At 68.6% G+C, this 115,343-nt stretch carries 90 protein-coding genes, 1 tRNA gene and 2 pseudogenes (2 of these 93 cut by a window edge); 40 read left to right on the forward strand and 53 right to left on the reverse strand.

The features are described 5' to 3' along the window. The 5 genes from CAL29_RS00780 to recD form a co-directional block, all read left to right on the forward strand. A protein-coding gene (locus tag CAL29_RS00780; RefSeq protein WP_094851114.1) for a Bug family tripartite tricarboxylate transporter substrate binding protein crosses the window boundary here: on the forward strand, positions 1-986 show its 3' portion. The gene continues 10 nt to the left of window position 1, outside the view; only the last 986 of its 996 coding nucleotides appear in the window; its start codon lies off the left edge, out of view; its stop codon occupies positions 984-986. Positions 987-1,184: 198 nt separating this feature from the next. After that, positions 1,185-1,625, forward strand: a complete 441-nt coding sequence (locus CAL29_RS00785) for a hypothetical protein (protein ID WP_143277577.1) — start codon at positions 1,185-1,187, stop codon at positions 1,623-1,625. Positions 1,626-1,640: 15 nt separating this feature from the next. Further along, the gene (recC, locus tag CAL29_RS00790) at positions 1,641-5,516 is read left to right on the forward strand and encodes an exodeoxyribonuclease V subunit gamma (protein ID WP_094851116.1); all 3,876 of its coding nucleotides are present in this window, start codon (positions 1,641-1,643) and stop codon (positions 5,514-5,516) included. Next, a complete protein-coding gene (gene recB / locus CAL29_RS00795; protein ID WP_094851117.1) occupies positions 5,503-9,474 on the forward strand; it encodes an exodeoxyribonuclease V subunit beta in 3,972 nt (1,323 codons plus the stop codon). Before recC ends, recB begins: the two co-directional genes overlap by 14 nt. Next, on the forward strand, positions 9,471-11,735 hold the full coding sequence (gene recD / locus CAL29_RS00800; protein WP_094851118.1) for an exodeoxyribonuclease V subunit alpha: 2,265 nt from the start codon (positions 9,471-9,473) through the stop codon (positions 11,733-11,735). Before recB ends, recD begins: the two co-directional genes overlap by 4 nt. Here recD and CAL29_RS00805 read toward each other — a convergent pair. Continuing rightward, on the reverse strand, positions 11,701-12,168 hold the full coding sequence (locus CAL29_RS00805) for a winged helix-turn-helix transcriptional regulator (protein ID WP_094851119.1): 468 nt from the start codon (positions 12,166-12,168) through the stop codon (positions 11,701-11,703). The two genes, recD and CAL29_RS00805, sit on opposite strands and share 35 nt — an antisense overlap. A 135-nt stretch (positions 12,169-12,303) precedes the next feature. Here CAL29_RS00805 and CAL29_RS00810 point away from each other — a divergent pair, with 135 nt between their 5' ends. Beyond that, complete coding sequence (locus CAL29_RS00810) at positions 12,304-13,596, forward strand: D-amino acid dehydrogenase (protein ID WP_094851120.1); 1,293 nt, start codon at positions 12,304-12,306, stop codon at positions 13,594-13,596. Here the strand turns inward: CAL29_RS00810 and CAL29_RS00815 are convergent. The 3 genes from CAL29_RS00815 to CAL29_RS00825 form a co-directional block, all read right to left on the reverse strand. After that, on the reverse strand, positions 13,548-15,560 hold the full coding sequence (locus CAL29_RS00815; protein WP_094851121.1) for a hybrid sensor histidine kinase/response regulator: 2,013 nt from the start codon (positions 15,558-15,560) through the stop codon (positions 13,548-13,550). The two genes, CAL29_RS00810 and CAL29_RS00815, sit on opposite strands and share 49 nt — an antisense overlap. A gap of 150 nt (positions 15,561-15,710) precedes the next feature. Beyond that, positions 15,711-16,040 carry a DHCW motif cupin fold protein gene (locus CAL29_RS00820; protein WP_094851122.1) on the reverse strand — a complete coding sequence of 110 codons (330 nt, stop codon included), beginning with the start codon at positions 16,038-16,040 and terminating at the stop codon, positions 15,711-15,713. Positions 16,041-16,165: 125 nt separating this feature from the next. Beyond that, the gene (locus tag CAL29_RS00825) at positions 16,166-16,648 is read right to left on the reverse strand and encodes a YajQ family cyclic di-GMP-binding protein (protein ID WP_094851123.1); all 483 of its coding nucleotides are present in this window, start codon (positions 16,646-16,648) and stop codon (positions 16,166-16,168) included. 132 nt (positions 16,649-16,780) lie between these two features. Between CAL29_RS00825 and CAL29_RS00830 the strand changes: the two genes are divergently transcribed. Beyond that, a complete protein-coding gene (locus tag CAL29_RS00830; RefSeq protein ID WP_094851124.1) occupies positions 16,781-17,281 on the forward strand; it encodes a DUF2127 domain-containing protein in 501 nt (166 codons plus the stop codon). Positions 17,282-17,311: 30 nt separating this feature from the next. Here the strand turns inward: CAL29_RS00830 and cysW are convergent, their stop codons facing one another. From cysW to CAL29_RS00870, 8 genes are all read right to left on the reverse strand, one after another. Beyond that, the gene (gene cysW, locus CAL29_RS00835; protein ID WP_094851125.1) at positions 17,312-18,139 is read right to left on the reverse strand and encodes a sulfate ABC transporter permease subunit CysW; all 828 of its coding nucleotides are present in this window, start codon (positions 18,137-18,139) and stop codon (positions 17,312-17,314) included. Between the two features lie 13 nt (positions 18,140-18,152). After that, complete coding sequence (gene cysT, locus CAL29_RS00840) at positions 18,153-18,986, reverse strand: sulfate ABC transporter permease subunit CysT (protein ID WP_094851126.1); 834 nt, start codon at positions 18,984-18,986, stop codon at positions 18,153-18,155. A 109-nt stretch (positions 18,987-19,095) separates the two neighbouring features. Further along, on the reverse strand, positions 19,096-20,109 hold the full coding sequence (cysP, locus tag CAL29_RS00845; RefSeq protein WP_094851127.1) for a thiosulfate ABC transporter substrate-binding protein CysP: 1,014 nt from the start codon (positions 20,107-20,109) through the stop codon (positions 19,096-19,098). A gap of 177 nt (positions 20,110-20,286) precedes the next feature. Then, positions 20,287-21,096, reverse strand: a complete 810-nt coding sequence (nudC, locus tag CAL29_RS00850) for an NAD(+) diphosphatase (RefSeq protein WP_094851128.1) — start codon at positions 21,094-21,096, stop codon at positions 20,287-20,289. Between the two features lie 211 nt (positions 21,097-21,307). Then, on the reverse strand, positions 21,308-21,799 hold the full coding sequence (locus CAL29_RS00855; RefSeq protein ID WP_094851129.1) for a peroxiredoxin family protein: 492 nt from the start codon (positions 21,797-21,799) through the stop codon (positions 21,308-21,310). Further along, a complete protein-coding gene (locus CAL29_RS00860; RefSeq protein WP_373559680.1) occupies positions 21,796-22,551 on the reverse strand; it encodes a BON domain-containing protein in 756 nt (251 codons plus the stop codon). Before CAL29_RS00860 ends, CAL29_RS00855 begins: the two co-directional genes overlap by 4 nt. Next, positions 22,551-23,144, reverse strand: coding sequence for a phosphoheptose isomerase (locus tag CAL29_RS00865; RefSeq protein ID WP_094852627.1), 594 nt, complete (start codon positions 23,142-23,144; stop codon positions 22,551-22,553). The genes CAL29_RS00860 and CAL29_RS00865 overlap by 1 nt, the downstream gene beginning before the upstream one ends. 261 nt (positions 23,145-23,405) lie before the next feature. Next, positions 23,406-23,960 carry a YraN family protein gene (locus CAL29_RS00870; RefSeq protein WP_256977102.1) on the reverse strand — a complete coding sequence of 185 codons (555 nt, stop codon included), beginning with the start codon at positions 23,958-23,960 and terminating at the stop codon, positions 23,406-23,408. Positions 23,961-24,347: 387 nt separating this feature from the next. Here CAL29_RS00870 and rsmI point away from each other — a divergent pair, with 387 nt between their 5' ends. Next, complete coding sequence (gene rsmI, locus CAL29_RS00875; protein ID WP_094851131.1) at positions 24,348-25,292, forward strand: 16S rRNA (cytidine(1402)-2'-O)-methyltransferase; 945 nt, start codon at positions 24,348-24,350, stop codon at positions 25,290-25,292. Positions 25,293-25,405: 113 nt separating this feature from the next. Beyond that, positions 25,406-25,999, forward strand: coding sequence for a methylated-DNA--[protein]-cysteine S-methyltransferase (locus CAL29_RS00880; RefSeq protein ID WP_094851132.1), 594 nt, complete (start codon positions 25,406-25,408; stop codon positions 25,997-25,999). A 272-nt stretch (positions 26,000-26,271) separates the two neighbouring features. Here CAL29_RS00880 and CAL29_RS00885 read toward each other — a convergent pair whose 3' ends face one another. Then, a complete protein-coding gene (locus tag CAL29_RS00885) occupies positions 26,272-27,267 on the reverse strand; it encodes a septal ring lytic transglycosylase RlpA family protein (protein WP_094851133.1) in 996 nt (331 codons plus the stop codon). Positions 27,268-27,440: 173 nt separating this feature from the next. Continuing rightward, positions 27,441-28,313: an RNase adapter RapZ gene (rapZ, locus tag CAL29_RS00890; protein WP_094851134.1), complete on the reverse strand. Its 873-nt coding sequence runs from the start codon at positions 28,311-28,313 to the stop codon at positions 27,441-27,443. A 589-nt stretch (positions 28,314-28,902) separates the two neighbouring features. Here rapZ and CAL29_RS00895 point away from each other — a divergent pair. Next, a pseudogene (locus tag CAL29_RS00895) lies at positions 28,903-29,475 on the forward strand (c-type cytochrome); the annotation flags it as partial. A 200-nt stretch (positions 29,476-29,675) separates the two neighbouring features. Beyond that, the gene (locus tag CAL29_RS00900; RefSeq protein WP_256977103.1) at positions 29,676-30,983 is read left to right on the forward strand and encodes a c-type cytochrome; all 1,308 of its coding nucleotides are present in this window, start codon (positions 29,676-29,678) and stop codon (positions 30,981-30,983) included. Between the two features lie 159 nt (positions 30,984-31,142). Here the strand turns inward: CAL29_RS00900 and hprK are convergent, their stop codons facing one another. From hprK to CAL29_RS00915, 3 genes are read right to left on the reverse strand one after another with little or no spacing between them, the layout of a single operon-like run. After that, positions 31,143-32,069, reverse strand: a complete 927-nt coding sequence (gene hprK, locus CAL29_RS00905) for an HPr(Ser) kinase/phosphatase (protein WP_094851136.1) — start codon at positions 32,067-32,069, stop codon at positions 31,143-31,145. Positions 32,070-32,085: 16 nt separating this feature from the next. Continuing rightward, positions 32,086-32,541, reverse strand: a complete 456-nt coding sequence (locus tag CAL29_RS00910) for a PTS sugar transporter subunit IIA (RefSeq protein ID WP_094851137.1) — start codon at positions 32,539-32,541, stop codon at positions 32,086-32,088. A 55-nt stretch (positions 32,542-32,596) separates the two neighbouring features. Continuing rightward, positions 32,597-33,529, reverse strand: coding sequence for a LysR family transcriptional regulator (locus tag CAL29_RS00915; protein WP_094851138.1), 933 nt, complete (start codon positions 33,527-33,529; stop codon positions 32,597-32,599). A 125-nt stretch (positions 33,530-33,654) separates the two neighbouring features. Here CAL29_RS00915 and CAL29_RS00920 point away from each other — a divergent pair, with 125 nt between their 5' ends. Continuing rightward, positions 33,655-34,191, forward strand: coding sequence for a GlcG/HbpS family heme-binding protein (locus tag CAL29_RS00920; protein WP_094851139.1), 537 nt, complete (start codon positions 33,655-33,657; stop codon positions 34,189-34,191). Between the two features lie 27 nt (positions 34,192-34,218). Here CAL29_RS00920 and CAL29_RS00925 read toward each other — a convergent pair whose 3' ends face one another. Continuing rightward, positions 34,219-35,100: a LysR family transcriptional regulator gene (locus CAL29_RS00925; RefSeq protein ID WP_218831789.1), complete on the reverse strand. Its 882-nt coding sequence runs from the start codon at positions 35,098-35,100 to the stop codon at positions 34,219-34,221. 102 nt (positions 35,101-35,202) lie between these two features. Here CAL29_RS00925 and CAL29_RS00930 point away from each other — a divergent pair, with 102 nt between their 5' ends. Continuing rightward, positions 35,203-36,213, forward strand: a complete 1,011-nt coding sequence (locus tag CAL29_RS00930) for an aldo/keto reductase (RefSeq protein WP_094851140.1) — start codon at positions 35,203-35,205, stop codon at positions 36,211-36,213. A 203-nt stretch (positions 36,214-36,416) separates the two neighbouring features. On the opposite strand, the gene hpf is transcribed toward CAL29_RS00930, so the two are convergent. The 6 genes from hpf to CAL29_RS00960 all read right to left on the reverse strand — a co-directional run bounded on the left by hpf (position 36,417) and on the right by CAL29_RS00960 (position 40,827). Then, positions 36,417-36,740: a ribosome hibernation-promoting factor, HPF/YfiA family gene (gene hpf, locus CAL29_RS00935; RefSeq protein ID WP_094851141.1), complete on the reverse strand. Its 324-nt coding sequence runs from the start codon at positions 36,738-36,740 to the stop codon at positions 36,417-36,419. 207 nt (positions 36,741-36,947) lie between these two features. Further along, positions 36,948-37,736 carry an LPS export ABC transporter ATP-binding protein gene (gene lptB / locus CAL29_RS00940; protein ID WP_179283861.1) on the reverse strand — a complete coding sequence of 263 codons (789 nt, stop codon included), beginning with the start codon at positions 37,734-37,736 and terminating at the stop codon, positions 36,948-36,950. Positions 37,737-37,826: 90 nt separating this feature from the next. Then, on the reverse strand, positions 37,827-38,537 hold the full coding sequence (gene lptA / locus CAL29_RS00945; RefSeq protein WP_094851142.1) for a lipopolysaccharide transport periplasmic protein LptA: 711 nt from the start codon (positions 38,535-38,537) through the stop codon (positions 37,827-37,829). Beyond that, positions 38,534-39,217 carry an LPS export ABC transporter periplasmic protein LptC gene (lptC, locus tag CAL29_RS00950; protein ID WP_094851143.1) on the reverse strand — a complete coding sequence of 228 codons (684 nt, stop codon included), beginning with the start codon at positions 39,215-39,217 and terminating at the stop codon, positions 38,534-38,536. The genes lptA and lptC overlap by 4 nt, the downstream gene beginning before the upstream one ends. A 12-nt stretch (positions 39,218-39,229) precedes the next feature. Continuing rightward, on the reverse strand, positions 39,230-39,835 hold the full coding sequence (locus CAL29_RS00955; protein WP_373559710.1) for a KdsC family phosphatase: 606 nt from the start codon (positions 39,833-39,835) through the stop codon (positions 39,230-39,232). A gap of 2 nt (positions 39,836-39,837) precedes the next feature. Continuing rightward, positions 39,838-40,827 (reverse strand): KpsF/GutQ family sugar-phosphate isomerase, encoded by a 990-nt coding sequence (locus CAL29_RS00960; protein ID WP_094851145.1) that lies wholly within the window; start codon positions 40,825-40,827, stop codon positions 39,838-39,840. 174 nt (positions 40,828-41,001) lie between these two features. On the opposite strand from CAL29_RS00960, the gene purT reads away from it, so the two are divergent. Continuing rightward, entirely contained in the window at positions 41,002-42,234 is a 1,233-nt protein-coding gene (gene purT, locus CAL29_RS00965) for a formate-dependent phosphoribosylglycinamide formyltransferase (RefSeq protein WP_094851146.1), read from the forward strand. A 50-nt stretch (positions 42,235-42,284) separates the two neighbouring features. Continuing rightward, positions 42,285-43,226 (forward strand): SdiA-regulated domain-containing protein, encoded by a 942-nt coding sequence (locus tag CAL29_RS00970; RefSeq protein ID WP_094851147.1) that lies wholly within the window; start codon positions 42,285-42,287, stop codon positions 43,224-43,226. A 30-nt stretch (positions 43,227-43,256) separates the two neighbouring features. Here CAL29_RS00970 and CAL29_RS00975 read toward each other — a convergent pair whose 3' ends face one another. Both CAL29_RS00975 and CAL29_RS00980 read right to left on the reverse strand, forming a co-directional pair. Continuing rightward, positions 43,257-44,873 (reverse strand): ABC transporter substrate-binding protein, encoded by a 1,617-nt coding sequence (locus CAL29_RS00975; protein ID WP_094851148.1) that lies wholly within the window; start codon positions 44,871-44,873, stop codon positions 43,257-43,259. Positions 44,874-45,486: 613 nt separating this feature from the next. Next, positions 45,487-45,696: a hypothetical protein gene (locus CAL29_RS00980; RefSeq protein ID WP_094851149.1), complete on the reverse strand. Its 210-nt coding sequence runs from the start codon at positions 45,694-45,696 to the stop codon at positions 45,487-45,489. Between the two features lie 231 nt (positions 45,697-45,927). Here CAL29_RS00980 and CAL29_RS00985 point away from each other — a divergent pair, with 231 nt between their 5' ends. The 4 genes from CAL29_RS00985 (at position 45,928) to CAL29_RS01000 (ending at position 51,020) form a co-directional block, all read left to right on the forward strand. Continuing rightward, the gene (locus CAL29_RS00985; protein WP_094852632.1) at positions 45,928-46,629 is read left to right on the forward strand and encodes a TetR/AcrR family transcriptional regulator; all 702 of its coding nucleotides are present in this window, start codon (positions 45,928-45,930) and stop codon (positions 46,627-46,629) included. A gap of 129 nt (positions 46,630-46,758) precedes the next feature. Continuing rightward, positions 46,759-47,910: an acyl-CoA dehydrogenase family protein gene (locus CAL29_RS00990; protein WP_094851150.1), complete on the forward strand. Its 1,152-nt coding sequence runs from the start codon at positions 46,759-46,761 to the stop codon at positions 47,908-47,910. A 206-nt stretch (positions 47,911-48,116) separates the two neighbouring features. Then, the gene (locus CAL29_RS00995; RefSeq protein ID WP_094851151.1) at positions 48,117-49,343 is read left to right on the forward strand and encodes a CaiB/BaiF CoA transferase family protein; all 1,227 of its coding nucleotides are present in this window, start codon (positions 48,117-48,119) and stop codon (positions 49,341-49,343) included. A 132-nt stretch (positions 49,344-49,475) separates the two neighbouring features. Beyond that, on the forward strand, positions 49,476-51,020 hold the full coding sequence (locus CAL29_RS01000; protein WP_094851152.1) for a 3-hydroxyacyl-CoA dehydrogenase: 1,545 nt from the start codon (positions 49,476-49,478) through the stop codon (positions 51,018-51,020). A gap of 53 nt (positions 51,021-51,073) precedes the next feature. Here CAL29_RS01000 and proB read toward each other — a convergent pair whose 3' ends face one another. The 4 genes from proB to rplU all read right to left on the reverse strand — a co-directional run bounded on the left by proB (position 51,074) and on the right by rplU (position 54,328). Then, positions 51,074-52,222 carry a glutamate 5-kinase gene (gene proB / locus CAL29_RS01005; protein WP_094851153.1) on the reverse strand — a complete coding sequence of 383 codons (1,149 nt, stop codon included), beginning with the start codon at positions 52,220-52,222 and terminating at the stop codon, positions 51,074-51,076. Between the two features lie 143 nt (positions 52,223-52,365). Beyond that, positions 52,366-53,508, reverse strand: coding sequence for a GTPase ObgE (gene obgE, locus CAL29_RS01010; RefSeq protein WP_094851154.1), 1,143 nt, complete (start codon positions 53,506-53,508; stop codon positions 52,366-52,368). Positions 53,509-53,714: 206 nt separating this feature from the next. Further along, positions 53,715-53,975, reverse strand: a complete 261-nt coding sequence (gene rpmA / locus CAL29_RS01015; protein ID WP_094851155.1) for a 50S ribosomal protein L27 — start codon at positions 53,973-53,975, stop codon at positions 53,715-53,717. Between the two features lie 41 nt (positions 53,976-54,016). Next, positions 54,017-54,328: a 50S ribosomal protein L21 gene (gene rplU, locus CAL29_RS01020; RefSeq protein WP_094851156.1), complete on the reverse strand. Its 312-nt coding sequence runs from the start codon at positions 54,326-54,328 to the stop codon at positions 54,017-54,019. A gap of 330 nt (positions 54,329-54,658) precedes the next feature. On the opposite strand from rplU, the gene ispB reads away from it, so the two are divergent. Together ispB and CAL29_RS01030 are read left to right on the forward strand one after the other, a co-directional pair. Next, positions 54,659-55,624 (forward strand): octaprenyl diphosphate synthase, encoded by a 966-nt coding sequence (gene ispB / locus CAL29_RS01025; RefSeq protein ID WP_094851157.1) that lies wholly within the window; start codon positions 54,659-54,661, stop codon positions 55,622-55,624. A gap of 56 nt (positions 55,625-55,680) precedes the next feature. Further along, positions 55,681-55,757: transfer RNA gene (locus CAL29_RS01030), tRNA-Pro, on the forward strand. Between the two features lie 99 nt (positions 55,758-55,856). Here the strand turns inward: CAL29_RS01030 and CAL29_RS01035 are convergent. From CAL29_RS01035 to CAL29_RS01060, 6 genes are all read right to left on the reverse strand, one after another. Then, positions 55,857-56,972: an RCC1 domain-containing protein gene (locus CAL29_RS01035; protein WP_094851158.1), complete on the reverse strand. Its 1,116-nt coding sequence runs from the start codon at positions 56,970-56,972 to the stop codon at positions 55,857-55,859. Positions 56,973-57,057: 85 nt separating this feature from the next. Continuing rightward, the gene (locus tag CAL29_RS01040) at positions 57,058-60,480 is read right to left on the reverse strand and encodes a hypothetical protein (RefSeq protein WP_143277578.1); all 3,423 of its coding nucleotides are present in this window, start codon (positions 60,478-60,480) and stop codon (positions 57,058-57,060) included. Positions 60,481-60,582: 102 nt separating this feature from the next. Then, positions 60,583-61,515 carry a hypothetical protein gene (locus tag CAL29_RS01045; RefSeq protein ID WP_094851160.1) on the reverse strand — a complete coding sequence of 311 codons (933 nt, stop codon included), beginning with the start codon at positions 61,513-61,515 and terminating at the stop codon, positions 60,583-60,585. Positions 61,516-61,554: 39 nt separating this feature from the next. After that, positions 61,555-64,986 carry a hypothetical protein gene (locus tag CAL29_RS01050; protein ID WP_094851161.1) on the reverse strand — a complete coding sequence of 1,144 codons (3,432 nt, stop codon included), beginning with the start codon at positions 64,984-64,986 and terminating at the stop codon, positions 61,555-61,557. A gap of 130 nt (positions 64,987-65,116) precedes the next feature. Then, positions 65,117-66,202, reverse strand: a complete 1,086-nt coding sequence (locus CAL29_RS01055) for a hypothetical protein (RefSeq protein ID WP_094851162.1) — start codon at positions 66,200-66,202, stop codon at positions 65,117-65,119. Between the two features lie 418 nt (positions 66,203-66,620). Further along, entirely contained in the window at positions 66,621-67,814 is a 1,194-nt protein-coding gene (locus CAL29_RS01060; protein WP_094851163.1) for a pyridoxal-phosphate-dependent aminotransferase family protein, read from the reverse strand. Positions 67,815-67,979: 165 nt separating this feature from the next. On the opposite strand from CAL29_RS01060, the gene CAL29_RS01065 reads away from it, so the two are divergent. From CAL29_RS01065 to CAL29_RS01095, 7 genes are all read left to right on the forward strand, one after another. Beyond that, on the forward strand, positions 67,980-68,729 hold the full coding sequence (locus CAL29_RS01065) for a GntR family transcriptional regulator (protein ID WP_094851164.1): 750 nt from the start codon (positions 67,980-67,982) through the stop codon (positions 68,727-68,729). Between the two features lie 136 nt (positions 68,730-68,865). Further along, a complete protein-coding gene (locus tag CAL29_RS01070; RefSeq protein WP_094851165.1) occupies positions 68,866-69,489 on the forward strand; it encodes a flavin reductase family protein in 624 nt (207 codons plus the stop codon). Between the two features lie 102 nt (positions 69,490-69,591). Next, complete coding sequence (locus tag CAL29_RS01075; RefSeq protein WP_256977106.1) at positions 69,592-70,935, forward strand: HlyD family secretion protein; 1,344 nt, start codon at positions 69,592-69,594, stop codon at positions 70,933-70,935. After that, positions 70,932-72,530 (forward strand): DHA2 family efflux MFS transporter permease subunit, encoded by a 1,599-nt coding sequence (locus CAL29_RS01080; RefSeq protein WP_094851166.1) that lies wholly within the window; start codon positions 70,932-70,934, stop codon positions 72,528-72,530. The genes CAL29_RS01075 and CAL29_RS01080 overlap by 4 nt, the downstream gene beginning before the upstream one ends. A 14-nt stretch (positions 72,531-72,544) precedes the next feature. Beyond that, entirely contained in the window at positions 72,545-74,227 is a 1,683-nt protein-coding gene (locus CAL29_RS01085) for an efflux transporter outer membrane subunit (RefSeq protein ID WP_256977107.1), read from the forward strand. 93 nt (positions 74,228-74,320) lie between these two features. Further along, positions 74,321-75,223, forward strand: coding sequence for an endonuclease/exonuclease/phosphatase family protein (locus CAL29_RS01090; protein WP_094851168.1), 903 nt, complete (start codon positions 74,321-74,323; stop codon positions 75,221-75,223). Between the two features lie 54 nt (positions 75,224-75,277). Then, the gene (locus CAL29_RS01095; protein ID WP_256977108.1) at positions 75,278-77,731 is read left to right on the forward strand and encodes a penicillin acylase family protein; all 2,454 of its coding nucleotides are present in this window, start codon (positions 75,278-75,280) and stop codon (positions 77,729-77,731) included. Between the two features lie 27 nt (positions 77,732-77,758). On the opposite strand, the gene CAL29_RS01100 is transcribed toward CAL29_RS01095, so the two are convergent. From CAL29_RS01100 to CAL29_RS01110, 3 genes are all read right to left on the reverse strand, one after another. Further along, complete coding sequence (locus tag CAL29_RS01100; RefSeq protein WP_094851170.1) at positions 77,759-78,091, reverse strand: FxLYD domain-containing protein; 333 nt, start codon at positions 78,089-78,091, stop codon at positions 77,759-77,761. Between the two features lie 127 nt (positions 78,092-78,218). Beyond that, positions 78,219-78,860: a 3-oxoacid CoA-transferase subunit B gene (locus tag CAL29_RS01105; RefSeq protein WP_094851171.1), complete on the reverse strand. Its 642-nt coding sequence runs from the start codon at positions 78,858-78,860 to the stop codon at positions 78,219-78,221. After that, positions 78,857-79,546: a 3-oxoacid CoA-transferase subunit A gene (locus CAL29_RS01110; protein ID WP_094851172.1), complete on the reverse strand. Its 690-nt coding sequence runs from the start codon at positions 79,544-79,546 to the stop codon at positions 78,857-78,859. Before CAL29_RS01110 ends, CAL29_RS01105 begins: the two co-directional genes overlap by 4 nt. 231 nt (positions 79,547-79,777) lie before the next feature. On the opposite strand from CAL29_RS01110, the gene CAL29_RS01115 reads away from it, so the two are divergent. Continuing rightward, complete coding sequence (locus tag CAL29_RS01115) at positions 79,778-80,563, forward strand: IclR family transcriptional regulator (protein WP_179283957.1); 786 nt, start codon at positions 79,778-79,780, stop codon at positions 80,561-80,563. 183 nt (positions 80,564-80,746) lie between these two features. Next, on the forward strand, positions 80,747-81,490 hold the full coding sequence (gene queC / locus CAL29_RS01120; RefSeq protein WP_094851174.1) for a 7-cyano-7-deazaguanine synthase QueC: 744 nt from the start codon (positions 80,747-80,749) through the stop codon (positions 81,488-81,490). A 372-nt stretch (positions 81,491-81,862) separates the two neighbouring features. Here queC and CAL29_RS01125 read toward each other — a convergent pair whose 3' ends face one another. Continuing rightward, complete coding sequence (locus CAL29_RS01125; RefSeq protein WP_094851175.1) at positions 81,863-82,414, reverse strand: GNAT family N-acetyltransferase; 552 nt, start codon at positions 82,412-82,414, stop codon at positions 81,863-81,865. A 230-nt stretch (positions 82,415-82,644) separates the two neighbouring features. Between CAL29_RS01125 and ilvD the strand changes: the two genes are divergently transcribed. Continuing rightward, on the forward strand, positions 82,645-84,507 hold the full coding sequence (gene ilvD, locus CAL29_RS01130; RefSeq protein ID WP_094851176.1) for a dihydroxy-acid dehydratase: 1,863 nt from the start codon (positions 82,645-82,647) through the stop codon (positions 84,505-84,507). A 92-nt stretch (positions 84,508-84,599) separates the two neighbouring features. Here the strand turns inward: ilvD and CAL29_RS01135 are convergent, their stop codons facing one another. The 9 genes from CAL29_RS01135 to CAL29_RS01175 form a co-directional block, all read right to left on the reverse strand. Beyond that, positions 84,600-87,005 (reverse strand): TonB-dependent siderophore receptor, encoded by a 2,406-nt coding sequence (locus CAL29_RS01135; RefSeq protein WP_094851177.1) that lies wholly within the window; start codon positions 87,003-87,005, stop codon positions 84,600-84,602. A gap of 100 nt (positions 87,006-87,105) precedes the next feature. After that, positions 87,106-88,128, reverse strand: a complete 1,023-nt coding sequence (locus tag CAL29_RS01140; RefSeq protein ID WP_256977109.1) for a FecR family protein — start codon at positions 88,126-88,128, stop codon at positions 87,106-87,108. Continuing rightward, a complete protein-coding gene (locus tag CAL29_RS01145; RefSeq protein WP_373559681.1) occupies positions 88,125-88,670 on the reverse strand; it encodes a sigma-70 family RNA polymerase sigma factor in 546 nt (181 codons plus the stop codon). The genes CAL29_RS01140 and CAL29_RS01145 overlap by 4 nt, the downstream gene beginning before the upstream one ends. Before the next feature lie 173 nt (positions 88,671-88,843). Beyond that, on the reverse strand, positions 88,844-90,181 hold the full coding sequence (locus CAL29_RS01150; protein ID WP_094851178.1) for an NAD(P)H-dependent oxidoreductase: 1,338 nt from the start codon (positions 90,179-90,181) through the stop codon (positions 88,844-88,846). 222 nt (positions 90,182-90,403) lie between these two features. Then, positions 90,404-90,964, reverse strand: a complete 561-nt coding sequence (locus tag CAL29_RS01155) for a 5'-3'-deoxyribonucleotidase (protein ID WP_094851179.1) — start codon at positions 90,962-90,964, stop codon at positions 90,404-90,406. A 91-nt stretch (positions 90,965-91,055) separates the two neighbouring features. Then, the gene (gene thpR, locus CAL29_RS01160) at positions 91,056-91,712 is read right to left on the reverse strand and encodes an RNA 2',3'-cyclic phosphodiesterase (RefSeq protein ID WP_094851180.1); all 657 of its coding nucleotides are present in this window, start codon (positions 91,710-91,712) and stop codon (positions 91,056-91,058) included. 120 nt (positions 91,713-91,832) lie between these two features. After that, on the reverse strand, positions 91,833-93,368 hold the full coding sequence (locus tag CAL29_RS01165; protein ID WP_094851181.1) for an efflux transporter outer membrane subunit: 1,536 nt from the start codon (positions 93,366-93,368) through the stop codon (positions 91,833-91,835). An 18-nt stretch (positions 93,369-93,386) separates the two neighbouring features. Next, positions 93,387-96,620, reverse strand: a complete 3,234-nt coding sequence (locus tag CAL29_RS01170; RefSeq protein WP_094851182.1) for an efflux RND transporter permease subunit — start codon at positions 96,618-96,620, stop codon at positions 93,387-93,389. 207 nt (positions 96,621-96,827) lie between these two features. Further along, positions 96,828-98,069 (reverse strand): efflux RND transporter periplasmic adaptor subunit, encoded by a 1,242-nt coding sequence (locus tag CAL29_RS01175; RefSeq protein ID WP_094851183.1) that lies wholly within the window; start codon positions 98,067-98,069, stop codon positions 96,828-96,830. 410 nt (positions 98,070-98,479) lie between these two features. On the opposite strand from CAL29_RS01175, the pseudogene CAL29_RS01180 reads away from it, so the two are divergent. The 5 genes and pseudogenes from CAL29_RS01180 to CAL29_RS31155 form a co-directional block, all read left to right on the forward strand. Continuing rightward, a pseudogene (locus tag CAL29_RS01180) lies at positions 98,480-99,415 on the forward strand (LysR family transcriptional regulator); the annotation flags it as partial. 147 nt (positions 99,416-99,562) lie between these two features. Further along, positions 99,563-100,480, forward strand: a complete 918-nt coding sequence (locus CAL29_RS01185; protein ID WP_094851185.1) for a LysR substrate-binding domain-containing protein — start codon at positions 99,563-99,565, stop codon at positions 100,478-100,480. A 185-nt stretch (positions 100,481-100,665) separates the two neighbouring features. Next, the gene (locus CAL29_RS01190; RefSeq protein WP_094851186.1) at positions 100,666-101,658 is read left to right on the forward strand and encodes a Bug family tripartite tricarboxylate transporter substrate binding protein; all 993 of its coding nucleotides are present in this window, start codon (positions 100,666-100,668) and stop codon (positions 101,656-101,658) included. A gap of 226 nt (positions 101,659-101,884) precedes the next feature. After that, on the forward strand, positions 101,885-103,183 hold the full coding sequence (locus CAL29_RS01195) for a M28 family peptidase (protein WP_179283862.1): 1,299 nt from the start codon (positions 101,885-101,887) through the stop codon (positions 103,181-103,183). Positions 103,184-103,549: 366 nt separating this feature from the next. Then, positions 103,550-103,774 carry a hypothetical protein gene (locus CAL29_RS31155; protein ID WP_143277579.1) on the forward strand — a complete coding sequence of 75 codons (225 nt, stop codon included), beginning with the start codon at positions 103,550-103,552 and terminating at the stop codon, positions 103,772-103,774. A 292-nt stretch (positions 103,775-104,066) separates the two neighbouring features. Here the strand turns inward: CAL29_RS31155 and CAL29_RS01205 are convergent, their stop codons facing one another. Both CAL29_RS01205 and CAL29_RS01210 read right to left on the reverse strand, forming a co-directional pair. Continuing rightward, positions 104,067-104,642, reverse strand: a complete 576-nt coding sequence (locus tag CAL29_RS01205) for a BPSL1445 family SYLF domain-containing lipoprotein (protein WP_094852636.1) — start codon at positions 104,640-104,642, stop codon at positions 104,067-104,069. A 171-nt stretch (positions 104,643-104,813) separates the two neighbouring features. Next, entirely contained in the window at positions 104,814-107,321 is a 2,508-nt protein-coding gene (locus tag CAL29_RS01210; RefSeq protein ID WP_373559682.1) for a glycogen/starch/alpha-glucan phosphorylase, read from the reverse strand. 336 nt (positions 107,322-107,657) lie between these two features. On the opposite strand from CAL29_RS01210, the gene CAL29_RS01215 reads away from it, so the two are divergent. Together CAL29_RS01215 and CAL29_RS01220 are read left to right on the forward strand one after the other, a co-directional pair. After that, positions 107,658-108,575, forward strand: coding sequence for a hypothetical protein (locus CAL29_RS01215; protein ID WP_094851190.1), 918 nt, complete (start codon positions 107,658-107,660; stop codon positions 108,573-108,575). Between the two features lie 42 nt (positions 108,576-108,617). Continuing rightward, positions 108,618-109,805, forward strand: coding sequence for a hypothetical protein (locus CAL29_RS01220; RefSeq protein WP_094851191.1), 1,188 nt, complete (start codon positions 108,618-108,620; stop codon positions 109,803-109,805). Between the two features lie 90 nt (positions 109,806-109,895). Here the strand turns inward: CAL29_RS01220 and CAL29_RS01225 are convergent, their stop codons facing one another. Beyond that, positions 109,896-110,960: a DUF481 domain-containing protein gene (locus CAL29_RS01225; protein ID WP_179283863.1), complete on the reverse strand. Its 1,065-nt coding sequence runs from the start codon at positions 110,958-110,960 to the stop codon at positions 109,896-109,898. 288 nt (positions 110,961-111,248) lie between these two features. On the opposite strand from CAL29_RS01225, the gene CAL29_RS01230 reads away from it, so the two are divergent. Together CAL29_RS01230 and CAL29_RS01235 are read left to right on the forward strand one after the other, a co-directional pair. Further along, positions 111,249-112,406 carry a metallophosphoesterase family protein gene (locus CAL29_RS01230; protein ID WP_094851193.1) on the forward strand — a complete coding sequence of 386 codons (1,158 nt, stop codon included), beginning with the start codon at positions 111,249-111,251 and terminating at the stop codon, positions 112,404-112,406. After that, a complete protein-coding gene (locus CAL29_RS01235) occupies positions 112,403-115,075 on the forward strand; it encodes an AAA family ATPase (protein WP_094851194.1) in 2,673 nt (890 codons plus the stop codon). The genes CAL29_RS01230 and CAL29_RS01235 overlap by 4 nt, the downstream gene beginning before the upstream one ends. Before the next feature lie 48 nt (positions 115,076-115,123). On the opposite strand, the gene CAL29_RS01240 is transcribed toward CAL29_RS01235, so the two are convergent. Beyond that, positions 115,124-115,343 carry the end of a UvrD-helicase domain-containing protein gene (locus CAL29_RS01240; RefSeq protein WP_094851195.1) on the reverse strand. The gene runs 2,033 nt beyond the window's last position, so only the last 220 of its 2,253 coding nucleotides appear in the window; its start codon lies off the right edge, out of view; the stop codon is at positions 115,124-115,126.

Raw genomic sequence — 115,343 nt, forward strand, 5'->3', positions numbered from 1 at the left:
CCCTGCAACGCATCGCCGGCCTCGCCTTGTCGGCCGGCCTGGCCGCCGCCGCCGCCGCCGGCGCCGCGCCGGCGGCCGACACGGGCGACTGGCCGTCGCGCCCGGTCACCATCGTGGTGCCCTATGCGCCGGGCGGTTTCGCGGATACGCGCGTGCGCGTCATCGCCCGCAAGCTGGAGCAAAAGCTGGGCCAGCCCGTGGTGGTGGAAAACAAGGCCGGCGCGGGCGGCGTGGTGGGCACCACCTTCATCGCGCGCGCCAAGCCCGACGGCTATACCCTGGGCACCGGCAACCTGGCGCCGCTGTCGGTCAATCCCAGCCTGATGCAGGACATCCCCTACGACGTGGCCAAGGACCTGGCTCCCGTCATCCTCATCGAAAACAGCCCGCTCGTGCTCAGCGTCGGCCCCACGGTCAAGGTCGACAACGTGCAGCAACTGATCGCGCTGGCCAAGAAAGAGCCGGGCAAGCTGACTTTCGGTTCCTCCGGCGTCGGCGGCGCGCACCACCTGTCCGGGGAAATGTTCCGCGAAGCGGCGCATATCGACATCATCCACGTGCCCTACAAGGGCGGCAGCCTGGCCGCCACCGACCTGATGGGCGGCCACATCACGATGATGTTCGAAATGGGCTACTCCGCGCTGCCGGCCATCCAGGGCAAGAAGATCCATCCCCTGGCGGTGACCTCGGCCAAGCGCCTGGCGGTGCTGCCGGACGTGCCGACCATGGCCGAGGCGGGGTTGCCCGGCTTCGAGTCCTATAACTGGCAGGGCATCATCGCGCCGGCCGGCACGCCCGCGCCCATCATCGCGCGCCTGAACCGCGATCTCAACGACATCCTGCGCGACCCGGAAATCGTCAAGGCCATCAACGACACCGGCAGCCAGGCCGGCGGCGGAACGCCGGAGGAATTCGGCGCCTTCATCCGCAGCGAGACGGCCAAGTGGGCCAAGGTGATCAAGGAAGGCAACATCACGCTGCAGTGACCGCGGCGGGACCCGGGGCCGGCGTAGCACCTGTGCGCCGGAACGTGTCCCAACGTGTCCGCGGCGCGGTGCGGCGCCCCGCGCCGCCCGCGGGTATGGCCTGCGACTTGGTAAAGATTTTTCGCAATGTGCTTACCGGGACCGCGCCGGTTCCCCTCGTATACTCGGCCCAGTCCGAAATCGCGCAAAGGAGGCGGCATGAATTTGGCATGGATGCGGGAACGAGAGGAAACGGCCGCGCGGCGGCCGGCTTTCCGGGGTCTGGGCGGAAGGGGGATGTGCGCGGCCGCGCTGGCCCTGTCCCTGTTGGCGGGATGCTCCTCGACGGAGAACGTCAAGGATTCCTACGTGGCGCTGTCCAACGCATCGTCCGCCGCCCTGGTCCGGATCCATCGGCCGCTGTCCTATGACGTGGAGAAGGTGGGCAAGGTCCAGATCGCGGCCGATTCGGTATGGAGCCAGGTCGGCGCGATTCCCCAGGGCGACGTGTTCCGCCAGACCGGAGCGCCCCTGCTCGTGAACGGCGCGCGGGAAGCCATGATGGTGGTCTCCAGCGACCGGATCCAGGGTTTCTTCTTCGACAACGGCCTGTTCGTGCCGGTCGACAAAGGCGCCAGCGTCACCGTCGTGCGCCGCTGATCCTATCGGTTCCGCATGCCCCTTTCGCCGCTGCCGTCCGGCCTGATCGTCATCCACAGCAACTTGTCCGAGTCGCTGCGAGACGTGCTGGTCGGCTGGCTGGACCGCCATCCGCTGGGGCCGCTGGAACAGGAAGTGGTGCTGGTGCAGAGCAGCGGCATCGCCCAATGGCTGAAACTGGCGCTGGCGGCGGATGCGGCCGACGGCGGCAGCGGCATCGCGGCGGGGCTGGATTTCCTGCTGCCTTCGCGCTTTCTGTGGCGCGCCTACCGCATCGTGCTGGGCGCGCAGGCGGTGCCCGAGGTTTCCCCCTTCGACAAGCCGCGCCTGATGTGGCGCCTGCTGCGCCTGCTGCCGCAGGTGATGGCGCAGCCGGTCTACGCGCCCTTGCAACGGTTCCTGCGCCGCGACGACGATTGCCGCAAGCGTTACCAGTTGGCCGAGCGCCTGGCCGACCTGTTCGACCAATACCAGGTCTATCGCGCCGACTGGCTGGATGCCTGGGCCAAGGGCCAGGACGTCCTGCCGCGCGACGGCGGCCCGCCGCGCGCGCTGCCGGACACCCAGCGCTGGCAGGCCGCCTTGTGGCGCGCGCTGCTGGACGACGTGCTGGCGCAGGGGCGCGAGGGCGACGGCGGCGGGGCCGCCTATGCCGCGCCTTCCTCCGACGGCCGTGCCGCCGTGCACGAGGCCTTCATGCGCCGCGCCGCGCAACTGGGCGACGCGGCGCCGGCCGGCCTGCCGCGCCGCATCGTGGTGTTCGGCATCTCGACGCTGCCGCGCCAGTCCCTGGAAGTGCTCGCGGTGCTGGCGCGCTGGACCCAGGTGCTGATGTGCGTGCACAACCCCTGCGAACACTATTGGGCCGACATCATCGAAGGCAAGGACCTGCTGCGCGCCAGCCATGCGCGGCAGGCGCGGCGCGCGGGCGCGCCGGACGCCATCGGCGAGGACGCCTTGCACCTGCATGCCCATCCGCTGCTGGCGGCCTGGGGCAAGCAGGGGCGCGACTTTATCGGCCTGCTGGACGAGCACGACGACCGCCATGCCCGCGAGGCCTTCCTGGCCCGCTACGGCGACTACACGCAGCGGCTGGACCTGTTCCAATCGCTGGATACCGGCGACGCCGCGCTGCTGCGGCAATTGCAGGACGACATCCGAGACCTGCGCCCCCTGCATGAAAGCCGCGCGCGTTGGCCAGAGGTCGATGCGGCGCGGGATATGTCCATCCGCTTTCACGTCGCGCACAGCCGCCAGCGCGAGGTGGAGATCCTGCACGACCAGTTGCTGGCCGCGTTCGACGAGGATCCGTCGCTGCGGGCGCGCGACGTCATCGTGATGGTGCCGGACATCGAGGCCTATGCGCCGCACGTGCAGGCCGTCTTCGGCCTGTACGCCGCCGACGACAGGCGCGCCATTCCCTACACCCTGGCCGACCGCGGCAAGCGCCACGTCGATCCGCTGCTGCACGCGCTGGAGCATTTGCTGCAGTTGCCCTATGCCCGCTTCGCCGTCAGCGACCTCATGGACCTGCTGGAAGTGCCGGCGCTGCGCCGCCGCTACGGTATTGAGGAAGACCAGTTGCCGCTGCTGCACAACTGGATGCGCGGCGCCAATATCCGCTGGGGCCTGCATGACGAGCAGCGCCGCTCGCTGGGCTTGCCCGGCTCGGCCACGGCGGCCGCGCCCAATACCTGGCTGTTCGGCTTGCGGCGCGTCCTGCTGGGGTATGCGGTGGGCGCGCGCGGCGGCGATTGGCAGGGCATCGAACCGTATGGCGACGTCGGCGGCCTGGACGCCGCCCTGCTGGGCAACCTGGCCGAGCTGGTGGGCGCGCTGGAAGGCTGGTGGCGCGAGCTGGCGGAGCCGGCCAGTCCGGAACGCTGGGGCGAGCGCCTGCGCGGCCTGCTGCTGGCATTCTTCGACGAGGACGACAGCGCCGACGGCCTGGTGTTGCGCCAGTTGCGCGGCCAGTTGCAGACCTGGCTGGAGATCTGCGAGGAAGCCCATGTGACCGAGCCCCTGCCGCTGTCGGTGGTCGGCGAGCACTGGCTGTCGGCCATGGACGAAGGCGGGCTGACGCAGCGCTTCTTCGGCGGCGCGGTGACCTTCGCCACCTTGATGCCGATGCGCGCGATTCCCTTCCGCCACGTGTGCCTGCTGGGCATGAACGACGGCGATTATCCGCGGGTGCGCATCCCCATGGATTTCGATCTGATGGGACGCGACTACCGGCCGGGCGACCGCTCGCGCCGCGAGGACGACCGCTATCTGTTCCTCGAGGCGCTGCTGTCGGCGCGCGACCGCTTGTACGTGTCGTGGGTCGGCCGCAGCGTGCGCGACAATACGACGCGCCCGCCGTCGGTGCTGGTGGGCCAGTTGCGCGACCACCTGGATGCGGGGTGGCGCCTGGCCGGCAGCGAGGCCGGCGATGGGAATACGGGGGACGGCGGCGTCGCGGCGGCCCTGACCGTGGAGCATCGCCTGCAGCCCTTCAGTCCGGATTATTTTGCGCCCGATCCGCGGCGCTCGCCCCTGTTCACATATGCGAAGGAATGGGCGCGCGGCGTTGGCGATGCGCCGGCGGTCGGGCAGGCGGGCGGCCCGGGCGCGGCGCAGGGCCTGCGGCTCTTGCCGCCCGTCGTGCGGGAAGAGCCGCTGTCCTTGCGCGAGCTGGCCGATTTCCTGAAGGCGCCCGTGGAGGCCTTCTTCCGCCAGCGCCTGCAGGTCAGCTTTTCCGCCGAGGACGTCGTCGCCGAGGACATCGAGCCTTTCGCGCCCGACGCGCTGGAGCAGTGGCAGTTGCAGGACAGGTTGATCAAGGCCCAGGCGCGCGCCCTGCAGGCGGGCGAGGGGCCGGCGCCCGCGCGCGACGACGTGCTGGCCGCCTGCATGCGGGCCGGCGAACTGCCGGCCGGCGCCTTCGGCGAGTTGGCCGCGGCCGATCTCGCCGCGCCGCTGGACGAAATGATGGAACGCTATGCCGCCGCCCTGGCCCGCTGGCCCGAGCCGGTGGGCGGCGAACTGGCGGTGCGCTTCGGCATTTCCGCCGGCTTCGCCGCTTCCGCCCATTCCGAAGATACTGGTGCGCTTGATGCGCTTGGGGGGGGCGCCGGGGCTGGTGCCTCCGCCGTTTCCGGCGCGCTCATCGATGCCACCTCCATGGGCGGCTCCGGCCTGGCCCTGGAAGATTACCTGGGCGGCCTGCGCGCCAACGCCCAGGGCGAGCGGTGCCGGCTGGTCCTGGAAAGCAGCAGCCTGATCCCCAAGGGCCGCTACCGCGCGGACAAGGTGGTGGCGCACTGGGTCGCCCACGTCGCGGCGCAATTGAGCGGCCAGCCGGTTACCACCATGGTCATCAGCAAGGCGGGCGATATCGAGTTCGCCCCCGTCGCGCCGGCGCGCGCGCGCGCGTGGCTGACGCTGTGGCTGGCGGCGTGGGAAACCGGCATGCGGCGGCCCTTGCCGTTGGCCGTGGGCGCGGCGTTCGAATGGTTGACCCGCTTGCCGGAGGACGCCGACCAGGGCGCCGTGGCGGCGGCCCCGCAGGATGGGGAAGCGATCGTGCCGGGCATCGCGCGCGATCCGGCCGACGACGTGCCGCCGGCGGCGCTGACCGGCGCCCGCGCCACCGCCTGGCAGCAGGCGCGCAAGGTATACGAAGGCGCGGCCATGGTGGAAGGGGAAGTGGACCGCAGCGCCTACCTGCAAGCGGTCTATCCCGATTTCACGGCCCTGACGCGCGGCGGCGAATTCCAGGCGCTGGCGCGGGCCCTCCTGCGCCCCATGCGGGCCGCCCTCTACGCGGACACCAAGCCGGGCGGCAAAGCGGAAGGCAAACGCGGGAACAGAGGCCGCGATTCCGCCGGAGGCAGCGATGATCCGGCCTGAGCGCGATACCCTCCCTGTCGATCTCGACGTGTTGCGCTTCCCGCTGCGCGGCAGCCGCCTGATCGAGGCCAGCGCCGGCACCGGCAAGACCTACACCATCGCCACGCTGTACGTGCGCCTGGTGCTGGGCCATGGTGGCGACGAGGGACTGGGCCGGCCCCTGACGCCGCCCGAGATCCTGGTGGTCACCTTCACGGACGCCGCCACGCAGGAACTGCGCGACCGCATCCGCACCCGCCTGGCCGACGCGGCGCGCGTCTTCCTGACGGACCCGGAGGATGCCGATGCGGCCCCCACCGGCGACGTTCTGTACGACCTGCGCGACGAGTACCCGCCCGAGACCCGGGGCGCCTGCGCGCGCAAGCTGCAATTGGCGGTGGAATGGATGGACGAGGCCGCCGTGTCCACCATCCACGGCTGGTGCAACCGCATGCTGCGCGAACACGCCTTCGACAGCGACAGCCTGTTCCAGCAGACGCTGGAGCAGAACAGCGCCCCCTTGCTGGCCGAAGCGGCGCGCGACTACTGGCGCGTCTTCATCGCCGGCCTGGACAGCACCGGCGCGCGCGAACTGCGCGCCTGGTGGGCCGACCCGGACGCCTTGCGCGAAGACGCGGCGCGCCTGTTCAGGTATGCCCCGCAATTGGAAGGCGTCCTGGACGCGGCGGACGCCTCGGCTTCCGGCGACGCGGCGACGGATCCGTCTTCGCCCGGGGCCGCCGCCCAGCGTGAAGAGGCGCTGGCCGAGCCGGCCGCGCTTCTGGCTACGGCGCGAGGCGAGCGCACGCGCAAACTCGCCGCGCTGAAGGCCGCGTGGCCCACGTGGCTGACCGAACTGCGGGAAATCTTCGACGCCGGCGTGGCCGCCAAAAAGGTGGACGGCCGCAAGTTCCAGGCGCGCTATTACCAGGGCTGGCTGGATACCTTGCAGGCCTGGTGCGAAGACCCCGAGCGCTCGCTGCCCGAACTGTCCGACACCGCCTGGCAGCGCCTGTCCCCGGCGGGCATGGAGGAGGCCTGGAAGGGGCAGCCGCCCGACCATCCCGCATGCGCGGCCCTGGCCGAGCTGCGCGAACAGGTGCTGGCGCTCCCGTCGGCGCGCAACGACATCCTGAAGCACGCCGCCGCCTGGATGCGGCGCCGCTATGCGCAGGAGCAGGCGCGCCGCGCGCAGATGGATTTCGACGACCTGCTGGGGCAGCTCGATCGCGCCCTGGCCGGCCCCAACGGCACGGCGCTGGCGGCGGCCATGCGGCGGCAGTTCCCCGTCGCGCTGATCGACGAGTTCCAGGACACCGATCCCGTGCAGTACCGCATCTTCGACGCGGTCTACCGGCTGGCCGAGCAGCCGGCGGACTGCGCCCTGATCCTGATCGGCGATCCCAAGCAGGCCATCTACGGTTTCCGCGGCGCGGATATCTACACCTACCTGCGCGCCCGCGCGGCCGTGGACGGACGGCTGTACGCGCTGAAGACCAATTACCGGTCGACCCACGCGATGGTGTCGGCGGCCAATCATTGTTTCGAAGTGGCGGAGCGCCATCCGGAAGGCGAAGGGGCTTTCCTGTTCCGCACGCCGCGCGGCAATCCGGTGCCTTTCACCGGCGCGCTGGCCCGTGGCCGCGCCGACCGCCTGATGGTCGAGGGCGGCGATGCGCCGGCCCTCACGGCCTGGTGGCTGGCCGGCGGCGAGGACGGCGCGCCGGTGGGCGTCGGCGCGTATCGCGAACAGATGGCCGCCGCCTGCGCCGGCGAGATCGCGCGCCTCATGACCCTGGGCCGCCAAGGCCGCGCCGGTTTCGTGGACGAGGATAAGCGCGGCGACGCCCCACGCCCCCTGCGCCCCGCGGACATGGCCGTGCTGGTCAACAGCGGCCGCGAGGCGCAGATCATGCGCCGGGCCTTGGCGCAGCGCGGCGTGCGCAGCGTCTACCTCTCGGAGAATCAGTCCGTCTACCGGAGCGCGCAGGCCGCCGACATCGAGCACTGGCTGCGCGCCTGCGCCGAGCCGGACGATCCCCGCCTGCTGCGCGCGGCGCTGGCCACGCCGACGCTGGGCCTGTCATGGGAGGCCCTGGACCGCCTGAACAGCGACGAATGGGAATGGGACCGCCGCGTCGACCAGTTCCGCGGCTACGGCCGCGACTGGCGCGTGCTGGGCGTGCTGCCCATGCTGCGGCGCCTGCTGGACGACTTCGACGTGCCGGCCCGGCAGCGCGCCGGCGGCGCGGCCGATGCCACCGCCGGCGAACGGATACTGACGGACCTGCTGCACATCGCCGAACTGTTGCAGCAAGCCAGCGTGCAGTTGGAGGGCGAGCACGCCTTGCTGCGCCATCTCGCGGAAATGCGCGCGGCCGCCGCCGAGGGCCAGGACAACGACGCCCTGACCATACGGCTGGAAAGCGACGCCGACTTGCTGCGCATCGTGACGGTCCACAAATCCAAGGGCCTGGAATATCCCCTGGTGTTCCTGCCCTTCGCCATGGCCTTCCGGCCCGTGGGCGTGGACGATCTGCCCCTGGCCTGGCATGACGCCGACGGCGATTTGCGCGTCACGCTGGAGCCGGACGAAGGCGCGCGGGCGCGCGCCGACCGCGAGCGCCTGGGCGAGGACCTGCGCAAGCTCTACGTCGCGCTCACCCGCGCGCGCTATGCCACCTGGCTGGGTTGCGCGCCTGTCGCCAACGCGCAGGCCAGCGCGCTGGGCTATCTGCTGGCGCAGGGCCGGCCGCTGGATGCGGCGGCTTTCGGCGCCGTGCTGGATGAATGGCGCGACGGCCATCCGCACATCGCCGTGGCGCCCGCGCCGGTCGAATCCGACGCCGTCTACCGCGCCGCCGGCATCGCCGCGGCGGACGGGCGGGCCCGCGAGATGTCGCGCGGCGTGCGGGAACATTGGTGGGTGGCCAGCTACTCGGCCTTGCGCACCGTCGAGGACGCGCCGCGGGAAGAGCCCGCCACGGCCGCCGATGACGTCTACATGGAGGAAGCGTCGGCCGGTCCCTTGCCGGACGCCGACGAGATGTCCTCCATCGCGGCGGCATCCGGGGCGGAGACCGCCGCGACGGGCCGGGGCGACGCGGCCATGCAGTTGAGCCTGGGCAATGCCGGCCCGCTGCACGGTTTCCCCGCCGGCGCCGAAGCCGGGACGTTTTTCCATGAACTGCTCGAATGGGCGGCCGCCCAGGGTTTCGGCCAGGCGGCCGCCGACGCCGATGCCTTGCAGGCGGCGGTGGCGCGGCGCTGCGAGGAACGCGGCTGGGACGAATGGGCCGCGCCCTTGTCCGATTGGCTGCGGCATTTCCTGCGCCTGCCGCTTGCCTTGCCGGCCATGCCCGGGGAGGACGATGGCCGCACGGAAGGCGGCGAGCCGGCCGCGGACCGCCCGTCTTCCGCGCGGCCGGGTGGGCCCGGACCGGTCGCCTTGGCCGACCTCGATCCGCGCGCCTGCGTATCGGAGATGGAGTTCTGGTTCGCCGCGCATGACGTTCCGGCCACCCGCATCGACCGGCTGGTATGCGCGCACGTGCATCCGCGCCATCGTCGCGCCGCGCTGGCGCCCGCCCGCCTGAACGGCATGCTCAAGGGTTTCATCGACCTGGTCTTCGAATACGAGGGGCGCTATTACGTGGCCGACTACAAGTCCAACCGCCTCGGTCCGGATGACGCGGCCTACGATGCCGGCGCCATGCTCGGCGCCATCCTCGGCCACCGCTACGAACTGCAATACGTGCTCTATCTGCTGGCGCTGCACCGCCTGCTGCGCGCTCGCCTGCCGGACTACGACTACGACCGCCACATCGGCGGCGCCGTCTATCTGTTCCTGCGCGGCAGCCATGCGCCGGGCGGCGGCGTATATGTCGACCGCCCCCCGCGCGCGCTGATCGAAGCCCTGGACGCCCTGTTCGCCGGCCATGGCGACGGCGGCGCGCATGCCGCAAGGGAGGCCGCATGAGCGCAACTCCGCCCTCAGGCGTTTTCGCTGCCGGAGCCGGCGCGCTGGCATCTCCCGCGCGCGCGGGTGGCCGCCGCCGCGGCGCCGCCGCCCCGTTGGACGATGCGGCCAGGTTGCGGGCGACGCTGGAGGACTGGGTCGGACGGCGCTGGCTGCGCCGGCTCGACGTGGTGTTCGCCGATTTCCTCTGGCGCGAAATCCCCGACGCGTCTCCGCGCCTGATCCTGGCGGCGGTGCTGGCCAGCCATCAACTGGGCCATGGCCACGCCTGCCTGGACCTGGCGGCGGCGCTGGAAGACCCCGCCGTCACCCTGGCGCTGCCGCCCGAAGATGCGCCGGCCGCGCCGCGCGAACTGCCGCCGGCCTTCTATCCCGCCCAGTTGCTGGAGCAACTGACGCTGCGCGACTGGCTGGCGGCGCTGGACGATCCGCGCCTGGTGGGCAACGGCCCCGGCCGCACGCCGCTGGTGCTGGCCGGCGGCGCCCGCCCGCGCCTCTACCTGCGGCGCTGCTGGCAATACGAACAGGACATCAAGCAGGGCATCACCCAGCGCCTGCAACGCAATGCCGCATTGCAGGCGGCATTGCCCACCGCGAGCCTGCGCGGCTACCTGGACGCGCTGTTCGCCGACGCGCAAGCGGGCGAGGACGGCGTGGACTGGCAGAAAGTCGCCTGCGCCACGGCCGCCGGCAGCGCCCTGACCATCATCACGGGCGGACCCGGCACCGGCAAGACCACGACCGTGGTCAAGGTCCTGGCCGTGCTGCAAGCGCTGGCGCTCGACGGTCCGGGCGAGCCGCTGCGCATCCGCCTGGCCGCGCCCACGGGCAAGGCCGCGGCCCGGCTCAGCGAGTCGATTTCCGGCGCGGTGCAACGCCTGGCGGCGCTGGATGGCCTGCCGCGCGCCGGCGCCGTGCGCGCCGCCATCCCCACCAAGGTGAGCACCCTGCATCGCCTGCTGGGCAGCCGCCCCGGCACCCGCCGCTTCCGCCACGACCGCGACAATCGCCTGGGGCTGGACGTGCTGGTCGTCGACGAGGCCTCCATGGTGGACCTGGAGACCATGGCCGCCGTGCTGGACGCCTTGCCGCCCGCCGGCCGCCTCATCCTGCTGGGCGACCAGGACCAGCTTGCCTCGGTGGAGGCCGGCGCGGTGCTGGCCGATCTCTGCGTGCACGCGCGCGAAGGCCGCTACACGCCGGCCACCCGCGACTGGCTGGCGCAGGTCAGCGGCCAGCGGCTGCCGCCGGCGCGGCTGGACGACCAGGGCGCGGCCCTGGACCAGGCCGTGGTCATGTTGCGGCACAGCCACCGCTTCGCCGCCGACAGCGGCATCGGCCGGCTGGCCGCGGCGGTGAACGAGGGCGACGTCGCGGCCGCTCGGATGTTCTGGCAAGCGCCGGCCGACGGCGTGCGCAAGCTGGTCGGCGCGGCCTGCGAACGCGCCTTCCCGGCCCTGGCGCTGCACGGCCGCGACGAGGACACGGCCGCGCCCCTTTCCGAAGGCTACGCCGACTACCTGGCCATCATCCGCCAGGGCCCGGCCGACACGGATCCCCGCACCCTGGACGCATGGGCCGCCGCCATCCTGAAGCAGCACCAGCGCTTCCAATTACTGGCGACCTTGCGCAATGGAGAGTGGGGCGTCGCCGGCCTGAACCGGCGCGTGGCGGCCCTGCTGTTCGAACAGGGGCTGATCGCCCAGCCCGACGGCTGGTACGCCGGCAGGCCGGTGCTGGTCACCCACAACGACTACGCCCTGGGCCTGATGAACGGCGACATCGGCATCACGCTGCCGGTGCCCGGCGCCGACGCCCACGCCCTGGGGGCCGGCCCGCACATGGACGCGGACCCGCAAGGCGGCGGCGACCCGCAAGCGCCGGCCGCGGTCCTGCGCGTGGCCTTCATGAGCAGCGACGGCAGCGGCCGCATCAAATGGGTACCCCCCAGCCGGCTGCAATCGGTGGAGACCGTCTACGCGCTGACAGTGCACAAGTCCCAGGGCTCGGAATTCGAGCACGCCGTGGTGGTGCTGCCGGAACGCCCCGGTCCCATCCTCACGCGCGAACTGCTCTACACCGGCATCACCCGCGCGCGGCGCCGCCTGACCCTGCTCAGCCCGGGCGGCGAGGCGGTGCTGGAGCAGGGCATCGTGCGCCAGGTGCGCCGCGCCAGCGGCCTGTTCCCCGAACGCGCGGACGGCGAGGCCGGCGCCGGCCCGGCCGTCAGCGATCCGGCGCCAGGTACAGGCTTTCCTTGATCTCCTCCATCACCACATAGCTGCGCGACTCGGCCGAATTGGGCAGGCGCCGCAGCATTTCCCCCAGCAGGTGGCGGTAGGCCGTCATTTCGCTCAGGCGCGCCTTGACCAGGTAGTCGAAATCGCCCGAGACCAGGTGGCACTCCATCACCTCCGGGATGTGCATCAGTTCCTTGCGCACTTTCTCGAAGACGTCGCCGGACTTGGCCGACAGCTTGATCTCCAGGAACACCAGCAGGCCCTTGCCCAGCGCGCGCGGATTCACCCGCGCGTAGTAACCCGTGATGACGCCCTCGCGTTCCAGCCGGCGCACGCGCTCGGTGCAGGGGGTGGCCGACAGCCCCACCTGCTCGGCCAGTTCGGTCATGGACAGGCGGCCCGACCGCTGCAGGATGTCGAGGATTTTGAGGTCGGTGCGGTCGAGTTCGCGCATTTCACTATCCAGGGCGTGAAAGGAGGGGCGGCACCCTGGATCTTACCTATTCCAAGGCTGAATTTCAGTGAAATACACTCCCGAGGTGTGCTTAGACTAGCTACTTCTCCTCCCTCTTCTTGATGGTTATCGGCGATGCGTGTCCTGGTTCTCGGCGGCGGTGTCATAGGTACCTCCACGGCTTATTATTTGTCGCGACTGGGCGCGTCCGTGACGCTGGTGGATCGCCAGTCCGGCCCGGCCCAGGAAACCAGCTACGGCAACGCGGGCCAGGTGTCTCCCGGCTATTCGACGCCCTGGGCCGCGCCCGGCATTCCGCTCAAGGCCCTGAAGTGGATGTTCCAGCGCCATGCGCCCCTGGCCATCCGCCCGGACTGGACGCTGGACCAGTTGCGCTGGATGGGCGCCATGCTGTCCAACTGTTCGCCCGAGCGCTACGCCATCAATAAGGAGCGCATGCTGCGCCTGGCCGAATACAGCCGCGACTGCCTGCGCGCGCTGCGCCAGGACACCGGCATCCAGTACGAACAGCGCACCGGCGGCACCTTGCAGTTGTTCCGCACCGAGGCGCAGATGCAGGCCGCGCGCCGCGACATCGCCGTGCTGGAGGAAAACCGGGTGCCCTACGAACTGCTGGGCGCCGCCGACCTGCGGCGCGTGGAACCGGCGCTGGCGGGCACCGCGGACCGCCTGGCCGGCGGCCTGCGCCTGCCCAACGACGAGACCGGCGATTGCCGCCTGTTCACCGTCCGGCTGGCGGAGATCGCCGCGCGCCAGGGCGTCCGGTTCCGCTACAACGCCGACGTCCGCGCCATCGAGGCCCGCGACGGCCGCATCGTCGGCGTCCGGGTCGGCGACGAGGTGCTCGAGGCGGACAACTACGTGGTCGCCCTCGGCAGCTATAGCCCGCGCCTGCTCAAGCCCTTGGGCATCCGGCTGCCGGTCTATCCGGTCAAGGGCTACTCGCTGACCATCCCCATTACCCATGCCGACAAGGCGCCGGTCTCGACCGTGCTGGACGAAACCTACAAGGTCGCCGTCACGCGCTTCGACGATCGCATCCGCGTGGGCGGGATGGCCGAACTGGGCGGTTTCGACCTGCGCCTGAATCCGCGCCGGCGCGCCACCCTGGAATTGGTGGTCAACGACCTCTTCCCGGACAGCGGCGACGTGGCGCGCGCCGAATTCTGGACCGGCTTGCGGCCGATGACGCCCGACAGCACGCCCGTGGTCGGCGCCACGCCCTTCCGCAACCTTTTCCTGAACACCGGCCACGGCACCCTGGGCTGGACCATGTCCTGCGGCTCGGGCAAGCTGCTGTCGGATATCGTCACCGGCCAGCCGCCGGAGATTTCCCTGTCCGGCCTGGATATCTCGCGCTACGGCTTGTCCCGGAACGCGCCGGCGGCGACCGCGGCGCCGGCCTGATTCGCCGCCACCGGCTGCCCTTGCAGCACAGTGAGCAGGGCGGAGGTGGAATAGGGTTTTTCCAGCAGTTCGAAGTCGTGCACGCCTTCTTCGGCCAGCACGTGGCTGTAGCCGCTGGTCAGCACCACCCGCAGGGCCGGCCAGCGCTGGCGGATGGCGGCGCCCAGTTCCAGGCCGCTCATGCCGGGCATGACCACGTCCGAGAACACCAGGTCGAACGCGCCGTCGCGCCTGGCCAGCATATCGAGCGCGCTGCGGCCGTCCGTGACCCAGATGACCTCCACGCCCAGCTCGGCGAACAGGCTGCTGGCGAAGCCGCCCACGGCCTCGTTGTCTTCCACCAGCAGGACCTTGCGCGCCACCAGGGGCGGTTCGCTGGCCTCCACATTCGCCGGAGCGAGGGGCAGGAACGATCCCGAGCCCGATTCGGATCGCGGGAAATACAGGGTGAACGTCGTGCCCACGCCCAATTCCGTCTGCACGGCCAGTTCGCCGCCGGACTGCTTGGCGAAGCCGTAGGCCTGGCTCAGTCCCAGGCCGGTGCCCCGGTTCACCGTCTTGGTGGTGAAGAAAGGCTCGAAGATGCGCGACAGCAACTCGGGCGGGATGCCGCTGCCGGTGTCCGACACCGACACCGCGACGAAGGCGCCCCGGGCGCCGGCATGGTTGCGCACCGCCGGCAGCTCGTCGGTATTGCGCGCGGCGATGCGCAGCATGCCGCCGCGCGGCATGGCGTCGCGCGCGTTGATGACCATGTTCAGCACGGCGGTCTCGAACTGGCTGGGATCGGCGCGTATGCGGTCCAGCCCTTCCGGCAGGTCGAACTCCACTCGCACCGGCGAACCCACGGACGTCAGGATCAGGTGTTCCATGCCCAGCAGGCGGCTGGCCACGTCGAAGGTCTCCGGCCGCAGCGGCTGCTTGCGGGCGAAGGCCAGCAACTGGCGGGTCAGTTCGCTGGCGCGCGTGGCCGTGTCGACGATCGCCGCCAGGAAGCGGTCGCGCTTCTCGGGCGCCAGGTCCGGGCGGCGCAGCAGCTCGGCCGACGAGCGGATGACCGTCAGCAGGTTGTTGAAATCGTGCGCCACGCCGCCGGTGAGACGGCCGATGGCTTCCATCTTCTGCGCCTGGCTCAGGGCATCGCGGCTGCGATCCAGTTCCAGTTGGGCCTCGCGCCGTTCCGTCACGTCGCGGGTGATCTTGGCGTAGCCCAGGAATTCGCCGTTCTCGTCATGGATGCGGTCGATGACCACCATGGCCCAGAAGCGCCGGCCGTCCTTGCGCACGCGCCAGCCTTCATGCTGGTACCGGCCCTGGGTGCGGGCGGTTTCCAGCGCCTGCCAGGGGTCGCCGCGTTCCCTGTCCTCTTCCGTATAGAACATGGAAAAGTGGCGGCCGATCACTTCTTCCTCGGCATAGCCCTTGATGGCCTGGGCGCCGGTATTCCAGTTGGAAATACAGCCGTCGCGGTCGAGCATGTAGATGGCGTAGTCGCGCACGCCCTGCACCAGCAGGCGGAAGCGCTGTTCGCTGGCGTAGAGCGCGTCGCGCACCACCTTCTTGTCGCTGATGTCGCGCGTGACCTTGGCGTAGCCGATGATGCCGCCGTCCGGGGCCCGCACCGGATCGATGACCACGCTGCACCAGAAGCGGCTGCCGTCCTTGCGCACGCGCCAGCCCTCGGCCTCGAAACTGCCGTGCTCGGCGGCGGTGCGCAGGGCCTGGGCGGGCACGCCGCTGGCGCGGTCTTCCTCGGTATAGAAGCGGGAAAAGTGCTGGCCGATGATTTCCTCGGCCGTATAGCCCTTGAAGCGTTCCGCGCCGGGATTCCAGCTACTGACGTAGCCTTCCGCGTCGAGCAGGTAGATCGCATAGTCGCGAATGGCGGCGACGAGCAGGGCGGTGCGCCGGTCGTCGCCGATTTGCAGGACGGAGGCGTGCGTCGCGGGGACGGTTGAGGTCATTGTCTTATGGTCTGGAGCGGGCGAGCATACGCCGGGGAAAGTCTAGCGCAAATCGCAGGCGTTTCCCTGCCGCGCCCGGTAAAACGAGCGAGTAAATGCAACGCACCTTGCAACGCGCGCCGCAACGCCCGCCCGCCGCGTCCGCGGCCGTCAATCGACGATGAACAGCCTGGCCCCGATGCCGGTCGACGAGCGATGCGCCTCCGCCTGGTCGGCCACCTGGTAGCTCATGCCCGGCAGTAGCGTGAAACGGCGGCCGTCCTCCAGTTCCGTATCCAGTTGCCCTTCCAGGCACAGCAGGATGTGGCCTTTGCTGCACCAGTGGTCGGCCAGGTAGCCGGGCGTGTATTCGACCATGCGCACGCGGATGTCGCCGAACTGGCGCGTGCGCCACAGCGCGTGGCCGGTGTCGCCGGCATGCCGGGTGGGTTCGATGGCGGACCAGTCCGTGGTGCCGAAGGGGATGTTGCTGATCTGCATGCTGGCTTCGCTCTGGTGTGCCGGCCGGGGGGAGGCGGCGTGGGTGGTTCGTTCTCGGGCTTGCGTGGCGCGCTTCGTTGTGCACCGCGGCCGTGCCTTCCGGTCCGCGCGCCGCGCCGCGCGGATCAGTCGCGGAAATTATCGAACTGCAGCGGCAGGTCCACGTCCGTCTTTTTCAACAACTGGATGGCCGCCTGCAGGTCGTCGCGCTTCTTGCCGGTCACGCGCAGCTTGTCGCCGTTGATCTGCGTATCCACCTTGAGCTTGGCGGCCTTGATGGCGGCGATCAGCTTCTTGGAAACGGCCTGCTCGATGCCTTGCTTCAGCGTGATCTTCTGGCGCGCGCCGCCCAGGTTGACGTTGGCGTCGGCGGCGTCGATGCAGCGCGGGTCGATGCCGCGCGCGGTCAACCGGCCGCGCAGGATGTCCAGCATCTGCTTGAGCTGGAACTCGGACGGCGCGACCTGGGTGATGACGAATTCCTCGAGTTCGTACTTGGCGTCGGTGCCCTTGAAATCGAAGCGGGTCGACAGTTCACGGTTGGCCTGGTCGACGGCATTGCTCAATTCGTGTTTGTTGACTTCGGAAACGACGTCAAAAGAAGGCATGATGGTGTCCTGTGCAATGATGAAGCGTGCGGGCCGGCGCGCTGGCCAGCGGGGCAGGCATGATTTTCCCACGCCCGGGCGCCGGCCGCGATCGCGTTATGCTAACTCCCCATGCCAGCAGGAGGAACACCCATGCATCCAGGCCATCCGCCGCAGCCGAAAGAGGTCGCGATCAGGCGGCGCGCGCAGCGCACCATCGCCCTGTTCGAGGCCCTCAAGGGGGTGGGGGCGCTCGCGGCCAGCATCGGCCTGCTGAGCCTGCTGCACCACGACCTGCGCAAGATGGTCATCGATTTCATCGGCCACTTCGGGCTGGATCCCGGCGGCCGCTATCCGCGAACGCTGCTCCATTACGCCGACGTCCTGCAGGACACCAGCGTGCGCCTGCTGGTCGGGCTGGCCGCCGCCTACGTCGTGCTGCGCCTGATCGAGGCTTATGGCCTCTGGCACGACCACGTCTGGGGCGAATGGCTGGGGGCGCTCTCCGGCGCCATCTACATCCCCTTCGAGGTGCGCCACCTGCTGCACGCGCCGTCCGCCTTCGCCGCCGCGGTGGTGGTGGCCAACGTGCTCATCGTGGTCTTCCTGGGGTCGCAGTTGTGGCGGCGCCGCGCCGCGCCGGCGCGCGCCTGAACCGGGGACGGCGCGCCGCCCCCGCGCCGCTCAATGCGTGCGGCCGCGCACTTCCACCCGCTGGCTCCACTCCATGGCGGTCTTGACCACCAGCGTCACCAGGGCCATGCAGGCCAGCAGGGCCGCGGCGGTGAAGGCGCCCACGGTCTTGTAGTCGTCGTTGAGCTGTTCGATCAGCAGCGGCAGGGTCACCGTCTTGCCGCGGATCGCCCCCGACACCACGGAAACGGCGCCGAATTCCCCGACGGCGCGGGCATTCGTGATGACGGTGCCGTACAGCAGCGCCCACTTGATGTTGGGCAGCGTGATGTGGCGGAAGATCTGCCAGCCGTGCGCGCCCAGCGTCAGCGCGGCGTATTCCTCGTCGCTGCCCTGCGTCTGCATCAGGGGGATGAGGATGCGCGCGACGAAGGGCGAGGTCACGAAGACCGTCACCATGACGATGCCGGGCCAGGCGAACATCAACTGCACGTCGTGCTGGCCCAGCCAGCCGCCGATGGCGCTTTCCGCGCCGTAGACCACCAGGTAGCACAGGCCCGCCACCACCGGCGAGGTGGCGTAGGGGATGTCGATCAGCGTGGTCAGGACGGCGCGGCCGCGGAATTCGTAATGCGTGACGCACCACGCCAGCAGGATGCCGAAGACGATGTTGATCGGCACCGTCAGCACGGCGGCCAGCAGGGTAAGGAGGATGGCGTGCTGCATGTCGCTGTCCACCAGGTTCTCGACCAGCATGGACCAGCCGCCCGAGAGGGCGCGGGCGAAGATCAGCAGCAGCGGCAGCAGGAGCAGCAGGGCGGCGCCCGCCACGCCGATGGCGATGAGCGTCCATTGACGCCAGTTCTTGGGTTTGCGCATCTTCTCGGTGTCCTCAGCGGCCCGGCCGCTGCCAGGGCAGCAGGCGGCCTTGCAAGACCTGCAGGGTGAACAGCAGCAGCAGCGACGCCGCCAGCACCACGGTGGCGATGGCGGAGGCGGCCGGATAGTCGAATTCGGACAGGCGGACGAAGATCATCAGCGAGGTGATCTCCGTCTTCAGCGGGATATTGCCGGCGATCATCACCACCGCGCCGAATTCGCCCAGGCTGCGGATGAAGGCTTGCGAGGCGCCGGTGAACAGCGCCGGCACCAGGGCCGGCAGCAGCACGCGCCAGAAGGTCTGGCGGTCGGTGGCGCCCAGCGTATGGGCGGCCTCCTCGTATTCGGGGCCGATTTCGGCCAGCACCGGCTGCACCGAGCGCACCACGAAGGGCAGGCTGGTGAAGATCATGGCGATCGTCAGGCCGGGAAAGGCGTAGCTGATCTTGTAGGGCGCGAACCATTGCCCGACCCAGCCGCCCGGCGCCAGCAGCACCGACAGGGTCAGGCCGGCCACGGCGGTCGGCAGGGCGAAGGGCAGGTCCACCAGCGCGTCCAGGAACAGCCGGCCGGGAAAGCGGTAGCGTTCCAGTATCCAGGCCAGCAGCAGGCCGAACACCAGCACCACCAGGGTGGAAATGGCCGCCCCTTCCAGCGTGACGCGGTAGCTGGCCAGCACGCGCGGGTCCGTGATGGCGCGCCAGTACTGCGCCAGGCTCATCTCGCCGGCATAGGCGAAGAGCGCCGCGATGGGAAAGAGGATGACCAGCGAGATATACAGGCTGCTCACGCCGAAGCTCAGGCCGAAGCCGGGCAGCGTGGGTTTTTGCAGGAAGAATTTCGGCATTGGGCCTGGTTTGTGGATAAAAGCCGAATGGCCGCCATGAGGCGGCCGGCACGGATGGCGGGCAAGGACGATGAGCCCGGACCGGTAAGCGCCGGACCGGGCGGCGCGCTTATTTGCCCGCCAGCAACTGGTCCAGCACGCCGTTGGCCGAGAAGTGTACCTTCGTGATGTTGTCCCAGGTTCCCAGCACGTCCGTCGGGTTGATCAGGTGGACTTCCGGGAACAGCGCGGCGTTGGCCTTCGCCACCTGCGGATCGCGCACGCGGTAGTAGAAACTGGCCAGCAGCGCCTGGATTTCCGGGGTGTACTGGAACTTCAGATAGGTTTCCGCCAGCTTTTCCGTGCCCTTTTCCTTGGCGACCTTGGACACGATGGCGACCGGGAACTCGGCCAGCACGCTGACGGGCGGGACCACGACCTCGAAGCCCTGGGCCTTGAACTCGTCGCTCTTGGCGATGTTGTTGACCTCGGACTCGAACGTCAGCACGGCGTCGCCCTGGTTGTTCTGGGCGAAGGCCACCGTGGCGCCGCGGCCGCCGGTGGGGAAGCTTTCGACGTTGTGCAGCAGCTTGCCGACGAAGGCGCGGGTCTTGGCGTCGTCGCCCTTGAACTTCTCGTTGGCGTAGAGCCAGGCGGCCAGGTAGGTATAGCGGGCGTTACCCGAGGTCTTGGGGTTCGGGAACACCACCTTCACGTCGTCGCGCACCAGGTCGTCCCAGGTCTTGATGTGCTTGGGATTGCCCTTGCGGACCAGGAAGGCGATGGTGCTGTAGTACGGCGAGCTGTTGTCGGGGAAGCGCTGCTGCCAGTTCTTGTCGACCAGGCCGCGCTGGGCCAGGATGTCGACGTCCGGCACCTGGTTGAACGTCACCACGTCGGCCTTCAGGCCCTGGATGATGGACTGGGCCTGGCGCGACGTGCCGCCGAACGATTGCTCGATCTTGACCTTCGTATCGTTGCTCTTGTTCCAGCTTTCCTCGAACTTGGGATTGATGGCGGCGAACAGTTCGCGCGAGATGTCGTAGGAGGAGTTCAGCAGGACTTGCTGCTGCTGGGCCTGGGCGGCCGCGCCCGCGAGCAGGGAGGCGGCGGCGAAAGAGGCGGCGAAAAGACGGCTGATCAAGGAAGGCTCCGCGAAACGGGGTGGTCCGGCAGCGCCGCGGCGGGCGCCGGCCGGGCCGGTTTCTCCGCATATGCGTATCGCGCTGTAACTGGCGGGATGATGCCGGGGAGCCTAACTAACGTAAAAGAATAAATACTCGTTTGTATATTTCTTATGGAAATATAATACCCCGTGACCCTATCTTCCCGGCAGATTGGCGCGGATCAGCAGCCCGGCCACGGAGTCCGTCGGCGGGATATTGGGCAGGGGATCGCCCGGCCCGAACCAGCGGGCGTCGACGATCTCCGTGCCGTCGACCTGGATCTCGCCGTCCAGGTATTCGGCGGTGAACGCCAGCATCAGCGAGTGCGGGAAGGGCCAGGACTGGCTCTGGAAATACCGCAGTTGATGCACGCGCAGGCCGACTTCCTCCTGCACTTCGCGGTGCACGGTTTCCTCCAGCGATTCGCCCGCCTCCACGAAGCCGGCCAGCGCGCTATAGCGCGCCGCGGCGAAATTGGCGTTGCGCGCCAGCAGGATGCTGTCGCCTTTCTTGATCAACACCATCATCGCCGGCGAAATGCGCGGGTAGTTGCTGTGGCCGCAGTTGGGGCACTTCAGGCAGAACTCGTTGGCCACCCGCTCGGTCGGCGTCGCGCAGACGCCGCAATAGCGGTGCGTGCGCGCCCATTCGGCCACCTGGAAGGCGCGGCCGGCCAGCACGCCCGTCGGCGCTTCCAGCTCCCCCATCACTTCACGCAGGCGGCGGAAGACGTAGCCGGGAGGCGGCGCGCTGTCGCGGTCGAGCGCCAGCGCCAGACAGGCCTGTCCCCGGTGGGTGCCCACCGCCTGCCAGGCCGCCTCGGGGTCGGCCAGATGATGGCGGATATCGTCCAGGGGCAGCACCGGTCCATCCTCGCGCACCAGCAATTCCCCGCGGCGGAAGGCGAAGAGGTAGGCCCCGGCGGGGGCGGACGAGGGGCTGGAGGTATCCGGGGGCAGCGACATGAATAAATCCTGTGCGTGTTCGGTGGACGGAGGCGGTTGGACGGTGGAAAGGGCGGCAGGCGGGCCTGGCGCACCCGGGATCATGAGGAAAAAAGGGGGCCTGACGTGCAAAGCCCCTTGCGTGGCAAGGGGCTTGGGGCGGCTCGGGCCGCGGCGGCGTCCCGGGGCAGGTGCTTGCGGGCGGCTGCTTTCCGCATGGCCGTCGAAGGGATCATCCCTTCAGGGCTTTTTCGATTTCCGCGTGGAAGGCCTGGGGATCGTAGTCGCCCAGATAGCGCTTGATGATGCGCCCTTGCTTGTCGATCAGGAACGCCGTCGGGGTCAGCCGCACGTCGCCGAAGGCATGCGCGACGTCGCCCTTTGTGTCCAGCGCCACCGTGAACGGCAGCTTGCGCGTCTGCGCGTAGTTCAGCACGTAGTTGGGCGGGTCGTAGTTCATCGCCACCGCCACGGTCTGGAAGCCCTGGGCCGAATACTTGTTGTAGTCGGCGATGGTGTCCGGCATCTGCTTGATGCAGGTCACGCAGTCGGTCGCCCAGAACTTGACCAGCACCACCTTGCCGCGCAGGTCCTGCAAGCTGAGCTTCTGGCCGTCGATGGCGGCGAAGGAGACGTTGGGGGCGGCCTGCGCGGGACGCCAGACGAACCAGGAGGCGATACCCGCCGCCACCACGAGCGCGAAGACGAAGACGAGTTTTTTCATTTGATCGGCATGGATTCAACGGCCGCGCCGCCCGGCGCGCTCGAGGTGCTATCCGCGCCGGGAGCGTTCACGACCGGCGCCGAACCCGGCGATTTGGTGCTGGTGCCGGTCGGATCGCTGTAGGAGCCCGACAGGCGCACCGCCTCTTCCCGGCTGATGGTATTGAAGAGTTTTACCACTTTATGCACGCCGCTGACCTCGGCGGCCGCGTTGGCGGCATATTCTCCCTCGGTCTGGGTGACTTTTCCCTGAAGGAAGACGACGCTGCGGTCGGTCGTCACCGAAATCGATCCCGAGGGGACGAACTTGGTGTTGAGCAGGCTGGTGCGCACCTTGGAACTGAGCCAGGTGTCGTTGGAGCGGGTGCCGAAGCTGGCCGGCGCGCCCACCACCATCTCGTTGTAGACGGTCTTGACGCCTTCCTGGGTCTTCGCGATGTTCGTGGCCTGGGCCTTGGCGGCCTCGGTCGGCGCGTCGCCGGTCAGCAGGACCTGGCCGTCATACACATTGGCGTCGATGCGCACCGAGTCGCCGAGCTTCTGGGAAATGGCGTGCTGCACCTTGAATCCCAGGTTCTGGTCGTCCAGTTGCGCGCCTGAGGAGCGGCGGTCGCTGACCACCACGGCGGTGCCGGCGGCGGCGCCGCCCATCACGACCGGCGCGATGCAGCCCGACAAGGTCAGGGCGGCGCCGGCCAGGCTCAGGGCCAGCAGGGCGGTGCGGGTGCGGGTGCGGTTTCGGGGCATTCTCATTATTCGGGGTCTCCCAGCAGCAAGGCATCGATACCGTCGCAGAGCGCGTGCAACATCAGGCCATGGACTTCCTGGATGCGCATGGTGCGGTCGTGCGGTACGCAGATATGGATATCGTGATCCGTCATGAGTTCCCCAACGGTGCCGCCGCCCTTGCCGGTCAGGGCGATGACGTGGACTTCGCGTTCGTGCGCCGCCTCGATGGCGCGCACCACGTTGGGGGAATTTCCGCTGGTCGAAATGGCCACCAGCACGTCGCCGGGCTGGCCCAGGGCGCTGACCTGGCGTTCGTAGATTTCCTCGAAACCGTAGTCGTTGCCCACGGCGGTGAGAATGGCCGTGTCGGTATTCAGCGCCACGGCGGCCAGCGGCAGGCGCTCGCGCTCGAAGCGGCCCACCAGTTCGGCGACCAGGTGCTGGGCGTCGGCGGCGGAGCCGCCGTTGCCGCAGGCCAGGATCTTGCCGTTATTGGCGATGGCGCTGAAAAGCATGTCGGCCGCGGCGGCCAGCAAGGGCGCCAGGGCGTCGCGGCTCTGTTCATGCACGGCTACCGCGTCGTCGAAGTGCGCGGTCATGCGGGCGGTCATATCCATCATGGCGGCGATTATCTCACGGGGAAGCGGTCCTTTTTTCTATCCAAGGGTGACGATTTTCGTCGTGGATCCGTTGCCGTGGATCGGCCGCGTCGATGGGGGCAGCGGCGACGGTGGAATGGCGGGATGCTGGAATGCTGGAATGCTGGAATGGCGGATGGCGGATGGCGGATGGCGAATGGTGGATGGTGGATGGCGGAATGCCGGGATGCCGGGATGCCGTCTGGCCGCCGGTTATACCGTGGCGCCTGCGTCGCCGGCTCACTCCTCGGCGAAGGCGCCGCGCAGCCAGGTTTCGCCCGCCGCGTCATAGGCCACCACGTCGAAGCGGACGGCCGGCAGGACGCCGCCCCAATGGCGCCGGGCGAGCGCCGGCAGCAATTGGGCGGCCGCCCGGCGCAGGCGGGTGCGCTTGGCGTGGTCGACGCTGGCGGCGGCGCCGTAGCGCGCGTGCGTGCGGGCCCTGACCTCGACCAGCACCAGCGTATCGCCGTCCCGTAATGCCAAGTCGATTTCGCCCGTCGCGCAACGCAGGTTGCGCGCCAGCGGCAGCAGTCCCGCCCGCGCCAGGGACGCCAGCGCCCGGTCCTCGTAGCGGTCGCCATGGCGCTGGCTGGGCGAGCGGCGCGCCGGCCCGGCATCTTCATCCTGGTTCGCCGCCTGCCCGCCCAAGGCCGCTTTCCTTTCCCGCCGCCGCAGGCGCTGGCGGCGCAGCCGGCAAGCCTTGCGCTGGGCTTCACGCGCCAGCGCGAAGGCCATGTCGATGCTGTCTTCCGGCGGGGCGCAGCAAATGTCCGGCGCCGCGGCCCGCGGCATGGCGGCAGCGGCCGCGTGGCCCGGGGATGGGGAATCGGGAGATGAAGATTCCGGGAGGGGGGATTCGGCCCCGGTCTTCCCTTGCCGGCCGGCGGCGGCCTTGGCTCGCGGTTCCACCGTCCGCGATGGTTTGCTGGCATTTCTCACTGGACTACTCTCCTGTCGCTGCGCGACCGCCTCCCCAAGGAAGGATTCACGCTTGGGACGGCCCGGCGCGTTGATTGGTGTGCCCTCCTGTCGCCGCGCGACCTCCTCCCCAAGGGAGGATTCACGCTTGGGGCGGCCCGGCGCGTTCATAGGGGGACAGGCATCGCTCATAGTGGAGGCGGATCGCGCGTTGGGGAAGGGACTAAACTGTGGCCATATCCTGGAGCCAGGTTCCTCACCATGAACGCATCCTCCGCAAACGTGCCTGGGCAGGAAGCCTGGGCGCGTATCGCCGATCGAGTCGCCGGCCAGCAGTGGCCGGCATCCACCCTTTACGTGGTCGCCACGCCTATCGGCAACCTGGGCGACCTGAGCCTGCGCGCCTGGCAGGCCTTGTCGCGCGCCGACGTGATCGCCGCCGAAGACACCCGCGAAAGCCGTGTCCTGCTCGACGCCTGGGGCATCGCCACGCCCATGATGGCTGCGCACCGCCATAACGAGGCCGAGGCCGCCGGGGCCATCGTCGCCCGCCTCGAACAGGGCCAGCGCGTGGCCTTGATTTCCGATGCCGGCGCGCCGGCGGTCAGCGATCCCGGGGCGCGCATCGTGCGCGCCGCCCGCGCCGCCGGCTTTGCGGTGGTGCCGGTGCCAGGTCCCAGCGCGGTCATCACCGCGCTCATGGGCAGCGGCGTGACCACCGATGAAAACCCCGCCTATGCGTTCGCCGGCTTCCCGCCGGCCAAGGCCATGGCGCGCACGCGCTGGCTGGAGCGCTGGGCCGCCGTGCCGGCGCCCGTCGTGCTGTACGAATCGCCGCATCGCGTGGCGGCCACGCTGCAGGACATGCTGGCGGTGTGCGGGCCCGAGCGCGAGGTGACGGTGGCGCGCGAATTGACCAAGCGTTTCGAGGAGATCGCCACCATGCCCTTGCGGGAGGCCGCGGACTGGCTGGCCGCGCAGCCGCATCGCACCCAGGGCGAGTTCGTGCTGATCCTGCATGCGGCCGCGGGCGGCCAGGATGCCGACGAGGCCGACGCTACCACGGACGCCTTGCTCGATGCGCTGCTCGACGCCTTGTCGGTGCGCGACACGGCCCGCGTGGCGGCGCGCATCACCGGCTTGCCGCGAGACGTCCTGTACAACCGCGCGCTGGCTCGCAAGCAGCGCGAGGAACAGACAGTCTGAATTGGCGATGGCCGCCGCCGCTCGTATACCCCGGGCGATCACGGCCGCGATCGCCCGATACGCCGATACGCCGATAGCCGCGCGGCCGGCTTCGTCGTCCAAGGGAGGATTCCATGTCCGCTGTGACCGACACCGACACTGACGTCTATGTCATCGTCCCCACGCCCGTCGGGCCGATGCGGCTGGTCGCGCGCGGCGGCCAGTTGGTGGGGGCATGGTTCATGGACCCCGGCGATACCGTGGCCGCCGGATGCGGGCCGTTCTATCGCCCGGAGGCGGAAGTGGCGGCGCCCGACGATCCTTTCCTGCGGAAGGCCGTCGCGCAACTGACCGACTGGTTCAGCGGCGCGCGGCGCGATTTCGACCTGCCCCTGGCGCCGCGCGGGACGCCCTTCCAGCAGCAGGTCTGGCAGGCCTTGTGCGAACTGCCTTTCGGCGCCCTCGAAAGCTATGGCGACCTGACGCGCCGCATCGGCCGTCCCCCGTCCGCTGTGCGGGCAGTGGCCCAGGCCGTGGGTCGCAATCCCATCTCCATCATCATTCCTTGCCATCGCATCGTCGGCAGCGATACTTCCCTGACCGGTTTCGGCGGCGGCCTGGCGCGCAAGCGCACGCTGCTTTCCCACGAAGGCCACACCTACGGCCAGTTGACGCCGCGCACGCGCCGCCAGAACACCGACCCGGCGCAGGGCACCCTGGCCTGGTAGGACCTTTACCGCGTATCGCTATCGCCGGAGCCCTTACCGGCGGCGATAGCGGCGCGATGGCCCCGTGTTCTGCAACTTCGCGCCCATGAGCGCGTGTCCGCGCGCACGCCGGCGTTGCGAACCCTCGCGATCACTACGGCTGGCGCTGTGGTTTGCGCCCTGCCCGCGCACGCATGCGTCGATTTCATTTGAGGCATGAACTTCCGGGACACGAGACTGGCCCAGCCTGTCGTCGGCCTTCGGCGCGGTCGCCGCGCTGCGCGCCGGCGATATCAGCGCGTGATGATGCTGGGCAGGATGCCCGTGCGGTCGGCGACCGATTGCAGGGCGGCCTCGGCGGCGTTGCGGTCGCTGTACGGACCTACGTGGACGCGATAAAGATTTCCCGTCTGCGCCACCTGCGCCTGCGGCAGGCCGGCGGCGGCCAGGGGGCCGTTGACGCGGGACACCAGCGACTGCGCATTGCCGGCCTGGCTGAACGCGCCCAACTGCAAATAGACGCTGCCGGCCGTCGCCGCGCCGCTGCGCGCCAGGGCGGGCGCCGGGATGACCGGCGCCGGCGCGGACGACGGCAGGGCGGTCATCGTGCCCGCGGCCGGTGCGGCCGGCGCCAACGGTATGGGAATGGACGCGGACGGCTCGGTCACCGGCGCCTCGCCTTCGGCGGCCACCGCGGCCACGGCGGGCGCCGGAGCGGCGGATGCCGTGCCGCGCGCCGCCGCCGCGGCGGCCAGGCGTCGCGCCTCATCCGGCAGGATGCGCTCCACCGTCACCTCGCCGCTGCCGGGCCCGATGATCCCCAGCTTGTAGGCCGCCACGTACGACAGGTCCATGATGCGGTTGTCGTGGAAGGGGCCGCGGTCGTTGACCCGCACGATGACGCTCCTGCCGTTGATGGCGCTGGTCACCCGCGCATAGCTGGGAATGGGCAGCGTCGGATGCGCGGCCGTCATCGCGTACATGTCGTAGGGCTCGCCGATGGAGGTCGAGTTGCCGTGGAATTTCTTGCCGTACCAGGAAGCGACGCCCTCTTGCCTGAACGGGCGGTCGGAGGTGTCCGGCACATAGCGCTTGCCGAACACGACGTAGGGTCGGTTGGCGCCGCTGGCGTAGGGCTCGACGCGCGGCACGGCGTCGGGAATGGCGTCGATGTTGGCGGGGATGTTGTCGCCCGGGCCGTCGTCCTTGTAGTACCCGCCGCCACGCTTGTGCCCGGTGCTGGAACAACCCGCGACCAGCAAGGCCGCCAGCACCATGCAGAGCAGCATCCCGATGCTGCGCGCCCCCTGCCGCGCGCCGGCGGCACGCTTTCCGCCAGTGGCCTCGTCCCGGGAAAAACACGTCCACGCCAGCCGCGGCCGTGTCGCTTGCCGCTCCGGATCGGGATTTGTCTCGGTCCCTTCAGGGGCGGCGGCGAAGCCAAGGCGCGGAAAGCGAAAAATCATGCGTGTTCTTCGGGTAATTGCGTGCGATGTCTCACTAGTAGAGGGGCGTAGTCGCTGAAACGTTCCTTCAACTGCTCAACAATATAAACCGAACGATGCTGGCCACCGGTGCAACCGATGGCAACGGTCAGATAACTGCGCGTGTCCTGGGCGTAGCGCGGCAGCCATTTCTGGATGAACCCGCTGATGTCGTCGATCATCTGGCCGACGGCTTCGAAGCTGGAGAGATAGGCGGCCACCGGCGCGTCGCGCCCCGTCAGCGGCCGCAGCGCGGGATCGTAATAAGGATTGGGCAGGCAGCGCACGTCGAAGACCAGGTCGGCGTCCCGCGGCACGCCGCGCTTGAAGGCGAAGGACTCGAAGGTCAGCAGGATGGCTTGGCGGTCCGCCTGCACCAGGTCGCGGATCCAGGCGCGCAACTGGCCCGGCGTCAGCGACGAGGTATCGATGACGTGCTCCTGGTCGCGCAGCGGCGCCAGCAGTTCGCGTTCGAGCTCGATGCAGTCCAGCAGCGAGGGCGTCTTGCCGTTGCGCTGCAGGCGTTCGGTCAGGGGATGGCGGCGGCGCGATTCGGAATAGCGCTGCACCAGCGTGTCGGTGTTGGCGTCGAGGAAGACCACCCGCAGGCTGGTCCCCATATTGCGCAGCGTGTGGATGGCGGCCGGCAGTTCCGCCAGTTCGCCGGGCGAGCGCACGTCGATGGCGACGGCCACGCGCTCCATCCGGTCGGTGCGCGCGCTGGCGATGAAGTCGGCCAGGAAACGCACGGGCAGATTGTCGACGCAGGTGTATCCGGAGTCTTCCAGCAGGCGCAGGGCGACCGATTTGCCGGAGCCGGAAATACCGGTAATTAGAACGACTCTCAACATAGTGAGCACGATTGTTGCATGAAATTGCTGGAGAAATATGGCTGGTCTTATAGAAGAGAGGCAATTGTGCAAATCAGGGAGCGAGAAAGGAAGCCGCCCCGCAGCCTTCCGGTTCGATTCCCATCGGATGCTTCCCCGCCTCGATTCGCGCTCATCGCCGCCTGCCGCGGACCTCCGGCGTTCCCTTCTTCCCTGCGCCGAGGCCGCGCATCTGCTATGGTCTTGCCTGGCCGCCCCCCGCTCGGGATGGCGGCCGGGTTGTTGCATCGCACTGCTTTTTCCAATAACGAATAGGTGCGTGACCGTGTCGTCGAATTGCTTCACACCATCCCTGGCGCATGCGCGCCGCCTCGCGCCGTCGTGGCGCCGCGCCGTGGCGTTGGCCTTGCCGCCGCTCCTGTGTTCGATCGCCGTTTCCATCGCCGCGCCTTGCCGGGCGCAGGCCGAGGGCTCCGCGGCCCGCCCGGTCCAGGCCGGGACCTTCCCGGCCAGCACCGCAGCCTCCGCAGCTTCCGCAGCCGGCACCACCGCTGCCGGCGCGGCGCAGGGCGCGGCGTCCGCCCCCGGTGCCAAGCTGGAGCCGGGCACCATGCGGGCGCGCCTGGCGGCCTGTACGGCCTGTCATGGCGAGCAGGGCCGGGCGGGCGCCGACGGCTACTACCCGCGTCTCGCCGGCAAGCCGAGGGACTACCTCTTTCACCAGTTGCAGAACTTCCGCGACGGCCGCCGCCAGTACCGGCCCATGGCGCACCTGCTGCGCGACCTGCCGGACGCCTACCTGCGCGACATCTCCGCCTGGTTTTCCGACCAGCATCCGCCTTATCCCGCGCCCGCCCCGACCACGGCCGATGCCGCGCAGATGGCACGCGGCAGCCAGTTGGTGCGCCAGGGCGACAAAGCGCGCGGCCTGCCGGCGTGCAGCGCCTGTCACGGCGCCGCCCTGAGCGGCGTGCTGCCGGCCATTCCCGGCCTGCTGGGCCTGCCGCGCGACTACATCGGCGCGCAGATCGGAAGCTGGCAGAGCGGCCTGCGCCGTGCCGCCGCCCCCGACTGCATGTCTGACGTCGCGCGGCGATTGGAGCCCGCCGACATCGCCGCCGTCGCCGCATGGCTGTCGGCCCAACCCGTCCCGCAAGCAACCGCCTCGCCGGCCAGCGGCTCGGCGCAAAGCGACGCTTCAATGCAAGGGCAGGCTTCGATGCAAAGCGACGCCTCGCCGCAAGGCAATACCGCCGCGAACAGCGGCGCCACCGTAAGCGAGGATCGCGCGGGCTACGTTCCCGCGCCGGCCGGCAGCCTGACCTTGCCGGTCCAATGCGGCAGCCAGGAGGACGCACGATGAGCCGGAGCACATGGCGACGTATGGCCGCTCGCGGGCTGGCGGTCCTGCTGCTGTTGCTGGTCGCGGCCACGGGCCTGTTGTACTGGCTGGGAACGCGCGAGGACGCGTCCGCGCGGACGGCCGCCGCCGCGCCCGTCGCCGATCCGGCCCAGCGCGTGGCCCAAGGCGCCTACCTCGCCCGCGTCGGCGACTGCGCGGCCTGCCATACCGTGCGCGGCGGCGCGCCCTATGCCGGCGGCGCGGCGATCCCGACGCCGTTCGGCACCTTGTACGGACCCAACATCACGCCGGATCCGCAAACCGGCATCGGCAACTGGACCGCCGACGATTTCTGGCGCGCCTTGCATCATGGCAAGCGGCCGGACGGCCAATTGCTGTACCCCGCCTTCCCGTACACGGAATACACCCACGTCACGCGCGCCGACGCCGACGCGCTGTACGCCTACTTGCGCAGCCTCCCGGCGGTGCATCAGGAAAACCGGCCGCACGAACTCGACTTTCCCTACGACCAGCGCTACCTGCTGGCGTTCTGGCGCGCGCTGCATTTCCGGCCGGCCGCGGAACCGGATGCCGGCGCGCCCGCGACCGTGACCGCGAACGTGGATGCGAACGCAAACGCGGACGGCAGCGTCGCGCGCGGCCGCTATCTGGTCGAAGGCCTGGGCCACTGCGTCGCCTGCCATGCGCCGCGCGACGCCTTGGGCGCGACCACGGGCCAGGGCCTGCCCGGCGGCGACATCCTGGGCCTGGGCTGGTATGGCCCGTCCCTGCACGCCGGCCCCGCGCCGGACGGGTCGTCGCCCGGCCTGGCGCAATGGACGGCCGCCGACATCGCGGCCTTGCTGCGCGACGGCGCCTCGGCGCGCGGAAGCGCCAGCGGGCCGATGGCCGAAGTGGTGACCGGCGGCACGCAATACCTGAGCCCGTCCGACGCGCTGGCCATCGCCAACTACCTGAAGTCGCTGCCCGCCACGCCCGCCGTCGATGCTGCGCCGCCGGGCGAATCCACCATGCGGCGCGGCGAAAAACTCTACGGAACGTATTGCGTCGCGTGCCACCAGAGCCAGGGCGAGGGCCGGCCGCCCGCGTGGCCGCCGCTGGCGGGCAACATCAGCGTCACCGCGCCGTCGCCGCAGAACGCCATACGCGTGGTGCTGGACGGCGGATTCGCCCCCGCCACCGCGGCGGATCCGCAACCGCACGGCATGCCGCCTTTCGGCCAGGTGCTCAATGACGACGACGTGGCGGCGGTGGTCAGCTACATCCGCAATCAATGGGGCAACCAGGCCGGCGGCGTCACCGCCTTGCAGGTCAAGCGCGCGAGATAGGCGATAAACGACAGGCGATACGGGATAGGCGCGGATCGTGCCTCGACGAGGCTCCCAATGCGCTCGATTCAGCCTGGGCAACCAAGCTTGGGCAAATGAGGCTCGGGCTTGGCTGCAAGCGCCGCGGGGATTCCCGCGCCGCCGCCTCGCGCCGTCGTCCTACTTGCTGCTTTGGAGAATCGCCATGGCCTGGCGTTCCATGAATTCGCCCAGCGTGTCGATGCCGCGCAGCTTCAGGATGGTGTTGCGCACGGCCGCCTCCACCAGCACCGCCAGGTTGCGCCCGGCGGCGACCTGCAGCATGACCTTGCGGATAGGCAGGCCCAGCATGTCCTGGGTAATGTCCTGCAAGGGCAGGCGCTCGAACTTGTCCTGCGCCGTGGCGCGCACCAGGTGCACGATCAGCTTCAGGCGCATTTTGCGGCGGACCGAGGTCTCGCCGAAGATGGTGCGGATATCCAGCAGGCCCAGGCCGCGCACTTCCAGCAGGTTCTGTAGCAAGGACGGACAGTGGCCTTCGATCATATTGGGCGCGGTACGCGACAGTTCCACCGCGTCGTCGGCGACCAGACCGTGGCCGCGCGAAATCAATTCCAGCGCCAGTTCGCTCTTGCCCAGGCCCGATTCGCCGGTGATCAGCACGCCCAGTCCGAGCACGTCCAGAAACACGCCGTGCACCGTCGTGGTCGGCGCCAGTTTCTTGCCCAGGTAAATGCGCAGCAGGTCGATCAATTGCGCGGCGGCCACCGGCGTGCCCAGCAGCGGCACCTGGTGCTGTTCGCACTGCTCGATCAGGTCCTGCGGCGGCGACAGGCCGTCGGCGAGCAGAATGGCCGGCACGCCGCCGATCAGCAGCTCGTCCATGTGGTGCATGCGGCGGCGCAGATCGAAGCGCGAGTAATACGCCAGTTCTTCCTGGCCGAATACCTGGATGCGGGAAGGGTGGATCAGGTTGAGGTGGCCGACGAGGTCGGCGGCCGCCATGCCGTCATCGGGGATCACGCGCTCGGCGGCGCCCTGTCCCGCGATCCAATTGAAGGGGATAGTGTCGGCGTTGTCGTCGACCAGTTCCTGGACGGTAAGCATGGCGGTATCGGAGGGGTCAGAGTTTGCCCGTCGTCAGCATGCGATGCACTGCAGCCGGATCGGTTTCGGTGTAGAGCGCTTCGCGCAGCGGCTTATTGGACATCAAATGCGCCAGTTCGGCGAGGATGTCCAGGTGCTGTTGCGTCGCCGCCTCGGGCACCAGCAGCACCAGCAGCAGCGTCACCGGCTGGCTGTCCGGCGAGTCGAAGGCGACGGGTTGCGCCAGGCGGATGAAGGCGGCCAGCGCGTGTTCGAGATTCTTCACGCGTCCATGCGGGACGGCCACGCCCTGGCCCAGACCGGTCGAGCCCAGGCGTTCGCGCGCGAACAGGCTATCGAAGACGGTGGATCGCGCCAGGCCGTTGTTGTTTTCGAATAGCAGGCCCGCTTGTTCGAATGCGCGCTTCTTGCTGGTGGCCAGCAGATCGAGCACGACGTTCCCCGGGGGCAGGATGCGGGACAAATGGTTCATTGACGGATTATAGGGTGATTGCGGCGCTGCAAAAAACGCACCACGCCGCGCTTCATCATACTGGCGGCGCTGAGGATCCGGAAGGACGCAGGCCGCCATCCATTTCGGCGAACAAGGCCACCAGCCCCTCGACGAAAAGCGCCACCTTTCTGGATTGCCTGCGGCTGACCGGGTGGATGGCGTAGAAGCTCGCCGGCTCCGGCTCGAAGGCGTCGAGCACCGTCACCAGCCGCCCGGCCGCCAGATGATCCGAGACCTCCCACCAGGACTTCTGCGCGAGCCCCAGCCCCGCGACGGCCCAGGCGACCGGCAAGCCGGAATCGGTCGCGGCGAGCGCGCCCGTCACGCGCAGTTTTCTCGCCGCGCCGGCATGCTCGAAACGCCATTCCGCCTGCAGGTGGGATTGCGTGTTGAACACCAGGCAGCGATGCGCGGCAAGCTCGTCGGGATGGCCCGGCGCGCCATGGCGATCCAGGTAGGCCGGGCTCGCGACCACCACGCGCCGGGTGTCGAACAGATGGTGCCCGATCAGGTTCGAATCGATGGCGGGCCCGCCTCGGATCGCAATATCGAAGCCCTGCGCGACGATGTCGGCAAAGCGGTCGTCGAGCGTCAGATGGGTGGCGATGCCGGGATGGCTGGACGCGAATTGCCCGATGAACGGCGCGATCCAGCGCTGTCCCAAGGGATTCGGCGCCGTGACGCGCAGCGTGCCGCGCAGGGCGGTGGCGCTATCGACGATCCGGCTTTCCAGCGCATGGAAGTCCTTGATGATGCGGGTGGCTTCCTGGAAATACGCCTCGCCCGCCTCGGTCAGCGACTGGCGCCGCGTGGTGCGCAGAAGCAGCGGCACGCCAAGCCGCTTTTCCAGGCCGGCCACGCGGTCGGCCACGACGGACGGCGCCAGGCCAAGGCTGCGGGCGGCCGCGGAAAAACCGCCCTGCCGCACCACCTCGACGAAGATTTCCATCTGCGTGATGGCATGCATCGATTTCGACCATTTACCGGAAAGTCTTCCCGAAATTAGACCATTTTTCGATATCCGAAGGTAGCCGAGCATTACCGCAATGCAGCATTTTTTGCTGCTCCGCCTTCTACCCTGGAGTGTCCGACATGGTCCGTTCAAGCAAGCTTTCCCTCACTTCGGCCACGGCCGCGGTCGTATTCGCCGCCACGGCCTCCCTGGCCCACGCCGACGACAGCAACCTCGTCGCCACGAAAAAGCTGCGCTGGCAAACAGCCGATGCGCTCGCCAATGAAGCGGTGCGCGTGTGCGCGACCCGCGGCTACTCCGTCACCGCCACCGTCGTCGACCCGACCGGCCATCAGCAAGCGGTCGTCAAGGGCGACACGGTGCCGCTGCAATCGCTGTCCGTCTCCTATCGCAAGGCCTACACGGCCTATTCCTATGGCATGGCCTTCAACAAGGATTCCACCAGCGAACTGATCGCCGCGAAGGTGACCGGCCCGCTTGACGGCGGCGTGCTGGCGACCGTTCCGGAAGTCCTCTTCATCCCCGGCGGCGTCACGCTGCGGACGGCCGACCGCACCGTGATCGGCGGCATCGGCGTGTCGGGCGCCCCGGGCGGCGACAAGGACGAAGCCTGCGCCCAGGCGGCCGTCGACAAATACAAAGGGGATTTCCATTGAAAATGGCTGCCCCTGCCGCCGCGGCCGCTACGACTTGATGAAATCCACCAGGGCCCGTAGCGCCGTCGGCAGTTGGCGCCGGCCGGGATAGTAGAGAAAGAAGCGGCTGGGCATCGCGCTCCAGGCATCCAGGACGAGGACCAGCCGGCCGGCGGCAATATCGTCCGCGACCATCGCCTCGTAGACATAGGCTATGCCCGCGCCGTCGCGGGCGGCCTGGATCATCAGTACGTCGTCATCGAGCAACAGAGGTCCCGACACGTCGATGCGCAGCGGCTGCCCCTCGGCCTGGAATTCCCACGCATATAGATTCCCGCTCGGAAAACGCCGCCCGATGCAGGCATGGCCGAGGAGGTCGCGCGGCGTGCGCGGTATGCCGCGCGCGGCCAGGTAATCGGGCGACGCCACGCAAACGAATCGCTGCGGCGGCCCGACCGGCGCCGCCACCATGTCGCCGGCCAGGCTTTCCCCGAAGCGCATGCCGGCATCGAAGCCGGCGCCCACGATGTCGGCCAGTCCATCGTCGGTCACCACTTCGACCTGCACGCGCGGATGTGCCGCCGCGAAGCGGGCCAGTATCGGCGCCAGCAGCAGGCGGGCCGCCGGGCGCGGCACGTTCAGGCGCACCTTGCCGGCGGGCACCGCCTGCAAGGCCGTCACGTCCGCCAACGCATCGGCCACCTCGCGCAAGGCGGGGTCGAGCCGGGCCAGCAGGCGCTCTCCGGCTTCGGTCGGCGTCACGCTGCGCGTGGTGCGATGGAGCAGCCGCACGCCCAGCCGTTCTTCCAAGCCGCGCAGGGCGTGGCTCAAGGCCGAGGCCGACACGCCGCGTTCGGCGGCCGCCTTGCGAAAACTGCGGTGACGCGCCACCGCCGCGAAGGTGTCGAGTTCATGCAGGTTGGGAGGCATATTGATGAACAAAACTCAGTAGTTCATCAAGCATAACGCGGCTTGTCGCGCGGTATCCACCACGAGACACTGGCGTCTCTCCATTGAACGAAAGGTGGGACCATGCAGCAGAAGCGTCTCGGCAACGCCGATTTCACGATTTCGCCCATCGGGCTGGGCACCTGGGCCATCGCCGGTCCGGGCTGGGAGTTCGGCTGGGGCGCACAGGACGACGCCGATAGCCTGGCCGCGTTGGAATACGCCGTCGAACGCGGCGTGAACTGGATCGACACGGCCGCCATCTACGGCCTGGGCCATGCAGAGGAAATCGTCGGCCAACTCCTGCGCCGCGTGCCGGCATCGCGGCGCCCGCTGGTGTTCACCAAGGGCAGCCTGGTGTGGGATCGCGCCACCGGCCGCATCTCGCACTCGCTGGCTCCGTCCTCGCTGGCGCGCGAGATCGAGGACAGCCTGCGCCGCCTCCAGGTCGAGACGATAGACCTGTACCAGCTCCACTGGCCGGCCTTCCCGCCGGGCGGCCCGGACGAGGGCATCGAGGCCGCGCTGTCGGTGCTGGCCCAGGCCCGGGAGCAGGGAAAGATCCGCGCCATCGGCGTCTCCAACTTCGACGTGCCGCAACTGCGACGCGCCCAGGCGGTCACCGGCATCGCTGCGCTGCAGCCGCCGTACTCGGCGCTGATGCGCGAGGTTCAGGCGGAAATCCTGCCGTTTTGCGAGCAGGCAGGCATAGGCGTCATCGCCTATTCCACGCTGCAATCGGGCCTGCTCACGGGAGCGATGACGCGCGAGCGTATTGCCGGCCTGCCGGAGGACGACTGGCGCAAGACACGCAGCCCGGACTTCCAGGAGCCTCGGCTGACCCGCAACCTCGCGCTGGTCGAAGCCTTTCGCCGCATAGGGCAGCGGCATGGACTGACGCCGGCGGCCGTGGCGATCGCCTGGGTGCTGGCGCATCCGGCCGTCACCGGCGCCATTGTCGGTGCGCGCCGTCCCGCGCAGGTCGACGGGCTGATCGGCGCGGCGGGTTTCCGCCTGAGCGCGGACGAACTTGCCGAGATCGCGCCGCTGCTGCCGGAAGGCATGGGCACGAACGTTCCCGAGGCCACGTCCTGAACGGCGCGTGATCGTCGCGGTATGTCGATGAATGCTGGGGGGATGCTGCGGGAGGGTTTTCAGGCACCGATGCCCCGTACTGCGAAACGCGGGGTCATCGGCGACTTACTCGGATGGCAGGCCTTGCACCTGCTGCGCGTTCCCTGGCCGGAGGCCGGGAAATCAGCTCAGACTACGAGTGTTTGCGAGGCGCTGTGCGGGACTTAGACCGCTATGGGTTGCCGCTTCACAGACTCGTTGTCGTGGCTTTGCACCTTGTCCTTGTGCTTGATGACCTGACGGTCGATTTTGTCGGCAAGCAAGTCGATGGCCGCATAAAGGTTTTCGTCCTGGGCCTCGCAGTGGATGTCCTTGCCGCGTAAACGCATCGTGATTTCCGCACAATGCCGCAGCCGTTCGACCGAAAGCATGACTTGCGTATCGATGACGTGATCGAAATGCCGGAGTACTCGCGCCAGCTTGTTGACTACATATTCCCGGAGGGCCGGGGTGACGTCGAGATGACGACCGCAGATGCTCAGATTCATAGTGCAATCTCCTTCTGCCAGAAAACAAAGGGGGGCGCATGATGCGCGTTGCTTGCGTAACAGTCCTCCTCTGCAAAAACAGGTGGTCGGTAATCCTAGTGTAATGACTCTGGGTCGTAATTCAAGACCCGGGAAGCCCTATCGACGTCCTTTTTACAAGCCGCTTCGCCGCTCCCCCGCGCGGTGCGCGGGCGCCGACAGACGGCGTTACATACGGAAGTGTTCGCCCAGATATACGCGGCGGACGGCGGGATCGCTGATGATGTCTTCAGGATTGCCGTCAGTTAGCACCTTGCCTTCGCTGATGATGTAGGCGCGGTCGCAGATGCCCAGGGTTTCCCGCACGTTGTGGTCGGTGATCAGCACGCCGATGCCGCGGCTCTTGAGGAAGCGCACGATACGCTGGATTTCGATCACCGCGATCGGGTCCACGCCGGCGAAGGGTTCGTCCAGCAGGATGAAGCGCGGGCTGGTGGCCAGCGCCCGGGCGATTTCCACGCGGCGCCGCTCGCCGCCCGACAGGGAGATGGCGGTGTTGCGGCGGATGTGGCCGATCTGCAGCTCGTCCAGCAGCGATTCCAGGTTTTCGTTGATCCTGGCGTTCGAGATCGAACGGCCGTTCTGGTCCACCTGCAATTCCAGCACCGCGCGGATGTTCTGCTCCACCGTCAGGCGGCGGAACACCGAGGCGTCCTGCGGCAGGTAGGACACCCCCAGCCGCGCGCGCTTGTGTATGGGCAGCGCCGTGATGTTGAGGTCTTCGATCTCGATACGGCCGGCATCGGCCGGCACCAGGCCGACGATCATGTAGAAACTGGTCGTCTTGCCGGCGCCGTTGGGGCCCAACAGGCCCACCACCTCGCCGCTCGATACCGACAGCGATACGTCCTGCACCACGGTGCGGCCGTTGTACGTCTTGCGCAGGCCGGTTGCCCGTAGTTGGCTGGGCGGGCCCACCGGCTTGGCGGGATTGGTGGAAGTGGCTTCAGTGATCATCGTGGACGGGGTAGGGGGCGTACGGCCCGCGCGCGGCCTCGCGGTCGGGACCGCGGCGGGAAGGGACGGTATTCAGGACGGCCGGACCGATCAACGGGTGGTCTTGGCCGGCGGGGGAGAGGGCAGGGGCGCCTTGGCGGCCTGGGCGCGGCGGCACTCCTCGATGGCCGCGTCGGTGCGCGCGCGCGGCTCCACGATGGAACGCACGCGGCCGCCAGGCGCCGACGAGCCGGGACCGCCGATGGCCTCGTAGGTGCCGGCCTTGTCGTTGTAGCGGACCCGTTGGCCGCGGATGGTGTCGAACTGCTTGCCGCAGATGTAACGCGTGACCACGGCCTGGCCGATCAGGTCGAACTGGCTCTTCGGGCCGTCGTATTCGGCGCGCAGGCCCACGCCTTCGATGAGCTCGAAGTTCTCGGGGCGTTCCTGGCGGATGTTCACCATCCGGCTGGTGTTGTTCATGGTCGCCACGCCGAACTGGCCGCCTTGCGCGTCCTCGTGCAGTTCCAGCTTGTCCGACTTCATGGTGAGCAGGCCGCGCGTCATGATCACGTTGCCGGTGAAGACGCTGGTCTTCTTCACGTCGTCGTAGTGCAGCGTGTCGGACAGGATCTGCGTGTTCGGTTCCTCTTCCGGCGTGGCCGCCTTGCCGGTGCTGCTCTTGGCCGGCGCGGCGCTGCCCTGGCCGGACTTGGGGGCGGCATTCGCCGGCCCCTGTTGGGCGGCCACGGAACCGGCGGCGCCCGCGAGCAGCACGCCGAACAGCAGGGCCGAAAAGGAAAAAGGTCGGATTTGGGTCATGGTTTTTTTTGTTGCGAGGCGGATTCGGTATGGGAAGGCGCGGGCTTCGCGTCGTCGGCGGCTTTGCCGTTGCCCGACTTGCCGGAAGACGAGGAATGTCCCTGCGTGTCGGTATTGTCGATGTTGACGTTGGACGCCGAAAAGACCTCGAGCTGACGCGTCTTGTTGTTGTATTTCATGCCGGTGCCGTTCATCGTCGATTTCCCGCGCGTGACCAGGGCCGGCAGGTCGGTGTACATGACGTCGTCATCCGGCAGGATGATGAGCTTTTCGCTGTGCACGTCCATGGGCGGCGTGTCGGCGTCCGGCATGCGGTGCAGATGGGCCTGCTTTTCCATGACGATGCGCTTGCCGCCTTCGTACATGGTGCCGGTCAGCGACGTGCCGATGGTGACCGGCGATCCGGGGCGCAGGCCGACCGCGCGCGGCATGGTGACGACGTAGGAATCGTCGTCCGGATAGTGTTCGCCGTAGTCGCCTTCCAGCCGGTTGATGGGCTTGCCGTCCACGTCCGTGCGCACCATCGTGAAGTTGCGCGACCAGGAGTCCATTTCGTGGGTGTAGCGGCGCGGCGGGTCGTTCTGCACCGCCCGTTGCGTATAGTCGGCCGCCCACCACGTGCCGACCACCAGGGCCAGCAGCAGGAACAGCGCGATGAGGGAGGGGAAGCGTTCTTTCATTCCTGCCTGTGTTTATTGGATGACGCCGGAGCCCAGCAGGCCGGGCGTGGACAGCAGCGCGCCCAGGCGGCCCTGCGCCGCCAGCAGCAGGTCGCAGCATTCGCGCGCCGCGCCGCTGCCGCCAGGCTGGCTGGATATCCAGTGCGCGCCTTGCGAAACGTAGATGGGGGCATTGGGCACGCTGGCCGAGAAGCCGGCGCGCTGCATGGCGGGCAGGTCGATGATGTCGTCGCCCATATAGCCCGTCTGGTCCAGGGAGACGCCATGACGCTGCGCGAGTTCCGTCAGGGCCTTGCCCTTGTCGCGCACGCCCTGCATGACGTCGGCGATGCCCAGTTCGGCCGCGCGGCGAGCGACGATGGCGCCGGCGCGGCCGGTGATCAGCGCCACGCCGATGCCGCCCTCGGCCAGCAGGCGCAGGCCGTGGCCGTCCAGCGCATGGAAGCGCTTGAACATTTCGCCGTTTTCGCCGTAGTAGAGGCTGCCGTCGGTCAGCACGCCGTCGACGTCGAACACCATCAGGCGCACCGCCGCGGCGCGTTCCTTCACCAGGGGCGCGACGCGCGCCAGGACCAGCGCTTCGGCCGGATGCGGCCGGGTTGCTCCGCTTGCCATCATGTTCATACCACCTTTGCCGCCATCAGGTCGTGCATGTGCAGCGCGCCCAGCAGCGCGCCGTTTTCGTCCAGTACCAGCATCTGGCTCAGACGCAGGGTATCCATTTGTTCCGCCGCCACCACCGCCAGCGCGTCGGGCGGCACGGTGCGGGGCGACCGCGTCATGCCCTCCGTGATGGTCAGACCGCGGATGTCCCCATGGCGTTCAATCAGCCGGCGCAGGTCGCCGTCGGTGAAGATGCCGATGGGATGGCGATTTTCGTCGATTACCACGGTCATGCCCATGCCCTTGGCCGACATTTCCTCCAGCGCCCGCGACAGGGGGGCGTCGGGGCCGACGGTGGGCAGGGCGGCGCCCTTGCGCATGACGTCGCGCACGTGGGTGAGCAGGCGGCGGCCCAGGGCGCCGCCCGGGTGCGAGCGGGCGAAGTCCTCGGGCCCGAAGCCGCGCGCTTCCAGGCAGGCGACCGCCAGGGCGTCGCCCATGGCCAGCGCCGCCGTGGTGCTGGCGGTGGGCGCCAGGTTCATCGGGCAGGCCTCCTGCGCCACGCTGACGTCCAGGTGGATATCCGCCAGCTTGGCGAGCTCGGACGCCGGCTTGCCGGTCATCGCGATGACGTGGGCGCCCATGCGGCGCGCCACCGGGACGATGGTCAGCAGCTCCGAGCCGGAGCCCGAATAGGAGATGGCCAGCATGACGTCGTCGGCGGTGATCATGCCGAGATCGCCGTGCGCGGCTTCGCCGGCATGCATGAAGAAGGCCGGCGTGCCGGTCGACGCCAGCGTGGCGGCGACCTTGCTGGCGACGTGGCCGGTCTTGCCGATGCCGGTGACGACGACGCGGCCGCGGCAGTGAAGCAGCATGTCGACCGCCTGCGCGAAGCTGTCGTCCAGGCGCGCCTCGAGGTCGCGCAGGGCTTGCGCTTCGATGGCCAGCGTGCGGCGGGCCGAGGCCAGGGTTGCCTCGGGAGTCGTTGCGGGAAGAGCGTTCATTGGCCGATTTTAATCGCAGCGCGGCAAGTTGCCCCCGGATAGTGGCTATGGCATCCTGGCGGCTCGCCTCGCGCTCGCCTGGTCCGCCCCGTCCGGGACGCCGCGCCGGGGTCCCGTCCCGCGGGCCATAGCTGCCTTGCATCCCGTTTCTTTACATTTCATCAGGTTTTCTCCATGTCTTCGATTCCGGCCCCCGTCCTGGGCACGCCCCTGTCCCCCGCCGCCACCCGTGTCATGCTGCTGGGAGCCGGCGAGCTGGGCAAGGAAGTCGTCATCGCCCTGCAGCGCCTGGGCGTGGAGGTCATCGCCGTCGACCGCTATGCGGACGCGCCCGGGCAGCAGGTGGCGCATCGCGCCCACGTCGTGTCCATGACCGACCGCGATGCCCTGCGCGCCGTCATCGAGCAGGAAAAGCCGGACGTCATCGTGCCGGAAATCGAGGCCATCGCCACGGACCTGCTGGTCGAGCTGGAGGCCGCCGGCGCCGTGCGGGTCACGCCGACCGCGCGCGCCGCCCAATTGACCATGAACCGCGAAGGCATCCGCCGGCTGGCCGCCGAAACGCTGGGCCTGCCCACCTCGCCCTACCGCTTCGTCGACACCGAGGACGAGCTGCGGGCGGCCATCGACGGCGGCATCGGCTATCCCTGCGTCATCAAGCCGGTCATGTCCTCGTCGGGCAAGGGCCAGTCCGTGCTCAAGGGCCCGGAGGACATCGCCCGGGCCTGGCGCTATGCCCTGGAAGGCGGCCGGGTCGGCGCCGGCCGCGCCATCGTCGAGGGCTTCATCCACTTCGACTATGAAATCACCCTACTGACGGTGCGCTCGCGCGGCGCCTCGGGCGAGGTCCAGACCGGCTTCTGCGCGCCCATCGGCCACAAGCAGGTGGACGGCGACTACGTCGAAAGCTGGCAGCCGCATCCCATGTCCGCCAAGGCGCTGGAGGCCGCGCGCGACATCGCCCTGAAAGTGACGGGCGAACTGGGCGGCCTGGGGATATTCGGCGTCGAATTGTTCGTGGCCGGCGACCAGGTCTGGTTCTCCGAGGTCAGCCCGCGTCCGCACGACACCGGCATGGTGACCATGATCACCCAGGCGCAGAACGAATTCGAGCTGCATGCCCGCGCCCTGCTGGGTCTGCCGGTGGATCCTTCCCTGCGCCAGGCCGGCGCCAGCAGCGTCATCTACGGCGGCGTCGACGCCCGCGCGGTGACCTTCCACGGCGTGGCCGAGGCCCTGGCCGAGCCGGGCACCGACCTGCGCCTCTTCGGCAAGCCCGAATCCTTCGTCAAGCGCCGCATGGGCGTGGCGCTGGCCACGGCCGGCGACGTCGAGGCCGCCCGCGCCAAGGCGCTGCGCGTCTCGGGCAAGGTCACGGTCAAGGCGGCGGACCAGGGCCAGGGCTGAGGCCCGGGCTCCCGGCCCCCCGGCCATCCGGCCCGTCGCGTCGTTTCGCCGTGCCGCGCATCGCTCTCCGGCGCAAGTCTCTCCGGCTGATCGGCCTGGCGGCCGTGGTTGCCGTGGCGGCCGCGGCCTGGTGGGGGTGGGAGAGCCGCTGGGTGTCGCGCCAGCGCTTCTGGTTGCAGCAGGAGATCGCCAAGGTCCAGTCCGCCGCGCCCGCCGGGCAGGTCGGCCTGGGCGGCTACGTTGCCGATATCCAGGCCTTGCCGGTCGGCGACGAACGAAACATGTCGTCGGCGACCTATGACGCGCAGCGGCGCGTGCTGGTCAGCATCACCAACCGCGATCCCCATCTGCTCGAGCTGTCCCTGGACGGCGCGCTGCGGCGGCGGATCGACCTTTCCGGTTTCCGCGATCCCGAGGCCGTGGAATATCTCGGACCGGGCCGCTACATGATCGCCGAGGAGCGGCGGCGGCGCGTGACCGAGGTGGCGCTCGACGAGCGCACCGAAAAAGTGGCGTTGGACGCGCAGGCCTCGCGCCAGTTGACGCTGGGGCCGCCGGACGACGACAACCGCGGCTTCGAGGGGCTGGCCTACGATCCCGCCCGGCGCCGCCTGTACATCGCCAAGGAAAACGATCCCGTCCGCATCTTCGAGGTCGACGGCCTGTTCGCCCCTTCGGGCCAGGCGGTGAACGTCAGCGTGGGGGTGGATCCGGCGCGCGACCGGCGCCTGTTCGTGACCGATATCTCGGGAATGGTCTTCGATAGCCGCACGGAGCACCTGCTGGTGCTGTCCGACGAGTCCAAGCTGGTCATCGAGATGGACGCGGCGGGACGGCCGGTGGGCATGATGGACCTGCGCGCCGGCCATCATGGCTTGCGGGACGACATTCCCCAGGCGGAGGGCATCGCGCTGGACGACGAGGGCAATCTGTACATCATCAGCGAACCGAACCTGTTCTACCGCTTCCGGAAAGAAAAAGCCTCCCCGTAGGGAGGCTTTTGCCGCATTACTTTTGCCGGGTTACTTGGCGGGCTTGACCGACATGGCCAGCGTGAACTGGTCGCGGCGGCCTTCGTACGTCAGGCCCTTGCGGAAGGCCCAGATCGAGCTTTCGAAGTGCAGGGGGATCAGCGCCACGTCGTCGAGGGCGATCTTGGTCGCCTGCTCATACAGCGCGCGGCGCTTCTCCGGGTCCACCGTGACCGACCCGGGAATGTAGAGCTTGTCGAAGGCCGGATTGGAATAGCCGCCGTAGTTGCTGGTGCCGAACGACTTGGGCGCGTCCAGCGAGACTACCCACAATTGGAACAGCGCCGACGCCTCGCCCACTTCCGACGGCCAGCCGCCCAGCGAGAAGCTGAACTCGCGCTTGGCGCGCTTGGGGAAGTAGATGGAGGCGGTCATCGCGTCCACATTGGTCTTGATGCCGATGCGCGACAGGTACTGCGCCACCGCCTGCATGATCTGGCCGTCGTTGATGTAGCGGTCGTTGGTGCCGGAAATGGTCAGTTCGAAGCCGTTCGGGTAGCCGGCCTCGGCCAGCAGCTTCTTGGCGCCTTCGGGGTCGTACTTGATTTCCGGGGCCTTGGGCAGGCCGCCGAACATGCCGTCGGGCATGAACTGGTAGGCCGGGGTGGCCAGGCCGTCCATGATGCGGGCGTCGATGGTCTTGCGGTCGATGGCCATGGAGATGGCGCGCCGCACGCGCACGTCCTGCAGGGGGTTCTTGCCGTCGGGCGCCTTGACGAAGGGGCTGGGCGAACGCGCCACGTCGGGTTGGAAGAACACCAGGCGGGTCGAGGGCGTGGCGACGTAGCCGAACTTGGGGTTGTCCTTCAGGCGCTGCAGGTCGCGGGCGGCCGGGTTCTCGATGACGTCGAAGTCGCCCGACAGCAGGCCCGTCAGGCGCGGGCCCGCATTGGGCACCGGCACCATCTTGACTTCCTTCCAGGCCGGCTTGGTACCCCAGTAGTTTTCGTTGCGCTCCAGTTCGACGCCCGTGCCCTTGATCCAGGACTTCTGGACGTAGGGACCGGTGCCGATGGCGTCCTTGCCGTTGTTGAAGTCGGCATTGGTCGGCCAGGGGCCGGTGACGCCGCAGCCATGGTCGGGGTCGAACGTCAGCTTGCCGTGCGGGAGGATGCCGTTCCAGATGATGGACAGCGAGCGCGCCAGTTCCTGCGGCATGACGGGCAGCGGCTCGCGGGTCTTGATGATGACCGTGTGCGCGTCCGGCGTCTGCACGTCCGAGAACAGCTTGGTGAACGTGGCGTAGGAGTCGGAGATGTTGGTCTTGTTGTTCAGCGTGCGGCAGATGGTGAACAGCACGTCTTCCGAGGTGAAGGGCTGGCCGTTGGAGAACTTCACGCCGTCGCGCAGCTTGATTTCCCAGGTCAGGTCGTCGGTGTTCTTCCAGGAGGTCGCCAGGCGCGGCACCAGTTTCATGTTGGCGTCGCGTCCGATCAGCATCTCGTACACATGCGCCGCCAGGGCTTCGTTGGCGGTGTTCTTGTGATAGTGCGGATCGGCTGAAGTGGCTTCCGCCGAGACGGCGATCTTCAGCGACTGGGCCTGCGCGGGGAGGGTCGCGGCGATGCCGGCGGCGGCGAGCAGCCCCAGGGTAAGACGAGACAGCATAGAAACTCCGGAAGGAACGTACGGCGCCATGACGGCTCCAGCCATGGCGACGCACCGTTTAGGACGGGGGCCGATTATCCGGATGGGGGGGAAACACTGTCAATTCGCTGTTACCCGCAGGCGTTTGCCGGGGCGCGAATCGGAAGAAGGGGGGAAATCGAGGAGGGAGGAAGTCGGCGGCCGGGGCGGTTCGCGCGACAGTCCGATGGGACGAGGGGCGAACCGCGGCGGTCGCGGGCTTTTTTGATGTCGAGGGCAGTGAAACTGCTCTCATCGTGCGGCGAATTCGCCAATACTGCCGCGAATTCGCCGACGCTTGCTGCCTGCCTTGGCGCCGGCGCTTGCAGAGGCCGCGGGTACGCAGGGTACCGGGTTCTGCGAGTGCTGCAACAGCTACCAAGTGGCTGCAACGATACTGCTATACCTCGTAAATCCCGCTAAGTACCGGCAAGCGCACGAGACCGGCAGGGTATGCGCGAGAGCGCCTGTCGCTGCGGGTGCTGCTTGCCGCCACGTTGTGGGCGACATACCAGGTACAACTACTACTGCTTGCTATTTACTGCTAACTGCTGCTATCGCGGCGGAAATCGGAAACATCCACCGAGGCGCTTGCTTACCACTGCGAGCCGGAGAAGCGGCTGCTGGTGGCGCGGGCCTGGTTCATCGTTTCCTGCACTTCGTCGATGAAGTCGAAGAAGGCGCCGACAGCGCGCTTGATGGCGGCGAAGGGGTGGGCGGCGGTTTGTTGGGTCATGGTGGCATCCAGAATGTCGCGTTCGAGGGCGTCGGTCAGGCGGGCGTGGTTCAGGGCAATGTTCGTCATGGTCTTTCTCCGGGGTGTTGCGTCATGTGCTGCATCAGTGAAAACCATTATAGGGAATACCCTAGGTGCAGCGCAACATGAAATTAGGGGTAAACCCTAGTTGTGTTGTAAACAAGCATGACAGTGCCCCCGGCAGACGGGCGGAGGAGGGGCCACAGGCGGTGGTTCAAGGGGATAAGCGCCATAAAAAATTATTTACCGTCCAGTCGGTAAGTAATTAGAATGGACGCCATGAGCACGACATCCCCTTCATCCACGCCTGTCCCGGCCATCGCGGCCGACGCCTCCGCGCCGCCGCGCCCGCGCGCCGGCCGTCCGCCTTCCATGCCGGCCCCGCGCGCCAGCATCCTGGCCGAGGCCGCGCGCCTGTTCGCCGAGAGCGGCTACGAGAACAGCGCCATGGCCGACGTGGCGGCGCGGCTAGGCATGTCCAAAGCGGCCATCTATCACTACTTCCGCACCAAGCAGGACATCTACGACGCCATCATCATCGAGACGCTGAGCACGCTGGGCCAGGCCGTGGCCGACGCCGTGGCGGCCGCCGAGGGGCCGGCCGCGCGCCTGCGCGCCTTCATGCTGGCGCATGCCCGCCACCTGGAGGCGCACCACGCGAAATTCGTCGCCATGCTGATCGGCTATTCGGGCATGAGCCCGGTGTACCGCGAAGACGCGGCCCGCTTGCGCGACGACTATGAACATCTGCTGCGCGGCTTGATCGCCGACGGCGTCGCGCAGGGCGTCTTTCGCGGCATCGACCCCGCGGGGACCGGCCGGGCCATCCTGTCCATGCTGAATTGGATGGCGCGCTGGTACAAGCCGGGCCAGGGCCAGAGCGCCGAGTCGGTGGCGGAGGGCTATTACGACCTGCTGCTGGGCGGCCTGCGCCAGACGCCGGCGGCGGCCGGCGAGGCGCCGCCGCCCGCGCATCCCTGAGTCGGATACCGGGCCGCCGGGCCCTTGCGCGTTCATAAGCATCGCAGTTCGTACGCAACGCAATTCAGACGCATCGCAATTCATACGCAACGCACTCATACGCATCGGAAATACCCCAGGAGATCCACGATGGCCCTCGACCATGAAACCCTCAACCTGTTGCTGGAAGCGGTGCGCCGTTTCGTCGACGAACGGCTCATCCCCGCCGAGCACGAAGTCGCCGAGACCGGCGAGATCCCGCCGGCCATCGTCGAGGAAATGCGCGAACTGGGACTGTTCGGCCTGTCCATCGCGCCCGAATACGGCGGCCTGGGCCTGACTATGGAAGAAGAAGTCCAGGTCGCCATGGCGCTGGGCCACACCTCGCCGGCCTTCCGCTCCCTGGCCGGCACCAATATCGGCATCGGCTCGCAAGCCATCGTCATGGCCGGCACCGACGAGCAGCGCAAGCGCTACCTGCCCAAGCTGGCCAGCGGCGAGATCATCGGCTCCTTCGCCCTGACCGAGCCGGAGGCCGGCTCGGACGCCATGTCGCTGCGCACTTTCGCCCGGCGCGACGGCGATCACTACATCCTCAACGGCACCAAGCGCTTCATCACCAACGCGCCGGTCGCCGGCCTGTTCTCCGTGATGGCGCGCACCAGCCAGGAACGCAAGGCCGACGCCATTTCCTGCTTCCTGGTGGAGGCCGGCACGCCGGGCCTGACGCTGGGCAAGCCCGACAAGAAGATGGGGCAGGCCGGCGCGCTGACCTGCGACGTGATCTTCGACAACTGCCGCGTGCCCGCCTCGGCGCTGCTGGGCGGCCAGGAAGGAATCGGCTTTCGCACCGCCATGCGCGTGCTGGACAAGGGCCGCCTGCATATCTCGGCGCTGTGCGTCGGGACGGCGCAGCGCCTGATCGCCGACGCCGTGCGCTACGCGGCCGAGCGCAAGCAGTTCGGCAAGCCGATCGCCGAGTTCCAGCTCGTCCAGGCCATGATCGCGGACAGCCAGACGGAAGCCTACGCGGCGCGCTGCATGGTCATGGATGCCGCGCGCAAGCGCGACCGGGGCGAGAACACCACGCTGGAGGCGGCCTCCTGCAAGCTCTACGCCGCCGAAATGGTCGGGCGGGTGGCCGACCGCGCGGTGCAGATCCACGGCGGCGCGGGCTACGTATCGGAATACGCGGTCGAGCGCTTCTATCGCGACGTGCGCCTGTTCCGCATCTACGAGGGCACCACGCAGATCCAGCAACTGGTCGTCGCCCGCGAAACCATGAAGGCGCACGGTTATTGAATCGAGCGCGCCGTCCGGTCGTCCAGTCGGTCGTTCGTTCGGCCGACACCGGACGTCGTCCCCCCCGTTTGGGGCAAAATAGCCCCAGCGCGGCAACCGGCCGGCTCGCGCCGTGCGGCCGCCTTGCGGCTTTCGACGGCCGCGCCCCGCATGGCCAGACCGCGGCGGACGGTGTCCGCCTCCCTCAATCGCTATTTCTCGGTTTTATGTCCACTCGTCCTGCTCCCCTGACCGGTATCCGCGTCCTCGACCTGACCCGCGTGCTCGCGGGCCCCTGGTGCACCCAAAACCTGGCCGATCTCGGCGCCGAGGTCGTCAAGATCGAGCGGCCAGGCGCGGGCGACGATACGCGCGGCTGGGGGCCCCCGTACCTGAAGGACCAGGACGGCAACGATACGAGCGAGGCGGCGTACTACCTCTCCGCCAACCGCAACAAGCTGTCCGTCGCGCTGGACATCGCCACGCCGCGCGGCGCCGAACTGGTGCGCGACCTGGCGCGCCAGAGCGACATCCTGGTGGAGAACTTCAAGGTGGGCGGCCTGCGCAAGTACGGCCTCGACTACGAGAGCCTGAGCAAGGAAAACCCCGGCCTCATCTATTGCTCCATCACCGGCTTCGGCCAGACGGGGCCCTACGCCTCCCGTCCCGGCTACGACTTCATGATCCAGGGCATGGGCGGGCTCATGAGCATCACCGGCGAACGCGACGACCTGCCGGGCGGCGGCCCGCAGAAGGCCGGCGTCGCGGTGGCGGACCTGATGACCGGCATGTATTCGACGGTGGGCATCCTGGCGGCGCTGCACGAGCGCGGCCGCAGCGGCCTGGGCCAGCATATCGACATGGCCCTGCTCGACTGCCAGGTCGCCATGCTGGCGAACCAGAACCTGAACTACATGACCTCGGGCAAGGCGCCGCGCCGGGCGGGCAACGCGCACCAGAACCTGGTGCCCTACCAGGTCTTCGCGGTCCGCGACGGCCACATGATCGTGGCGGTGGGCAACGACAGCCAGTTCCGCGCGTATTGCGGCGTCATCGGCCTGCCCGAGCTGGCGGACGATCCGCGCTTCAACACCAACCCGAAGCGCGTGGTCAATCGGGAGGCGCTGGTGCCGCTGCTGGTCGAGCGCATGGCGCAAGGCGAGCGCGACCGCTGGCTGGCCGACCTGGAGCGCGCGGGCGTGCCCGCTGGCCCCATCAATACGCTGGACCAGGTGTACGAGGATCCGCAGGTGGTTTTCCGCCAGATGAAGCGGGAGCTGCCGCACCCGGCGGCCGGCACGACGCCCATCGCGGGCAGTCCGCTGCGCCTGTCGGGCAGCCCGGTCGAATATCGCCACGCGCCGCCCATGCTGGGCGAGCACACCGCGCAGGTGCTGCGCGAGCGCCTGGGCTTGTCCGAGGCGGAGATCGAGGCGCTGGCGTCCGGTCGATGAGCCGGCGCGCCGGCCTCGCGCAATCCGATTGCCGCACGCGGAGCGACCGCGCAAGTCCGTCGCTCCCGGCATCAACGCCGGCGCCATTCCGGGCGCCGGTCCGGTATCCGTAGCAAAGCAGGAGCAGAAGAAATGAAGCCGATCGAAACTGTGGGCGTGCTGGGCGCCGGCGCGATGGGACGCGGTATCGCACAGATCGCCGCCCAGGCGGGCTTGCGGGTCAAGCTGTTCGACGCCAGCGCCGACGCCGTGCAGGCGGCATGCGCGAGCTTGCGGCAGACGTGGGACAAGCTGGTGCAGAAGGGCAAGATGGAGGCCGCCGACGCGGAGGCCGCCTTGCAGCGCGTCGTCGCCTGCAAGGCGCTGGAGGAACTGGCTGACTGCCAACTGGTGATCGAGGCCATCGTCGAGCGCCTGGACGTCAAGCGCGAAGTCTTCGGCAAGCTGGAAGCGGTGGTGGCCGACGATTGCATCCTGGCGTCGAACACCTCGTCGCTGTCGATCACGGCGATCGCCTCGGGCTGTCGCCTGCCGGGCCGCGTCGCCGGCTTCCATTTCTTCAATCCCGTGCCCTTGATGAAGGTGGTCGAGGTGGTCGACGGCCTGCGCGGCGACCCCGCCGCCGGCGACGCCCTGATGGCGCTGGCGAGCCGCATGGGGCATACGCCGGTGCGGGCGCGCGACATGCCGGGGTTCATCGTCAACCACGCCGGCCGCGGCCTGAATACGGAAGGCTTGCGCGTCGCGCAGGAATCGGTGGCGACGTTCGACCAGATCGACGCCATCATGCGCGAACAGGCCGGCTTCCGCATGGGCCCCTTCGAGCTGATGGACCTGACCTCGCTCGACGTGTCGCATCCCGTGATGGAGTCGATCTACCGGCAGTTCTTCGACGAGGCGCGGTTCCGGCCGTCGCCCTTGACCACCGTGCGCCTGGCCGGCGGCCTGATCGGCCGCAAGGCGGGCGAGGGCTTTTACCGCTACGTCGACGGCCAGAAGCAGACGCCGGCCGAAGCGGCCGCGCCCGCCTTGCCGGGCGGACTCAAGGTATGGGTGAGCCCCGTCCACCCGCAGGGCCTGGAATGCGCGCAAGGCTTGCTGAAGCAGTTGAAATCCGGCCCGTTGCAGGCGGGTTTCGAGCTGTCCACCGCCAGCGAGGCGCCCGATGACGCCTTGATCGTCGTCACGCCCTACGGCGAGGACGTTTCCACCGCGGTCTACACGCAGGGACTGGACCCGGCCCGCACGGTGGGCATCGATACGTTCAACGGCCTGAAGGGCGGCCAGCGCCGCACCTTGATGGTGTCGCCGGCCACCGAGCCGCGCTGGCGCGACGCGGCGCATGGGCTGTTCGCCGCCGACGGCGCGGCCGTCAGCGTGGTGCAGGACTCGCCGGGCTTCGTGGCGCAGCGCATCGTCGCCTGCATCGTGAACATCGCGGCGGACATCGCCCAGCAGCGGATCGCCACGCCGGAGGACATCGACCAGGCCGTGCGGCTGGGCCTGGGCTATCCCATGGGTCCGCTGGCGCTGGGCGACGCGCTGGGCGCGGCGCGCATCCTGGAGATCCTGCGCAATATGCAGCGGGTGACCGGCGACCCGCGCTACCGCCCCAGCCTGTGGCTGCAGCGGCGCGTGCAACTGGGGATGTCATTGCAGGCGAAAAGCCTGGCTTGATGCCAGGGGCCTGAGGAGGGGCGGACGCGCCATCCGGCCGTCCGCGTCTCCCTTCAGAGCACCACGAGATTATCGCGGTGCACCAGTTCCGGGTCGGTCATGCTGCCGAGGATGGCGGCGATCTGCGTGGAGGGCTGCCGCATGATGCGGCGCGTGTCGGCCGACGAGTAGTTGACGAGGCCGCGCGCGCACTCGCGTCCTTCCTGGTCGACGCAGGCGATGACGTCGCCGCGTTCGAAATCCCCATGCACCTCGGTCACGCCGATCGGCAGCAGGCTCTTGCCTTCGTTCATCAGCGCGTGCACCGCGCCGGCGTCCAGGACCACGTGGCCGCGCAGGCGCAGATGGTCGGCCAGCCATTGCTTGCGCGCCGACCAGACCGGCAGCACGGCGCGCAATTCGCTGCCTATGCATTCGCCCTGCGACAGCCGCACCAGCACGTCGCGTTCGCGGCCCGAGGCGATGACGGTATGGGCGCCGCTGTGCGCGGCGCGCTTGGCCGCCAGGATCTTGGTCAGCATGCCGCCGGTGCCGACGCCGCTGCCGGCGCCGCCGGCCATGGCCTCCAGCGCCGGGTCGCCGGCCTGGGCGTGCGAGACGAAGCGCGCGTCCGGGTTCTTGCGCGGATCGGATTCGTAGAGGCCGCGCTGGTCGGTGAGGATGATCAGCGTGTCCGCTTCGATCAGGTTGGTGACCAGCGCGCCCAGCGTGTCGTTGTCGCCGAAGCGGATTTCATCGGTGACCACCGTGTCGTTTTCGTTGACGATGGGCACCACGCCCAGCCGCAGCAGGGCGAAAAGCGTGGAGCGCGCGTTCAGGTAGCGATGCCGGTCGGCCAGGTCTTCATGCGTCAGCAGGATCTGCGCGGTGCGCAGGCCATGCTCGGCGAAGGCGGCTTCATAGGCCTGCGCCAGGCCCATTTGCCCGACGGCCGCGGCGGCCTGCAGCTCGTGCATCACCGACGGCCGCTTGCGCCAGCCCAGGCGCGCCATGCCCTCGGCGACGGCGCCGCTGGAGACCAGCACGATCTGCTTGCCCTGCTGGCGCAGCGAGGAGATCTGCGCGGCCCAGTGGGCGACGGCGGCGCGGTCCAGGCCGCGGCCTTCATTGGTGACGAGGGAGGAGCCGACCTTGGCCACCAGCCGGTTGGCGGCGGCGACGACGGAGACGGACTCGGAGACAGCTTGGTTGGCAGCGATCATGGCGCGGGCCGGGGCGGTGCGTTGAAACGAAACCCGGAGGCGGCGCGGGTCCGGCCGGGGCCGGTGGGTGCCTGCGCCGCCGGTGGCGGGCGGAAACCTGCGGAGCGATCCCCGCGGGCAGGGTGACGGAACGGAATTATGGCTTATTCGTCACCGCCGCGCGGCGGAGTCTCGGCGGGCGCGGCCAGGCCCCGCGTGCTGTCGAAGCGTGGGTCCTCGTGCACGTAGGTGCCGTCGGCCTGGTCCTGGGCGATCTGGTCCTTGCGCTTTTCCGCGTCCAGGTAGTCTTGCAGCGCCCAGATCAGGTCCTGCGTGCCTTCGCCGGTGAGGGCGGACACGGCGTAGACCGGGCCCGTCCACTCGAAGGCCGCGCAGAAGCGCGCTTGCAGGTCGGCGGCGTCGTCGGCCACCATGTCCAGCTTGTTCAGCACCAGCCAGCGTGGCTTGCTGGCCAGCGTCTCGTCATAGCGGCGCAATTCCTCGACGATGGCGCGGGCGTCGGCCACGGCCTGGGGGATGGGATCCACGTCCGGGTCGGGCGAGGAGACGTCCACCAGGTGCAGCAGCACGCGGGTGCGCGCCAGGTGGCGCAGGAACAGATGGCCCAGGCCCGCGCCTTCGGAGGCGCCCTCGATCAGGCCGGGAATGTCGGCCACCACGAAGCTGCGCGAGGCGGAGGTGCGCACCACGCCCAGGTTGGGATGCAGCGTGGTGAAGGGATAGTCGGCGATCTTGGGGCGCGCGTTGGAGATCTTGCTGATCAGGGTCGACTTGCCGGCGTTGGGCAGGCCCAGCAGGCCGACGTCGGCCAGCACCTTCAGTTCCATGCGCAGGCGGCGCTGCTCGCCTTCCTTGCCCGGCGTCCACTGGCGCGGCGCGCGGTTGACGCTGGACTTGAAGTGCAGGTTGCCCATGCCGCCCTGGCCGCCGGCCGCCAGCACCACTTCCTGGCCGTGGCGGTTGAGGTCGAACAACTGCTCGCCGGTGTCGGCGTCGTGGATGATGGTGCCGACCGGCACGCGCAGCACGATGTCGGCCGCGGCCGCGCCGTACTGGTCCGAACCGCGGCCGTTCTCGCCGTTGCGGGCGCGGTGCAGGCGGGCGTAGCGGAAGTCGATCAGGGTGTTGATGTTGCGGTCGGCGACGGCCAGGATGCTGCCGCCGCGGCCGCCGTCACCGCCATCCGGGCCGCCTTTGGGAATGAATTTCTCGCGGCGAAAGCTCGCCACGCCATTGCCGCCCTTGCCGGCAATGACTTCTATGGTGGCTTCATCGACGAATTTCATGATGGGGACCGGATAAGGATGAGGGGAAGAATACGTGGGTGCGCTTCAGGCGGATGCGCTTCGGCAAACGCCAGGAAGAGCAAACCCCAATGAAGCGAACTTTCTTTTTAATGCAAACCGCGGAAGGTAAAAAGGCCCTGCCGCGTGTGGCAGAGCCTTTTCAGCCGTTCCTACCGTAGGGAAACCCGAAGGATTCCGGACGGCAATTACTCGGCAGCGACGATCGAAACCGTCTGCTTGTTGCCGGCGCCCTTGATGGCGAACTGCACCTTGCCATCGACCAGCGCGTACAGCGTGTGGTCCTTGCCCATGCCGACGTTCACGCCGGCGTGGACGCGCGTGCCGCGCTGACGCACGATGATCGAGCCAGCCGGGATCAGTTGGCCGCCGTAGGCCTTGACGCCCAGGCGCTTCGATTCTGAGTCACGGCCGTTCCGCGTAGAGCCGCCGCCCTTTTTCTGTGCCATTTTTTAGCTCCTGCTAAATAAGGGTGTACCGGATGGGCGCATCAAGCCGTGATGGCTTCGATACGGATCTCGGTGTAGTTCTGACGGTGGCCCTGATGCTTCTGGTAGTGCTTGCGACGGCGCATCTTGAAGATCTTGACCTTGTCGTGCCGGCCATGCGCAAGAACCGTAGCCTTGACCAAGGCGCCGGAAACGAGGGGCGTACCAATCTTCAACTGGTCGCCTTCGCCAACGGACAGCACTTGATCCAGGGTGATTTCTTGCCCAATGTCAGCAGGTATCTGTTCTACCTTGAGTTTTTCGCCTGCGGCAACGCGATACTGCTTGCCGCCGGTTTTTATGACCGCGTACATGGGTTAATTCCTTGGATGAGTTCTGTAAAGAACGAGAAAACTTCGGCGCACGGGCGCACCCGCACGGAATGCCGAATCGAGGATTCTAGCCCGCCAGCCTGGCAAAGTCAAAAAACCCGCGCCGGGTCAACGAGTTACGTGTCGCCCGGGGGCAACGGGGGGATCCGGCGGGGCGCGGCGCGGCGGATGGCGCGGGAAGGCCTGCCCCGCCCCTGCCGCCGCCGGCTTAGCCCGTATAATCCTCCGATCCCCCGGGGCGCAGGCAAGCACGCGCGCGGGGCACAAGTTACACGGGCCGCCGTTCGGCCCGCTCAGACCGCCGGAAATGTTTTGAATCTCCCCGATCTTATCGCTCCCATCGCCGATGACATGAAATCGGTGGATGCCGTCATCCGCGGCCGCCTGGATTCCGAAGTCGTGCTGATACGCACGATCGGCGATTACATCATCGGCGCCGGCGGCAAGCGCATGCGGCCCGCCTTGCTCCTGATGATCGCGCGGGCCCTGGGCTATGCCGGCACGCACCATCACACCCTGGCCGCCGTGGTGGAATTCATCCACACCGCCACCTTGCTGCACGACGACGTGGTCGACGAGTCCGACCTGCGCCGCGGCCGCCAGACCGCCAATGCGGTGTTCGGCAACGCCGCCAGCGTGCTGGTGGGCGACTACCTGTACTCGCGCGCCTTCGAGATGATGGTGGACGTCGACTCGATGCGCGTGATGGCCATCCTGTCGCAGGCCACCACCGTCATCGCCGAGGGCGAGGTGCTGCAACTGCTCAACGTGCACGACCCGGACGTGTCGCAGGAGCGCTATCTGCAGGTGGTCCGCTACAAGACCGCCAAGCTGTTCGAGGCCGCCGCCCAGGTCGGCGCCATCCTGGCCGGCGCCACGCCGGAGCAGGAGGAAGCGGCCGCGGCCTATGGCCGCCACATCGGCACCGCCTTCCAACTGGTGGACGACGTGCTGGACTACAGCGGCGACGCCCAGGCCCTGGGCAAGAACGTCGGCGACGACCTGCGCGAAGGCAAGCCCACCTTGCCGCTGATCCGCGTCATGGAAGTCGGCACGCCCGCGCAGCGCCAGTTGATCCGCGACGCGATCGAAACCGGCGACGCCGATTTCGCCGCCGTGGCCGCCGCCATCAACGATACGGACGCCCTGGCGCATGCCCGCGAAGCGGCCCGCGCCGAAGCGGAACTGGCTCGTTCGGCGCTGGCAAATTATCCGGTTTCCACTTATCGCGAAAGTCTGTTAGAATTCTGCGCTTTCGCGGTGAATCGAGATCGATAGCGATCGCGATAGCAAACACCATCAACCGATGGTCGTGAAAAACGAGTAGTGAAAAACGGGGCGTAGCTCAGCCTGGTAGAGTACTGCGTTCGGGACGCAGGAGTCGGAGGTTCGAATCCTCTCGCCCCGACCATTGATTTGGTCAAATTTCCCTTGTACCGGCAAGGACTGAAACGCACAGCATATCGCTGTGCGTTTTTGTTTTTGGGTGCCGGGTTGCTTCGGCAAGCGCTCACGCAAGCGCCGTCGTGAAGCCGTCGCCGAGTTGCAGGGCGAACCAGGTTTTCAGGTTGGCGGAGCCGGTGGGCTGGACAGGGACCCACAGGTAGGCATCGGTCGAGGTGGCGGTGCTGGTGACTTGTCCATAGCCGTTATTCCCCCACAGGTACACGGCCCGGGAGCCGTCGGTCTGTTCCACGACCACGCCGGAATTGGCGGCGTTCGCCTCGAGCGCCAGGTAGGATCGGATGCCGACGGACGGCAGCGTCTGCGATACGGGCATGGGCGTGGTGTAGGCGGAAGCGATCTGGTCGCCTATGCCCAACTGGCCCGACGTGCCTCGTCCCCATGCCCAGAGCATGTTGTTCCTGTCGCGGGCGAGGACATGGGTCTGGCCGGCCGCCACCCCCAGCCATTGGCCGGCTTTCGCCGTGGCCTTGGTCACGTCCCGCACGGTGGTGGCGGTGACGGAAGGCGCCACGGCGGAGATCTGCTTGAAGGTGTTGTCCCCCCAGATCCACAGGTCGCCGCTGCTGCTCACCGCCGCCCCCACGTCGATGCCGACGCTTACCTGGACGATATTCGCGCTCGACGCGAACAGCGGTTCGGGCGCGGTCAGGTAATTGTCCGGCAGGTCGATGCCGACGGCGCCTTTCGTGTTGTCTCCCCAGGACCACCAGATGTTGTTGTCGGTCTTGCCGATGGCGAGGTCGCGCTTGCTGTGGATCTCGACCCAGCGGCCGTATCGGGTGTTGAAGCCGCCGAGATTGGTCAGGCTGTAGAAGGGCGTGGCCTGGGCCTGCGTGCCGAGCACGCCCGCCGCGGAGAGCCCGGCGCCCCAGAGTTCGCCGCTGCCGTCGATGATGAGCGTGTGGAACGTGCCGGTGGCGACGCCTACCGCGTTGACGATGGTGCCGATACGCTGCGGGGTCGTGTACATATTGGCCTTTCCGGGGCCCAATCCCAACTGCCCCTTGTCGTTCTTGCCCCAGCCCCATACGTAGCCGTTGGCGTCGATGGCGACGGCGTGTTCGTAGTTGGCGCTGAGCGCGACCCAGTTGTTCTTGTCGAAGGGCGAATTGATCTGGTCCTGGCCGGTCTGGGGATGGCGGAAGGAAGCGTGGCTCATGGCGGTTCCGATGGAAGGAGGTGGTTGGATGCGGGCGCCGGATCGGCTCAGGCTCGGTTGTGTTCAGTGGGCGCCCGGTTGGCGCTCAGTTGGCGACCACGATGCTCATGTAGCCATCCGTCGATTGCACGTTGCTTGCCTTCAGGTTCGCCGTTCCCAGCGTGTTGCCGGCGTACAGGTCGACGGACGCCTCGCCGGCCGCGTCGGTCTGGACCGGGTCCGCCGTGAGGGCATGCGGATCGTTCGGGCTGAAGCTCACGATGCCGGGTTGGTCGAGCGAGAACTGGACGAATTGCCCGGGAACGGGTTTGCGGTTGCCGTCGAGCAGCGTGAAGATGGCCTTGGCGGTCGAGTTGGGCAGGACTTTCTTGTAGTTCGCATCCGGCTTCAAGGTGTAGATCGCGGGCAACTCGTTGTCTATCGTCAAGTTGAAGTTCGCGCCTGCGTCGACCGTCCCGTGCGCCTGGACCGCGACCGCGCCGGTCGTGGCGGCGGCGAGGAGACGAGGCGCGACGGCATGCCCGTCTTCGCCGCCGCGCACGGTGACCGAATGGCTGTCGCCCGAGACGATGGGGGCGGTCGGGTCGGACAGGTCGAAGGTGGCGAGATCCGTCGTCGAGACGGTGAACGTCACCAGGTATTGAGGCACCGGCGCGTTGTCCTTGCTGGAATCGACGGCCTGCACCCGCAGGCGCTCGGGGAAGTACTGGCCCTTGTCCGTGTGTTGGTTATCCCCCTCCGTCTTGTTGAGATTGATGTGCACCTCGTCCCACACCCGCTCGGTGAAGTGGGCGGTCTGGTCCGACGTATCGGTCTGCGGATCGCCGTGAAACGTATCGGTGGGATAGGCGACGACGCTGAAGCTGCCGGTCGCCGAATTCGTCGTCGCCCTCAGGGTGGTCGCCGTGGCGTGGCCGTTGGCGACGGGGACCACGCATTGCGTGTCGTCGGTTTCGTCGGCGAACCTGCCGGACGCGGTGCCGTTATAGATCTTGAACGTGACGGTCCCTGTCGTGGCGTCGGCGCCGCTGCTGTTCTTCACCGAGACGGAGAGCGGCACGGCATAGGCACCCCCTATCATCGTGTCCTGGAAATCCGCGGCCGGGTCGGCATAGACGGTGGTGGAGGCGGTCGACGTGGGCAAGACCGTCAGGCCGAAGGGAAGCGCGGCCTGCGCCACGGTGGCATCGGCGGTGACGGTGACGCTTCCCGATACGTCGCCCGCCTTGATGCCCGGCGCGTTGGCCAGGCCGGATTTGTCGGTCCGGACGGTGGCCGAGGTGGCGGCGTCTCCCGCCTGTTCCGGAGCCGATGCGTAGACGAATTGCGCCGGGCCTTGCAGGCTGAAGGTGACCAGCAGGTTTTCGATGTCCTCGTTGTCGGGGCCGGCGACGTGCGCCACGACCGGAATGGGGAAGAGTTCGCCGGGTTTTGCCTTGTTGTTCGTATCGCCGCTCACCGCTGTCAACAAGGCGTGCTTGCTGCGCCATACCCGCTGGCGGAAGGTGTAGGTATGCGTCGAATGCGGCGTGTCGGCGACGACCTCGAAGTAGCCGTAGGACTCGGTCTTCTGCAGGACGTTGTCGCCTTGCAAGGTGGTCGGCGCGACGGCCGCGCCGTTGTTGACGGGCGCGTCCGCCGAGGTGGCGCCGTTGAAGCTGCCGGCCGCATCGCTCGTGGCCTGGCAGGTGAAGGTGATCTGGCCCGAGGTGGCGTTGTCGCCTTGCGCGTTCCTGACGGTCACCGTCATGGGACTGGCGAAAGGCACGTGAACCACCTGGTCTTGCAGGTCGCCCGAGCCCAGGCCGATGGAGACGCCCTCGTCGGACGGCACGACCGAGGTCATCGTGTAGGTCGGCTGGTCGGCGGACGCCAGGCAGGAGAGGGTGGCCGTGATGGCGCCGCTTTGTCCGCGCACCGCCTGTATGCGGGGCGCGGTGGCCACGCCATGTTCGTCCGTGGCGACGATGACGCTGGTCGGGCTCCATTGTTCGACCGGCGTACTGCCGGTGGCCTCGAACTGCCCCGGCCCTTGCAGGGCGAACGTGACCCGCATGCGCGCCACGGGCTGGGGCGTCGAGGCGGCGTCGTGAACGGTGGCGGTCAGCGGCGTCGGGAAGAACTGGCCGGGCGCGGTCGTCTGCCCGTTCTTGCCGTCGTCCCGGGCGAGGCTGGCGACGGCGCCGTTCCATACCCGTTCCGTGAAGCGGCCGACCTGCCCCGAGTCGTCGGTGCGCGGGTCGTTGTTCTGGGTGTCGTAGGTGTCCGCGTAGGCGCAGACGAGATTGGTGACGTAGCCGGCGGCCGGGAAGGCGCCGGCAATGGCGTTCAGGGGCGTGGCGGTGGCGTAGCCTTCGTCGACCGCCACGGATATGGACGTGGACGTCGTATCGCCTTTGTCGAAGGCGAGGGCGAGCGGCTGGCCGTCGGTGGCCGGATAGACCGTGAAGACGACGTTTCCCGCCGCCGCGGGGTTCTTGGATTTGTTATCGACCTTGGCCTGCAACAGCGTGGTGAACTTGCTGCCGGCGAGCTGGTCCTGGTCGTCGCCTTGCTGCGCCGTGACGTAGGCGGCATCGGCGGGGCCCTGGGGGTCGACCACGTGCAGGATGAAGTGTATCTGCTGGGTGGCGAATTTCGACGAGACGCTGACCTGTATGGTGCCGAGCGTGCCGCCGGCCTTGATCCTGGGGGCGTAGGCGGCGCCGTATTCGCAGAAGACCTGCGCGCTGGTGGCGCTGATGGTGGCGAAGCGCTGGTTGCTGCCGGCCTGGTCGAAGGTGGCGTCGCCGATGATGTCGAAGCGCACGGCCATGCCGTGCGTGCCTTGCGTGGAGCCGGTGCTGTCCGCGATCTTCACGGAGATCGGCGCTTCGAAATAGCGATTGAAGGCGGCGCTCGTGCCGTCGCCGGAGCGCGTGGAGAGGACGGCCGTGGGGGCTTTCCAGACCCTGACCTTGAACAGGCCCGCGTAGGGCAGCGTGTTCGCATCGAGCGGCGGCGCTTGCAGGGCGATGTCGTGGGCGACGACGTAGGCGACGCCGTAGTCCGGGGGATCGACGACGGGCACGCTCGAGTCGGGATCGGAGACGGACTCGGCGGTGACGACGCCGGATTGCGGCTGGGCCAGCGCCACGTAATAGGAGCTCACCGTCGCGGTCGACAGCGGATAGACGGCGTTGCCGAAAGGGCGGGTGAATGCTTCCCACAGGATGGTCGGCGTCGTTTCCGCCAGCGTGCCGCCCGTCGGCCCCGTATAGCCCCGGACCCAGAGCGTGGCGTCGTTGCCGACGAGCACGTCCTGGACCTGGGGGTGCTGGTCCGCTTCGTGCAAGGTCCAGTCCACTCTCACGGACACCGGACCGCCGGAAGAATCGTCGGGGCGGGCGGCTGGCTGCCGCGCCGACGCGCCGTTTCGATTCGGGGACGGCGGCGCTTCCCGCGATGTCTTCCCCGTCGTGGCCGTGGCGGTGGCGGGATGGCTGGCTGAGGTCGGGGCTTTTTTCATGGACGTTCTCTTGCACGGGGCAGCGCATTGGATCGGGGACTCGCCGGCCTTCGCGTCGGATGCCGCGCGCCGGCTCGCCGGCAACTCGGCCGGCCGGGCGCGTCAGACGATGCTGAGCGCGTAGGGCACGGTGTCCTGGGAAAAGGGCGATGAAGCCCTGACCGCGATGGCGCCCACCGTCGGGCCGGCCTTGATCGGGGGCGCGATGGCGACGCCTTGCTGCGAGATGACGATGGCCCGCAGGCCGGCGTTGGTGATCTCGCAGTAGCGGGTGGTGACGCCGGAGGGATCGAATGTCGCGCCGCCGCTGGTGATGTCGAAGACGACCTGCATCCCCTCGACCGCGTGCGTGGAGCCGACGCTGTCCGTGGTCGCCAGGGACAGCGTGGCGGAAAAGTTCCTGTTGGGGGCGGTCGTCAGCTTGTCCCCGAAGATATAGGCCAGCCTCGCCGTCGCGTCATGCCACACCCGGATCGTGAACAGCGCCGCCCAGGGCGCGCATTGCGGCGAGAAAGGCGGCGGGGAAGCCGTGTTCGTTTCGTAGCAGGCGATGTAGGCCAGGCCGTAGTCCGGGGATATCGGGCTGGCGCCGGTGACTTCCGCCGCGACGAAGCCTTTGCCGCTGACGAGGGTCTGGCCGCTTTCCCCGTGTTGCGCGCCCGCGGCGGCGTTCACTTCATCGGGCGTCACCGTCGCCGTGGCGTCGGGGATGGTGCCGGCGCCGTAAGGCTGGGCGGCATAGGCGAACTTGATGGATTGGGAAACGACCGGATCCGACGGCCCCTGCAAGTAATAGCGGGCCTGGGCCACCAGCGTATCGATCTGCTGTCCCGGCAACACGTCCTTGATGGCGGGATGCTGGCCTGTGAACTGCTCCATGCATACTTCCATGCGGACGTAGCCGGCCGCCTGGGGGGCGTCGGGACGGGTCGAGCCCGGCGACCAGGCCAGGCTCGCCGAGGGGGCGCCCATGCATGTCACGTCGAGGTTCAGGGGCGACGGCTGGCTGGCGCCTTGGGACGATACGGGTGTCATGGTTGTGCTCCGCTTTTTGTCGTTCGGTTTGGACGGTGGTCAGGCCTTGGCGCCGCGCGCGGATGCGCTGCCGGCGCCGATGATGATGCGTTGCACGCCATCGGCGGACTGTGGCTGGGTCGCCGTCACGGTGGCGGTCCCGGCGTTGTCGCCGGTCCAGATGGCATGGGCGACCTGGCCTCTGTCGTCCGTCTTCGCCAATACGCTCAGGACGCCGGGATCGTTCATCTTGAAGCTGGCCAGGCCGGCGGGCGTGATGGTCAGGGTGACGTCCACCCCGGCCGGGGCCGCCGCGCCGTTCTTTTTCAGCAGGAACTGCGTGAAGTCCATATCGTCGGGATCCGCGACAACGTCGGCGGCGGGCGTGGGCTCCAGGGTGTAGATCCGGGGCAGCGCGCCGCTGTCTATCGTCAGCTTGAAATCGGTTCCCGGGTCGGCCTTGCCGCAGGCCTGGACCTGGACCACGCCGGTGCTCGCGTTGGCGACGATGCGGGGCGCGATGGCATCCCCGTTCTCGTTGCCGCGCACGATCACCGTATGGTTGTCGCCCGAGACGATCATGACGTCGGGGTCGGACAGGTCGAACGCGGCGAGTTCCGGCGACGCGATGACGAAGGTCACCAGGTACTCGGGGACGAAGGCGTTGTTGTTGTGGGTGTCGGTGGCCTTCACCGCCAGGTGCCCGGGGAAACTCTGGTTCGTGGTCGTGTGCTGATCGTCTCCCGCCGTCTTGGCGAGCGCGACATACTGCTTGTCCCACACTCTTTCGGTGAAGTGCGCGGTCTGGTCCGAGGTGTCGGTCGGCGGATCGCCGAAGAAAGTGCTGGTCGGATAAGCGACGACGCTGAAGCTGCCGGTCGCCGAATTCGTCGCCGCTTTCAGGTCGGTCGCCGTGGCGCGGCCGTTGTCGACGGGCACGACGCATTGCGTGCCGTCGGTTTCGTTGGCGAATCCGCCGAGCGCGGCGCTGTTGTAGATCTTGAACGTGACGGTTCCGGTCGTGGCGTCGGCGCCCGCGGTGTTCTTGACGGAGACGGAGAGCGGCGCGGCGTAAGTGCCGCCGGCCATCGTGTCCTGGCAGTCGGTGGCCGGGTCGGCATAGACGGAGAAGGCGGCGGTCGACGGCGGCAATACCGTCAGGTTGAAGGGAAGCGCGTCCTGCGCCACGGTGGCGTTCGCCGTGACGACGACCGGGCCGTTGTCCGCGCCCGCCTTGATGCGCGGCGCGTTGGCCAGGCCGACGCCGTCGGTCCGGACGGTGGCCGAGGTGGAGGTGTCGCCCGTCTGCTCCGGCCGCAGTTCGTAGACGAATTCGGCCGGGCCTTGCAGGGTGAAGGTGACCAGCAGGTCTTCGATGTCTTCGTTGTCGGGGCCGACGACGTGGAGGATGAGCGGCAAGGGAAAGAACTCGCCCGGCTTCGTCCTGTTGTTCGTGGCGCCGCTGACCGCTTTCAATATGGCGTGCTTGCTGCGCCATACCCGTTGGCGGAAGACGTAGGGCTGCGTCGTGTGGTCGGTCGCGGCGGCGATTTCGAAATAGCCGTAGGACGCGGTTTTCTGCACGACGTCGTCGCCTTGCAACGTCGCCGGCGCGATGGCCGAACCGTCGGCGACGGGCGCGTTCGCCGACGCCGCGCCGTTGAAACTGCCGGTCGCGTCGTTCGTGGCGCGGCAGGTGAAGGTGACCTGGCCCGAGGTGGCGTTCTCCCCTTTTGCGTTCTTGACGGCCACGGTCATGGGGTTGGCGAACGCCACGTGGACGACCTGGTCCTGGAGGTCGCCCGAGCGCAGGCCCACGGAGACGCCCTCGTCGGGCGGAATCACCGACGCGATGGTGTAGGCCGGCGTGCTGTTCGAGACGGGGCACGAGAGGGTGACGACGATGCTGCCGCCTTGCCCGCGCAGCGCCTGTATACGGGGGGCGGTGGCCACGCCGTGCGCGTCGGTGAGAACCACGACATGGTCGGGGGCCCATTGCTCGACCGGGACATCGTCGTTGCCGTCGAATTGCCCCGGCCCTTGCAGCGCGAACGCCACCCGTATCCGGTCCACGGGCTGGGGCTGCTTCCAGGCGCCGTCCAGGACGGTGCCGGTCAGGCGGTTGGCGAAGAACTGCCCGGGCGCCGTCGTCTGCCCGTTCTTGCCGTCGTCGCGGACGACGGAGGCGATCTTGCCGCTCCACACGCGTTCGGTGAATCGGGCGACCTGGCCCGTGTCGTCGGTGCGCGGGTCGTTGTTCTGGGTGTCGTAGGTGTCCGCATAGGCGCAGACGAGATTGGTGACGTAGCCGGACAGGGAGACGGTGCCGGAAAGGGCATTCAAGGGCGTGGCGGTGGCGTAGCCTTCGTCGACCGGCACGGATATGGAGACGGACGTGGTTTCTCCGCTGTCGAAGCTGGCGGCGATCGATTGGCCGTCGGCGACCGGATAGACCGTGAAGACGATGTTGCCCGTCGCCGCGGGATTCTTGAGTTTGTTGTCGACCTTGGCCTGCAACGGCGTGGCGAATTTGCTGCCGGCGAGCTGGTCCTGGTAGTCGCCTTCGTGCGTCGCGACGTAGGCGGCGTCGGCGGGGCCCTGGGGGTCGACCACGTGCAGGATGAAGTGAAACTGCTGGGCGGCGAATCTCGACGAGGCGCGCACCTGTATGGTCCCGACCTTCGAGCCGGCCTTGATTCGCGGCGCATAGGCGGTGCCGTATTCGGAGAAGACCTGCGCGCTGGTGGGCCCGATGGTGGCGAAGCGTTGATTGCTGCCGGCCTGGTCGAAGGTGGCGTCGCCGATGATGTCGAAGCGCACGGCCATGCCGTGCGTGCCCTGCGTGGTCCCCGTGCTGTCCGCGATCTTCACGGACAGGGGCGTCTGGAAATAGCGATCGAAGGCGGCGCTCGAGCCGTCGCCGGTGCGCGCGGAGAGGACGGCCGTGGGGGCTTTCCAGACCCTGACCTTGAACAGGCCCGCGTAGGGGAGGGTGTTCGCGTCGAGCGGCGGCACTTCCAGGGCGACGTCGTGGGCGACAACGTAGGCCACGCCGTAGTCCGGGGGATCGACGACGGGCACAGTCGGGTCGGGATCGGAGACGGACTCGGCGGTGACGACGCCGGATTGCGGCTGGGCCAGCGTCGCGTAATAGGAAGTCACCGTCGCGGTCGACAGCGGATAGACGGCGTTTCCGAAAGGACGGGTCAGCGGTTCCCACAGGATGGGCGGCGTGGTTTCCGCCGGCGTCCTGCTGGTCGGCCCCGTGTAGCCCCGGACCCAGAAACTGGCGCTGTCGCCGACGAAGGCGTCCTGGATCTCGGGATGCTGGTCCGCTTCGTGCAAGGTCCAATCCACTCTCACGCACACCGGACCGCTGAGCGGCGTGTCGGCGAGGTCCGCCGGATTCGGCGGCGCGTCCGTGGATGACGGCGGGGCGCCGGCGCGCGTCGCATTGCCTTCCGGGCTTGCCGTCGGATGCTTTTGCTTCATCTTCGATTTCTCCTGTGTGCGGCAATGTCGGCGCGTGGGAAAGGGGCCGGGACGGGCCGCCCATATGTCGATGCGTCGATGCTTCGATACGTCGATACGTGGACGCGTGGATGCCTCGATGCGCGGCCAGCTATCCCAGCGTTCCGTACTCCGCGTCGCCCCATCCCCACAGGCTTCCCAGCTTGACGGTGGGCGAGGGCGGCGTCGTCTGCTGGACCTCCGCGGCGCTTGTCGGGGAGAAGACGTTGTCGACGGAGTAGGAGATGAGGTAGTCCCCGCCATTCGGCACCACCGCCACCTTGGCGCGGGGCACGTTGTACGGATAGGGCGTGAAGGGGACGGTGGCGGACTGCGACCAGTCCGATCCGGGAACCAGGTTTCCGCCTTGGTCGAATCTCAGGCCGATCAGCGTGACCTGGCTGGCCGCCGTGATCAGGTCGGTCTTCGGGATCGAGGCCGAAATGTCGCCGCTGATCCGGTCCAGGTCGATCACGTTGTTCGTGACGTCGAAGCGGGGCGCGGGCAGCTTGCCGGGCGTCGGCGTATACCAGTTGCTGCCGTCGATGCGCGCGACGTCGGAGGAGAATTTTTGATATCCGTCCGGCGCGGTGGTGCTGCTGTGCTGCAGCCGTTCGACTTCGAACGATACGATCGCGTACTGGCTCTCGGCGGGCGCGGGCGTCAACGACTGGAACGTGAAGACGCCCGACGTGAGGGGGTGCGCCAGCGTCCTTGGACTCGCATATCTCCGGCCATTCGTCGAGCCGGTGTCGTAGATCCACCAGACGGCGGTGACGATATCGCTGTCGCGCAGCGAGAGGTCCGTGTTGAAGTTGTTCTTCAGCGACGTGACGACCCGCATGCCGGCCGACCGGTCCTCGGTATTGGCCGGCGTCACCTCGGGCTTGTCGAGGTATTGCCCGGTGTTGATGATCTGCGGCTTGGCGACGTCCGAATAGGACGTGTTGCCTATCTTGTCCGTCACGCTGTACCAGCACCATGCCTCGCCATTGCAAATCTGGTCTTGCTGGATGCGGACCGCCTGGAAGGGGGTGGCCTGGGGATTCGTGGCGGGCGGTTCCCAGCAGCCCCAGTACATGACGGTGGTGTCGCTCGCGCCCCCATCGGCCACTTCGGGCGTCGAGGTGACGTCGCTCGCCGTCTGCAGTTGTTTGCTCGTGTTCAGGGGAGAAATGGTGGGGGCGTAGAGATCCATGGTGGCGTCAACCCTGTCGGTGATGGCGAAGCCGCCGGCGGTCGAAAGACGGACCGGCCACGCCTGTTCTGGAAAGCTCGTCCGGCGCCCGTGAGCACGTTTTCGAAGCGGGCTCGCTTGCGTTGCCCGCGGTGTGTGCGGGAGTCCGAATTGTGTCCCAGAAGCCTCGGGAGCCTGGCGTAATCACTAGTAACGCGGCGCTACGCGGAGGGCCGTGGAGAGGCGGAGAGGAAGCGAAGGGAAGCGAAGAGGGAGATGTGTTCGTACACCCGTGAAGGGCGTACGAGATGCCGGCGGCGCGGACGTCGAGAGTTGCGTCGCCGCCGGCGATCGGCCGGCGCGAATCGCCGCACCGATCGTCGTGCGCGTGGAAGCGCTTGTGTGTATCTGACTGCGCTGGACCGCGCTTGACCGCGCGTCAGCGCGCGGCGGCCGCGTGCTCGCGCAACACGTCCATGGCGGCCTGCACGCCGCCCGCGCGGTGCGGGACGCCGGCCAGCGCCAGGCCCATTTCGACGCCGGCCAGCGTGCCCATCAGGCTGAGGTCGTTGAAGTCGCCCAGGTGGCCGATGCGGAAGACCTTGCCGCTCAGCTTGCCCAGGCCCTGGCCCAGCGACATGTCGAAGCGGTCCAGGACGATGGCGCGGAAGGCGTCGGCGTCATGGCCTTCCGGCATGCGCACGGTCGTCAGCACCGGACTGTATTCGGCCGGATCCGCGCAGTTGTTCTCCAACCCCCACGCGGCCACGGCCGCGCGGGCGGCGGCGCCGTGCCGTATGTGGCGCGCATGGACCTGCGCCAGGCCGGCCTCGCGCAGCATGTCGCAGGCCTCGGACAGGCCATAGAGCAGATTGGTGGCCGGCGTGTAGGGCCAGCTTCCTTTCTGGTTGGCCTGGATGATGTCCTGCCAGTTCCAATAGCTGCGCGGCATGCCGCCGCGTTCGGCCGCGGCCAGGGCCTTGGCGCTGATGGCGTTGAAGGAGAGCCCGGCCGGCAGCATCATGCCTTTCTGCGATCCAGAGATCGTGACGTCCACGCCCCAGTCGTCGTGGCGGTATTCGACCGCGCCCAGCGAGGACACGGTGTCCACCATCAGCAGGGCGGGGTGGCCGGCGCGGTCCATGGCCGCGCGCACGGCCGGCACGTCGGACAGCACGCCCGTGGAGGTTTCGTTGTGCACGATGCACACGGCCTTGATGCGATGTCCGTCGTCCGCGCGCAGCCGCCGTTCGATGGCGGCCGCATCGACGCCATGGCGCCAGTCGCCGGGCAGCGTCTCCGTGTCGAGGCCCAGCTTGCGCGCGAGGTTCTGCCACAGCGCGGCGAAGTGGCCGGTCTCGTACATCAGCACCTGGTCGCCCGGCGCCATGGTGTTGACCAGCGCCGCTTCCCACGCGCCCGTGCCGGAGGCGGGATAGACCATGACCGGCTGCGCCGTGCCGAACAGCTCGCCGAGATCCGCCAGGATCTTGCGCGCCAGCACCTGGAACTGGGGGCCGCGATGGTCGATGGTGGGATAGTCCATCGCGCGCAGGATGCGGTCGGGGATATTGCTGGGGCCGGGAATTTGCAGGAAGTGCCTGCCGCCGCGGTAGGGAGGGCGGAAAGTCATAAGAGATCCTTGGTTTTTTTGCATGCAATTTTGCAAGGATGCTAATGGAATGCCGGCGCCACGGCATGCGGGTTTTCCCTAGTATGCGTCATAAGGGGAGGGCCCGGGCCGGCGGCCCTTTTTATCGGTAAAGTTCGAATTCCATTTCGCCCGCGCCCCGTTTTCATGTCCAACGACCTCGACACGCCGCCGCATGCCGGCCTGGATCATCCGGTTTTGCACGATGCCGTGGTCGGCCGCCTGCGCGCCTTGATCGTCCAGGGACGCCTGGCGCCGGGACAGCGGCTGAACGAACGCATCCTTTGCGAACAGTTGAAGGTATCGCGCACGCCCTTGCGCGAGGCCTTCAAGGTGCTGGCCGTGGAGGGCCTGGTGCGGCTGCTGCCCAACCGCGGCGCGGAGGTGCTGCGGCTGACGGAGCCGGAAATCATCGAGCTGTTCGAATTGATCGGCGGCCTGGAGGCCTTGTCGGGCGAACTGGCCTGCGCGCGTATCAACGCCGCGGCGTTGGACGAAATCCGCATGCTGCACGCCGAGATGACGGCCTGCCACGCGCGCCGCGACCTGGCGCCGTATTTCGAACTGAGCCGCCGCATCCATGAGGCCATCAACGCGGCCGCCGGCAACGGCATGCTGACGGAGACCTATCGGCGGGTGAACATGCGCTGCCAGTCCCTGCGCTACCGCTCGAATTTCGACCAGGAAAAATGGGACGCCGCCATGGCCGACCATGCCGCCATGCTGGAAGCGCTGGAACGGCGCGACGGCGCGCGCATGCGCGCCCTGTTGACGGCGCACCTGGCGGCCAAGTGCGAGGCCGTGCTCAAGGCCATGCGCGCCGAGCAGCCGCCCGAGCCGGCCAGGCGCCGCGCGGCGCGCGCCTCGGTGGCGCTGGCCGCGGCGCTGGCGGAATGAGCGCGCCGGGCCGCCCCAAGCGCGAATCCTCCCCCGGGGAGGGGTCGCGCAGCGACAGGAGGGTAGTCCAATGAGCGGGGCGTAATCGGAGCGTGGCGTAATATCACCGGCATTCACTTCTCCCCGGTCCGCCGCCATGTCCGATATCCATTTCTACGAACCTTCCGCCGGCCATGGCCTGGCGCACGATCCCCTGAACGCCATCGTCGCGCCGCGCCCCATCGGCTGGGTGTCCACGCAGGCCGCCGACGGCGCCCTGAACCTGGCGCCCTACAGCTTTTTCAATCTGTTCAACTACAAGCCGCCCATCGTCGGCTTCTGCAGCCTGCGCCGCAAGGATTCGCTGGCCAACGTCGAGGCCACCGGCGAGTTCGTCTGGAACCTGGCCACGCGGCCGCTGGCCGAGGCCATGAACCGCAGCAGCGCGCCGGCCCCGGCCGAGGTGGATGAGTTCAAGCTGGCGGGCTTGACGCCGGAGCCCTCGCGCCTGGTCCGCGTGCCGCGCGTCAAGGAGACGCCCGTCGCCTTCGAATGCAAGCTGACGCAGATCGTGCGGCTCAAGGACAAGGACGGCGGGGATATCGATGCCTGGCTGGTGCTGGGCGAAGCGGTCGGCATCCACATCCGCCGCGACCTGATCAAGGACGGCGTCTACGACACCGCCGCCGGCGAACCCATCCTGCGCGGCGGCGGCCCGAGCGCCTATTTCGGCATTACGCGCGAGAACGAATTCCATATGGACCGGCCCGCCTGGCCTTGATCGCCGGGGACGGTTCGAGGCCGGGGGGCGGCGCGCTCCCTGATCCGCCATCCATTCAGTTTGCCGTCATCCCGGGGCATGACGCTTGCCGCCGGCCCTCGGATGAGCAATCGGAAGGGCATGGGCATGGCCGAGCAGACCGAACACGATCACAGCGCCGCCGACGGGAACGCGCCGGGGGAAGGCCGCCGGGACGACGCGCGAACCGGTAGAAATGACACGTCGTCCCGGGACGACGACGACGCGCGGGCCGGCGGCGGCGCGGAGGGGCGCGAGAACGGCGACACCGGGAAGGATGGCGGCGAGGGCAGGGGTCGCGATGACGGCGGCGGCAGGAACGGTGATGCCAAGGACGGCAAGGATGATGACGGCAAGGGCAAGGACGGCAAGGGCAATGATGGCAAGGGCCAAAAGCGCAGCAAGAAGCCGCTGATCATCCTGGGCATCGTCGCCCTCGTCCTGGTGGTGGGCGGCGCGGTATGGTGGTTCCTCACCCGCAACCAGGTCAGCACCGACGACGCCTATACCGAGGGCAACGCCGTCACCATCGCCCCCAAGGTCGGCGGCTACGTGGTGCAGCTCAACGTCAACGACAACACGCGGGTGAAGCAAGGCGACGTGCTGCTGCGCATCGATCCGCGCGACTACATCGCCGCGCACGACCAGGCCGTGGCGCAGCGCGCCCTGGCGGCCGCCCAACTGGCCCAGGCGCGCACCCAGCTCGCGCTGGCGCGCGTGCAGTATCCCGCGCAGTTGTCGCAGGCGCGCGCGCAGGAGAAGTCCGCCGAGGCCAACCTGACCAACGCGCAGGCCGCCTACCGCCGCCAGCGCAGCGTCGATCCCCGCGCCACCAGCCAGCAGAACGTCGATACGGCCACCGCGCAGCAGCGCACGGCCCTCGCGGAACTCGCCAATGCGCAGGCGCAGGTGCAGGCGGCCGACGTGGTGCGGCAGCAGATCGACCAGGCGCAGGCCTTGGTGCAGGCGCGCGAGGCGCAGTTGCAGGCCGCCGAGGCGCAGGTCGAGCAGGCGGCATTGAACCTGTCCTATACCGAAGTGCGCGCGCCCGGCGACGGCTGGGTCACGCGCCGCAACGTGAACGTCGGTTCGCTGTTGCAGGCCGGGACGACGGTCTTCGCGCTGGTGCCGCCCACGGTCTGGGTGACGGCGAACTTCAAGGAAACCCAGTTGGACCGCATGCGGCCGGGCGACAAGGTGGATATCGACGTCGACGCCTATCCGCACCTGAAGCTGCGCGGGCACGTGGACAGCATCCAGTTGGGCACGGGCTCGCGCTTCTCCGCGTTCCCGGCGGAGAACGCCACGGGCAACTTCGTCAAGATCGTGCAGCGGGTGCCGGTGAAGATCGTCATCGACAGCGGCACGGATCCCGACCTGCCGCTGCCGCTGGGCTTGTCGGTGGTTCCCACGGTGGCGCTGCAATGAGCGCCGCGGCCCAGGCATCCGGCGCTGGGGGCGGGGCCGCCCAGTGGCGGCCGCAGTCCAACCCCTGGACCATCGCCATCGTGGTGACGATGGCGGCGTTCATGGAGGTGCTGGACACCACCATCGTCAACGTCTCGCTGCCGCACATCGCCGGCACCATGTCGGCCAGCTATGACGAGGCCACCTGGACGCTGACCTCGTACCTGGTGGCCAACGGCGTGGTGCTGCCCATCTCCGGTTTCCTGTCGCGCACGCTGGGACGCAAGCGCTACTTCATGATCTGCATCGTCGCCTTCACCGCCTGCTCCTTCCTGTGCGGCATCGCCACCAACCTGGGCGAACTCATCGTATTCCGCATGCTGCAAGGCTTCTTCGGCGGCGGCCTGCAGCCTTGCCAGCAGTCCATCATCCTCGACACCTTCGAGCCTTCGCAGCGCGGCCGCGCCTTCTCGGTGTCCGCCGTCGCCATCGTGGTCGCGCCCGTGCTGGGGCCGACGCTGGGCGGGTGGATCACCGACAATTTTTCCTGGCGCTGGGTCTTCCTGATCAACGTGCCGGTGGGCCTGCTGACGGCGCTCGCCGTGATGCAGGTGGTGGAGGACCCGCCGTGGCAGAAGCCCGTGCCCAAGGGCAAGCGCCATATCGACCTGCCGGGCATCGGCCTGATCGCGCTGGGGCTGGGCTGCCTGCAGGTGATGCTGGATCGCGGCGAGGACGAGGACTGGTTCGGCTCGACCTTCATCTGCGTCTTCGCCGCCCTGGCGGTGGTGGGGCTGGTGGGCGCGGTGACGTGGCTGCTGTATGCGCGCCGGCCCGTGGTCGACCTGAGGGTGATGCGCGACCGCAATTTCAGCCTGGGCTGCGCGACTATCGCCGCCTTCGCGGCGGTGCTGTACGGCAGCTCCGTGCTGATCCCGCAGCTTTCGCAGCAGCAACTGGGCTATACGGCGACGCTGGCTGGCCTGGTGCTGTCGCCGGGCGCGCTGCTGATCACCTTCATGATTCCCATCGTCGGCAAGATCATGCCCAAGGTGGAGACCCGCCACCTGATCGCGGTCGGTTTCTTTCTCCTGGGCGCGGCCTTGTTCTATTCCCACCACCTGGTGCCGCAGATCGATTTCAACACCCTGGTGCTGATGCGCATGGCGCAGTCCTTCGCGCTGGCCTTCCTGTTCGTGCCCACCAGCACCCTGGCCTACGTGACGCTGCCCAAGGAGCTGAACGACGATGCGGCGGCGCTGTTCACCATGTTCCGCAACGTGGCGGGATCGATCGGCATTTCCCTGGCCACGGCGGGCATACGCGAGCGCCTGCAGGCCCGCATGGCGCACATGGTGGGGAACATGTCGCCGCTGTCGCAGCAATACCAGGACTCGGTGCAGCGGGTGGGCCAGGCCCTGCGCGACTATACCGGCGCGGTGGGCGACCAGACGCAGGCCGCGACGGCGCACATGTACCAGACCTTCGTTTCCCAGGCCACCATCCTGGCCTACATCGACATCTTCGCAATATGCGGCATTTTCGCCTGGTGCTTCATTCCGCTGACCTTCTTCTTCTCGTCCACGCGCGCCGCGGGCGGCGCCGGAGGGCATTGAGCATGGCCCGGCCGATGACGAGGAATTCCTTGCGCCGCGCGCCCGGTCCCCGCGTACTGCGCCTGGCCGCGCTGGCGCTTGTCACGCTGCTGTGCGCCGCCTGCACCGTCGGCCCGGATTTCAAGCCGCCGAACGCCGACGCGCCGGCCGACTACGCCGACCGCCAGCGCGCGCCTGCCGCGCCGGCCGCTTCCGTGACGGAAAGCACCGACCCCGATCCGCAATGGTGGCGCGGCTTCAACGATTCCGTGCTGGATTCGCTGATCGATCGCGCCATCGCGGGCAACCTGACCTTGCGCCAGGCCGTGCTGCGCATCGTCGCGGCGCGCCAGCAGGCGCGCGCCGTCGGCGCCCGCGCGCTGCCGCAACTCAACGGCACGGGCAGCTACACCTATCAGAAGCTGGGGTTGAAGGGCATCCTGGAATCGCGCGGCATCCCGGGCAAGATCGATCGGCTGGGCGCGCCGGACTCTCCCCTGAACGACATCTCGCCCGATGCCGGCGCGCAGGCCAGCAGCGCCGGCAAGAAAATCCTGGAGGAAGCCGACAAGCCGGTGAACCTCTACACGCTGGGCGTGGACGCCAGTTGGGAACTGGATTTGTTCGGCCGCGTGCGGCGCGGCGTGGAGGCCGCCAACGCGCAGACCGAGTCGGCCCTGGAGGATCGCAACGACGCATTGGTGTCGCTGGAGGCCGAGGTGGCGCGCACCTATGCGATGCTGCGCGGCGCCCAGTTGCTGGATCGCATCGCCCGCGACGAGGTGCGCGTGTCGCAGGACACCCTGGACCTGACCCGCAGCCGCCAGCAATCGGGCCTGGCCAGCCAGACCGACGTCGAGCGCGCCGACGCGCAACTGGGCGCCATCGCCGCGCAGTTGCCGCAATTCGAGCAGCAGGCGGCCCAGGCCCTGAACGCATTGGCGGTATTGCTGGGCCAGCCGCCCGGCACGCTGGACGCCGAGCTGTCGACGCCCGGCGCGGTGCCGCCGGTGCCGCCCACGGTGCCCGTGGGCCTGCCGGCCAGCCTGGCGCGGCGGCGGCCGGACATTCGCCGCGCCGAGGCCGACCTGCATGCCGCCACGGCGCAGGTGGGCGAGTCCATCGCGGAGTTGTTCCCGGACATCTCGCTGACGGGGCAGTTCGGTTTCCGCGCCACGCAGGCCAGCTACCTGACGCGCTGGGCCAGCCATTTCTATTCGATCGGGCCGCAGGTCAGCATTCCGATTTTCCAGGGCGGCGCGTTGCGCGCGCAGGTGGCCATCGCCAAGGCCGACCAGGCGGCCAGCGTGCTGAACTACCGCCAGACGGTGCTGTCCGCCTTGCGCGACGTCGACGACGCGCTGGTGCGCTATCGCACCGACCAGGCGCGCCAGGCCACTTTGCAACGCGTGGCCGACGCCAACGCCCGCGCCTTCGACCTGGCGCGCGACGGCTACCGCAGCGGGCTCAACAGTTTCATCGACGTCCTCGACACCGAACGCCAACTGAGCGACAGCCGGGTGCAACTGGCGCAGCAGACCGTGCTGGTGACCACGGACCTGGTCGCGCTGTACAAGGCGCTGGGCGGGGGATGGCAGAGGCATGAGGTCGACCCCGCGCGCCTGGGCGACGCCGCCGATGCCGCCGCCGCGTCATCCGCTTCCGCTTCTGGCGATTCCGCGGCCGCCGCCGATCCCGCCGGTTCCGCCAAGCGCTAGCGCCCTGTCCCGCAAGGGCCGGCTTCCGGCCGCACGGCACTGGACCGGCTTCCTGCCCGGCTGCTAAAAAGGTGGGATCAAAGGAGGCAGTGCATGAAACTGGTTTGCTGGAATATCCAATGGGGCCGCGGCTGCGACGGCCGGGTCGATCTGCCGTGCATCGTCAGCGAGGCCAGGCGCCTGGCGGATTTCGACGTCCTCTGCGTGCAGGAAGTGAGCCGGGGCTTCGATACCCGGTCCGCAACGGGGGACGGCGCGGGCCTGCCCGGTGGCACGGGGCCGGACCAGTTCGCGGAATTGGCCGGCTTGCTGCCGGGATACACGGTGCTCGAAGGCGTGGCGGTGGACCTGCCGCCGGCGGTGGACGGCGCCCCGCGCCGCCACTTCGGCAATGCCATCGCGACGCGCCTGCCGGTGCGCCAGGTGTGGCGGCACAGCCTGCCCTGGCCGGCCGATCCCGGCGTGCCTTCCATGCCGCGCATTGCGCTGGAGGCCGTGATCGATAGCGGCAAGGGCCTGGTGCGGGTCATCACCACGCACCTGGAGTATTACTCCGAGACGCAGCGCCTGGCGCAGGTGGAGGCCCTGCGGATCATCCACGCCGAAGGCTGCGCGCACGCGCGCAGGCCGGCGCCGCTGGAGAAGCCGGGCACGCCGTTCGCGGCCACCGACCGGCCCACGGCGGCCATCGTTTGCGGCGACTTCAACAGCGCGGCGGGTGACAGCGCCTATATGCGCATGGTGGCGCCCATGCCGGCCACGGCGGGCGCGCCGGACTTCCTCGACGCCTGGCTGCTGACGCATCCCGGTCCGGTCGCCGGTCCCGGGCGCGCGCCCACCACGGGCGTGCATGACCACGAACAATGGGCCGACGGTCCTTTCCCCTGCGATTTCTTTTTCGTCACCGCCGACCTGGCGGAGCGCGTCGCGCGCTGCGAGGTCGACCAGCAGAGCGCGGCGTCGGATCACCAGCCCATGCTGCTGGAATTGCACTGAATGCGGCCCGTCGCGCCGCGGCGCGGCCCATGGCGGCGCCGCGGCCTCGCAGCGTTGGCCACCCTCGCGCTGGCGGGGATGGTCGCGGCGCTGGCGGCCTGGGGCTTCCTGCGCGCCAGCCTGCCGCGCCTGGACGGCACGGTGGCGGCCGCCGGCCTGGCGGCGCCCGCGCGCATCGAACGCGACGCGCAGGGCGTGACGACGGTGACGGCGGCCAACCGCGCGGACCTCGCCTACGCCACCGGCTACGTGCATGGCCAGGATCGTTTTTTCCAGATGGACCTGTTGCGCCGGATCGCGGCGGGCGAGTTGTCGGCCCTGGTGGGCGCGGACGCGGTGCCGCTGGACCGGCGCAATCGCCTGCACCGCTTCCGCGCCCGCGCCGAGGCCGCGTACGCCGCGCTGGACGCCGACGGGCAGGCGCTGCTGCGGCGCTATGCCGACGGCGTCAACGACGCCGTGCGGGCGCTGCGCGCGCGGCCGTTCGAATATGCCTTGCTGCGCACCCGGCCCGAGCCCTGGCGGCCGGAGGACACCTTGCTGGTGGTCGACGCCATGTACCTGGACTTGCAGTCCGGCGAGATTTCGCGGGTGCTGGGGCGAGGCCTGCTGCGCGACACGCTGCCGCCGGATCTGCTCGCCTTCCTGACGCCGGGCGCCAGCGAGATCGATGCGCCGCTGGACCAGGCGCCCGTCGCGATTCCGGCGTTGACCGTGCCGGCGACGCGGCCGGATTGGCTGGATGCGCCGGTGGCGACGGGGCTCGGGGCCACCACGCCCCGCGCGTCCGCCGCGCCGTTCGGCGCGACGGTGGCGCGCGCCATGCAGGCCGGCCTGGACGGCAATGCCGCCGTCGGCAGCAACAGCTTCGCGGTGGATGGCGCGCACGGCGCCGGCGGCCGCGCCATGGTGGCCAACGACATGCACCTGGGCCTCGGCCTGCCGAACATCTGGTATCGCCTGACGCTCGTGCTATCGGGGCCGGACGGCAAGCCGGCGCGGCGGGTTTCCGGCGTCAGCCTGCCGGGCACGCCGCTGGTGGTGGCGGGCAGCAACGGCGACGTGGCCTGGGGCTACACCAACAGCTATGGCCATTACGTCGACCTCGTGCGGGTGGAGCGCGACCCCGCCGATCCGCGGCGCTATCGCGGCGCCGGCGGGGAATGGCGGCTGGCCGAGGAACACGTCGAGACCATCGCCGTGCGCGGCGGCGAACCCGTGCGCCTGACGGTGCGCGAAACGCCCTGGGGGCCCTTGTTCCGCAGTGGCGATGCCTCCTATGCCATACGCTGGGTGGCCTATCTGCCGGAAGCGGTCGACCTGGGCCTGATGGCCATGGAGCAGGCGCGCGACCTGCCGCAGGCCCTCGCCGCCGCCCAGCGCGCCGGCGTGCCGACGCAGAACATCCTGGTCGCGGACCGCCATGGCCGCATCGGCTGGACGCTGGCGGGACCGCTGCCGGCGTCCACGCTGGACCCGCAAGGCTATCCGGTGCCGGCATCCGCGCTCGGCGCGCGCGAGGCCGCGTTGCGCCGCATGGCGCCGGCCGATTATCCCGTCGTCCTCGACCCCGCGGCGGGCCGGCTGTGGACGGCCAACAGTACACAGCTTGGCGACGCCGCCATGCAGGCGCGCATCGGCGACGGCGGGGCCGACGCCGGCACGCGCAGCCGGCAGATCCGCGACGACCTGCTGGCGCGGCCGAGCAGCAGGGAAAGCGATCTGCTGGCCATACAACTGGACGATCGCGCAACCTGGATCACGCCGTGGCGCGACCTGCTGCTGGCGAGCCTGGATGCCGAGGCCGTCGCCGACCATCCGCGGCGCGCGGAGATGGCGCGCCTGGTGGCGGATTGGAACGGCCGCGCCGATGCCGACGCCGTGGGCTATACGCTGGTGCGGGATTTTCGCGAGGCCTTGTACCAGGCCTGGTTCGGCGGCCTCGACGCGCGGCTGGCGGCGCGCAGTGCCGCCGATCGGCAGGCCGGTCGGCCGGGTTGGCCGCTTGCGCTGGGACGCGCTTCCTCGCGCCTGGAAGCCGTGATGCGGGTGCTGGCGCGCGAGCGCGCATGGGTGCCGCGGCGCTATGCCGACTGGCGGGCATTCATGCTGGCGATGGCCGACGAGGTCATCGCGCAGGACGATGCCGGCGGCGGCTTGGCACAGGCGCGCTGGGGCGACCGCAACCGCCTGGCCCTGGCCCATCCCTTCGCGCGCCTGCTGCCGCCCGCGCTGGGCGGCTGGCTGTCCGCGCCCGCCACGCCGATGCCCGGCGACCTGCATCTGCCGCGCGTGCAACGGCCCGCCTTCGGGGCCTCGGAACGTTTCGTGGTGTCGCCGGGGCAGGAGCAGTCGGGCATCCTGCATATGCCGGGCGGCGCGTCGGGGCATCCCTTGTCGCCTTATTTCCTCGCCGGCAATGCGGCCTGGATGGAAGGCCGCGCCACGCCTTTCCTGCCCGGCGAAGCCGTGCATCGGCTGGATCTGCGGCCGGCGGCGCGGCAGTGATTAACGCGAACGAAGCGTCGGTCCGCTTTACTGCACCCGCACTTCGTAGGCCGTGAAGCGCGTGAACGGCTGCGTGGCCGTGGCGCGTATGCCCCAGTTGCCGCCGTTGGGCAGGTTGTAGGTAATGTCGGAGGCTTCACCGACCTTGTGACCCTGGGCGTCGTACAACGTGAAGACCACGGAGACGCTGTTCAGGGGCCGGCCGGTGTCGTTGTGCAGCGTGCCGGTGATCATGGTCTGGCCGGTGCCGTTGTCGCGCATGGCTTGCAGCGCGTCCAGCGTCACGCCTTGCGGCAGCGATTGGGCGCCGGCCAGGCCGGCGGCGCAGGAGAGGAGGAGGGTGGCGAACAAGCGTTTCATGGCGGCTTCCGGTTTGTTCGAATGGCGTGGCGCGCGATCTGGAAGGATGCGCGCCACGGTCCGGTGATCCCGTGGCGCCGCCGATGACGCATGTAACGTGCCAGCCCCCGTGCCAGCCCCGGCGGACCTACGCGAAATGCAGCGGCAGCCCGGTGATGCGGCGCAGGTCGTCCTCGCTGACGCCGCCGAACCGGTCGATAACGTACACGCCATCGGCGCGGATGTCGAATACGGCAACGTCGGTATAGACGCGCGACACGCAACGCACGCCGGTCAGCGGATAGCTGCAGCGCTCCACCAGCTTGCTGGCGCCTTCGCGCGTGGTCAGCTCCATCATGACGAAGACCTGCTTGGCGCCGATCGCCAGGTCCATGGCGCCGCCGACGGCGGGGATGGCGTCCGGCGCGCCGGTGTGCCAGTTGGCCAGGTCGCCCTGCGCCGACACCTGGAAGGCGCCCAGCACGCAGATGTCCAGATGGCCGCCGCGCATCATGGCGAAGGAATCGGCATGGTGGAAGAAGGCGGTGCCCGGAACCTGGGTCACCGGCTGCTTGCCGGCGTTGATCAGGTCATAGTCTTCCTCGCCCTTGGCGGGCGCCGGGCCCATGCCCAGCATGCCGTTTTCGGTGTGCAGGACGATTTCGCGATCGGCCGGCAGGTGATTGGCCACCAGCGTGGGCAGGCCGATGCCGAGGTTGACGTAGGCGCCTTCCGGAATGTCCTGGGCGACGCGCGCGGCGATCTGGTCACGGGTCAGTTTGCTGCTCATGCTTGCTCCTTGCCGGCGGGCGCGGCATCGATCTGCACCACGCGCTGCACGAAAATTCCGGGGGTGACGACGGCTTCCGGGTCCAAGCTGCCCAGCTCGACCACTTCATTGACCTGGGCCACGGCCACGCGGGCGGCGCTGGCCATGATGGGTCCGAAGTTGCGCGCGGTCTTGCGATAGACCAGGTTGCCCCAGCGGTCGGCCTTCAGCGCCTTGATCAGCGCGTAGTCGGCGTGCAGCGGGGACTCCAGCACGTAATGGCGGCCGTCGATCTCGCGCGTTTCCTTGCCTTCGGCCAGCGGCGTGCCGTAGCCCGTGGGCGAGAAAAAGCCGCCGATGCCGGCGCCGGCGGCGCGGATGCGTTCGGCCAGGTTGCCCTGGGGCACCAGTTCCAGCTCGATCTTGCCGGCGCGGTACAGGCCGTCGAAGATCTGCGAATCGGTCTGGCGCGGGAAGGAGCAGACGATCTTGCGCACGCGGTTCGCGCCCAGCAGGGCGGCCAGGCCGGTGGTGCCGTTGCCGGCGTTGTTGTTGATGATGACCAGGTCCTTGGCGCCTTGCGCCAGAAGGGCATCGATCAGTTCCATCGGCTGGCCGGCCGGGCCGAAGCCGCCGATCATGATGGTCGCGCCGTCCGGCACGTCGGCCACGGCGGCTGCCGCGCTATTAACGATTTTCGAGATCATCGCTATCCTGCTTGTCCGAGAGGGGAAATAAGGCTGTCGATCCGCAAGTCGCCATCAGCGTGCCGGATCCCCTCGGTCGGGGCGGCCGGGCAGGAGAGGGTTGTCTCCATCTATTTGTTCTAATAGCGAACTTTGGTTCTATAATCGAACATATTCCATGACCGTCCACCCTGTGTCAAGACAGAGTGTCCTCAGGGTGAACACATGGCCGAAGCCCACCCCGTTTTCTTCATGACCGATACCGACGCGCCCCGACAGCCCAGCGATTCCTATGTGCAGTCCTTTGCCCGCGGCCTGGCCGTCATCCGCGCGTTCGGTCCCGACGCGCCGCAGATGACGCTGAGCGAGGTGGCCGCCCGCACCGGGCTGACCCGGGCCGGGGCGCGGCGCATCCTGCTGACCCTGGAGCACCTGGGCTACGTGCGCGTGGACGACCGCCGCTTCACGCTGACGCCGCGCATCCTCGACCTGGGGTATGCCTATCTGTCGGCCACGCCCTTGTGGAATCTTGCGCTGCCTTATATGGAAGCCGTGGCCCAGGCCACGCGCGAATCGTGTTCGGTGGCGGTGCTGGACGGGGCGGACATCGTCTACATCCTGAGGCTGGCGGCGCACAAGGTGATGAGCATCAACCTGTCGGTGGGCAGCCGGCTGCCGGCGTGGGTGACCTCCATGGGCCGGGTGCTCCTGGCCGGCCTCGGCGACGAGGAACTGGACCGCCTCCTGGCGGACACGCCGCGCGCGGCCTACACCAGCGAAACCGTCACGGACGCCGGCGCGCTCAAGCGCGTGATCGCGCAGGTGCGCGAGCAGGGTTATGCCTGCGTCGAGCGGGAGTTGGAGCCCGGCCTGCAATCGGTGGCGGTGCCGGTCACCGACCGCGCCGGCAAGGTCATCGCCGCGATGAACGTCAGCGGCCATGCCAGCCGCTATACGCGCGAGGAAATGCTGGCGGCATTCCTCCCGCCGCTACGCGAGGCCGCCGCGCAGATGAACCTGGCGCTGCGGCGCCGCTGATCGCCGTCGCGCGCCGGCCTGTTGGCGCTACCCATATCCGGCGCTACCGGCGGCATCCGACCCTCCTGGCGTGCATCTGAAGGGCCTCATAGCCCGGCACGCTTGCCCGCGGCCCACTGGCGCCGACCGCCGCGCCGGCGGTAAAGTGCCTGCTTCTTCCGTATTCCTTGCAGTCCTTCTTCCATGCTTACCCATCAACGTCGCGCCCTGGTCCTTTTTTCCGGCGGCCAGGATTCCACCACCTGCCTGGCCTGGGCCCTGGCGCGTTATGCGCATGTGGAAACCGTCGCTTTCGACTATGGCCAGCGCCATCGCATCGAACTGGATGCGCGCCTGCGCGTCCTTGAGGAATTCCGCGCGCGCCTGCCGGGGCTTGCCGCGCGGCTGGGCGAGGACCACCTGTTGGACCTGTCCGTGCTGGGCCAGGTGGCCGACACCGCGCTGACCAGCGACCGCGCCATCGAAATGCAGGCCAACGGCTTGCCCAACACCTTCGTCCCGGGCCGCAACCTCCTGTTCCTGACCCTGGCCGCCGCGCTCGGCTACCGTCGCCAACTCGACGTCCTGGTCGGCGGCATGTGCGAAACCGACTTCTCCGGCTATCCCGACTGCCGCGACGACACCATCAAGGCGCAACAGGTCGCGCTAGGCCTGGGCCTGGGCACCCGCCTCACCATCGAAACCCCCTTGATGTGGCTGGACAAGGCCCAGACCTGGGAACTGGCGCAAAACCTGGGCGGCGACGACCTCGTCGAAACCATCGTCGAACACAGCCACACCTGCTACCTGGGCGAACGCGGCTCCCGCCACGCCTGGGGCTACGGCTGCGGCACCTGCCCCGCCTGCGTCCTACGCAAAGCCGGCTGGGAACGCTGGCAGGCCAGCAGGCAACCCCGCCCGCCCCAATCCCAGAGCGTGGGTAACTAGTAAGAAGTAGTGGGTTGTAGGTAGAGGCAAGCCCAAGCCGGTCAGCCAGGCCAGGCGAACCCCACCCCGCGCTCCGTCCGAATCCAGAAAGTCCTGGTCCAACCCGACTGAGTTTCGTCTCGAATCCAAGAAACCCCAGGTCCGTCCAGGGTGGGGCCCATGGGCGGGTGTTGGAGCTAGCCCAGGCGCCGCAGGCGCCGTCGGGAAGTCTGGCGCCGGCGGGCGCCAGACCGTAGCGACCTCCCGCCCGTGGGCCCCACCCTGGACGGGCCGGCAGAAGAACCTCGGGTACACCCCCCCCCCAAAAAAAAACCTCAGGTACACCCACCGAAAGAACCTCAGGAACACCACCCGAAAAACCCCGGGACACCGCTACACCTTGGGAGCAGGATCCTCCCCATCCCCCACCCCCAACCCCCTCTGCATAAGCACCGTATCCCTCCACTCCCCCAGCTTGAACCCCACCGACCGCAACGTCCCCACCGGATGAAACCCGCACCGCGCATGCAGCGCCAGCGACGCCGCATTGGCGCTATCGCCCACCACCGCCAGCATCTGCCGCCACCCCCGCGCCGTGCATTGTTCGATCAGCGTATTGAGCAGCTTCCCGCCCAGGCCCCGTCCCGCCATCCCCGGCTGCACGTACACCGAATCCTCGCAGGTATTCCCGTAGGCGGGCCGCGGCCGGTACAAGGTCGCGTAGGCATATCCCACCACCGCGCCGTCCAGCGTCGCCACCAGATACGGCAGTCCCGCCGCCACCACCGCCGCATGGCGCCGCAGCAGCTCGTCCACGTCGGGTGGCGTCAACTCGAAGGACGCCGTGCCATGCAGCACGTGGTACTCGTAGATGGCCTGGATGGCGGGAAAATCGCCGCTCTGGGCGTCCCGGATGATGAGCTGGGATGAGGAGGACGGGGACATGGCTGCTGCGCTGCAATAGGTGAAAGGGGGAGAACGGCCGCCAGTGTGCACCCGGCCCGGCCGCGGACAAAGCCGGGACGGATTATGCGACGTATAAAAAAGGAAAAACAGGAAGGAAAAACCTGAAAGGGAAAAACCCGAATCCCCTCATCCTCCTCGGGTCCGGCGGCCATTACCCGGCTTAGCCGTTATGATGTTGGGTTTCCCCCCTGGCAAGACCGAGAAAAATCATGCCGCACTATCGTTCCCGCACTTCTACCCACGGCCGCAACATGGCCGGCGCGCGCGCCTTGTGGCGCGCCACCGGCATGAAGGACGGCGATTTCGGTAAACCCATCGTCGCGGTGGTCAATTCCTTTACCCAGTTCGTCCCCGGCCACGTGCACCTGCGCGACCTGGGCGCGCTGGTGGCGCGCCAGATCGAGGAGGCCGGCGCGGTCGCCAAGGAATTCAACACCATCGCGGTCGACGACGGCATCGCCATGGGACATGGCGGCATGCTGTATTCGCTGCCGTCGCGCGAGCTGATCGCCGACTCGGTCGAATACATGGTCAACGCGCACTGCGCCGACGCCATGGTCTGTATCTCGAACTGCGACAAGATCACCCCGGGGATGCTGATGGCCGCCATGCGCCTGAACATACCGGTGGTCTTCGTGTCCGGCGGCCCGATGGAAGCGGGCAAGGTGAAGGCCCCGACCCAGGCCAAGATCGCCGCCAAGATCGACCTGATCGACGCCATGATCAAGGCCGCCGATCCCGCCGTGTCGGACGCCGACGTGGCCGAGGTCGAACGCAGCGCCTGCCCGACCTGCGGTTCCTGTTCCGGCATGTTCACCGCCAACTCGATGAACTGCCTGACCGAAGCGCTGGGCCTGTCCCTGCCGGGCAACGGTACCATCGTCGCCACGCACGCGTGGCGCAAGGGCCTGTTCGAAGGGGCCGGCCGCCTGGTGGTCGACCTGTGCCGCCGCTATTACGAACAGGACGACGAGTCGGTCCTGCCGCGCAACATCGCCACGCGCGCCGCCTTCGAGAACGCCATGACGCTGGACGTCGCCATGGGCGGCTCGACCAACACCGTGCTGCACCTGCTGGCGGCCGTGCAGGAAGCCGGCGTCGACTTCACGATGGCCGACATCGATCGCATTTCGCGCAAGACGCCCTGCCTGTGCAAAGCGGCGCCCGCCACCGACAAGTACCACATCGAGGACATCCATCGCGCCGGCGGCGTCATCGGCATCCTGGCCGAGCTCGCGCGCGGCGGCCTGCTCGACCTGTCGGCGGGCAACGTGCACAGCGGCACGCTGGGCAATGCCCTCGCCAAGTGGGACATCCAGGCCGACGGCAACGAGGAAGCGAAGAAGTTCTACCGCGCCGCGCCCGGCGGCGTGCCCACGCAAGTCGCCTTCAGCCAGGACGCCACGTACCTGACGCTGGACAACGACCGCAAGACCGGCGGCATCCGCGACATCGAGCACGCCTATTCCAAGGACGGCGGTCTGGCCGTGCTGTACGGCAACCTGGCCGAGAAGGGCTGCATCGTGAAGACGGCCGGCGTCGATGAAAGCCAGTTGGTGTTCAAGGGCCGCGCCCGCGTGTTCCAGAGCCAGGACGACGCGGTCGACGGCATCCTGGGCGACAAGGTGGAGCCGGGCGACGTGGTGGTGATCCGCTACGAAGGCCCGAAGGGCGGCCCCGGTATGCAGGAAATGCTGTACCCCACGTCCTACCTGAAGTCCAAGGGCCTGGGCAAGGTGTGCGCGCTGTTCACCGACGGCCGCTTCTCCGGCGGTTCCTCGGGCCTGGTGATCGGCCATGCTTCGCCCGAAGCGGCCGAAGGCGGCAATATCGCGCTGGTCCAGGATGGCGATCCCATCGAGATCGACATCCCCAAGCGTTCCATCCACCTGGCGATCGGCGATGCCGAGCTGGCCAAGCGCCGCGCCGAGATGGAAGCGCTGGGCCACGACGCCTGGCAGCCGCTGGGCCGCGAGCGCGTGGTGTCGCAGGCCCTGCAGGCCTACGCCGCCCTGGCGACCTCGGCCGACCGCGGCGCCGTGCGCGACGTCAGCCAGCTTCGCCGCAAGTAAGCCGCGGGCATGGGGGCGCGGATGCCGCGCTCCACGTCGGCAACGAAGAAGCCACGTCCGGATTGGACGTGGCTTTTTTTCTGGGCCCCGGACTACATGCGATAGCGCAAGGTCGCGTACACCGCGCGCGGATCGCCGTAGTAGCAGCTCACCGTGTCGCAGGACGCCTTGTACTTGCGGTCGAAGAGATTGGTCGCGCTGATCTGCAGGCTGATGCGCTTGTTGATGTCGTATTTCGCCGAAGCGTCGAAGACCGCATGGCCGCCGACCGAGACCTCGTTCGCGCTATCGCCGAAGGTCTGCCCGATGTAGCGCACGCCGGCGCCCACGGTCAGGTTGCCGCGCCAGCCGTCGCCGGGAATGGTGTAGTCAAGCCAGGCCGACGCCAGGTGGTTGGGCACGTGGTCGGGACGCTTGCCGGTATTGCCGTCGATGCCGTCGCTGAGTATGCGTCCGTGCCAGTACGAATAGGCCAGCGAGGCATTCAGGCGCTCGGCCAGGGCGAACTTGCCTTCCAGTTCGAGCCCGCGCACGCCCACCTTGCCGATCTGGCGTTGCTCGGTCTCGGAGATGGCGTCCGGCACGTTCGTCTGCTTCAGGTCGAACACGGACGCGGTGAACAGCGCGTCCGTGCCGGCCGGCCGGTACTTGATCCCGGCCTCGTATTGGGTTCCGTCCTGGGGCTTGAGGGAGCCGCCCACCGTATAGCCGTTGGCCGTGGGCGCCACCAGCGGCTGGAACGATTCAGAGTAGTTCACGTAGGTCGCCAGCCCCTCGGTCCACTTGTAGGTCAGGCCGATGCGCTTGGTGAAGGCGGACGCCGTGTCGTTGTCCTGCGTCCCGGTGTCGTAGTAGATGGCCTTGGTGTTCACGTGGTCCTGGCGCACGCCCAGCGTGAGTATCCAGGGACCGTAGGTCAGTTGTTCCTGGCCGTAGATACCCAGGGCCTGCTGCTTGACGCGCCAGTTCACGTAGGGATCGAGGCTGATGCTCGAACGGCCGGTGTAGACGGGATGGTAGATGTCTATCCCCGGCGCCGTTCCCAGCAGGATGTTCTCGTGCGTGTTGTCGTCGGTGTAGTCGAATCCCGCCAGCGTCTTGCTCTCGATCGATTTCCAGCGCGTGTCGTACTGGACCTGGTTGTCGATCGTGTAGCGGTCGCTCTTGCCCGCCACCGAGAACGCCGTGCGGTCCACGGTGGGATCGACGGTCGCGCCATAGACGTCGGCGTAGTCCAGGTCGACGTGGGTATAGCGCGCGTTGGAGCGAACCGTCCAGCCGTTGCCGAATCTGTGTTCGAACAGCCAGCCGACGTCGGTCTGTCGGGTATTGAAATGGTGGAAACTGGGCTCGCCCAGGAATTTGTTGAGGCTGAGATCGACGTCGGCGGGGAAGGAACGCGCCGTCGAGCTTTCCCGCTGGCTGTAGTCGGCCAGCAGCGTCAGCGTGGTGTTGGCGTCGGGGCTGTAGGTCAGCGCCGGCGCGATATAGAGGCGGTTGTCCTTGGTGTAGTCGTAGCCGTAGTCGGCGTTCTGCCACATGCCGGTGAGGCGGTACTTCCACTTGCCCGCCGCGTCGACGGGGCCGCCGACGTCGAAGCCGGCTTCGTGATGGCCCGCGCCCTGCGTGGTGTAGATCTCGGCGAGCGGTTCGTCGGTCGGGCGCTTGGTGATGGCGTTGACCAGACCGCCGGGCGCGTTCAGGCCGAACAGGCTGGAGGTCGAGCCCTTCAGCACGTCCACGCGCTCCAGCCCATAAGGTTCGACGCGGCTGGCGGTGAACCAGGCGGGGACGCGGGCGGGCAGGCCGTCCCGGTAGGTCCCGAGGGTGGTCTCGTCGAAGCCGCGGATGCGGAAATAGTCGTAGCGGTCGTCGGCGCCGTATTCGTCGACGGCGACGCTGGAGGTATAGGCGATCGCCTGTTGCAGGTTCTGCACGCCGCGCGTGTCCATCTCCTGGCGCGTCACGACGGACACGGCGGCCGGAATGTCGACGATGGGGGTGTCCGTCTTGGTGCCGACCGCGGTGTCCGCCGCCACGAAACCGGCCGTGTCGGTGGCGGCGCTGCCCGTGACCGACACGGTGGGCAGGGTGGTGGCGCCCGTGGCGGGCGGGCGCGGCGCCGGACGCAGCACGTAGCCGCCGTCCGGCTGCGGCGCGGCTTCGATGCCGCTGCCCGCCAGCAGCCGGTTCAACCCGTCCGAGGCGGAATACCTGCCTTGCAATCCCCGCGTGGAGGCGCCCTTGATCAGCGCGACGTCATACGAGAGGTTGACCCGCGCGATGCGGGCATAGTGGGTGAGGGCCGCGTCCAGGGGACCCGCAGGGATGTCGAAGGACAGCGGCGCGGCGGAGGGAGCCGCCTGGGCGTGGACGGCCGGCGTGGTGGCGGCGGCGAGCGTCAGGCACGCGGCGGTCCGCAAGGCGAATGCGAGGGGAAGGCGGCCGGGGCGCGCGGCGTTGCGGGCAGCGCGGCGCGATGGGCGTGAAAAAGTCATGTGTCTCTTCTCGGGGCATGGAGTCCAGGGGGAAGAGGGCGGCGAAAGCAGCGCTCTTTCCTTCAATGCCGGACGAGAAAGGAAATCCCCTCATCACTCGTCATGCGGTCGCCGGTTCCACGCTGATCCAGAACCGTGTATGGCTCACCACGCGCAGGGCGTGGGTCCGCGCCAGGAAGCGCAAGGCCGCGTCGGTGTCGCGCACCTGGTAGACGCCGGAAACCCTGATGCCGGCGATGCGCGGGTCGCAGGCGATGCGGCCCATGCGGTAGCGGGCCAGTTCCGCCAGCAGGTCCTCCAGGCGGGCATCCTCGGCGACGATGACGCCCTGGGCCCAGCTATCGTCGCGCAGGCCGCTGGGCCGCGCGGGCACGGCGCGCGCATGGTCGAACCACCAGCGCTGTCCCGCCTGCGCGAGGATGCCGTCGTCTCCGGCCGCGAGGTGCAGGCGAACCGCGCCCTCCTGCACGCTCAGGCGCGCGCCGTCGTCCTCCAGCCGCAGGTCGAAGCGGGCGCCCGATGCCGGCGGGCCGGCTTGCAGGGCGCCGTACGGCGTCCGCACCCAGAAAGGCCGGTGGACGGGGATGTCCGCGCCGGTGGCGACGAGGATTTCCCCTCGCCGCAATACCAGCAGGCGGCGCTCGGGCCCGAACTCGGCGTCCATCGCGCTGTCGGTGTTGAGGACGACTTCCGTGCCGTCGTCCAGGTTCAGCGTGCGTTGGCCGGCGATGCCCGTGCTGTACTCGGCCAGCAGGCGCTGCCAGGGCGCGCGATCATAGGCGGCCTTGCCGGCCAGCGCCGCCACGCCGCCCACGGCGAACCATGCCAGCACGCGGCGGCGTCCCGAGGCACGGGCGGCCGCGGCGGCTTCGGCGCGGCGCAAGGTGTCGGCCACCAGCGCGGCGGGTCCGCGGCCCGCATCCGTGGCCAGCGATTGCACGCGCAGCCAGGCGGCCGCATGCGCCGGTGCGGCCTGGCGCCAGGCTTCGAATGCGCGTCGCGTTTCCTCGCCGGGCGCGTTGAAATGCAGCTTGACCGCCCAGCCGATCGCCGCGTCGATGACGGTTTCGGGGATGCCGGGATTGCCGCGTCCCGGTTCGGCCGGAACCGGACGCGCGCTCACGATTCGAACCTCGCCGCGTAGCACAGCCGCAGCGCGGCCGCGAGGTCCCGCTCCACCGTCGCCAGCGACACGCCCAGCCGTTGGCCGATCGCCGGGCAGGAGATTCCTTCCAGCCGGGCCCACATGAAAACCTGGCGCGCGCGCCGCGGCAGCCTGGCGAGGGCGTAGTCGATCGCCGCCAGGGTCTGGAACAGGCACAGGCGCTCCTCCGGCGACGGCGCTTCGGGTTCGGGCAGGTGGGCCAGCGCCTCGACCCAGGCGCGCTCCAGCTCGCGGCGGCGCCAGAGGTCGACGAGCAGCCCCTTGGCGATCGTGGTCAGGAAGGCGCGCGGCTGGCGCATCGACACCGGCTCCGGCCTGGCCAGCAAGCGGACGAAGGTGTCCTGGGCCAGGTCCGCGGCGTCGCAGGCGTCGTTGTCCAGCCGCCGTTGCAGCCAGGCCTGCAGCCAGCCATGATGCTCCCGGTAAAGCGTCTGCAAGGCGTGCTGCACCCGCAGTTCGGTCGTCGACAGGGCCCCGGGCCCGGCCTCGTGCATGGACATGGCGAACGAATATAAATAAGAACGATTTTTATTTATATATCAGCCAGCCCTTGCTCTGCAACGCGCGCGGCGGCGCCGCCGCAATTTCTCCACGTTCTGGGTCGTTTTGCTTGCAAGAAAGCGACAGACCGCCGCCCTGCCGGCGGCGATCCCTCTGCCTGGGCCGGTTCGCCTCAGCGGTGGCCGCCTTCCATTTCCCGGCGGAACTGCACCACCGGCGAGTCGGCGTCGTATTCCACGTCGGACCATCGCAGGGCCTGGGTGGCGCGGACGTTGGTCTTGAGCTTGACGTTGTGCGCCAGGCCCAGGGGCAGGTAGCCGCCCTCGACCGAGTCGCGCGCCGGCATCAGGCGGCCGTAGACCGTATAGCCGCCTTCGCCGTCCAGCACCGTGCCGGCGGCGAGTTCGCGCTTGGCGGTGGCGACGACGTCGCCATGCCAGCCGGCCGGCGCGCCCGTGGGCTCGCGCCGCAGGGCGGCGCTGGCGACGCTGATGCCGAGCTCCATGCCCATCAGGTGATAGGGCTTGTACATGGCCGAGTAGTTGCCGCTGGGGTCGGTGACGACGCCGTATTCCTGGAAGCAGCGGCGGACGTAGTCGCTGTCGGCGGCCAGGGTGATGTAGACGCCCCAGCGCAGGTCGCGATAGACCGGCCGGCCGTCGCGTTCCAGCGAGGACACCGTCTCCACCTGGCCGCGGTGATGCAGCATGCCGCCGTCCTCGCGCGGCCGCAGCACGCGCGCCAGGTCGTCGACGCCGCAAGGCGGGAAGTGCAGGCCGGACGGGGACGGCAGCAGGCCCGTCGCGTTGGACACGGCGGCCATCTCGATGGCGCTCTTGGTGCCGTCGAGGAAGCTGTTGAACATCTGCGCGTTGAAGTCGCCCGCCGCCACCATTTCCGGCGTGAAGCCGTAGTAGGGCCAGACGGTGTCGGGCGTGGAGGTGTGGAAGGCCGGCAGGTACTTGGTGCCCTTGCCGGCGGCGATGACCTCGAAGCCGCTGGCGCGCGCCCAGTCGACCATTTCGCAGATCAGCGCCGGCTGGTCGCCGTAGGCGAGGGAGTACACGATGCCGGCCTCGCGCGCCTTGCGGGCCAGCAGCGGTCCCGCCAGCGCGTCGGCTTCGACGTTGACCATGATGATGTGCTTGCCGTGATCGCAGCAGGCCAGCACGTGGCGGATGCCGGCCGCGGCGTTGCCGGTGGCGTCGATCACCACCTCCACGTCGCCGTGGGCAATGACGCGGTCGGTCTCGTCGGTGCAGAAAACGCCGCCGCTGCGGCGCGCGTCGCCGATGGACTTGGCTTGCAGGGCGGCCGCCGGCCAGCCCACCTTGGTGAGCGCCGCGCGGGCGGCATCGGGCCTGAGATCGGCCACCGCCAGCAGGCGCATGCCGGGCGTGCGATGCACCTGGCTGAGAAACATCGAACCGAACTTGCCCGCCCCGATAAGGGCGACCCCGATCGGCTTTTCTTCCGATTCGCGCTGCTTGAGCATGCGATAAAGGTTCATGATTTCGTCTTCCCCCTGCGGATGCCGCCGCCGATGCCGGACCGGCGCCGGCGAGCACGCCTTGAAAGGATAGCCCTTCCAGGCTGCCGTTCGTATGTGACATTTCTCTCCCGCGCAAAAAAGAGAGAAATTTCCGCGGCGTTTGCGTGGAGGCGGCCGAGGGTATTCCCTAGTGCCGCCGGGCAGGCCGTCCCGCGCCGGCGGACGAGCGCCCCGCGTCCCTTACCTGTCCGAGCGGTAGAGCTCGCCGCCCAGGACGTTGCGCCAATTGGCCCAGGTCATCCGCGGCCGTCCCGTTTCCTGCCGGTTGTACGGCGCGTCGTAGATGATGTGGCGCCAGTTCGGGCGCGCGGCGCCGTCGATCGAAGGGCGGTCGTCGACCAGGATGTCGCCCTGCACCAGGGTCTTGTCTCGGGTCAGGATGAGGCGCTCCGTCCAGTCTCGGCCCAGATGGCGCTCGACCCAGTGGTATTTCTCCGCCACGTTGTTTTCGTACTGGCGCAGCGGGGAGCTGCAGATGCGCACGTCCAGGCCCAGGTCCAGCAGCTCGCGCGCCGCCTCGATGGCGCCCGGCACCGGCGGCAGGTTGCGGATGAAGCCCGGTTCGGTATAGATGGCCTCGGCGCGGTCGCGCAGCGCCGGCGCATAGTCCTCCAGGATGTGGAAGGACTTGCGGTCTTCGTATTCGACGGGCGGGATGTCCGGATGACGCCGGCGCCAGGCGTCCAGGAAGGCATGTTCGAAATCGGCCAGCACGCCGTCTTGATCGAGCAGGATCAACATACTTTGCAGAACGTTCCGCGCGGAGAGGGAGGCCGGCCGGGATATCCGGCGGGGCAGAACGCGATGATAACCCCGCGGCCTCGCCTTGCTCTTACCGGCTGGCGGCCTTGACGAGGTAGCGCGACTGGCCGTCCTGCGCCGACTGTACCAGCATGCAGCGTTCGTAATGCCAGTCTAGCGCGGGCGGGGGAGGGGGCGGCGGCATGGCCGTGTCCGCGTTGCGCAGCAGGGTGACGTGCGGACGGAAGGGATGGTCGGGCCGCAGGTCGCCGAGCGCGCCGAGGTCGCGCCACAGGGCGTCCACCTCGGCGGCCAGCGCGGGCGCGCCGTCGCCGGGGCCGGCCCAGACGATGCGCTGGCGCGGAAACACGCCGTAGCGGTCCAGGCGCAGGCTGCCGGGGGCGAAGGGGCGCCGCAGGGTCAGCCGCGTCAGCGGTTCGACCAGTTCGGCCGGGACCTGGCCCAGGAAGGCCAGGGTCAGGTGCAGGGTCTCGGGCCGCATCGCGCGGCCGCCGCAGACGGCCTGCGCCTGCGCGGACCAGGCCGACAGCGCCCGCACCGTGGCGGCGTCCGGCCACAATGCGAAGAACAGGCGGACGGGCCGTTGCGCGGTAGTCGATTGCGCCGCCGGCGCCCCGGCCGCGCCGCGCGCCGCGTCCGGGGACGCTGGCGCGATGGGACAGGCGGGTGCGCCGGACGTAGCGGGCGCGGCGGGATCGGCCGGTGTGTCGCGGGGTCCATCGTTCATGGCGGTTTTCCCATGTGCAAGAAAGAAGCGCCATCGCCACGGTTGGGTGCGTGGCGATGGCGCTTCCTATGATGCCTGAAACACGCCGTCCGCGAGGCGAACGCCGCTATCGGCGGCCGATCAGCGCGCGGCCATGTCGCCGACCGGGGCGGGCGCGGGCGCGGCCTGGGCGGCGGGCTGCTCCACCTTCCCGGTATCGCCGACCTGCGGCGTCGGCAGGCCCCAGCCGCCGCCCAGCGCGCGGATCAGGTTGACGGTGGACAGCGCCCGGGCCCCGTCCAGTTGCACCGACACGCGCTGCTGCGCCAGCACGGTGCGGTCGGAATCGATCACGTCCAGGTAGCTGATCGACCCCTCCCGGTACTGCGTGTGCGACAGTTGCGCCGCCCGCGCCGATGCCTGCACCGCCCGGTCCTGCGCGCCGATCTGGTCGTCCAGGATGCGCAGGTTGGCCAGGTTGTCCTCCACTTCGCGGAAGGCGCCCAGCACGCTCTGGCGATAGTTGGCGACGTCTTCCTCGTAGGCCGCGCGGGCGCGGTCCACGCCGGCCTGGCGGCGGCCGGCGTCGAAGATCGGCAGGCTGAGCATCGCGCCCGTCAACGGACCCAGCAGGAAGGTGCGGCTGGACCATTGGAACAGGTGTCCCAGTTCCGACGATTCATAGCCGGCATAGCCCGTGATATCCAGTTGCGGGAAGAAGGCCGCGCGCGCCGCGCCGATGCGGTCGTTGGCGGCGGCCATCGCGCGCTCGGCGGCGGCGATGTCGGGACGGCGCTCCAGCAGCCCCGAGGGCAGGCCGGCGGGCACGCGCAGGTCGATGCGCGCCAGCGGCGTGGGCGGCAGCGTGAACGCCGACGGCGCCAGGCCCAGCAGCACGGCCAGCGCGTGTTCGGCGGCGGCGCGGCTGCGGTCGATGCCCAGGGCCTCGGACTGCGCCGACGCCAGTTCGGAACGCGCGCGCGCCACGTCCAGTTCGCTGATGTCGCCTTCCTTGTAGCGGCGCTCGACCAGCTTCAGGGTCTGCTCGCGCAGGTCCAGCGTGCGCACGTAGACCTGGCGCTCGGCATCCAGTTGCCGCACCTGGAAGTAGTTCTGCGCGACGTCGGCCTGCAGCGCCAGTTGCACCGAACGCAGCAAGGCCTCGCTCTGTTGCGCGTCGGCGGTGGCGGCGTCGACGTTGGCCGACACGCGGCCGAACAGGTCCGCCTCGTACGAGACGCCGGCCTGCGCGCGCCACAGCGTGGTGGAGGTGGCCGGGCCGTCGTCGGGCAGGCCTTGCGAGGCCGGCGACGCGCGCTGGCGCGTCGGGCCGAAGTTGGCCGTGATCTCCGGGAACAGGCCGGCGCGGGTCTGCCGTTGCAGCGCGCGCGCCTGCGCCAGGCGCGCGGCCGCCGCCTTGAGGTTCTGGTTGGCGGCCTGCGCCTGGAGCTCCAGGCGGTTCAGTTGTTCGTCCTTGAACAATTCCCACCAGGCGCCGCGCAATTGATCCTCGGCGGGCTGGGCGGTCTTCCACTGCCCGGCCTGGTCGGCCGGCAGGGCTTCCTTGAAGGCCGCCGAAGCGGGGGCGGCCGGACGCTCATAGGTGGGCGTCAGCGAGCAGCCCGCCAGGATCAGCGTCGCCAGCAAGGACATGGAAAAGCGTTGCACGTGCTTCATGTCGATTTCATCCAGATATCAATGTTCGGCGGCGATGGCGGGCGTGGGCGCGGCGCCCCCGCCTTCGTTTTCGCGTTCGCCGTGCGCCGTCACCGGCGCTTCATGCTTGGCCGCCGAATGCAGCGGGCGCGGGTTGATGCTGCGCAACACCACGTAGAACACCGGCGTCAGGAACAGGCCGAACAGCGTCACGCCCAGCATGCCGAAGAACACCGCCACGCCCATCGCGTGCCGCATCTCCGAACCGGCGCCGGACGAGTACACCAGCGGCACCACGCCCATGATGAAGGCGATGGACGTCATCAGGATGGGACGCAGGCGCAGGCGGCTGGCCTCGATGGCGGCCTGCAGCGGCTTGTGGCCTTGCAGTTCGAGCTCGCGGGCGAACTCCACGATCAGGATGGCGTTCTTCGCCGAAAGCCCCACCAGCACCATCAGGCCGATCTGCGTGAAGATGTTGTTGTCGCCCTGGGTCAGGTAGACGCCGGTCAAGGCCGCCAGGATGCTCATGGGCACGATCAGGATCACCGCCAGCGGCAGGGTCAGGCTCTCGTACATCGCCGCCAGCACCAGGAACACCAGCAGCACGCTGATCGGGAAGACCCAGATGCCCGCGTTGCCCGCCAGGATCTGCTGGTACGTCAGGTCGGTCCACTCGAACTTGATGCCGCGCGGCAGCGTGGCCGCGGCGACGCGCTCGGCCGCCTCCTTGGCCTGGTCGGACGAGTAGCCCGGGGCCGGGCCGCCGTTGATGTCGGCGGCGGTATAGCCGTTGTAGCGCACCACCATTTCCGGGCCGTAGGTTTCCGACACCCGCACCAGCGAGGACAGCGGCACCATCTCGCCGGCGGCGTTGCGCGTCTTCAGCAGGCCGATGTCCTCGGCGTGGGCGCGGAAGGGCGCGTCGGCCTGGGCCCGCACCTGGAACACGCGGCCGAAGCGGTTGAAGTCGTTCACGTAGAGCGAGCCCAGGTAGACCTGCATGGTGTCGAACACGTCGGTCACCTGCACGCCCAGTTGCTTGGCCTTGACGCGGTCCAGCTTGACGTCGAGCTGCGGCACGTTGATCTGGTAGTTCGAGAAGGAACGTCCCAGTTCGGGCTGCTTGGCGGCTTCCGCCATGAAGGACTGGACGGCGCGGTCCAGGGCCTCGTAGCCCAGCGCGGCGCGGTCCTCGATCTGCAGCTTGAAGCCGCCCAGCGTGCCCAGGCCCATGACGGGCGGGGGCGGGAACACGGCGATGAAGGCATCCTTCAGGCCGCCGAACTTCTGGTTCAGCGACGCCGCGATCTTGTCCGCGCTCAGGCCTTCGCGGTTGCGTTCCTCGAAGGACTTCAGCGTGACGAACACGATGCCGGCGCTGGAGCTGTTGGTGAAGCCGTTGATCGACAGGCCGGGGAAGGCCACCGCGTGGTCGACGCCCGGCTCCTTCAGGGCGATGTCGCCCATGCGCCGGATGACGTCCTCGGTGCGGTCCAGCGCGGCGCCGTTGGGCAGTTGCGCGAAGCCCACCAGGTACTGCTTGTCCTGCGCCGGCACGAAGCCGCCCGGCACCAGGTAGGAGATGCCCACCGTCGCGCCCAGCAGCAAGGCATAGACCAGCAGGCCGGCCGACTTGCGCTTGATCACGCCGCTCACGCCCACCGAGTAGCGTTCCGACGCGCGGTTGAACACCTGGTTGAAGCGCCGGAAGAAGCCGCCCAGCACCTTGTTCATGACGCGGGTCAGCGCATCCGGCTTGGCATGGTGGTCCTTCAGCAGCAGCGCGGACAGGGCCGGCGACAAGGTCAGGGAGTTGAAGGCCGAGATCACGGTGGAGATCGTGATCGTCATGGCGAACTGCTTGTAGAACTGGCCCGTCAAGCCGGTCATGAAGGCCAGCGGCACGAACACCGCCGCCAGCGTCAGCGCGATGGCGATGATGGGCCCGCTGACTTCCCGCATGGCGCGGTAGGTCGCTTCGCGCGGCGACAATCCCGCCGAGATGTTCCGCTCGACGTTTTCCACCACCACGATGGCGTCGTCCACCACGATGCCGATGGCCAGCACCATGCCGAACAGCGACAGCGCGTTGATCGAATAGCCGAACAGCAGCAGCAGGGAGAAGGTGCCGACGATGGACACCGGCACCGCCAGCAGCGGGATCAGCGAGGCGCGCCAGGTCTGCAGGAACACGATCACCACGATCACCACCAGCGCGATGGCTTCCAGCAGGGTGTGGATCACTGCTTCGATGCTGGAGCGCACGAACTGGGTGGGGTCGTAGACCACGTCGAACTTCACCGAGGGCGGGAAGTCCTTGGACAGGTCGGCCATGGCTTCGCGCACCTGCTTGGACACGTCCAGCGCGTTGGCGCCCGGCGCCTGCATGATGCCCAGCGCCACCGCCGGCTTGTTGTCCAGCAGGGAGCGCAGGCCGTACTCGGCGGCGTCCAGTTCCACGCGGGCCACGTCGCCCAGGCGGGTCACGCCGCCGTTGGGCGAGGTCTTCAGCACGATGTCGCGGAATTCCTCCTCGCTTTGCAGGCGGCCCTGCGTGTTGACGTTCAATTGCAGCGGCACGTCGGGCAGGGAAGGCGAGGAACCGATCACGCCGGCGGCCACCTGCACGTTCTGCTCGCGGATCGCGCGCACCACGTCGGTGGCGGTCATGCCGTGTTCGGCCACTTTCTGCGGGTCCAGCCAGACGCGCATCGAGTAGTCGCCCGATCCCCACAGTTGCACGTCGCCCACGCCGGTGATGCGCGACAGCCGGTCCTTGACGTTGAGCACCGCGTAGTTGCGCAGGTAGGTCATGTCATAGCGGTTGTCCGGCGAGATCAGGTGCACCACCAGCGTCAGGGTGGGCGAGCTCTTGGCCGTCGTCACGCCCAGGCGCTGCACGTCGTCGGGCAGGCGCGGCAGCGCCTGCGACACGCGGTTCTGCACCAGTTGCTGGGCCTTGTCGGGGTCCACGCCCAGGCGGAAGTAGACCGTCAGGTTCATGTTGCCGTCGCTGTTGGCCTGCGCCTGCATGTACAGCATGTTCTCGACGCCGTTGATCTGCTCTTCCAGCGGCGCGGCCACGGTTTCGGCGATCACCTTGGGGTTGGCGCCCGGATACTGCGCGTGCACCACCACCGACGGCGGCACCACTTCCGGGTATTCCGATATCGGCAACTGGAACATGGCCAGCAGGCCGCCCAGCAGGATGAGCACCGACAGCACGCCCGCGAAAATCGGGCGGTCGATGAAGAATTTGGAGATATTCATGGTTCGGCTCTTGGTTCGATTCGACGCCATCGGCGCGCGGCGTCCGCGCCCCGGTTGGCCGGGGCGCTGTACGCGCGGTCGATTCGAAGCGACGCTGGGTCGGATGCGGCGGGCGCGGCGCCGCCGGTCATCCGTTGGCGCTTGTGTCCGTGGGCTGGGCCCGTCCGCGGTTCATGTCGCGATTCATGCAGCGGTTCATGCCGCGGCTCATGCTGGATTCGGCGCGGCGGCCGCGGTGTCGGCCTTGGCCGCCGCCGCGTTGCCGTCGGGCGCCTGGCGCTGGCCCACCGTGGGCCAGCTTCCCGCCATCTGCACGACGTGCGGGTCGACCTGGTCGCCCGGCCGGATGCGCTGCAAGCCGTTGACGACGATGCGCTCGCCGGCCTTCAGCCCGCTGTCCACCACCCGCAGCCCGCCCTGGCTGGCGCCCAGCCGCACTTCGCGGTATTGCGCGTGGTTGCTGTCGTCCAGCACCATGACGAAGCGCTTGTTCTGGTCGGTGCCCAGCGCCTTTTCGTCGATCAGCAGCGCCTCGCGCGGCGCGCCGCCGCCCAGGCGGATGCGGGCGTACAGGCCCGGCACCAGGCTGCCGTCGCGATTGTCGAAGGTGGCGCGCACGCGGATCGTGCCCGAGGTCGTGTCCAGGCGGTTGTCGACGTACTGCACCGTGCCCTGGCGCGAATAGCCGTCTTCATTGGCCAGCCCCAGGTCCACCGGCACCGGGGCGCCCTTGCCGGTGCGCGCCGGATTCACGTACTTCAGGAAAGTCTGCTCGTCGACGTCGAAGGAGGCGTACATGCGGTCGACCGAGACCAGGGTGGTCAGCGGCGTCGATCCCGCGCCGGCGGCCACCAGGTTGCCTTCGGTCACCTCGGCCTTGGACACCTGGCCGGAGACCGGCGCCAGGATGTGGGTGTAGCCGAGGTTCAGGCGGGCGATTTCCAGGGCTGCCTGCGCCGCCTTCAGGTTGGCGGCGGCTTCGCGGGCGTCGTTCTGCTTCTGTTCCAGGTCGCGGCGGGCGATGGCGTTGTCGGCGATCAGGCGGTTGGCGCGGGCCAGGTCGGAGGTGGTGTAGGCCACCCGCGCCTGCGCGCCGGCCAGGTTGGCTTCCGCCCGCGACACCTCGGCCTGGTAGGGAAGGGGGTCGATGGTGAACAGTTCGTCGCCCTTGCGCACCAGGGCGCCGTCCTTGAACCGCACGGCGACCAGGGTGCCGGAGACGCGCGGGCGGATCTCCACGCGGTCCACGGCTTCCAGGCGGCCCGAATAGCTTTGCCAGTCGGTGATCCGGCGCTGCACGACCACGGCGACGTCGACGGGAGTGGCTTGGGGGGCGGCGGCGGCCGTTGCGGGGGCGCCGCCGTGTCCACGCAGCACGGCGATGCCGCCGGCCACGAGGATGACGGCCAGCGTGCCGGCCAGGGCAAGGCGATTGCGCGATTTGGTCATTACAGTTCCTTGAGCGGAATGCGTACGGGCACCGATCAGTGTTGCCGCCTGGCGCGGGTGGCGCCGGATCACGTGCGGCGGACGCGTAGCCGCGTCCGGGCCGGGCTGCGAGCCTGGCCTGCGCTGGGGTATTTATGTTTCTTGCCACGCCGGGGCGTGGACGCCCGCGGGGCCGGTCCTTGGCGAAAACCGGCGTCGCGGGTGAGCGATACGTGATCGAGACGATGGGCGGAGCGGCCCGCCGTGGCTGCGGGGGCCGCCTGATCCGTAACCGTTTGGTTGTCGGAATGGCGGCATTCTGGCTGTTTTGTTCCCCGGAATAAATATCTCTACATAAACAACACTATTCGGTGCGGGCGAACAATTATTTGTTCATAATCTCGGCACACCCCTAACACCCGAGGTACGCCATGGACCGCTTCCAGGCCATGCAGGTGTTCACCAGGGTCGTCGACGCCAACAGCTTCACCCGGGCCGCCGACCATCTGGGCCTGCCCCGCACCACCGTCACCACCATCATCCAGAATCTCGAGAAGCTGCTCAACGTGCGGCTGCTCAACCGCACCACGCGGCGCCTGAGCCTGACGCCGGACGGCGCCGCGTACTACGAGCGCTGCATCCGCATCCTGGCCGACGTGGACGAGGCCGAGGCGGCTTTCCAGGACGCCTCGCGGCGGCCGCGCGGCAAATTGCGCATCGACACGCCGGCCGCCATCGGGCGGCTGATCCTGATCCCGTCATTGTGCGAATTCCACGAAAGATATCCGGACATCGAGCTGTATATCGGCATGGGCGACCGTCCCGTGGACCTGGTGCAGGAAGCGGTGGACTGCGTGATCCGCGTCGGCGAGCTGCAGGATTCCAGCCTGGTGGCGCGCCGCATCGGCATGTTCGAGGGCATCAGTTGCGCGGCGCCCAGCTACATCGAGCGCTACGGCGCGCCGACCACGCTGGAGGAGTTGGCCGGCCACAAGGCGGTCAATTATTTTTCCAGCCGCACCGGCCGTCCCTTCGACTGGGACTTCATGGTCGACGGCGAGAAAATCGAAGTGAAGATGGAGGGCGTGGTGTCGGTCAACGATGCCGATGCCTACATGGCGTGCGGCCTGCAGGGCTTCGGCCTGATCCAGCCGCCGCGCTACATGGCCCTGCCTTATCTGCAGAGCGGCGAGCTGGTGGAGATCCTGTCCGACTGGAAGCCCAAGTCCATGCCGATCTCGGTGGTGTATCCGCACAACCGGCACCTGTCGCCGAAGGTGCGCGCCTTCACCGATTGGGCGGCGGAGATCTTCAGCCGCTGTCCGCTGTTGAGCGGCCGCGGCGACACCGCGGACAGCGTCTGCACCTGGGCGGGTGAAACACTGCACCGCGGCGGCGCGGCGAAGCTCGCCGAAAAGGCCGCGGCCAAGGTGCCCGCCGACGCCGGCGTCCTGTCCCTGGCCGCGCAGTTGGAGGAAGCGGGCGACCGCGTCGCCACCGCCCGCACCTGACGCATGAAAGGCTCGCGCCAGTCGCTGACCTCGCTGCGCATTTTCCTTTCCGCGGCCCGCCACCTGAATTTCAGCCGGGCCGCGGAAGCGCTCAGCCTCACCCAGAGCGCGGTGAGCAAGCACATCCAGGCGCTGGAGGCGCGACTGGGCGTGAGCCTGTTCAAGCGCCTGCCGACGGGCCTGCGCCTGACCTACGCGGGCGCGCTCTACCTGGAACGGGTCGGCGCCGCCATGCGCCTGCTCGACGAGGCCGATGCCCTGGTGGCGGGGCCGGGCGCGCGCGTGGCCTTGAACATCGCGGTGTCGCCGTCTTTCGCCCAGTTCTGCCTGATCCCGGGCCTGCGCGAATTCTTCGACGCGCATCCCGACATCCGCATCAACGTGCGGCCGCGCCTGGTACACGGGCGCGAAAAGGCCGAACGCTTCGACGCCGAGATCCAGTTGCATACCGGCCATATGTCGGGCATGTCGGCCCAATACCTGTGCGGCCGCGAAATGGCGCTGGTCGGCGCCGCGTCCCTGTTCGCGGGCAGGCCGGTGCGCGACGTCGACGACCTGGCGGACGTGCCGCTGCTCAAGCGCGCCCAGCGCGGCTACGGCTGGGACGAATGGAAAAGCCAGGTCGCGCCCCTGTGGCCGGGGCCGGCCGCCACCGCGCCCGAATACGAGGGGTTTTCCGTGCTGATGCCGGCGGTGCTCAACGGCCTGGGCGTGGCCATCGCGCCCCTGTGCATGGTCCTGGACCCCTTGCGGGAAGGCGTGTTGCAGCGTCCCCTGGGCGAGACGGTGGAAGGCCGCTACGGCTATTACCTGATGCGTCCGCGCCCGGACGTCGGCGGTCCTTACCTGGACGCCTTTTGCGAATGGATCCTGGCGCGCGCCGCCAGTTTGAACCGGGCGGTCGAAGCGCTGCGCGGGTGAGGGCGCGGTGGCCGGGCCCGCTGAAACGGCGCGGCTTGGCATCCCCGCGGCCGCGTATCGGTGACGGCAGGGGCGACAGCAGACAGCCATTCCAAAATGGAATACCGCATGCCTATATGTCGCTTCCGGCCCGACGGACGGCGTAGGCAGAATGGGATTGTTTCCATTGGTTTCCGAGTCCCGCCATGAGCCTTCCCCAGCCCCTCAAGTCCATCAAGGCCCTATGGGCCGCCGCCTCCCTGGCGTTGGCCTGCGCCGCGCCGGCGGCCATGGCGGCTTATCCCGAACAACCCATCCGCATCATCGTGCCGTACACCGCCGGTGGCAGTTCGGACGTGATCGCCCGCGCCATCAGCGACGAACTGACCGCCGAACTCGGCCAGTCGGTGATCGTGGAGAACCGCGCCGGCGCGGGCTCCATGATCGGCACCGCCTACGTCGCCGCCGAGAAGCCGGACGGCTACACGCTGCTGCTGGCGGACGTGCCTTTCACCATCGTCCCGGCGCTCTACGGCGAGCGCGTCAAGTACGACGCCGCCAAGGATTTCGCGCCGATTTCGCTGCTGGGCCTGTCGCCCATGTACCTCTTCGTCACGCCCACCTTCAAGGCGAAGTCGGTGGCCGACCTGGTCGAGATGGCCAAGGCCAAGCCGGGGTCGATTTCCATCGGTTCCGGCGGCAATGGCTCGCTGACCCACCTGATGGCCGAACTGCTGATGCTGAATACCGGCATCAAGCTGGTCCACATCCCGTACAAGGGCGCGTCGGCGGCGGCCAACGACCTGGCCGGCGGCCAGATCGAAACCAGCTTCACCACCATGCCCACGGCCAGCGCCCTGTACCAGGGCGGCAAGATCCGCCCCCTGGCGGTGTCCAGCCCGCAGCGCCAGGCCGATACGCCCGACGTGCCCACTTTCGAGGAGGCCGGCGTGCCCAATATGACGGTGCAAAGCTGGTGGGGCCTGGTGGCGCCCGCCAAGACGCCCGCGCCCGTGTTGGCGCGCCTGAATACGGCCATGGAGAAGGTCATGCAGTCGCCCAAGGTCAAGAGCCGCTTGAACGGGGTGGGCGTGAACGTCCCCGCCGACACCAGCGCCAAGGCCTTGCAGGTCCTGCTGACGGCCGATTTCGCCCGTTGGCAGGACGTCGTCAAGCGCGCGGGCGTGAAGTTCGAATGATACGAATGACGAAAAACGCCCCCACGCCGCTTGCTGCCCCCCGAGGGGCTTTTTTGCCTTCGGCGGCCTGGCGGCAAAAAAATGCCGAGCGCAAGCCTCGATGCGCATCCAGGGCGTCGCGGAGCCGGCTTTGCCGGTCCGCCAACGCCGCCCCCTTGAGGGGGCCCGCGAAGCGGGTAGGGGGTGGGCCTCCCCTCGCGGCCCGGCGGCAAAAAAGGAGACCCTGATGGAAGACTGGTTGTTGACGGCCGGCGCCGATGCGGCGCTGATGGATGATTTCAACGCGATTTGCGCCTTCGGCGGCCGCCTTTCCGGCTCCGGCCAGGACACGGCGGCGATCGCCTGGGCCCTGGCGCGCATGCGCAAGACCGGCGGCACCGTGCGCAAGGCGCAAGTGCCTTACGACGGCTGGCGCGCCGGCAGCGCCGAATTGCAGTTGCTGGGGCCCGAGCCGCGCGCGCTGGCCTGCCGCGCGCTGCTGCGCTCGGCCCCGACCCCGGCCGGCGGCCTCGTGGGCGAAGTCCTGGATCTCGGCCAGGGGCGCGTGGAGGATTTCGAGCGCGCCGGCGACGCGGTGCGCGGCAAGATCGTGCTGGTCCGCCACGAGTATCCCTTCTCGCCGACGCATTTGCACCGGCGCCGCAAGTACGACCAGGCGGTGGCGCGCGGCGCGGCCGGCTTCCTGATCGCCAATCCCCTGCCCGGGCGCGGCGTGCTGTCCGGTTCGTCGGGCCGCCCGCGCGGCGCCGCCGGCATTCCCGCCGCCTACATCGACTTCGAAGGCAGCCAGGCGTTGGCCGCGGCTGCCGCCGCGGGTCGCTGCGAGGTGCGGCTGCTGCTCACGGGCGAGGAACAGGAGAACGCGCTGGCCGATCTCGCCATTCTCGACATCCCGGGCGGCAGCGATGCCCGCGTCGTCATCAGCGCCCACATGGACGGCCACGACCTGGGGACCAGCGCCCTGGACAACGCCACCGGCGTCGCCGTCGCCCTCGCCGCCGCGCGCGCGCTGGCCCCGCGCGTTTCCGCGCGGACGCATGGCCTGCGGGTGTGCCTGTTCACGGCGGAGGAATGGGCGCTGGCCGGCTCGGCCCGCTACCTGGACGACATGGATCCGGCCGAACGCGCCACGCTGAAGTTGAACATCAACCTGGATACCGTGGCGGGCGACAGCGCGCTCACCGCCATGATCAGCGAGTATCCGGCCCTGGCGCCTTTCGTCGCGGCGGCCGCCGCGGACGCGGACACTTCCGTGGGCACATACCTGCCGTTCATGTCCAATTCGGATCACGCCAATTTCGCGCGCCACGGGATTCCGGCGCTGCGCCTGACCGCGGGCTTCGACCGGCCCGAATCGAACGTGAACAACATCCTGGCGGCCGGCGACGTGGCCGGCGTCGTCGACGAGGCGGACCTGCGCAATGCGTTGCGCGTCACCTGCGCCATGGCGTGGCGCGGCCTGACGCTGCCGCGCGCGGAGCTGGACGCGTTGGCGGTTGGCGGGAAATGGGGCAGGGCGGCGTAGGACGCGGCGCAGGAGAGGGTATGGACCGGTATGGACCGGAAGGTCCGCAAGCGCGGGTTGCGGAGAACGCGGGGCTGGCGGGGCGGGAAATGCCCGGTTAAGGGAAGTGCGCGGTTAAGAGGTTAAGCGGTTAATGAAAACAAGGAACATCAGTTCACTTTTCAGAATTTTCCGACAGCGAAGGTAATCACCAAGGTCGTTCTGGCGAAAGTGATCCACGCTAGAATTTTCGACCTCTTACCCCCCTCGGCTTCTTCCCTCCCCCCAGGCTCCGCACTTCTCCATTGCGTGCCCCCGGCGACCCGCCGCCGAGGCGCGTCGTGGGCCTGCGCGCGCCGCAACGGCCACCGGCCAGGAGTCTTCTCCATGATCCACATTTCGTATTCCGGCGGATGTTATCCCGGCCTGGGTTGCGGCTACGACGACGATGACGAGGATGTGAATGCGCCGCGCCAGAAACGTTCGCTTCCGGATCCCCAGGAGGGATGCTTCGGGCCATTGCTGCCGAGCGACGCCGAGCGACAAAGAGCCCCGGAGTTTGCGTGGCTGGCTTCTGCATGGCAGCTTTTGCCTTGGCGTGGGATGGCATGACAAGGCATGGCGCGACGCAAAAAAATGCCCCCACGCCGCGCGGCCTGCGCCGCTTGCTGCCCCCCGAGGGAGCGTTTTTGCCTTGGGGCGGACCGGCGGCAAAAAAGAAGCAACGCCCATCGAAGACACCGCGGAGCCGGGTCCCCCGGTCCGCCGGTGTCGCCCCCTTTTGAGGGGGCCGCGCGCAGCGCGGTAGGGGGTGGGCCCATCCTTCCGGTCCGCCAACGCCGCCCCCTTGAGGGGGCCCGCGCAGCGGGTACGGGGTGGGCTCCCCTTGCTGCCGCGGAGCCGATCAAAGATCCAGCTTGTTGATCTTCGTGCCTTCGACCGTCAGGTTGGCCATCAGGCCGGCGTTGGTCAGCACGAACGCCACCACTGCCTGGCGGGCGGTCGTGGTGTCGATGGCGCCGTTCGCGCCCACCTTGGCCAGCGCCACCGAGGCGTCGGCGCCCGCCGTCCAGCCGTTGCTGTTGCGGAATTTATCCAGCTCGTTCTGCGTCATGAACATGATGACGACGGCCTTGGACTGGGCGCCGGCCTGCAAGCCGAAGGAGCCGGTCGTCGTGCTGTAGTAGCCCGCGGGGGCGCCGCCCACCTTCAGCACGCCCTGGCCGTATTCGGCGCCGAACATGAAGCCGGCGGCCAGCACGTTCGGGAAGACCAGGATGCCCCTGGCGCGGTTGCCCATTTCACGCGAGCCCGGCACGGAGCTATAGAGACGGTTCAGAGTGGTGTCCGCGCCGCTGTTCAATTCCTGGCGCTTGTTGGCGTTGCTACCGCTGGCATTGTTGCCGGTGGTGGTGCAAGCGGCCAGGGCGGCCGACATGATCAGGGCAGCGGGTATGGTCACGAAATTGCGGCGGTTCATCATTGTTATCTCCGGCTAAGTTGGTAAGGCGGCGGATGTCGCCCGCGCCAAGCATTATTCGCTTGAATCACGGATAGGAAAGCGACACTCGCCTACGAGATGCAACTGCCGTGCCTGACCTCATCCGTAAGGCGGTTTTCCCTCTGGCGGCGGCCCGAAAAGCCCGGTAATTCATCGTTTTTCCACAGGCACCGCGCGCGCTTTCCAGATCCGGTCGCAGTACTCCCGGATGGCGCGATCGGAGGAAAATTTTCCCGATCGCGCCGTATTCAGGATGGACATGCGGGTCCAGGCCTGCGTATCCCGGTAAGCCTGGTCCACCCGGTTGTGGCAGGCGGCGTAGGAATCGTAGTCCGCCAGCAGCATGTAGGGATCGTGGTGCAGCAGGTCGTCGATCAGCGGCGCGAACAGTTCGCTGTCGCCGCGCGAGAAGAAGCCGGAACGAATCAGGTCGATCACGGCTTGCAATTCGCTGTCGCGCCGCAGGAAGTCCATGGGGCGATAGCCTTCGCGCCGCAAGGCATAGACTTCCTCGGCGGTCAGGCCGAACAGGAAGAACACGTCTTCGCCGACCTCGTCGCGGATTTCGATATTGGCGCCGTCCATGGTGCCTATGGTCAGGGCGCCGTTCATGGCGAACTTCATATTGCCGGTGCCCGAGGCTTCCTTGCCGGCCAGCGATATCTGCTCCGACAATTCGGCGGCCGGGTAGACGCATTGGCCGACCGTCACGCTGAAGTTGGGAATGAAAACCACTTTTAGCCGATCGCGCACGTCCGGGTCGTTGTTGATGACGTCGCCGATGGCGGTGATCAGCTTGATCATCAGCTTGGCCCGCATGTAGCCGGGCGCGGCCTTGCCGCCGAAGATGAAGGTGCGCGGCGCGATGTCCAGGTTGCGTTGGGACTTCAGGCGGTGGTAGAGGGCGGCGATGTGCAGCGCCGACAGATGCTGGCGCTTGTATTCATGGATGCGCTTGACCTGGACGTCGTACATCGAATCCGGGTCGACCCGGATGCCGGTCTTGCGCAGGATCAGCGAGGCCAGGTCTATCTTGTTGGCGCGCTTGACCGCGCGCCATTCCGCCGCGAAGGCGGCATCGTCCGCGTAGGGTTCGATGTCGCGTATGCGTGACCAGTCCTTGATCCAGTCGTCGCCGATGCAGCGGGTGACCAGCTTGCCCATGCGCGGATTGCTGAGAGCCACCCAGCGGCGCGGCGTGACGCCGTTGGTCATGCTGGTGAATTTCTCGGGCCACATGGCGTAGAAATCCTTCAGCAGGTCGCGCTTGAGCAGTTCGGAGTGCAGGTCGGCCACGCCGTTGATGGCGTGGCTGCCGACGCAGGCCAGATGCGCCATGCGCACGTAGCGCTCGCCGGATTCGTCGATCAGGGACAGGCGGGCGATGCGGGTCTCGTCGCCGAAGAAGTGGATGCGCGCTTCATTGAGGAAACGGGCATTGATCTCGTAGATGATTTCCAGGTGGCGCGGCAGCACGCGGCGGAACAATTCCAGCGGCCAGCGCTCCAGCGCCTCCGGCAGCAGCGTGTGGTTGGTGTACGAGAAGGTCTGCCGGGTAATGTCCCAGGCGCGTTCCCAGGGCACCAGGTGCTCGTCGATCAACAGGCGCATCAGCTCGGCCACGCCGATCGAGGGATGGGTGTCGTTGAGCTGGATGGCGAAGGATTTGTGGAAGGAGGTGACCGGCTGCCCGCGGTGCTGCTGCAGGCGCAGCATGTCCTGCAGGGAGCAGGACACGAAGAAGTATTGCTGCTCCAGCCGCAGTTCCTTGCCCTGCACGCTCTCGTCGTTGGGGTAAAGCACCTTGGTCAGGTTTTCCGACGTGACCTTCTTGCTGACCGCGCCCAGGTAGTCGCCGCGATTGAAGGTATGGAAGTCGAAAGCCTCGGTCGCCTCGGCCCGCCACAGCCGCAGGGTGTTGGTGGTGTCCACCCGATAGCCGGGAATGGGCGAGTCGAACGGCACGCCGGCCACGGTTTTTTCCGGCACCCAGCGCACGCGGAAACGGCCGCTGTCGTCGGTGTATTGCTCGGTGTGGCCGCCCAGTTTCACCTGCACCGCCCATTCGGCGTGCTGGATTTCCCAGGGATTGCCATAGCGCAGCCAGGCGTCGGTGTTCTCTACCTGCCAGCCATCCATGATGGTCTGGTAGAAAATGCCGTATTCGTAGCGGATGCCGTAGCCGATGGCGGGGACTTCCAGCGTCGCCAGCGAATCGATGAAGCAGGCCGCCAGCCGGCCCAGGCCGCCGTTGCCCAGGCCCGGTTCTTCCTCCTGGCGCAGCAATTCGTCCAGGTCCAGGCCCAATTCGCTCATGGCCAGGCGGATTTCATGGGAGATCCCCAGACTGAGCAGGTTGTTGCCCAGGTAGGGACCCATCAGGAACTCGGCCGACAGATAGGCCACGGTGCGGGCGTTGCGCTTCTGGTGCGTGGCGGACGTATCGAACCAGGACCGCACCAGGCGGTCGCGCACGGTGTGGGCCAGGGACTGGTACAGGTCGTTCTTGGAGGCGATTTCCAGCGATTTTCCCTGCGTATACAGCAGATGATCGAGGAAGGCCCGTTTCAACGACTCCCGGGAGAGGGAAGACCGGTCGTGTTCGGGATGGGCCACGGCGGGGGCGGCGGACACGGCTGCGCTTGCGGGATCTTTCAAGACAAGTCCTCGGGCTAGGGTCTGTCGACACTGGAGCGGTCGGATAAAAAATCCTAATCCAAAAGAGTGGCCGTTTGAAGGCAGGGGGTCAAGGAAAGCGCAACAAAGATGCGCGCCCCGATGTCCGCGCCACGGGCGCGATGCACGCGCCGCACCACTCGGGGGAGGCCGCCGGCGGCGCGGAATAGGGGGGGACGTGGGATCCTTCGTGGGATCCATTGCCGCGATCCTGTTACCCAGCAGAACCGGCGCGCCGTCTGTCATGGTGCAGGATGGCCGTTTTCCATATGTATGCATCTGTAATGCAATTGCGTTGTTTTTTCCGAGACCGACATCATGGCCATCGATCCCGTCTCTCCCGTCCGGGCGCCGCTCGCTCCGATTCCGATGCATCCCGGCCCGGCGCATGACGCCGGCAGGCGCGGCGAAAGCTTCGAGGCCTCGCCCGGCGACCGCCGCGCCACCCTGACGCGCAGCGTCAAGCTGTGGCGCTCGTACAGCAAGGGCGGCGTCAAGAAAAGATATGTCCCGACGCCGCGCAAGAAAACCGCCCGGGAGGAGGTGGACGCTTTTCTCCATAGCGCCAACGGCGCGCAGCTCGTCGCCGGCTCGAAAATCGACGACGCGCGGTCCAGGGAGCGCAAGGAGCGCCTCGAACGCGTGGCGGGCGCCGCCGGCCCGCACGGCTATCCGCGGCTGCTCGACATGCGGGAGAACACGGCCAGGAAGGCCGACGAACACCGCCTTCGCCTGGCGCGCAAGGGCGTTGCCGCGATCCGCCGGGAAGCCGGTGGGTCGGCCGCCGCCCGTGAAGGTGGCGCGGCGGCGGCCGTCGGCCATCGGGCCAGGCTGGCCGAGGCTCGCGAGGACATCAGGAACCTGCCTGTCGACGCCGTGAAGAAGGCCGTGAACGCGCCGCTGGACCGCTTGCCGGACATCACCGGCATCCAGGGCCTGCGCGCGGAGGACATTCGCGGTCTCTGCGCCAGCGTGCTGGAAGCGTCGGCCGGGATATCGCTTGGCGTGGCGCACGCCCTGGCCACGCCGCATCCCGACGAGAAAAAGACGCTGGCGGCCTTCGGCAAGCTCGTCGACTACGCCGCGTGGCAGAACGAGCGCGGCGTGCCGCCGCGGGCAGCGATCGCCGTGGGCATGGAGCGGGCGGATACGCGCACGGTGATTGCCGCGTCGATTGCGGCGATCGCGGCGTGGTCCGGGCACGGCGGCCGCGGCGCCTTGCCGCCGGTCTTTTGATCGATGCGCGGGTCGATGTATCGCGCGATGACGTATTGAGCGATGACGACGTTTCGCACCCTGGTCTGCGGCATCCCGGGCTCCGAAGCGAAGCGCACCGCCTATCGCGTGGTCCATGACGCGTTCTGCGCCGAGGTGTTTCGCGAGCTCGGCCAGCGCCTGGAGGATTGGCCGCCGGCCAGCGCGCGCCGGCTCGCGGCGGCGACGCCGCCGGAACAGGCCGCTTGCCTGCGCGCCTGGCTGGATGACATTCCCGAGGCCTGGCGCCGCGCGCGCGGCCAGCTATGCCGGCTTGCGGGGCATGATGCGCAGGCTTGCCGGCACGCCGGCCGCCTGGCCTGGGTGTTGATCGCCACCCTTTTCGACGGCTTGAGTCCGCCGGTCTTGCAGACCGCGCTGCGGGAGGTGCCCGAGGCGCGCCTGGTCATGCTCTATACGGACGGCGCGTCCCATCTGCCGTTGTTCCGGCATGTCGCGCGCCACGAACTGCAACGCCGCCTGGGGAACGCCAGGTCCGCCTCGCAGGCGGCGGCCAGGGAGATCCAGGAACAAGCGGAAGCGGGCCGGATGCCCGACGTCGGGATGCTGAGGGACTTGTCGCTGGGGTTGCGCCGCCGCCTTGTCCTGGCGCGGGCCCTGAGCCAGGCGCCGGGCGGCCCGTCCGCGCCGGCCGCCGGGTCCATCGCGTCGGCGATATCCGCGTCGCGGGATGGCGCCGGCTTGACGTCGGAGCTTCAGGTATTGCTCGATGTGCTGCTCGCGCTCATGGGCGGCGGCCATCCCGCTCCCGCGCGACGGGACGATGACGAATCCGCGTCCAGTGCATTCATCGCGTCCATCGCGCCCGTTTCCTCCCTCGTCACCCTGGCCGACGCCAGGACGGCCGCGCATGCCTGCGCCTGCATGCGGGCCGCGCTGGCCGTCCACTGCTTCGTCGATTTCGCGCGCAACTGGAACGCGCCCGTCTTCTTCGATGGGGACGGCCAGCCACTGCGCCTGGATCGCCTGCTGGCCGTGCGCGCGGCGCGGGTCGACGACGGCGGCGGCAAGCCGGGAGTACAGATCCAGTTGGCCGCGTGCATCGGCGTGCGCGGCAAGCACCCGCCGGTCACGCTGCTCGTCGTCGCGCAGGTGGACGAAGCCGGCACGGTGGCCGGACTGGCGGATTACGCGCAGTTGCGCAACGCCAGGCCGGTCGGCGATTCAGGAACATTCGCCGCCGTCGTGTAAGGGCCGCCGCGATCATCGAGAAGATGGCCGCGCTTCAAGATGCCCGCGCGTTGCCACGTCACGGCCTTCCCACGTCAGCACGTCACGGCCCTACCACGTCAGGCCCACGCCCGTGCTGTAGATCGATTCGTTCATGGTCTGCCGCGTGCCGCTGACCTGGTCGCGGGCGTACTTGAGATAGAGCGACAGGAAGTTGTTGATGTTGTAGCGCAGGCCGGCCTCGCCATTGATGCTGACTTGCGCGTTGCCGCCGAAAGGCCGCAAGAGTTCGCCCTTGGTGTAGATCTGGAACTTCTTGCCGCTCAGGTAGCGCGAATAATCCCACCGCAGCGCGCCCGCATAGGAGGCTTCGCCCGTGCCGTCGTCGTAGTGGTAGTGGACCCGGCCGGCCAGCGCCGACATCGAGAACGCGCCCAGTTCGTCGTCCCAGAATTGATAGCCGGGGCCCGTGCCGTAGGCGATCTGGCGGCGCACTTCCTCCACGGTGTCGGCGCGGTAGAGAACCCGCGCCTGCCAGAAGGCCTTTTCCGTGAGGAAACGGTCCAGCGTGTAGTCGCCGCCGTAGTTGTTGACGCTGACGCCGTCGTCGTCCTTGTCGCGGTTGTAGCCCAGGTTCAGTTGATTGCGCCACAGGCCGCGGCGGGCCTCGGCGCCCAGGGCCAGGGCATAGACCTGGCTGGAGGTGGTGGAGCGCGTCTGCACCAGGGAGGCGTCCAGCTTGCCCTTGAACGAGGTGTCGCCGAGGAAGGCGTGATTGCGGTTGATGCTGGCCAGCGTGTTCAGTGGCACGTCGGCCTGGATGTCGCGGGTGTCGTCGACGCCCACGACCGCGCCGGACAGGACCACCTTGCCGGCCTCGGCGCGCACCAGCTTGGCCTGGTATTCGCGCGCTTCGTCCTTGTCGCGGATGGTCAATTGGTCGGCGCTTTGCAGCGTGGTCACATGCTTGAAATCGATCCGCATGTCGCCGCCGTAGTCGGTGGACAGCATCAGGAAGCCGCCGTCCAGGGATTTGATGGTTCCGGTCAGGCGGTCGCCATTGTCCATCCAGACCGTATCGGCCAGCGCCGCGCTGGCCGGAAGCATGGCCACGATGAGGGCCAGCAGGTGTTTGCGGTGACGTTTTGCTCGGGGCGCCATGGCGTGAGGCGGCATGTAGGATTCCTTGTTGAGGGTTGTATCGGGTAACACTTGCGGCGAATATTGCACGCCGTTCATGCAAGGGGGAGGCACGGAAGAATGCGCCGGCATGGTGCGCCGGCATGGTGCACATATGCCGCATATGCCGGCCGCGCGCGTTCCGCGGACCGCGGCAAGACCGGGCCGGGACGACGGCGCGCGATGCCGGGCGACCCGGCGCATGCCGCTGCTACACTCGCAGGCACGCCACGGCGGGCGAGCGAGACTGCGCGCCGGCTTGCGGACTGCCTGTGGGGCTCCCCTGTGCTAAAGATATTGCATACCTCCGATTGGCAAATCGGTAAGCTTTTTGGTCAATTCGATTCTGATGATGCGGCGCTGCTGGCGGACGCGCGCTTTCTGGCGGTCGAAGGATTGGCGCGCCTCGCGCGCGAAGAAGCGGTGGACATGGTCCTCGTCGCCGGCGACGTCTTCGACGCGCAGACCGTGGCGGACAAGACCCTGCACCGCCTGTTCAAGGCCATGGAAGGCTATGCCGGCCCGTGGGTCATGATCCCCGGCAATCACGACGCGGCGCTGGCGGAGTCCGTGTGGACGCGGGCGCAACGGCTGGGGGCGGTGCCGGAGAATGTCACGATTTGCCTGCGGCCCGAACCGCTGGTCCTGGCGCGGCCCGCCGTCGCCATCCTGCCGGCGCCGATGACCCAGCGCAATACCTATGCCGACTTGACCGAATGGTTCGCCGGCGCCGGGACGCCGGCCGGCCTGCCGCGTATCGGCATGGCGCACGGCAGCGTGCAAGGCATCCTGGCCGAAGAAATAGATTCCACCAATCCCATCGCCGCCGGCCGCGCCGCGCAGGCGCGCCTGGATTACCTGGCGCTGGGCGATTGGCACGGCGCGCGCCAGGTCGACGAGCGGACCTGGTACAGCGGCACGCCGGAAACCGACCGCTTTCGCGCCAATGCGTCCGGCTGCGCGCTGTTGGTCAGCCTGGACGCCGGCGGCCCGCCGCGCGTGGAGGTCCGGCCCACCGGCCGCTACCGCTGGCAAAGCCTGGCCGCCACGCTGCGCGTGCCGGGCGACGTCGATGCCGTCATCGCGACGCTGGCCGGGCTGGCGGCGCAGGACGTGGCGCAACTGGACATCGACGGCCAGATCGACCTGGACGGCCATCGCCGCCTGCTGGCGGCCATCGAGCAGGCGCGCGGGACGGCGCGGGGCGTGCTGGCGGACCTCGGCGGCCTGCGGCTGGCGCCGACCCAGGACGATATCGATGCCTTGCGCGCCGACGGCTACGTGGGCGAAGTCATCGCCGAACTGCGCGCCGCGCAGGAAGATCCCGCGGCCGGAGAGGACAATGCGCGCATCGCGCGGGATGCGCTGGCGCTGCTCGCCGGCATGCTGGACACCCGCGCCGGGACCGGCGTGGCGGCGGATGGGCGAGGTGCAGCGGCATGAAGCTGTCCCGCATCCGCATCGCGCAGTTCCGCCAATTCCGCGACGCCATCGAGATCGACGGCATCGCGCCGGGCCTGAATCTGTTCACCGGCCCCAACGAGGCCGGCAAGAGCACGATCGTGGCGGCGATACGCGCCGCCTTCTTCGAGCGCTACCGTTCCAGCAGCGCCGACGATTTCCGGCCGTGGGGCGACAGTTCCGCGGCGCCGTCGGTCACGCTCGATTTCGAGCACGACGGCGAGCAGTACCGACTCTTGAAAAGTTTTCTCGGCAAAAAGCGCTGCGAATTGCAGATCGGCGCGCGGCGGCTCGACGGCGCCGAAGCGGAAGACCATCTCGCCGCCCTCCTGGGTTTCCAGCATGCCAGCAAGGGCGCCAGCAAGGCCGAGCATTGGGGCATCCCGGGCCTGCTGTGGATGACGCAGGGCACGGCGCAGAACGTGCGCGAGCCCTTGGCGCATGCGACGGGCCATCTGCGCTCCGTGCTGAACAGCGCGGTCGGCGAGGTGGCCAGCAGCCACGGCGACGAGGTCATCGCGCGCGTCGAAAGCGCGCGCAACGAATTGCTGACCGCTCGCACCGGCAAGCCGACGGGGACCTACCTGGCCGCCGTGGAAAAGCGCGATGCGCTGGCGGCGGCCGCGGCCCAGGCCGCCGCGGAAATCGAGGAATACCGCCACAAGGTCGATACCTTGTCCCGCCTGCGCGCGGCGCACGAGGCCGACGAGGCACAACCGCCCTGGCTGGACGCGCGCGAGCAGGAACGCGCGGCCGCGCGGCGCCTGGAGGACATCCAGGAGATAGAGCGCGACTTGGGCGAACAGCGGATCCGCGTGACGCAGATCGAGGAGCGCATGGCCTTGCTGCGCGCCCAGCTCGATGCCTATGCGGGGGAAGCGCGCACGGCCGAGACCCGGCGCGCGGTGCTGGCGGAAGCGCGCCAGGCGAACGAGAACGCTGCCGCGCTGGTGGCGCCGTGGCGGGAGCGTCTGGACGACGCGACGCGCCAGCACGAGGCCGCCCGCCTCGGCGCGCAGCGCGCGCGCTTGCGCGAGCGGCGCGCGACGATGGACCGCGAGCGCGCGGCCTTGCAGGCGGGCGTGCAGGCCGCCACGCGGACCCTGGCGGCCGCGCAGGCTGAACAGGCGCGCCGGCAGGAGCATGAGCGCCGCGCCGCCGCCTTGCGCATCACCGACCAGGACCTGGCCGCCTTGCGCGAGCAGGCGCGGCTGCGGCGCGAGCTGCAATTGAGATTGTCGGCGGTCGCCACGCGCCTGGAATTCGCATTGGAAGCCGGCCAGGCCATCGAGATCGACGGCGACCGGGTGCAGGGCAGCGGAGAACGCCAGTTGGCGAAGGCCACCGCGCTGACGCTGCCGGGCGTCGGACGCCTGACGATTACGCCGGGCGGGGCGGACCTGGCCGCCTTGCGGCGCCAGGCCGACGAGGCGGGCGAGCGTCTCGCCTCCTTGCTGCAAGGCCTGGACCTGGCCTCGGTGGAGGCCGCCGAAACGCGCGCGAGGGAATACGGCGCGGCCTTGGACGAGGCCAAGGTCGCGGCCGGCACGCTGAAGGGGCTGGCGCCGCAGGGCATCGACGTCCTGCGCGCGCAACTGGACAACGACGAGGCGCGCCTGCGGGAGGTGGAGCAGGCGCTTGCGCAGTTGGCGGGGGAGAACGAGGCGGATGGGGCGGACGGGGCAAACGAAGCGCCGCTTTCCGCCCAGGAAGCCGAAGCCCGGCTGCTCACCCTGGAGCGGTCGCTCAAGCAGATCGGCGCCGAGTTGCACAAGGCCCAGCTCGCCGAGAGCGACAGCCAGGCCCGCGTCGAGGCCGCGCAGCGCGAGTACGATGCGGCCCAGGCCCTGCTGGCCGCTCCGGGCCGCGCGGAAAAGGAAGCGGCGGCGCGGCAGTCGCTGGACGAGGCGCGGGCCGAAGCGGCATCCGCCCGCGCGCGGGTCGAAAGCCTGCTGGCCCAGGTGGAACAGGCGCGGCCCGACATCCTCAAGCAGGATCTCGAACGCTATCGCCGCAGCGCCGAGCAACTGGAGCAGGCGTTTCACCAGCGGCGCGACGCCTTGATGCGCCTGGACGTGGAATTGCAGGCCGCCGGCGCGCGCGGGCTGGAAGAGCGGCAGGCCGAGATCGCGCGCGACCTGGCGCAGGCGCGCCGGCGCGCCCAGGAATTGACGCATCGCGCCGAAGCCCTGGACCACTTGCTGACGCTGTTGCGCGACAAGCGGGCGCTATTGACGACGCAATTGCAGGCGCCGCTCAGGCAGCATCTGCAGCGCTATGTGCAGTTGCTGTTTCCGCAAGGCAGCGTGGACCTGGATGCCGACCTGATGCCGGGCACGCTGGCGCGCGCCGGCGTGTCGGGCCTGGAATCCGCCGCTTTCGACGAGCTCAGCTTCGGCGCGCGCGAGCAGTTGGGCGTCATCAGCCGCCTGGCCTATGCCGACCTGCTGCTGGAAGCGGGGCGGCCGACGCTGGTCATCCTGGACGACGCCTTGGTGCACAGCGACGAGCAGCGCCTGGCGCAGATGAAGCGCATCCTGTTCGACGCGGCCACGCGGCATCAGGTGCTGTTGTTCACCTGCCATCCGGCGAGTTGGCGCGACATGGGCGTCGCGCCGCGCGCGCTGGAAACCTTGCGGATGCGCGGGTGAGGCGCCGCGCCCGAGGGTAGGTCGGGTGGGTCTGGCTGGTCGGGCGGGTCAGGCGTCCGAGGGCAGCCACGGCCGCAGCGGTTCGATATCCACGCCATCCGGCGCATACCAGACCTTGCGCGTGGGATCCCAGCGCGCGCCCAGTTTCTTGACGTGTTCCTTGTCGGCGTAGGGGACTTTCAGGTCCCGCCGTCCGGCCGCCGGCGCGCCACGCGCCGCACCGGCGGTGGACGCGGAGGGGCGAGCGGCCGCCGCCGTCCGCGTCGGG

The sequence above is a fragment of the Bordetella genomosp. 10 genome (assembly GCF_002261225.1).
Lineage (GTDB): Bacteria > Pseudomonadota > Gammaproteobacteria > Burkholderiales > Burkholderiaceae_B > Bordetella_C.

Bases quoted from the DNA above. Each gene is read 5' to 3' on its own strand.
- CAL29_RS00785 (WP_143277577.1), top strand. From the start codon at position 1,185: ATGAATTTGGCATGGATGCGGGAACGAGAGGAAACGGCCGCGCGGCGG.
- recC (WP_094851116.1), top strand. From the start codon at position 1,641: ATGCCCCTTTCGCCGCTGCCGTCCGGCCTGATCGTCATCCACAGCAAC.
- recB (WP_094851117.1), top strand. From the start codon at position 5,503: ATGATCCGGCCTGAGCGCGATACCCTCCCTGTCGATCTCGACGTGTTG.
- recD (WP_094851118.1), top strand. From the start codon at position 9,471: ATGAGCGCAACTCCGCCCTCAGGCGTTTTCGCTGCCGGAGCCGGCGCG.
- CAL29_RS00805 (WP_094851119.1), bottom strand. From the start codon at position 12,168: ATGCGCGAACTCGACCGCACCGACCTCAAAATCCTCGACATCCTGCAG.
- CAL29_RS00810 (WP_094851120.1), top strand. From the start codon at position 12,304: ATGCGTGTCCTGGTTCTCGGCGGCGGTGTCATAGGTACCTCCACGGCT.
- CAL29_RS00815 (WP_094851121.1), bottom strand. From the start codon at position 15,560: ATGACCTCAACCGTCCCCGCGACGCACGCCTCCGTCCTGCAAATCGGC.
- CAL29_RS00820 (WP_094851122.1), bottom strand. From the start codon at position 16,040: ATGCAGATCAGCAACATCCCCTTCGGCACCACGGACTGGTCCGCCATC.
- CAL29_RS00825 (WP_094851123.1), bottom strand. From the start codon at position 16,648: ATGCCTTCTTTTGACGTCGTTTCCGAAGTCAACAAACACGAATTGAGC.
- CAL29_RS00830 (WP_094851124.1), top strand. From the start codon at position 16,781: ATGCATCCAGGCCATCCGCCGCAGCCGAAAGAGGTCGCGATCAGGCGG.
- cysW (WP_094851125.1), bottom strand. From the start codon at position 18,139: ATGCGCAAACCCAAGAACTGGCGTCAATGGACGCTCATCGCCATCGGC.
- cysT (WP_094851126.1), bottom strand. From the start codon at position 18,986: ATGCCGAAATTCTTCCTGCAAAAACCCACGCTGCCCGGCTTCGGCCTG.
- nudC (WP_094851128.1), bottom strand. From the start codon at position 21,096: ATGTCGCTGCCCCCGGATACCTCCAGCCCCTCGTCCGCCCCCGCCGGG.
- CAL29_RS00855 (WP_094851129.1), bottom strand. From the start codon at position 21,799: ATGAAAAAACTCGTCTTCGTCTTCGCGCTCGTGGTGGCGGCGGGTATC.
- CAL29_RS00860 (WP_373559680.1), bottom strand. From the start codon at position 22,551: ATGAGAATGCCCCGAAACCGCACCCGCACCCGCACCGCCCTGCTGGCC.
- CAL29_RS00865 (WP_094852627.1), bottom strand. From the start codon at position 23,144: ATGGATATGACCGCCCGCATGACCGCGCACTTCGACGACGCGGTAGCC.
- CAL29_RS00870 (WP_256977102.1), bottom strand. From the start codon at position 23,960: ATGCCGCGGGCCGCGGCGCCGGACATTTGCTGCGCCCCGCCGGAAGAC.
- rsmI (WP_094851131.1), top strand. From the start codon at position 24,348: ATGAACGCATCCTCCGCAAACGTGCCTGGGCAGGAAGCCTGGGCGCGT.
- CAL29_RS00880 (WP_094851132.1), top strand. From the start codon at position 25,406: ATGTCCGCTGTGACCGACACCGACACTGACGTCTATGTCATCGTCCCC.
- CAL29_RS00885 (WP_094851133.1), bottom strand. From the start codon at position 27,267: ATGCTGCTCTGCATGGTGCTGGCGGCCTTGCTGGTCGCGGGTTGTTCC.
- rapZ (WP_094851134.1), bottom strand. From the start codon at position 28,313: ATGTTGAGAGTCGTTCTAATTACCGGTATTTCCGGCTCCGGCAAATCG.
- CAL29_RS00900 (WP_256977103.1), top strand. From the start codon at position 29,676: ATGGCCGCTCGCGGGCTGGCGGTCCTGCTGCTGTTGCTGGTCGCGGCC.
- hprK (WP_094851136.1), bottom strand. From the start codon at position 32,069: ATGCTTACCGTCCAGGAACTGGTCGACGACAACGCCGACACTATCCCC.
- CAL29_RS00910 (WP_094851137.1), bottom strand. From the start codon at position 32,541: ATGAACCATTTGTCCCGCATCCTGCCCCCGGGGAACGTCGTGCTCGAT.
- CAL29_RS00915 (WP_094851138.1), bottom strand. From the start codon at position 33,529: ATGCATGCCATCACGCAGATGGAAATCTTCGTCGAGGTGGTGCGGCAG.
- CAL29_RS00920 (WP_094851139.1), top strand. From the start codon at position 33,655: ATGGTCCGTTCAAGCAAGCTTTCCCTCACTTCGGCCACGGCCGCGGTC.
- CAL29_RS00925 (WP_218831789.1), bottom strand. From the start codon at position 35,100: ATGCCTCCCAACCTGCATGAACTCGACACCTTCGCGGCGGTGGCGCGT.
- CAL29_RS00930 (WP_094851140.1), top strand. From the start codon at position 35,203: ATGCAGCAGAAGCGTCTCGGCAACGCCGATTTCACGATTTCGCCCATC.
- hpf (WP_094851141.1), bottom strand. From the start codon at position 36,740: ATGAATCTGAGCATCTGCGGTCGTCATCTCGACGTCACCCCGGCCCTC.
- lptB (WP_179283861.1), bottom strand. From the start codon at position 37,736: ATGATCACTGAAGCCACTTCCACCAATCCCGCCAAGCCGGTGGGCCCG.
- lptA (WP_094851142.1), bottom strand. From the start codon at position 38,537: ATGACCCAAATCCGACCTTTTTCCTTTTCGGCCCTGCTGTTCGGCGTG.
- lptC (WP_094851143.1), bottom strand. From the start codon at position 39,217: ATGAAAGAACGCTTCCCCTCCCTCATCGCGCTGTTCCTGCTGCTGGCC.
- CAL29_RS00955 (WP_373559710.1), bottom strand. From the start codon at position 39,835: ATGATGGCAAGCGGAGCAACCCGGCCGCATCCGGCCGAAGCGCTGGTC.
- CAL29_RS00960 (WP_094851145.1), bottom strand. From the start codon at position 40,827: ATGAACGCTCTTCCCGCAACGACTCCCGAGGCAACCCTGGCCTCGGCC.
- purT (WP_094851146.1), top strand. From the start codon at position 41,002: ATGTCTTCGATTCCGGCCCCCGTCCTGGGCACGCCCCTGTCCCCCGCC.
- CAL29_RS00975 (WP_094851148.1), bottom strand. From the start codon at position 44,873: ATGCTGTCTCGTCTTACCCTGGGGCTGCTCGCCGCCGCCGGCATCGCC.
- CAL29_RS00980 (WP_094851149.1), bottom strand. From the start codon at position 45,696: ATGACGAACATTGCCCTGAACCACGCCCGCCTGACCGACGCCCTCGAA.
- CAL29_RS00985 (WP_094852632.1), top strand. From the start codon at position 45,928: ATGAGCACGACATCCCCTTCATCCACGCCTGTCCCGGCCATCGCGGCC.
- CAL29_RS00990 (WP_094851150.1), top strand. From the start codon at position 46,759: ATGGCCCTCGACCATGAAACCCTCAACCTGTTGCTGGAAGCGGTGCGC.
- CAL29_RS00995 (WP_094851151.1), top strand. From the start codon at position 48,117: ATGTCCACTCGTCCTGCTCCCCTGACCGGTATCCGCGTCCTCGACCTG.
- CAL29_RS01000 (WP_094851152.1), top strand. From the start codon at position 49,476: ATGAAGCCGATCGAAACTGTGGGCGTGCTGGGCGCCGGCGCGATGGGA.
- proB (WP_094851153.1), bottom strand. From the start codon at position 52,222: ATGATCGCTGCCAACCAAGCTGTCTCCGAGTCCGTCTCCGTCGTCGCC.
- obgE (WP_094851154.1), bottom strand. From the start codon at position 53,508: ATGAAATTCGTCGATGAAGCCACCATAGAAGTCATTGCCGGCAAGGGC.
- rpmA (WP_094851155.1), bottom strand. From the start codon at position 53,975: ATGGCACAGAAAAAGGGCGGCGGCTCTACGCGGAACGGCCGTGACTCA.
- rplU (WP_094851156.1), bottom strand. From the start codon at position 54,328: ATGTACGCGGTCATAAAAACCGGCGGCAAGCAGTATCGCGTTGCCGCA.
- CAL29_RS01035 (WP_094851158.1), bottom strand. From the start codon at position 56,972: ATGAGCCACGCTTCCTTCCGCCATCCCCAGACCGGCCAGGACCAGATC.
- CAL29_RS01040 (WP_143277578.1), bottom strand. From the start codon at position 60,480: ATGAAAAAAGCCCCGACCTCAGCCAGCCATCCCGCCACCGCCACGGCC.
- CAL29_RS01045 (WP_094851160.1), bottom strand. From the start codon at position 61,515: ATGACACCCGTATCGTCCCAAGGCGCCAGCCAGCCGTCGCCCCTGAAC.
- CAL29_RS01050 (WP_094851161.1), bottom strand. From the start codon at position 64,986: ATGAAGCAAAAGCATCCGACGGCAAGCCCGGAAGGCAATGCGACGCGC.
- CAL29_RS01055 (WP_094851162.1), bottom strand. From the start codon at position 66,202: ATGGATCTCTACGCCCCCACCATTTCTCCCCTGAACACGAGCAAACAA.
- CAL29_RS01060 (WP_094851163.1), bottom strand. From the start codon at position 67,814: ATGACTTTCCGCCCTCCCTACCGCGGCGGCAGGCACTTCCTGCAAATT.
- CAL29_RS01065 (WP_094851164.1), top strand. From the start codon at position 67,980: ATGTCCAACGACCTCGACACGCCGCCGCATGCCGGCCTGGATCATCCG.
- CAL29_RS01070 (WP_094851165.1), top strand. From the start codon at position 68,866: ATGTCCGATATCCATTTCTACGAACCTTCCGCCGGCCATGGCCTGGCG.
- CAL29_RS01075 (WP_256977106.1), top strand. From the start codon at position 69,592: ATGAGCAATCGGAAGGGCATGGGCATGGCCGAGCAGACCGAACACGAT.
- CAL29_RS01080 (WP_094851166.1), top strand. From the start codon at position 70,932: ATGAGCGCCGCGGCCCAGGCATCCGGCGCTGGGGGCGGGGCCGCCCAG.
- CAL29_RS01085 (WP_256977107.1), top strand. From the start codon at position 72,545: ATGACGAGGAATTCCTTGCGCCGCGCGCCCGGTCCCCGCGTACTGCGC.
- CAL29_RS01090 (WP_094851168.1), top strand. From the start codon at position 74,321: ATGAAACTGGTTTGCTGGAATATCCAATGGGGCCGCGGCTGCGACGGC.
- CAL29_RS01100 (WP_094851170.1), bottom strand. From the start codon at position 78,091: ATGAAACGCTTGTTCGCCACCCTCCTCCTCTCCTGCGCCGCCGGCCTG.
- CAL29_RS01105 (WP_094851171.1), bottom strand. From the start codon at position 78,860: ATGAGCAGCAAACTGACCCGTGACCAGATCGCCGCGCGCGTCGCCCAG.
- CAL29_RS01110 (WP_094851172.1), bottom strand. From the start codon at position 79,546: ATGATCTCGAAAATCGTTAATAGCGCGGCAGCCGCCGTGGCCGACGTG.
- CAL29_RS01115 (WP_179283957.1), top strand. From the start codon at position 79,778: ATGACCGATACCGACGCGCCCCGACAGCCCAGCGATTCCTATGTGCAG.
- queC (WP_094851174.1), top strand. From the start codon at position 80,747: ATGCTTACCCATCAACGTCGCGCCCTGGTCCTTTTTTCCGGCGGCCAG.
- CAL29_RS01125 (WP_094851175.1), bottom strand. From the start codon at position 82,414: ATGTCCCCGTCCTCCTCATCCCAGCTCATCATCCGGGACGCCCAGAGC.
- ilvD (WP_094851176.1), top strand. From the start codon at position 82,645: ATGCCGCACTATCGTTCCCGCACTTCTACCCACGGCCGCAACATGGCC.
- CAL29_RS01135 (WP_094851177.1), bottom strand. From the start codon at position 87,005: ATGACTTTTTCACGCCCATCGCGCCGCGCTGCCCGCAACGCCGCGCGC.
- CAL29_RS01145 (WP_373559681.1), bottom strand. From the start codon at position 88,670: ATGTCCATGCACGAGGCCGGGCCCGGGGCCCTGTCGACGACCGAACTG.
- CAL29_RS01150 (WP_094851178.1), bottom strand. From the start codon at position 90,181: ATGAACCTTTATCGCATGCTCAAGCAGCGCGAATCGGAAGAAAAGCCG.
- CAL29_RS01155 (WP_094851179.1), bottom strand. From the start codon at position 90,964: ATGTTGATCCTGCTCGATCAAGACGGCGTGCTGGCCGATTTCGAACAT.
- thpR (WP_094851180.1), bottom strand. From the start codon at position 91,712: ATGAACGATGGACCCCGCGACACACCGGCCGATCCCGCCGCGCCCGCT.
- CAL29_RS01165 (WP_094851181.1), bottom strand. From the start codon at position 93,368: ATGAAGCACGTGCAACGCTTTTCCATGTCCTTGCTGGCGACGCTGATC.
- CAL29_RS01170 (WP_094851182.1), bottom strand. From the start codon at position 96,620: ATGAATATCTCCAAATTCTTCATCGACCGCCCGATTTTCGCGGGCGTG.
- CAL29_RS01175 (WP_094851183.1), bottom strand. From the start codon at position 98,069: ATGACCAAATCGCGCAATCGCCTTGCCCTGGCCGGCACGCTGGCCGTC.
- CAL29_RS01185 (WP_094851185.1), top strand. From the start codon at position 99,563: ATGAAAGGCTCGCGCCAGTCGCTGACCTCGCTGCGCATTTTCCTTTCC.
- CAL29_RS01190 (WP_094851186.1), top strand. From the start codon at position 100,666: ATGAGCCTTCCCCAGCCCCTCAAGTCCATCAAGGCCCTATGGGCCGCC.
- CAL29_RS01195 (WP_179283862.1), top strand. From the start codon at position 101,885: ATGGAAGACTGGTTGTTGACGGCCGGCGCCGATGCGGCGCTGATGGAT.
- CAL29_RS31155 (WP_143277579.1), top strand. From the start codon at position 103,550: ATGATCCACATTTCGTATTCCGGCGGATGTTATCCCGGCCTGGGTTGC.
- CAL29_RS01205 (WP_094852636.1), bottom strand. From the start codon at position 104,642: ATGAACCGCCGCAATTTCGTGACCATACCCGCTGCCCTGATCATGTCG.
- CAL29_RS01215 (WP_094851190.1), top strand. From the start codon at position 107,658: ATGGCCATCGATCCCGTCTCTCCCGTCCGGGCGCCGCTCGCTCCGATT.
- CAL29_RS01220 (WP_094851191.1), top strand. From the start codon at position 108,618: ATGACGACGTTTCGCACCCTGGTCTGCGGCATCCCGGGCTCCGAAGCG.
- CAL29_RS01225 (WP_179283863.1), bottom strand. From the start codon at position 110,960: ATGCCGCCTCACGCCATGGCGCCCCGAGCAAAACGTCACCGCAAACAC.
- CAL29_RS01235 (WP_094851194.1), top strand. From the start codon at position 112,403: ATGAAGCTGTCCCGCATCCGCATCGCGCAGTTCCGCCAATTCCGCGAC.